The organism is Vibrio sp. 10N.286.51.C3 (assembly GCF_003050065.1).
Classification (GTDB): domain Bacteria; phylum Pseudomonadota; class Gammaproteobacteria; order Enterobacterales; family Vibrionaceae; genus Vibrio; species Vibrio crassostreae.
Window position 1 is genome coordinate 1 of the sequence record NZ_PIGC01000019.1, and the last position, 106,105, is coordinate 106,105.

84 protein-coding genes and 4 pseudogenes are annotated in these 106,105 nt (G+C 44.8%); 37 read left to right on the top strand and 51 right to left on the bottom strand.

Features of this window, described 5'->3' with window-relative positions:
- The 8 genes from CWO27_RS18460 to CWO27_RS18495 form a co-directional block, all read right to left on the bottom strand.
- Positions 1 to 1,054, bottom strand: a 1,054-nt coding sequence (locus CWO27_RS18460) for an S-(hydroxymethyl)glutathione dehydrogenase/class III alcohol dehydrogenase (protein ID WP_258185205.1), incomplete at its 3' end; no start/stop codon positions are given.
- Complete coding sequence (locus CWO27_RS18465) at positions 954 to 1,445, bottom strand: alcohol dehydrogenase catalytic domain-containing protein (protein ID WP_441351763.1); 492 nt, start codon at positions 1,443 to 1,445, stop codon at positions 954 to 956. The genes CWO27_RS18460 and CWO27_RS18465, both read right to left, overlap by 101 nt.
- 214 nt (positions 1,446 to 1,659) lie before the next feature.
- Positions 1,660 to 2,220, bottom strand: coding sequence for a sugar O-acetyltransferase (locus tag CWO27_RS18470; RefSeq protein ID WP_102530197.1), 561 nt, complete (start codon positions 2,218 to 2,220; stop codon positions 1,660 to 1,662).
- A 174-nt stretch (positions 2,221 to 2,394) separates the two neighbouring features.
- Complete coding sequence (locus CWO27_RS18475) at positions 2,395 to 3,393, bottom strand: LacI family DNA-binding transcriptional regulator (RefSeq protein WP_102530196.1); 999 nt, start codon at positions 3,391 to 3,393, stop codon at positions 2,395 to 2,397.
- Positions 3,394 to 3,485: 92 nt separating this feature from the next.
- Positions 3,486 to 4,925: a 6-phospho-beta-glucosidase gene (locus CWO27_RS18480; protein ID WP_107899339.1), complete on the bottom strand. Its 1,440-nt coding sequence runs from the start codon at positions 4,923 to 4,925 to the stop codon at positions 3,486 to 3,488.
- Between the two features lie 277 nt (positions 4,926 to 5,202).
- Positions 5,203 to 6,333, bottom strand: a complete 1,131-nt coding sequence (locus CWO27_RS18485) for an RHS repeat-associated core domain-containing protein (RefSeq protein ID WP_004736818.1) — start codon at positions 6,331 to 6,333, stop codon at positions 5,203 to 5,205.
- Entirely contained in the window at positions 6,323 to 10,015 is a 3,693-nt protein-coding gene (locus CWO27_RS18490; RefSeq protein ID WP_107899340.1) for an RHS repeat protein, read from the bottom strand. Before CWO27_RS18490 ends, CWO27_RS18485 begins: the two co-directional genes overlap by 11 nt.
- A gap of 63 nt (positions 10,016 to 10,078) precedes the next feature.
- On the bottom strand, positions 10,079 to 11,206 hold the full coding sequence (locus CWO27_RS18495; protein WP_102431558.1) for a hypothetical protein: 1,128 nt from the start codon (positions 11,204 to 11,206) through the stop codon (positions 10,079 to 10,081).
- A 783-nt stretch (positions 11,207 to 11,989) separates the two neighbouring features.
- On the opposite strand from CWO27_RS18495, the pseudogene CWO27_RS18500 reads away from it, so the two are divergent.
- Positions 11,990 to 12,904 (top strand): annotated as a pseudogene (locus tag CWO27_RS18500) (DMT family transporter).
- Between the two features lie 76 nt (positions 12,905 to 12,980).
- Here the strand turns inward: CWO27_RS18500 and CWO27_RS18505 are convergent.
- Positions 12,981 to 13,505 (bottom strand): hypothetical protein, encoded by a 525-nt coding sequence (locus CWO27_RS18505; RefSeq protein WP_107899379.1) that lies wholly within the window; start codon positions 13,503 to 13,505, stop codon positions 12,981 to 12,983.
- Between the two features lie 41 nt (positions 13,506 to 13,546).
- On the bottom strand, positions 13,547 to 13,936 hold the full coding sequence (locus CWO27_RS18510) for a VOC family protein (protein ID WP_107899341.1): 390 nt from the start codon (positions 13,934 to 13,936) through the stop codon (positions 13,547 to 13,549).
- A gap of 230 nt (positions 13,937 to 14,166) precedes the next feature.
- Between CWO27_RS18510 and CWO27_RS18515 the strand changes: the two genes are divergently transcribed.
- Positions 14,167 to 15,045 carry a DMT family transporter gene (locus tag CWO27_RS18515; RefSeq protein ID WP_107899380.1) on the top strand — a complete coding sequence of 293 codons (879 nt, stop codon included), beginning with the start codon at positions 14,167 to 14,169 and terminating at the stop codon, positions 15,043 to 15,045.
- On the opposite strand, the gene CWO27_RS18520 is transcribed toward CWO27_RS18515, so the two are convergent.
- The gene (locus CWO27_RS18520) at positions 15,042 to 15,944 is read right to left on the bottom strand and encodes a LysR family transcriptional regulator (RefSeq protein ID WP_048660913.1); all 903 of its coding nucleotides are present in this window, start codon (positions 15,942 to 15,944) and stop codon (positions 15,042 to 15,044) included. The genes CWO27_RS18515 and CWO27_RS18520 overlap by 4 nt on opposite strands.
- A 188-nt stretch (positions 15,945 to 16,132) precedes the next feature.
- On the opposite strand from CWO27_RS18520, the gene CWO27_RS18525 reads away from it, so the two are divergent.
- Positions 16,133 to 18,205 carry an alkyl/aryl-sulfatase gene (locus CWO27_RS18525; RefSeq protein ID WP_107899342.1) on the top strand — a complete coding sequence of 691 codons (2,073 nt, stop codon included), beginning with the start codon at positions 16,133 to 16,135 and terminating at the stop codon, positions 18,203 to 18,205.
- Positions 18,206 to 18,549: 344 nt separating this feature from the next.
- A complete protein-coding gene (locus tag CWO27_RS18530) occupies positions 18,550 to 19,374 on the top strand; it encodes an SDR family NAD(P)-dependent oxidoreductase (protein ID WP_107899343.1) in 825 nt (274 codons plus the stop codon).
- A 19-nt stretch (positions 19,375 to 19,393) separates the two neighbouring features.
- On the opposite strand, the gene CWO27_RS18535 is transcribed toward CWO27_RS18530, so the two are convergent.
- Positions 19,394 to 20,095, bottom strand: a complete 702-nt coding sequence (locus CWO27_RS18535; protein ID WP_107899344.1) for a lipoate--protein ligase family protein — start codon at positions 20,093 to 20,095, stop codon at positions 19,394 to 19,396.
- Positions 20,096 to 20,335: 240 nt separating this feature from the next.
- Here CWO27_RS18535 and CWO27_RS18540 point away from each other — a divergent pair, with 240 nt between their 5' ends.
- The 3 genes from CWO27_RS18540 (at position 20,336) to CWO27_RS18550 (ending at position 23,876) form a co-directional block, all read left to right on the top strand.
- Entirely contained in the window at positions 20,336 to 21,235 is a 900-nt protein-coding gene (locus CWO27_RS18540; RefSeq protein ID WP_107899345.1) for a homocysteine S-methyltransferase family protein, read from the top strand.
- A 114-nt stretch (positions 21,236 to 21,349) separates the two neighbouring features.
- The gene (locus CWO27_RS18545) at positions 21,350 to 22,360 is read left to right on the top strand and encodes a Gfo/Idh/MocA family protein (RefSeq protein WP_107899346.1); all 1,011 of its coding nucleotides are present in this window, start codon (positions 21,350 to 21,352) and stop codon (positions 22,358 to 22,360) included.
- Positions 22,361 to 22,370: 10 nt separating this feature from the next.
- The gene (locus CWO27_RS18550; protein ID WP_107899347.1) at positions 22,371 to 23,876 is read left to right on the top strand and encodes an SgrR family transcriptional regulator; all 1,506 of its coding nucleotides are present in this window, start codon (positions 22,371 to 22,373) and stop codon (positions 23,874 to 23,876) included.
- Between the two features lie 97 nt (positions 23,877 to 23,973).
- Here the strand turns inward: CWO27_RS18550 and CWO27_RS18555 are convergent, their stop codons facing one another.
- Complete coding sequence (locus CWO27_RS18555) at positions 23,974 to 25,068, bottom strand: HDOD domain-containing protein (protein WP_107899348.1); 1,095 nt, start codon at positions 25,066 to 25,068, stop codon at positions 23,974 to 23,976.
- Between the two features lie 420 nt (positions 25,069 to 25,488).
- Complete coding sequence (locus CWO27_RS18560) at positions 25,489 to 26,610, bottom strand: multidrug effflux MFS transporter (RefSeq protein ID WP_107899349.1); 1,122 nt, start codon at positions 26,608 to 26,610, stop codon at positions 25,489 to 25,491.
- 97 nt (positions 26,611 to 26,707) lie between these two features.
- Between CWO27_RS18560 and CWO27_RS18565 the strand changes: the two genes are divergently transcribed.
- On the top strand, positions 26,708 to 27,481 hold the full coding sequence (locus CWO27_RS18565; RefSeq protein WP_107899350.1) for an AraC family transcriptional regulator: 774 nt from the start codon (positions 26,708 to 26,710) through the stop codon (positions 27,479 to 27,481).
- A gap of 99 nt (positions 27,482 to 27,580) precedes the next feature.
- Here CWO27_RS18565 and uxuA read toward each other — a convergent pair whose 3' ends face one another.
- From uxuA to CWO27_RS18580, 3 genes are all read right to left on the bottom strand, one after another.
- Positions 27,581 to 28,768 carry a mannonate dehydratase gene (uxuA, locus tag CWO27_RS18570; protein ID WP_107899351.1) on the bottom strand — a complete coding sequence of 396 codons (1,188 nt, stop codon included), beginning with the start codon at positions 28,766 to 28,768 and terminating at the stop codon, positions 27,581 to 27,583.
- 208 nt (positions 28,769 to 28,976) lie between these two features.
- Positions 28,977 to 29,759 (bottom strand): FCD domain-containing protein, encoded by a 783-nt coding sequence (locus CWO27_RS18575; protein WP_048660902.1) that lies wholly within the window; start codon positions 29,757 to 29,759, stop codon positions 28,977 to 28,979.
- Positions 29,760 to 29,866: 107 nt separating this feature from the next.
- Positions 29,867 to 30,850 carry a TRAP transporter substrate-binding protein gene (locus tag CWO27_RS18580; RefSeq protein WP_048610341.1) on the bottom strand — a complete coding sequence of 328 codons (984 nt, stop codon included), beginning with the start codon at positions 30,848 to 30,850 and terminating at the stop codon, positions 29,867 to 29,869.
- Between the two features lie 299 nt (positions 30,851 to 31,149).
- Here CWO27_RS18580 and CWO27_RS18585 point away from each other — a divergent pair, with 299 nt between their 5' ends.
- The 7 genes from CWO27_RS18585 (at position 31,150) to CWO27_RS18615 (ending at position 38,243) form a co-directional block, all read left to right on the top strand.
- Positions 31,150 to 31,662, top strand: coding sequence for a TRAP transporter small permease (locus tag CWO27_RS18585; protein WP_048609952.1), 513 nt, complete (start codon positions 31,150 to 31,152; stop codon positions 31,660 to 31,662).
- 15 nt (positions 31,663 to 31,677) lie between these two features.
- The gene (locus tag CWO27_RS18590; RefSeq protein ID WP_107899352.1) at positions 31,678 to 32,985 is read left to right on the top strand and encodes a TRAP transporter large permease; all 1,308 of its coding nucleotides are present in this window, start codon (positions 31,678 to 31,680) and stop codon (positions 32,983 to 32,985) included.
- A gap of 96 nt (positions 32,986 to 33,081) precedes the next feature.
- A complete protein-coding gene (locus CWO27_RS18595; RefSeq protein WP_107899353.1) occupies positions 33,082 to 34,545 on the top strand; it encodes a fructuronate reductase in 1,464 nt (487 codons plus the stop codon).
- Between the two features lie 12 nt (positions 34,546 to 34,557).
- Positions 34,558 to 35,970 carry a glucuronate isomerase gene (gene uxaC, locus CWO27_RS18600; protein WP_107899354.1) on the top strand — a complete coding sequence of 471 codons (1,413 nt, stop codon included), beginning with the start codon at positions 34,558 to 34,560 and terminating at the stop codon, positions 35,968 to 35,970.
- A gap of 3 nt (positions 35,971 to 35,973) precedes the next feature.
- A complete protein-coding gene (locus CWO27_RS18605; protein ID WP_107899355.1) occupies positions 35,974 to 36,981 on the top strand; it encodes a sugar kinase in 1,008 nt (335 codons plus the stop codon).
- A 9-nt stretch (positions 36,982 to 36,990) separates the two neighbouring features.
- Complete coding sequence (locus tag CWO27_RS18610; protein ID WP_107899356.1) at positions 36,991 to 37,620, top strand: bifunctional 4-hydroxy-2-oxoglutarate aldolase/2-dehydro-3-deoxy-phosphogluconate aldolase; 630 nt, start codon at positions 36,991 to 36,993, stop codon at positions 37,618 to 37,620.
- A gap of 113 nt (positions 37,621 to 37,733) precedes the next feature.
- Positions 37,734 to 38,243: a YgjV family protein gene (locus CWO27_RS18615; RefSeq protein ID WP_107899357.1), complete on the top strand. Its 510-nt coding sequence runs from the start codon at positions 37,734 to 37,736 to the stop codon at positions 38,241 to 38,243.
- Positions 38,244 to 38,365: 122 nt separating this feature from the next.
- Here CWO27_RS18615 and CWO27_RS18620 read toward each other — a convergent pair.
- Positions 38,366 to 39,820: pseudogene (locus tag CWO27_RS18620) on the bottom strand (glutathione synthase).
- A 118-nt stretch (positions 39,821 to 39,938) separates the two neighbouring features.
- Positions 39,939 to 40,886 carry a LysR substrate-binding domain-containing protein gene (locus tag CWO27_RS18625; RefSeq protein ID WP_107899358.1) on the bottom strand — a complete coding sequence of 316 codons (948 nt, stop codon included), beginning with the start codon at positions 40,884 to 40,886 and terminating at the stop codon, positions 39,939 to 39,941.
- 126 nt (positions 40,887 to 41,012) lie between these two features.
- Here CWO27_RS18625 and add point away from each other — a divergent pair, with 126 nt between their 5' ends.
- Both add and CWO27_RS18635 read left to right on the top strand, forming a co-directional pair.
- On the top strand, positions 41,013 to 42,011 hold the full coding sequence (gene add / locus CWO27_RS18630; protein ID WP_048662506.1) for an adenosine deaminase: 999 nt from the start codon (positions 41,013 to 41,015) through the stop codon (positions 42,009 to 42,011).
- Positions 42,012 to 42,345: 334 nt separating this feature from the next.
- A complete protein-coding gene (locus CWO27_RS18635; RefSeq protein WP_107899359.1) occupies positions 42,346 to 42,939 on the top strand; it encodes a sugar O-acetyltransferase in 594 nt (197 codons plus the stop codon).
- A gap of 64 nt (positions 42,940 to 43,003) precedes the next feature.
- Here the strand turns inward: CWO27_RS18635 and CWO27_RS18640 are convergent, their stop codons facing one another.
- The 3 genes and pseudogenes from CWO27_RS18640 to CWO27_RS23815 form a co-directional block, all read right to left on the bottom strand.
- Complete coding sequence (locus CWO27_RS18640) at positions 43,004 to 43,843, bottom strand: hypothetical protein (protein WP_102432565.1); 840 nt, start codon at positions 43,841 to 43,843, stop codon at positions 43,004 to 43,006.
- 37 nt (positions 43,844 to 43,880) lie between these two features.
- Positions 43,881 to 44,504, bottom strand: coding sequence for an HAD family hydrolase (locus tag CWO27_RS18645; protein WP_102479722.1), 624 nt, complete (start codon positions 44,502 to 44,504; stop codon positions 43,881 to 43,883).
- Between the two features lie 223 nt (positions 44,505 to 44,727).
- Positions 44,728 to 44,897: pseudogene (locus CWO27_RS23815) on the bottom strand (helix-turn-helix domain-containing protein); the annotation flags it as partial.
- A gap of 680 nt (positions 44,898 to 45,577) precedes the next feature.
- Between CWO27_RS23815 and CWO27_RS18655 the strand changes: the two are divergent.
- The 3 genes from CWO27_RS18655 (at position 45,578) to CWO27_RS18665 (ending at position 50,343) form a co-directional block, all read left to right on the top strand.
- Entirely contained in the window at positions 45,578 to 46,342 is a 765-nt protein-coding gene (locus tag CWO27_RS18655) for a helix-turn-helix domain-containing protein (protein WP_102480585.1), read from the top strand.
- Between the two features lie 261 nt (positions 46,343 to 46,603).
- Positions 46,604 to 49,294 (top strand): alpha-glucosidase, encoded by a 2,691-nt coding sequence (ygjK, locus tag CWO27_RS18660; RefSeq protein WP_102480510.1) that lies wholly within the window; start codon positions 46,604 to 46,606, stop codon positions 49,292 to 49,294.
- 341 nt (positions 49,295 to 49,635) lie between these two features.
- Positions 49,636 to 50,343 carry a GntR family transcriptional regulator gene (locus tag CWO27_RS18665; RefSeq protein WP_102480509.1) on the top strand — a complete coding sequence of 236 codons (708 nt, stop codon included), beginning with the start codon at positions 49,636 to 49,638 and terminating at the stop codon, positions 50,341 to 50,343.
- Between the two features lie 200 nt (positions 50,344 to 50,543).
- Here CWO27_RS18665 and CWO27_RS18670 read toward each other — a convergent pair whose 3' ends face one another.
- Complete coding sequence (locus tag CWO27_RS18670; RefSeq protein ID WP_048662511.1) at positions 50,544 to 51,743, bottom strand: enolase C-terminal domain-like protein; 1,200 nt, start codon at positions 51,741 to 51,743, stop codon at positions 50,544 to 50,546.
- 261 nt (positions 51,744 to 52,004) lie between these two features.
- On the opposite strand from CWO27_RS18670, the gene CWO27_RS18675 reads away from it, so the two are divergent.
- From CWO27_RS18675 to CWO27_RS18685, 3 genes are all read left to right on the top strand, one after another.
- The gene (locus CWO27_RS18675) at positions 52,005 to 53,438 is read left to right on the top strand and encodes a PTS transporter subunit EIIC (protein WP_107899360.1); all 1,434 of its coding nucleotides are present in this window, start codon (positions 52,005 to 52,007) and stop codon (positions 53,436 to 53,438) included.
- A 112-nt stretch (positions 53,439 to 53,550) separates the two neighbouring features.
- Positions 53,551 to 54,507, top strand: coding sequence for a sugar kinase (locus CWO27_RS18680; protein ID WP_107899361.1), 957 nt, complete (start codon positions 53,551 to 53,553; stop codon positions 54,505 to 54,507).
- Between the two features lie 15 nt (positions 54,508 to 54,522).
- Entirely contained in the window at positions 54,523 to 55,152 is a 630-nt protein-coding gene (locus CWO27_RS18685; protein WP_107899362.1) for a bifunctional 4-hydroxy-2-oxoglutarate aldolase/2-dehydro-3-deoxy-phosphogluconate aldolase, read from the top strand.
- Between the two features lie 98 nt (positions 55,153 to 55,250).
- On the opposite strand, the gene melR is transcribed toward CWO27_RS18685, so the two are convergent.
- On the bottom strand, positions 55,251 to 56,255 hold the full coding sequence (gene melR / locus CWO27_RS18690; RefSeq protein WP_102478412.1) for a transcriptional regulator MelR: 1,005 nt from the start codon (positions 56,253 to 56,255) through the stop codon (positions 55,251 to 55,253).
- Positions 56,256 to 56,582: 327 nt separating this feature from the next.
- Here melR and CWO27_RS18695 point away from each other — a divergent pair, with 327 nt between their 5' ends.
- Together CWO27_RS18695 and melB are read left to right on the top strand one after the other, a co-directional pair.
- Positions 56,583 to 57,935: an alpha-glucosidase/alpha-galactosidase gene (locus CWO27_RS18695; protein ID WP_102478413.1), complete on the top strand. Its 1,353-nt coding sequence runs from the start codon at positions 56,583 to 56,585 to the stop codon at positions 57,933 to 57,935.
- A 71-nt stretch (positions 57,936 to 58,006) separates the two neighbouring features.
- Entirely contained in the window at positions 58,007 to 59,434 is a 1,428-nt protein-coding gene (melB, locus tag CWO27_RS18700; protein WP_107899363.1) for a melibiose:sodium transporter MelB, read from the top strand.
- Positions 59,435 to 59,534: 100 nt separating this feature from the next.
- Here melB and CWO27_RS18705 read toward each other — a convergent pair whose 3' ends face one another.
- The 3 genes from CWO27_RS18705 to CWO27_RS18710 all read right to left on the bottom strand — a co-directional run bounded on the left by CWO27_RS18705 (position 59,535) and on the right by CWO27_RS18710 (position 60,877).
- On the bottom strand, positions 59,535 to 60,086 hold the full coding sequence (locus CWO27_RS18705) for a disulfide bond formation protein B (RefSeq protein ID WP_102433561.1): 552 nt from the start codon (positions 60,084 to 60,086) through the stop codon (positions 59,535 to 59,537).
- A gap of 9 nt (positions 60,087 to 60,095) precedes the next feature.
- Positions 60,096 to 60,251, bottom strand: a complete 156-nt coding sequence (locus tag CWO27_RS23630; RefSeq protein ID WP_017061085.1) for a DUF5993 family protein — start codon at positions 60,249 to 60,251, stop codon at positions 60,096 to 60,098.
- Positions 60,252 to 60,616: 365 nt separating this feature from the next.
- The gene (locus CWO27_RS18710; RefSeq protein ID WP_017061084.1) at positions 60,617 to 60,877 is read right to left on the bottom strand and encodes a DUF5062 family protein; all 261 of its coding nucleotides are present in this window, start codon (positions 60,875 to 60,877) and stop codon (positions 60,617 to 60,619) included.
- A gap of 447 nt (positions 60,878 to 61,324) precedes the next feature.
- Between CWO27_RS18710 and CWO27_RS18715 the strand changes: the two genes are divergently transcribed.
- Positions 61,325 to 61,540 carry a hypothetical protein gene (locus CWO27_RS18715; RefSeq protein ID WP_102432460.1) on the top strand — a complete coding sequence of 72 codons (216 nt, stop codon included), beginning with the start codon at positions 61,325 to 61,327 and terminating at the stop codon, positions 61,538 to 61,540.
- A 147-nt stretch (positions 61,541 to 61,687) separates the two neighbouring features.
- Here the strand turns inward: CWO27_RS18715 and CWO27_RS18720 are convergent, their stop codons facing one another.
- Positions 61,688 to 62,344: a QnrS family quinolone resistance pentapeptide repeat protein gene (locus tag CWO27_RS18720; RefSeq protein WP_102432461.1), complete on the bottom strand. Its 657-nt coding sequence runs from the start codon at positions 62,342 to 62,344 to the stop codon at positions 61,688 to 61,690.
- Between the two features lie 320 nt (positions 62,345 to 62,664).
- Between CWO27_RS18720 and CWO27_RS18725 the strand changes: the two genes are divergently transcribed.
- Positions 62,665 to 63,255: a TetR/AcrR family transcriptional regulator gene (locus tag CWO27_RS18725; RefSeq protein WP_102432462.1), complete on the top strand. Its 591-nt coding sequence runs from the start codon at positions 62,665 to 62,667 to the stop codon at positions 63,253 to 63,255.
- 98 nt (positions 63,256 to 63,353) lie between these two features.
- Here CWO27_RS18725 and CWO27_RS18730 read toward each other — a convergent pair whose 3' ends face one another.
- From CWO27_RS18730 to CWO27_RS18830, 21 genes are all read right to left on the bottom strand, one after another.
- Positions 63,354 to 64,601, bottom strand: coding sequence for an anaerobic sulfatase maturase (locus CWO27_RS18730; protein WP_107899364.1), 1,248 nt, complete (start codon positions 64,599 to 64,601; stop codon positions 63,354 to 63,356).
- A gap of 119 nt (positions 64,602 to 64,720) precedes the next feature.
- Positions 64,721 to 66,466, bottom strand: coding sequence for an arylsulfatase (locus tag CWO27_RS18735; protein WP_107899365.1), 1,746 nt, complete (start codon positions 66,464 to 66,466; stop codon positions 64,721 to 64,723).
- A 75-nt stretch (positions 66,467 to 66,541) separates the two neighbouring features.
- Positions 66,542 to 66,973, bottom strand: a complete 432-nt coding sequence (locus CWO27_RS18740) for a tetratricopeptide repeat protein (protein ID WP_107899366.1) — start codon at positions 66,971 to 66,973, stop codon at positions 66,542 to 66,544.
- Between the two features lie 195 nt (positions 66,974 to 67,168).
- A complete protein-coding gene (locus CWO27_RS18745) occupies positions 67,169 to 68,374 on the bottom strand; it encodes an iron-containing alcohol dehydrogenase (protein WP_107899367.1) in 1,206 nt (401 codons plus the stop codon).
- A gap of 177 nt (positions 68,375 to 68,551) precedes the next feature.
- Positions 68,552 to 68,995, bottom strand: coding sequence for a hypothetical protein (locus CWO27_RS18750; protein ID WP_048664473.1), 444 nt, complete (start codon positions 68,993 to 68,995; stop codon positions 68,552 to 68,554).
- Between the two features lie 56 nt (positions 68,996 to 69,051).
- Positions 69,052 to 70,467 (bottom strand): coniferyl aldehyde dehydrogenase, encoded by a 1,416-nt coding sequence (locus CWO27_RS18755; protein WP_107899368.1) that lies wholly within the window; start codon positions 70,465 to 70,467, stop codon positions 69,052 to 69,054.
- Between the two features lie 288 nt (positions 70,468 to 70,755).
- The gene (locus CWO27_RS18760) at positions 70,756 to 71,238 is read right to left on the bottom strand and encodes a MarR family winged helix-turn-helix transcriptional regulator (protein ID WP_017632044.1); all 483 of its coding nucleotides are present in this window, start codon (positions 71,236 to 71,238) and stop codon (positions 70,756 to 70,758) included.
- Positions 71,239 to 71,599: 361 nt separating this feature from the next.
- Positions 71,600 to 72,814: a choline ABC transporter ATP-binding protein gene (gene choV, locus CWO27_RS18765; RefSeq protein WP_102432468.1), complete on the bottom strand. Its 1,215-nt coding sequence runs from the start codon at positions 72,812 to 72,814 to the stop codon at positions 71,600 to 71,602.
- A 2-nt stretch (positions 72,815 to 72,816) separates the two neighbouring features.
- Positions 72,817 to 73,659, bottom strand: coding sequence for a choline ABC transporter permease subunit (gene choW / locus CWO27_RS18770; RefSeq protein ID WP_102432469.1), 843 nt, complete (start codon positions 73,657 to 73,659; stop codon positions 72,817 to 72,819).
- 95 nt (positions 73,660 to 73,754) lie between these two features.
- Entirely contained in the window at positions 73,755 to 74,726 is a 972-nt protein-coding gene (locus CWO27_RS18775) for a choline ABC transporter substrate-binding protein (RefSeq protein WP_107899369.1), read from the bottom strand.
- Positions 74,727 to 74,871: 145 nt separating this feature from the next.
- Positions 74,872 to 76,599 (bottom strand): choline dehydrogenase, encoded by a 1,728-nt coding sequence (betA, locus tag CWO27_RS18780; RefSeq protein WP_107899370.1) that lies wholly within the window; start codon positions 76,597 to 76,599, stop codon positions 74,872 to 74,874.
- Between the two features lie 72 nt (positions 76,600 to 76,671).
- The gene (gene betB, locus CWO27_RS18785) at positions 76,672 to 78,132 is read right to left on the bottom strand and encodes a betaine-aldehyde dehydrogenase (protein WP_107899371.1); all 1,461 of its coding nucleotides are present in this window, start codon (positions 78,130 to 78,132) and stop codon (positions 76,672 to 76,674) included.
- Positions 78,133 to 78,257: 125 nt separating this feature from the next.
- Positions 78,258 to 78,860, bottom strand: a complete 603-nt coding sequence (gene betI, locus CWO27_RS18790) for a transcriptional regulator BetI (RefSeq protein WP_004732441.1) — start codon at positions 78,858 to 78,860, stop codon at positions 78,258 to 78,260.
- Positions 78,861 to 79,290: 430 nt separating this feature from the next.
- A complete protein-coding gene (locus tag CWO27_RS18795) occupies positions 79,291 to 79,797 on the bottom strand; it encodes a hypothetical protein (protein WP_102432474.1) in 507 nt (168 codons plus the stop codon).
- Between the two features lie 9 nt (positions 79,798 to 79,806).
- Positions 79,807 to 81,489: an LruC domain-containing protein gene (locus CWO27_RS18800; RefSeq protein WP_107899372.1), complete on the bottom strand. Its 1,683-nt coding sequence runs from the start codon at positions 81,487 to 81,489 to the stop codon at positions 79,807 to 79,809.
- A gap of 207 nt (positions 81,490 to 81,696) precedes the next feature.
- Positions 81,697 to 82,881, bottom strand: coding sequence for a M24 family metallopeptidase (locus tag CWO27_RS18805; RefSeq protein WP_102478416.1), 1,185 nt, complete (start codon positions 82,879 to 82,881; stop codon positions 81,697 to 81,699).
- A gap of 37 nt (positions 82,882 to 82,918) precedes the next feature.
- Positions 82,919 to 84,262: a TRAP transporter large permease gene (locus CWO27_RS18810; protein WP_102478417.1), complete on the bottom strand. Its 1,344-nt coding sequence runs from the start codon at positions 84,260 to 84,262 to the stop codon at positions 82,919 to 82,921.
- Positions 84,259 to 84,801 (bottom strand): TRAP transporter small permease, encoded by a 543-nt coding sequence (locus CWO27_RS18815; RefSeq protein WP_102432478.1) that lies wholly within the window; start codon positions 84,799 to 84,801, stop codon positions 84,259 to 84,261. The genes CWO27_RS18810 and CWO27_RS18815 overlap by 4 nt, the downstream gene beginning before the upstream one ends.
- Before the next feature lie 121 nt (positions 84,802 to 84,922).
- Positions 84,923 to 85,966 carry a TRAP transporter substrate-binding protein gene (locus CWO27_RS18820; RefSeq protein WP_102432479.1) on the bottom strand — a complete coding sequence of 348 codons (1,044 nt, stop codon included), beginning with the start codon at positions 85,964 to 85,966 and terminating at the stop codon, positions 84,923 to 84,925.
- Positions 85,967 to 86,183: 217 nt separating this feature from the next.
- Positions 86,184 to 87,395, bottom strand: a complete 1,212-nt coding sequence (locus CWO27_RS18825) for a M20 aminoacylase family protein (RefSeq protein WP_107899373.1) — start codon at positions 87,393 to 87,395, stop codon at positions 86,184 to 86,186.
- A 101-nt stretch (positions 87,396 to 87,496) separates the two neighbouring features.
- Positions 87,497 to 88,291: a maleate cis-trans isomerase family protein gene (locus CWO27_RS18830; RefSeq protein WP_102478420.1), complete on the bottom strand. Its 795-nt coding sequence runs from the start codon at positions 88,289 to 88,291 to the stop codon at positions 87,497 to 87,499.
- Between the two features lie 310 nt (positions 88,292 to 88,601).
- Between CWO27_RS18830 and CWO27_RS18835 the strand changes: the two genes are divergently transcribed.
- On the top strand, positions 88,602 to 89,093 hold the full coding sequence (locus CWO27_RS18835) for an Lrp/AsnC family transcriptional regulator (protein WP_102478422.1): 492 nt from the start codon (positions 88,602 to 88,604) through the stop codon (positions 89,091 to 89,093).
- 173 nt (positions 89,094 to 89,266) lie between these two features.
- Here the strand turns inward: CWO27_RS18835 and CWO27_RS18840 are convergent, their stop codons facing one another.
- Together CWO27_RS18840 and CWO27_RS18845 are read right to left on the bottom strand one after the other, a co-directional pair.
- Positions 89,267 to 90,466, bottom strand: coding sequence for a diaminopropionate ammonia-lyase (locus CWO27_RS18840; protein WP_102478421.1), 1,200 nt, complete (start codon positions 90,464 to 90,466; stop codon positions 89,267 to 89,269).
- 315 nt (positions 90,467 to 90,781) lie between these two features.
- Positions 90,782 to 91,891 carry an alpha/beta hydrolase gene (locus CWO27_RS18845; RefSeq protein WP_102432483.1) on the bottom strand — a complete coding sequence of 370 codons (1,110 nt, stop codon included), beginning with the start codon at positions 91,889 to 91,891 and terminating at the stop codon, positions 90,782 to 90,784.
- 278 nt (positions 91,892 to 92,169) lie between these two features.
- On the opposite strand from CWO27_RS18845, the gene CWO27_RS18850 reads away from it, so the two are divergent.
- The 9 genes and pseudogenes from CWO27_RS18850 to CWO27_RS18890 form a co-directional block, all read left to right on the top strand.
- Positions 92,170 to 92,874, top strand: a complete 705-nt coding sequence (locus CWO27_RS18850; RefSeq protein WP_107899374.1) for a response regulator — start codon at positions 92,170 to 92,172, stop codon at positions 92,872 to 92,874.
- 36 nt (positions 92,875 to 92,910) lie between these two features.
- The gene (locus CWO27_RS18855) at positions 92,911 to 94,230 is read left to right on the top strand and encodes a sensor histidine kinase (protein WP_107899375.1); all 1,320 of its coding nucleotides are present in this window, start codon (positions 92,911 to 92,913) and stop codon (positions 94,228 to 94,230) included.
- Between the two features lie 99 nt (positions 94,231 to 94,329).
- Complete coding sequence (locus CWO27_RS18860) at positions 94,330 to 94,605, top strand: hypothetical protein (protein WP_048664464.1); 276 nt, start codon at positions 94,330 to 94,332, stop codon at positions 94,603 to 94,605.
- A gap of 563 nt (positions 94,606 to 95,168) precedes the next feature.
- Entirely contained in the window at positions 95,169 to 97,553 is a 2,385-nt protein-coding gene (locus CWO27_RS18865; protein WP_107899376.1) for a M4 family metallopeptidase, read from the top strand.
- 143 nt (positions 97,554 to 97,696) lie between these two features.
- Entirely contained in the window at positions 97,697 to 99,253 is a 1,557-nt protein-coding gene (locus tag CWO27_RS18870) for a M28 family metallopeptidase (RefSeq protein WP_107899377.1), read from the top strand.
- Positions 99,254 to 99,958: 705 nt separating this feature from the next.
- Positions 99,959 to 101,851 (top strand): methyl-accepting chemotaxis protein, encoded by a 1,893-nt coding sequence (locus tag CWO27_RS18875; protein WP_102433006.1) that lies wholly within the window; start codon positions 99,959 to 99,961, stop codon positions 101,849 to 101,851.
- A gap of 217 nt (positions 101,852 to 102,068) precedes the next feature.
- Positions 102,069 to 104,666 (top strand): hypothetical protein, encoded by a 2,598-nt coding sequence (locus CWO27_RS18880; protein ID WP_107899378.1) that lies wholly within the window; start codon positions 102,069 to 102,071, stop codon positions 104,664 to 104,666.
- A gap of 12 nt (positions 104,667 to 104,678) precedes the next feature.
- A complete protein-coding gene (locus CWO27_RS18885) occupies positions 104,679 to 105,332 on the top strand; it encodes an ADP-ribosyltransferase (protein WP_258185209.1) in 654 nt (217 codons plus the stop codon).
- Positions 105,296 to 105,811: pseudogene (locus CWO27_RS18890) on the top strand (ADP-ribosyltransferase); the annotation flags it as partial. The gene CWO27_RS18885 and the pseudogene CWO27_RS18890, both read left to right, overlap by 37 nt.
- Between the last annotated feature and the right edge of the window lie 294 nt (positions 105,812 to 106,105).

Here is a 106,105-nt window from a genome sequence, read left to right on the forward strand (position 1 = left end):
CAAACTCACCTGCCATGTAACGGTTTACGATTTCTGGAAGCTCAGAGCGGCCTTTAACACCACCGAAAGCAGAACCACGCCATACACGACCGGTTACTAGTTGGAATGGACGAGTTGAGATCTCTTGACCTGCGCCTGCAACACCGATGATTACAGATTCGCCCCAACCTTTGTGACAACATTCAAGCGCTTGACGCATCACGTTTACGTTACCAATACATTCGAAAGAGTACTCAACACCACCGTCTGTCATCTCAACGATAACGTCTTGGATTGGCTTGTCGTAGTTCATTGGGTTGATGCAGTCAGTCGCGCCAAGTTGTTTCGCTAGCTCGAATTTGCTCTCGTTGATGTCAACACCGATGATGCGGTCAGCACCAGCCATACGAGCACCAATGATTGCAGAAAGACCGATACCACCAAGGCCAAATACAGCAACGTTGTCGCCTTTTTCAACTTTAGCTGTGTTCAGTACCGCGCCCATACCTGTTGTAACGCCACAACCTAGAAGACAAACTTCTTCAAGTGGTGCTTCTTTGCTTACTTTTGCTAGTGAGATTTCTGGAAGTACTGTGTACTCAGAGAAAGTAGAACAACCCATGTAGTGGAAGATTGTCTCACCGTTGATAGAGAAACGGCTTGTGCCATCTGGCATTAGGCCTTTACCTTGAGTTTCACGAACCGCTTGGCAAAGGTTAGTTTTACCAGACTTACAGAATTTACATTCGCCACACTCAGCAGTGTAAAGTGGGATAACGTGATCGCCAACTTCAACGCTTGTCACGCCTTCGCCGATCATCTCAACGATACCGCCACCTTCGTGACCAAGAATAGAAGGGAAGATACCTTCTGGATCGTCACCTGATAATGTGAATGCGTCAGTGTGACAAACACCAGTCGCAACGATACGAACAAGTACTTCGCCAGCTTTTGGCAGTTCAACGTCAACCGTTTCACGCTTTAGTGGCTCGCCCGCTTGTGTACTCAGAGAAAGTAGAACAACCCATGTAGTGGAAGATTGGCTCACCGTTGATAGAGAAACGGCTTGTGCCATCTGGCATTAGGCCTTTACCTTGAGTTTCGCGAACCGCTTGGCAAAGGTTAGTTTTACCAGACTTACAGAATTTACATTCGCCACACTCAGCTGTGTAAAGTGGGATCACGTGGTCGCCAACTTCAACGCTTGTTACGCCTTCGCCAACCATTTCAACGATACCGCCACCTTCGTGACCAAGGATAGAAGGGAAGATACCTTCTGGATCGTCACCTGAAAGAGTGAATGCGTCAGTGTGACAAACACCAGTAGCAACGATACGAACAAGTACTTCGCCAGCCTTTGGCAGTTCAACGTCAACGGTTTCACGCTTTAGCGGCTCACCCGCTTTCCAAGCAACCATAGCTTTAGATTGGATATGAGTTTGACCATGTTTGATTTCGATAGTCATGTGATATTTCCTATATTAGTCAGTCAACGTTGAGCTTGTTTGTTATCGCTCTCTCGTTTTGTTGGGGCTAGTATAGGTAGGGATATTAATTTTGATAATCCCCTATTTTTGGAAATGATTATTACATATTGGTAATAATGAATCGAGAAAGCTAAGTCCCTCACGTACACATAGAGAATCGCTCTAATGTAGATGATGGAAGTATTCAGTAAACTTAGTCGTTATCGATCGATTTCAGCACTTTACATGGATTGCCCACCGCAACCACATTGGTTGGAATGTCTTTAGTCACCACACTTCCAGCGCCAATCACACTGTTCTTACCAATGTTCACGCCTGGGCATATGATTACGCCCGCACCAATCCAAGCATTGTCACCAATAGTAATTGGTGTACCGAACTCAACACCTTGTTCAACGCGTCCTTTAACGTCTAGCGGGTGTCCTGCTGTTAACACCTGAACATTTGGCGCGAACAACACATTGTCGCCAATCGTTACCTCTGCCACGTCTAAAACTACGCAGTTAAAGTTGGCATAGAAGTTCTTACCCAGCTTAATGTTTGAGCCATAGTCACAACGAAATGGCGGCTCTAAATAGGCACCTTCAGAATCAGGAATCAGCTTATCAATTGCCGTGCGCCACTCATTGGTATCTGGAATGCTGTTATTAAGTTTTTGCAATACCTTACGACACTCGATTCGCTCCGCGTACAGCTGCTCATCCCATGCTAAATAAGGCTCACCAGCTAACATTTTTTGTTTTTCTGTTTTCACGTTACTTACCTCTTTTCACACTACTTACCTAAAAATGGTCAATTCAACGACCAAAGAACGCAATATCGCATATCTAATAAAGCGGAGTAAGCAAGGCTTTAGCACGATTTCAGAGATGTATAGCCCATCACTTTTTGTAGGCCAAATATGAAATCGACTCTCTGTTAATTGAGCTTAAATACGCTGAGCAACTGAATCGCGCAGCACCAAACTGCCGGTAGTGTTGATGGCCTCAGCTTGTTCAGCATCACCAACAATTTTCAGGATCGCCTTTTGTATCATCTGCTCCAGCGGTACGCTGACAGAGGTTAAGCTTGGTGTGAGGAATTCACCCACTTTGCTGTTATCAAAGCCGACGATAGAGATGTCTTTGGGCAATGAATAACCCAGCTTTGTTAACGCCTTAATCGCGCCAATCGCCATGTCATCGTTTTCAGACAAGATCGCAGTGAAGCTTGCTTTGCTCTCCGCTAAAGCTCGCCCGGCACGGTAACCACTTTCCATCGTCCAATCGCCCTGAACGACTTTGGTTTCATCTAGTGCAACACCGTGCTTGGTTAGTACATCTTGATAGGCTTTAAAACGCTGTTCATCGGTCGATGAACTAGCTTTACCACGAATGACCGCAATATCTGTATGGCCCTGTTCAATAATGTGTTCAACCATCAAACAAGCACTTTGATAATGATCGGTGGTGATCGCGTGCTCAGGCTTCGAAGGCATTTCGCGGTTAAGCACCAGAATCGGAGTATCGGTGCTATCGATGATCTGCGCTATCTCGATTTCCGTTAAACATTGCGGATAGATGATGATGCCCGCGCATTTCATATCGAGTAGGAAGTTGATCGCTTTTCGCTCATCTTCAGCACTGTGTTTACCATCGGTGATCACCAATTGGTGATTCGACTTTTCACTGTATGAAGCCGCGTGGTACATCAAGGAAGAAAAGTAAGGGCCGTTGAACAACTCATTGGTAATAACAAAGCCGATGAAGTTGGTCTTCTTGGTCGCCAATTGCTGAGCTAACAAGTTTGGTCGATAGCCCGTTTCTTGAATCGCATCAAATACCTTTTTCACCACATCCGCGCGCACGATATTCTTGCCGTTTAAGACACGAGAAACCGTCGATTTAGATACGCCAGCGCGGTTCGCGACATCAAGCATTGTGACCATTCACTTACCCTTCTATAAAAAATTAGCCGACCTAAGCCAGCTAATTGTATCCGTGAAACGACAACGCACGCTGCCGCTCAATTGCAGGCATTCTAAATAGTGGCACCGTTAGATGCAATCACGCCTTTATACCACTCGAACGACTTCTTGCGTTTGCGTTCTAGTGAGCCAGATTGATCGTTGTGCTTATCTACGTAAATGAATCCGTAGCGTTTTTTCATCTCGCCCGTGGTGAACGACACTAAATCGATACAGCCCCAAGGGGTATAACCCATCAAATCAACACCATCAATCACAACGGCTTTTTTCATCTCTTTGATGTGGTCGCCAAGGTAAGCTATGCGGTAATCGTCATTAATGCTGCTATCTTCTTCAATGGTATCAACAGCGCCAAAACCGTTCTCAACGATAAACAATGGCACTTCATAACGTTCATACAGAGACGCTAAACAGAAACGCAAACCTGTTGGATCAATTGGCCAGCCCCAATCGCTCGACTTGATAAACGGGTTATCGACCGAGTTTTCATGACCGCCGTCCATCGCTTCTTCTGTCGATTGGTGAGAAGACGAATCCAATGTATTCGACATGTAGTAGCTAAAGCCTAAGTAATCGGCCTTACCTTCTTTTAGGATCTGCTCATCTTCTGGCTGCATTTCAATATTGAAGCCTTTAATAGCCCAATCACGCTTGGCGTAACTTGGGTAGTGACCACGAACCATGACATCAGAGAAGAAGTAACGATCACGCATCGCTTGCTGCGCCACCATGATGTCTTCTGGCTTTGAAGAACGAGGGTAGAAAGGCACCATCGCACACATTGCACCGATCTGAAGATCTGGGTTGATCTCATGACCTTTCTTAACTACCAATGCGCTTGCAACAAACTGGTGGTGAACCGCTTGGTACATCGCTTCTTGCGGTTTTTCGCACTGTGGGAACTTCACGCCAGAGCACAACCAACCGAAGATATCTGCCGAGGTATTCATTTGGTTGTTGATCTCGTTAAACGTCATCCAGTATTTCACTTTGTGCTGGTAACGCTCCATCACCGTGGTTGAGTACTTAACAAAGAAGTCGATCACTTTACGGTTCATCCAGCCACCGTATTCTTTGGCTAGATGGTAAGGCATTTCAAAGTGGCTCAGCGTCACAACTGGCTGAATATCGTATTTCAGAAGCTCATCAAACAGGTCATCGTAAAATTTTAAGCCCGCTTCACATGGCTCAGCTTCATCACCATTCGGGAAAATACGCGTCCACGCGATACTAGTACGGAAACACTTAAAGCCCATCTCAGCAAATAACTTAATGTCTTCTTTGTAGCGATGGTAGAAATCAACCGCCACTTGGTTTGGGTAGTTTTCACCATCGATTACACCATCGGTGATTCGACGTTGTACACCGTGAGCGCCCGCTGTCAATACATCAACAACACTGACACCTTTACCATTCGCATCCCAGCCGCCTTCTAGCTGATGCGCCGCAACCGCGCCACCCCATAAAAAATCGTTTGGAAATTCGTTGTTCATACCATCACTCGCTACAAGTTATTCGCTAGAAAATAGATAGGTTTAAGATAACAAACTTAAAAGCTGCAACTCTGAAACCGGTTTCAAGGTGCAATGAAGATACACACCGAAACAGGTTTCAGCAACTGTTTTTGATCTTTTTTTGATCACAAAGTGAATCTAAGGGAAGTGCTCATGATTTACAGCTAACGTTCAAAAACGCCAATAATAAATACAAAAAAACCAGCTCAACTAAGATTGAGCTGGCTTTACATTGTTCAAGAAAAAATAGAGCAGGCTAAGACAATGGCAATTGACGGATCATTTGCTGTACTTCATTACCATATTTTATGCGCTGTCTGGTCTCTTCGAGTGCGTACATTTGGGTCTTCTTAGCAGCAGGGTTAGCACTTCTGCCTTCAGTTACCATATTATCCGCTGATGACTTTTCCTGATCCAAGCGCCCAGGTATCGTTTTGACCGTAGACCAGCCCAAACTGCCAATCGAGCGCGCCGTCATTATACCTTGATAGATGGTATAGCCTCGTGCACCAACCTTTACCTGCCCAAGGAGGATCTTTGTGTAGCCACCGTGAATCGGGGGAGGCGTGTACGTCATCGTCTTGCCGCCCTGAGTCATTCTGGTCGCAATCACCCGTCCCTCAGAGCTGCCTATTCGCATGGCCGGGTTCGTTTTACTCGCCCATGCCACATTGTACTCACTCGAAGGCCTGATTTTATTCATTAAGCGAGAGCCAAGGCCTGGCTGTGTCACATCTTCCAGAGCACCGCCAGCTCTTACCCAACGCAGATTCTGAACCGACTTATAGGCCGAATACCCGCCACTTACCACACCAATAATATCGAAAGGAATCGTCGCTATATCAAGTTTACGGGAAATGTCCCCATCATCGATAACACCAGATGCAATTTGCAATGCGCCACTGGTCATCCCAGCAATACCACCGATGATACCAGCCGCCAACACCAAGCTTGAACCACCAGTAGGTGCCGCCAATGCAATACCAACTATCCCAGCAAGTACACCAAAAGCACCAAACAAGATCTTGCTGATATTCAAGTGCCCACTTGGGTCAGTGAAATTAATAGGATCATTGTGACAATACACATAAGCATTATGAACACCCTCATTAAAAGGCGCCAAACTGTCGGGGGCATTGAAACGCATCAGCTTAGGTTGGTAAACACGATAGCCTTGTCCTAAGTGATAACCTTGTAACACGGGGTCTAGCCACTCACCATTGAAGCCAATGTCTGAATGAGAGATTGTCATCGACTGCGCCATCGCCAAACGAACTGAAGTCGGTAGCAAGGATATGCCACCAGCCACTGCCGCTGTTTGACCAATTTTAATCAGAAACTGACGGCGATTAAGTGGGGTAATAAATACCGAGTCTTTATTCTTCATTTACATTCCCCGCTTGATCGCGTTGTCCATATGGAGAGTAACGGTACATCGAACCCGTTTTCCCTGAAGTATTAGAGGCAATGACAGAACCATTTTGATCCGTCGCCAACAACGTGGTTTCCGAGTCCATCTCTGACCATTTAGGCACTCCTTCGTGATAGATATACTGAGTGAGTTTGCCATTTTCCTCGATCGAAGCGAGGTCACCCAATAGATAGTTAAAGTGACGAGATTCAGAAACGGACTGTTGTGTAGACAGTCGGTCGTTGCTGTCATATTGATAGAGCCATTCGGTATTATCAGCTAACACACGCTGTAATCGGTCGAAATTGTCATATTCAAGAATTCGACCATCCGCATCTTGAGTCATGTTGCCATTCAAGTCGTACTCGATTGATATTTGGCTATCAAGTTTTGGATGAGAGTGAGTAATACTGGTCAACCGACTAGGGTCATCCGACTCGTAAAAATAACGAGCGAAATCTTCAGATTCGGCCGTCAATGTACGCTGAGTCAACATATTACCCAGCTCGTCATAGCTCCATTCAATTGAAGTCATTGGCTGTCCCCAATCACTCAAAGGTCCCGCCCCAAAGAATTCGACTTTAGTAAGCTGAGCAAGCTCGTCATAGGTATAGCTTTCTGTCAGGTTGCCTAATGTCGCACACTCTTTGGTACGAGATTCGAGCATACCCAGCGCGTTATATTCTTGTGATTGCTCAAAGATATAATGGTTGTTCAAGGCAACAGCACGATTCACTTCACGGCTGTACTCATCCCAATCAAGCTCCGTAATTTGGGTTTGATTACCAGACACTAAAGTCTCGACGATCACCCGATCAAACTCGTCATACTCGTAATAAACCGTTGTCGAGTTTGAGCTCAGCTTCACCAAGCGTCCGAGTTCATCATAACCATACTGTCGAGTATCCGTGTCGCTATCAACGGCAGCGATAACCCCGCCATCCGAATAGCTGTAGTAACGAATCTGTCCATCATTTACCTCAACTTCAGGCAACCCCTTCGACGAATAGGTGATGGTACTTTGATTGCCTTCACTATCTTGACTCCCGGTTTGCAAGCCGGATATTGGGTCATGACTATAGTTAGCAACCTGCCCATCAGACGACTTGGCACTCAATACACCCAATTGACTATCGCGAGTAAACTTACGCACTGGCGCTGACAAGCTAGTTTCAGTTTCAGGAATATTACTGCTGTCTGAGTAGGACCAACTCAGCGCCGCTTGAGTACTCGCACCGCGTCGTAGTGATCGCTGACGCCCTAAGCCATCAATGTCACGTTGTCCCACCGTTGTCCCACCAATCTTCAGGTCTACAACCTGTGACTGATCGGTATGCTCAGCATAGTTGATGTCGTGATCGACACCGTTCGCTTGAGTCATGCGAATCACGCGATCAAAACGGTCGTAATGGTAGTGCTTAGATTGAGCAAGCGGGTTGGTTTCTTTGATCAGCCTTCCCCACGAGTCATACTCATAATTCCAGCTATGGATCCCTTGCTCTTTTTTATCTTCAAGGCCCCAAGTGTTTAGAGAGCTCACCGTCATGGTTAAGCCTTCAATACCCTGAGTTTTCTTACGCGATGCAAGGTTGTTAAATTCAACGCGACGTTTTCCGTTCGCAAGCAGTGTCGATTTAACCTGCCCCCAATCATCGTATTCATAGCTCTCAGTTAACACTACAGGCGCTGATCTGGAGTTTCGATCGGGCAGCACATCATAGGTACTCTTGCTTTGCAGCCTGCCAAACGCATCGTACATTTTGGTCCATACGACTGAACTTCCAACCTTGGCTTCTAATTCTCGCCCTTGACCATCCCAGCTCTGCTCACACAAGTTACCTTTGCAGTCAGTTAACAGCAGAGTTTGTCGGCTCAAGCCAGTATCAACAATGTATTGGTACGAACGGGAAGCACTTCCTTCAATTCGCTCTTCGGTGGTTCTTCGAAGCGTGTCATAAGCAAATGAACAGCTGACACCGTCAGAGTCAACATGTCGTGCTAACTCACCAATATCAAGGTAGTGACCAACAACAAGATTGGTTTTCGTATTATCATGACAAGTCAGTTCTTCGTGTTCTTCAAGAACATCATTATCCAATGCATACTGATAACGTGAAGTAGCAGAATAGACACCGTTAGGGTGAAGAATGTCATTTTGTACCGAAGCCAGTCGGCTAAATGAATAGGTATCACTAGTATCAGTTTGATAAGCGTAATGAGTTTGGTAACGTTGTGTATCTTCTTCTAGGCTCAGCACTACGTCTCGCTGACCATTTAACCCCTCTAGAGAAGCATACTGGTAAGCAATCACTCTTTGTTCAGAGCCATTGTCTAACGTGCGGGATTTAACGAAATTAACCATGCCCGTTGGTGATGCAGGGCAGCCCGCTTCTCCATTTTTAGCGTAGTATTCATAGTGTTCTGTAATACTATTCTCGTCGACAAACCTGAGCATGTTGCCGTATTCGTCATAGTCCCAGAATCTATTTTGAGCTTGGCTATCCGCTCCAGAAAGCCAAACCTGCTCCTCTTTACTGATCAATGAGTACTGAGCGGGTTGAGCGGAGAACTCTTGATTATCAAGGGCGGGGTAATCCAACCTTTTCAAATGAACCAGGTTGCCATCGACGTGTCGAGCTTCTTCAACAAGCAAGTGGAATTGATTGTAGGTTTGAGCCGTGACAATAGAGCCATTTTCAATTTTTTGTACGCGATAGCTGTACTCTCTGCCGCGCTCCAGCAAATTATCAAGCCCTTCGCTCAATTCTCCACCGGGCGATCCGTACCCCATAAAATTACGACTATCGGTACCAATACTGTCATAGGTCGTCGTGATGACAGGAGAGTTGAGAGTCAGTACATCATGAGAAGTCACCGCAGGCAAATAGGTCATCGAATTAATTCGAATGCCATTAGCTTTGTATCGCAGACTTTCCGTTAAACCACAAGGATGAACCACTTTCTCAATTAGCGTGTATGTACCAATGTTTAGATAACCAAAGCTATAGCTACCAGCGCGCTCAGGTAAGTCACACTTAACCAGCTTACTGTTATTTAGCGTAAGACCAAAAAAGGCCTCGTGGGTACTGCCAAGATTGGTAAAAATATTGACGCGACCTGTGCTCACATATTCAATCCACAGCAGCGCTGTTTGCTTGTTTGTTCTATCGTCCCAAATTTTGTCCAAGCGTTTCTTGCCGCCAACATTGAGCCAAGAGAAATAGAGGGCATGCCCATTGCTTTGGAGTACCTTAATGATGTCACCATCTTTATCTAAAATATCAGTACGGCCATTTTTATAAGTAATTTCGTAACCATTCGCGCTAGACGATACCGAAAAATCGAGCAACTTTTTGTAACGAATACTCATTTCTAGATTGGCATTTAATTCAGCGCGATAAGATTGCCCGTTGGCTAGATAGAGTTGTTTATTTTCAATATCGTATCTCGGAAGATTTAACTTCCAGCCTTTACCAAAACCAAGGTTATCTGCTGAGTATGGTGAGAATTGAATGGAGATATCGAGGTTTGGTCCCTTGAGCCAGTTACCAATAAGAGAGCCAAGTAAGATTTGGTATGAGTAGCTTCTGGTCCTTTGGTCTACACCGCCCGAACAAAAACTATCAAAGTTAAAAGCATTTGAAGTCCAATTAGACATAAATTTCCCCTAAAGTGGATGAGTTAGCTCAAATGCTTGAGCTAACTCTGTTTTGTTCGAGTGTTATTGGCTAACTAGGGTCCAACGGGTGTAATCCCACTTCTGACCACCACCAGTAAATTCACTTTGAGGATAAATAAGCTTCAATGGTCCCTTGTTACCGTATTGGTCGAATACAGTAAATCGGTACTCTTTTTGCGAATCGTTGTTTGACGTTCCGTTGTTCGAATATAACAGCTTGCTAAGAGTCACTGATCTTAGCTGTTGGTTAACACGCCACACAGCAGTTCGGCCTTCACCAGCAGCACTATTCCAAACATACTCGTCAGAGACATTGCGCTCTGAACCTGGAACAAATATATAGCCTTTCACAGAGCGATTATCGTCTGGGCAATCTGAGTAGCAGCCCAACCATTCATCGTTTAGGAACACTTTATCGCTATCCGACTCGTCAAAGTTATCCATAGCAACCTGAACCAGTTGAACGGACGTATCTTTCGGCGTCACATAAAAGTTACGCATCTCTGCTTTATCAAAATAGAACCCGTCGGCGTTGGCTTCTTCCCACACCAACTCACCTTCTCCAAGCTCAGAAAAATCAGCAGCACTGTAAGACTTAGGCTGCACGCTTTGGTAGAACGCACTGCTTTCATTCGGGAAGGCACAGCTATCGTAGTAATTGTTGTCATACTGGCTTCCGGCATCGAACTTAACCTTCATACACACTTCACGATATTGAGCGACTTCGTTGCTATACACCCAAGCGGTTAATTTAGTATCACTTGCTGAAACACGAGACGTAGGAAGGGTTTTCGAGTAACCGTAACTGCTGCCCATTTGGTGAGAGTAGTCATTTGGATTCAACGTGTATCCCCAACAACCGCTTCCGTAACTGCAGTCTTTATCTTTACCTAACTCCTGCCCACTATTCTTTAGGTAAAAAGATATCGCTCCCTCTAAGTCACTCTTAGATACGGTCACTGGTCTGCCGTAGCTATCCGCAAAAGAAACAGAAACACTGAGTTTGGACTGCATTCTCCCGTTAGCATAAAAAGGCATCGGCACACCGTTGCTTTCGTTATGATCAGCCGTTAGGTCATCATCTACCACATGATAGTCGCCATTAATTGCAGCAACACTTACATTAGAAAAAACACACGCTGACATTGCTATTAACAATGACTTATTTATCGACAACTTCATAGTGTTGACCTTACATATTATTTATTAAGAAAATTAAAGAACAGACAACGTTATCACTGTATATGACGATTTTTTGATAATTAAACTCATCCTAAGGTCTTCACCTTATTTTTGAATTTATATTATCAACTATTACAAGTGGCATTATCCATTCTGATAACTATTGCTTACACGCTATTTAATTATTAAACAGCCAACACAAACTTAATTAATAACTTAATCAATGTAAAATCAGCCAGCATTCATGACACCTACCACATAACAGAAAAAAATGAACAACAATACCAAACATAAACAAACACTTAAATTGACAAATGCAACATCAAATCAAGATTATTCATTTATCAACCACGCTAATAATATAAATTTAATTATTTTTTTGTAAAAATAGCATATTTATTTGTCGTGACTCGCATCGTTACACCACCTTACTGTCAATACTATCACTGATTTTACATTGTTTTTATATTAACAATAACTATTCGAGACAATTACCCTTATCAATAAAGTGGTAATATTCATGATTCAGCTTATTCCCTCAGAATTTATCCAGCTCGTTAATTACGTCAAAATATGAAAGTTGCCGTGGAATTACGAACATGTTCATTTATTAACCGAGATTTTTATTTTTTCATCTGATTTCTATTAATATAAATAATGACAAGTTAATGAGTTCTATTAATGATTCCTCTCAATATTTTGAAAAGCTTGTTTGACCCGTCTACCAGTGTAGGCTTTAGACTTCATACTCAATTTACATCGAGGTATGTCATGTCTATAAATCGTTCCTTTGCAGTGCCTCAACCACTGCTGTCATTTTTTAATTCGCTATCCGACCCAGCCAAAGGAATTGCACTCGCGCTTATCTCGAACGCGCTGTTTATTTTAGTGGGTGTGATCGTGCGAGAGTTAAGCCAAACCATCGACATCTTCCAAATTCTACTGTTTCGTCAGCTTGTTTTTGTGACTCTGTTAATGCCTTCTATGGTCAATAACATGGATGCGATGCTCAATCCTAAGATGGTGTCGATGCATGTGTGGCGCGTCACCGGGGCGTTCATCGCCCTCTACTTTAGCTTCTTAACCGTGAGTAACATTCCCTTTGCCGACGCGACCGCGTTAGGGTTTATGAAGGTGTTGTTTGTGGCAGTCATTTCCCGCCTGTTCCTGCAAGAAAACGTAGGCTGGGCACGAATGGCAACCATATTGGTAGGGTTTACTGGGGTGATGTTGGTCGTGCAACCGACGTTAGAAAGTGAGTCTTTGTTCTATATCGGGACGGGGTTGGTTGCTGCGTTAGGTGCGGCGATAGCGGTTATCTGTGTGAGAAAAATGGCTAATATAGAATCCAAGGTCGTGGTGTTGGCTTATCAAGCGATATTCGTTGGCGCAGTCGCTCTAGTTCCGGCAATTATTGAGTGGAAATGGCCAACAGGTTCTGAATTCCTGCTGTTGATATTGGTTGGTGTGATCTCGTCTATTGGTCAATGGTTTGGTGTGACGGCCTACAAATGGGGAGAAGCGAACGTGGTTTCAAATGTTGAGTACTCACAAATGATCTACTCAATGATTCTTGGTTAATTGTTGTTTGCTGAACTGCCGAACTCTGTCGCCTTAGTTGGCGCAGCTGTTATCGTATTGAGTGCCATCATGCCTTTTGTAATCAAGGCTAAAAAGAGCAAATAACTCGAAGCTAATCACTGCTACAACCATACCATCAAGCCCCTATTGTATTAAATTGGGGCTTCTCTTTTATCTCAAATCAATGCTGCTCAAAATATTGGTCATGTTGAGATTTTCCAGATTGGTCTTGAGTGCCAGGATAGAACTGTACAAGCGTTTGATCAGCTAAAGTGAGGTGAATCCAACCCTCTTTGACTTTCAGCCAATTAGTGCCGCTTGTCTCATAGACAATAGGAAAGCTGCCCCAACCTGATTCTGATACCTGCAACTCTTGAAAACGGTCAATTGGAGTGAGTTTATTGCTGTTGAAATCAGCATTAGAGTAAACCAGCAGAGGCTCGATAGCATCGGTTGGCTTAAACGTATAACAACTGATAGACGCAGAAGTGCGATCAAACCATTGATACGGTTGAGCTCCGGTTAGATCGTAAACCGTACAATCATTGAATTTGATAGCCCAGTTTTGATGATCTTTGAAGCCAAGGTAGCCAATCGATTGAGATGGTTCGATTGTCGTCTCTGGTGCATCAACCTGCGCTAGCTCCGAAGACGCACATCCCACCAAACTCAGACTAAAAACAAAAGCCAACATGCACTTCATCACTGCCCCCTCAAATCCGTAAGTCATTCAATCAAGTCCTTACATTAAACGGTAAGTTCCAAGCGATTACCATCAGGATCGAGGACACAGCTCTCATAATATCCATCGCCCGTTCTTCTTGGACCGTCTAAACGTTCATAACCATCTTCGACTAAGCGGTGAGTCAGTTCATCGACGGCTTGTTCTGACCCCAACGAAATCGCCATATGAACAAAGCCAGTGAACTGATCATAGATGTCATCTTTCGATTCAGGCACAGAATCCATTTCCATGATCTCTAAACGACTTCCAGTTTCGAAAGACAGGAAGTATGAAGAGAAACCTTTGGTTGGGTTGTGATATTTTGAGTTTGATGTTGCGCCGAAATAGTCTTCATAAAATCGTTTCAACACTTCGAGTTGTTTGGTCCAAATCGCGATATGTTCGATCTTCATTTTTATCACTTAATGTTTACGTATGACACTAGATTACTCGCCAAATAAGGAAGGATAAACAGAACAGAATTCATCAAAGATGTTCCTATTTAAGGATCGGCTGAATTATCAAAATAACAACAATTAGCTGCACAGTATTAACATCTAAGTTTGTGTAATACATAGCTTTGATCCATAGTCGGGTTTTTACACAATCCGAGATTTACACTGTGAGCTTTTTAAAACTGATCATGCTAGCTGCAATATGGGGAGGCTCGTTCCTTTTCATGAGAATTGCCGCGAATCCATTGGGCCCAGCGGTGTTGATTGAAGCTCGAGTGCTGTGCGCTGCCGTCACTCTACTCTTGGTTTCTTTTTACCTGAAAAGGAAGCTCTCTTTTAATTCTCATGCGAAACACTTTTTCATTCTTGGCTTATTTAACACTGCGCTTCCTTTTTTGTTTTTCGCTTATGCCGCACAGACACTGAACGCCTCGACACTTGCTATCTTGAACTCAACCGCGCCAATTTGGGCGGCAATCATAGGTGCAATATGGACCAAAACTACACTCGAGGCGCGTGTTCTACTAGGGCTTGGGATTGGGGTAACAGGAGTTGGCGTGTTAGTCGGTTGGGATGCGATGAATATTGGCCAAGAAGCTATACTTCCTATTTTTGCTGCGGTGATGGCGGCCTTTAGTTACGGAATAGCGTCAAACTATACCAAACAAGCACCTAAAGTTGAGGCATTCAATAATGCTCATGGCAGCATGTGGGCGGCAGTATTAATCGTATTGCCATTTGTGTTCTTCATTCCGATGAGAGAAGCACCCAATCTCACCATTACCATGTCGGTCATCTTGTTGGGCGCTGTATGTACTGGATTAGCGTACCTACTTTATTTCAACCTCATCAATGAACTTGGTGCGCCTTCGGCTCTATCTGTCACCTTCTTGATTCCTGTTTTTGGCATCTTATGGGGCAACCTTTTCTTAGATGAAGCGATTGGTATCAACACAGTGGTTGGTTCAATTCTTGTTATCACTGGTACTATGTTAGTAACCGGAATGACGCCGTCTAAGATGATAGAGGGCGCCAAACAGAAACGAGCAGCAAGAGCGGCTCGTTAGTCGGCCATGTATTGTTGAATCCTGTTTCTCAACCACTGATGAGCAGGATTTAAATCGGTTCTCTTATGCCAAATCATATACTGCTTCATGGGCAAGACCTCGAAAGGCTGGTCGAGCACTTGCAGTTGGAATCGCTCCGCAAACTGATTAGCAAAATCACGAGACGTGCTACCAACACAGTCTGAACCAGAGACCAACACACACATCGTCATCAATGAATCACATTCGGAACTGACTTTTCGTTGCTGTATCGGGCTTTTTGTAAAGTAATCTGCGGTATAGAGGCGAGAGCGACGCATTCTGAAGGTGATGTGTTTCTCATGATAGTACTGCTCTTCCGTTACCGAACCATCAATCCTTGGGTGCCCTTTCTTGGCGATCAATACGAGCTCATCTTCGATCACTTGCTGGTTCATATAACCATTCACTTGTGGGTAGTGAATATCGATCGCCAAGTCGGCTTGTTGCATGCTCAAACTCTGCAGAAGATCTTCCTCATTGCTTGGCACCATATTGAATTCGATTGAGATATTTCCCAGCGTTTCATCTTGCTCGACAAGGGGCTGAAGCTTGGTTAAACCGATCTCATTCACTAGAAGTCTGAATACATGATGCTGCTGGTTATCGAATTGCTTTAAAGTACTGACTGCGCTGGTTATCCCCTCGAGTGCGGGTTCTACTCGGCTTGCCAGTTGCACCGCAGCGTTAGTCGGAATGATCCCTCGACCTTCACGAATAAACAGGTCAGTATCAAGCTGAGATTGGAGTCGCTTCAATGCACCACTCACTCCTGGCTGAGTCATACCCAGTGATTCCGATGCTAAGGTAATCGACTTTAATCGGTATACTTCCAAAAACACGCTCAGCAAATTCAGGTCTAACTTTTCAACATCACTCACAATCACTCTCCATGTTAGGTGTGGTCGCATCGAGCCTACGAGGAGCTTTCGGCTTCAATATGTCACTATTAAGCATACAACACATAACAGTTCGTGATGTGTTAAATAAAGCTTACTTTATTTTTTGCTATATGTCTTATTCCTATAATCGCCTCAACGAAACAAAATTCTGAAATGAAGAGGCTATTATGAAAACTTCTCGCACATTCAAAAATGCATCACTGTTCCTAGCTATTTCTCTCGCATTCCCTGCGGTTGCAGCCAATCATGACCACGCACACTTCAGCGAAATTGGCGACCAAGGTGGCAAAAATGCAACCGAAATGACCACTAAAGCAAACAACGAGTTCGCAAAAACTCTTAACTTTGCTGATATTCGCGCTTTTGAGAATAACAACAAAGGCTTGATTGCTAGCTTTGACCAAGAGACTGGCGACATCATTCGCAATAGCTTTAACTTCATCGATCCAAGTGTTAATAACGCAGACCAAGCACCTGATTCGGTAAACCCTTCACTTTGGCGCCAAGCGGTATTAAACCAAGCGGCTGAAGGTTTATATGAAGTTGTTCCGGGTAAAGTATACCAAGTTCGTGGTGCCGATTTGGCATCTATCTCTTTCATCCGTAGTGACAACGGTTGGATCGCCTACGATGTTCTTCTCACCAAAGAAGCGGCCGCTAAGTCACTAAAATTCTTCAAGAACAATGTTCCTGATGGTGGCGAACTGCCTGTTGTCGCAATGATTTACTCTCACTCGCACGCCGATCACTTTGGTGGCGCTCGTGCAATCAAAGACGCGTACCCAGATGTAAAAGTGTACGGCTCGAAAAACATTACTAAAGAAATCGTCGACGAAAACGTATTGGCGGGTAATGCAATGTCTCGTCGTACTGCTTATCAATATGGTGCAACACTGAATCGCCATGAGCACGGTATTGTCGATGCGGCGCTCTCAAAAGGCTTATCGACGGGTAGCATTACCTACGTACTGCCAGACTATGAGCTGAACCATAACGAAGAAATTGAAACTCTGGTTATCGACGGGCTAGAAATGCAATTCATGGACGCATCTGGGACGGAAGCAGCCTCTGAGATGGTGACTTATATCCCGAGTATGAAAGCACTATGGACGGGCGAACTGACCTATCAAGGCATGCACAACCTATATACCCTACGTGGTGCAAAAGTACGTGATGGCTTGAAGTGGTCGAAGAAGATCAACGAAATGTTGGTGACATGGGGCGAAGAAACTGAGGTGTTATTCGCCTCTCACTCAGCCCCAGTTTGGGGTGAAGAAGAGATTTCTGACTACTTAAAAATGCAACGTGATGCTTACGGCTTTACTCATAACCAAACGCTTCGCTTAGCCAACAACGGTGTGGTTCTGCAAGACATCGGTGATGCGATTTACGAAGTAATGCCAGACAGCATTCAGCAGACTTGGCACACCAACGGTTACCACGGTACTTACTCTCACAACGCTCGCGCTGTGTACAACATGTACCTTGGTTACTTCGACATGAACCCAGCGAACCTAAACCCATTACCAATCGAGCCAGAATCGGTAAAGTTTGTTGAGTACATGGGCGGCAGCGATGCTGTGATTGAAAAAGCGCAGAAAGACTTCCAAGACGGAGAATACCGCTTCGTTGCAACCGCATTGAACAAGGTGATTCAAGCAGAACCAGATAACAAAGTTGCACGTGGCCTATTGGCAGATACTTACGAGCAATTGGGTTATCAATCAGAAGGCGCAGGTTGGAGAAACATCTACCTAACGGGCGCTCAAGAGCTTCGCATTGGCACTCAGCCGGGCGCACCAAAAACGGCATCTCCGGACGTGTTAGCGAACATGACGATTGAAAACCTACTCGATTACTTAGCCGTAAAAGTGGATTCTCTAAAAGCGCAAGAAACACCATTTACATTGAATATTCAGCTACCAGATGTGCAAGAGTTCTACTACGTTGAGATGTCTAACGGTAACCTGAATAACATTCAAGTAAGCGAGCTACAAGACGCGGATACGACACTGATCATCAATAAGTCTGACGTGTCTGATATCGTACTTAAGAAAACAAGCCTTGGAAAACTGTTAGAAGACGGACAAGCAGGCGTGAAAGGTGACAAATCATCTCTGAACAAACTGTTGTCTTCCCTGACTGAAGCTGACACCTCATTTGAGATTGTGCCGCGTCCAAACAAAGGTGAAGAAGTTGATGCAAAGCTATACCAAGATTCAGCGGTACACGCGCATTAAGCTCCAAAAAAATATCTATAAAATAACAACGTCAAACAAAGCCAATATAGGCTGAAAAAAGGCTAATAACGACCAAGCCTCAACTAAAAAATTTAGTTGAGGCTTTTTCTTGCAAGAGTATTTCCTCCAGCAGGCTTAAATCTTGCCATTACAAACCACTCACAAAAGCTTTAGAGAAATCGCAGTATAATATCCAGCCATCCTACCCGACTCAGTATTGTCATAATTCTCATTTACAGCACATTACCTAACCGTTGTTCCTCCCATCATGTGAACTAGTATGAATTTTGCGCACCGAATCTTTGTTATAAAAGTTACACGGGAAATGTTTCAAAGGAAGAAAAATGCAAAAAACAATTCTGATCACAGGGGCCACAGATGGCATTGGTTTAGAGACCGCAAAAGCGCTGACTCAGCAAGGACACCACGTTCTCATTCATGGCCGCAACCCAGCCAAAGTCCACAAGGTTGTGACAGCTTTATCTCGCCTGTCTAAGAACGCCATCATCGAAAGCTACATCGCCGACCTATCGACACTCTCTGAAGTTGAGGCGCTCGCAACCCAAATCAAAAGTAATCACAAGCGACTCGATATACTGATTAACAATGCTGGCGTATACAAGGTTTCGGAAGTCACCACCTCAGACAACCTTGATGTACGTTTTGTTGTAAATACCATTGCGCCTTATCTACTGACACAGGAGCTGCTCCCTCTTTTGGATGCGACAGGTCGTATCATCAACCTATCTTCAGCAGCCCAATCAACCGTAGATTTAGAAGCGCTTACCAGTCCGAACGCAGGCGAATTAGATGGCCCAGTTTACGCGCAAAGTAAGCTCGCGCTGACGATGTGGTCTATCGAATTGGCCAACACTCTATTAGATAATGGACCTGCGGTGATCCCGGTGAACCCTGCTTCTTTCCTGGGCAGTAAATTGGTCAAAGAGGCTTATGGCGTGGAAGGGAATGATCTGGCGATAGGAGCCGATATCCTTTGTCGCGCTGCACTCAATGACGAGTTTGCCAGCGCTTCCGGTCAATATTTTGATAATGATTCAGGGTTATTCAAAGATCCCCATGCCGATGCATTGAATCCCGCTAAAAACCGTAAATTAGTGGAAACGCTTGACCGGTTGCTAAAAGAGAAATTGTGCGTGGCACCCAGTTAATTCTGGTAGACACATAGCATCACACATGATTGATAAAGGCTTGGCTTAACTGCTGGAAGAGTGAGTCTACGTTGGGCAGAGGCGTCACATGCTCAGATAAAAGAGTATGAACGTGCGGCTCTACAACGGTTGGATTGCCGCAAATTTGATTATAAAAATTTACGGGTGCAACGATGTTCTCTAAGTCGACATCTAACAAGATACAGGCTTGTGAAAGTACTATTTGACCGCCCCCTCGTTTAAGTAAAACGCGCTGAGCAGTGCCCACTATTTTCTGTTTGTTGATATTGAGGTTGTAGTCGCCATCACAGTAAGAACCGGGAGTTGCATGCACATCCACATCGACACCTAGTTCTTTAAAAAACAGGGTTAAGACATTGCACAAGTGTAGATACGCTTTGGGGATGTTGTAGGCTTCGTCACGAGGCCAATGGTAAATGTGCGATAGGTTAATGACCCCTGGCAGTTGGGGAACGGGAGCGCCACCTGTTTTTCGCGAGGTGAGCTGCCAGCCTTGTGCCTCAAGTTGCTTTCTAGACTCTACCGTCACTGGCCACTTTTTACCTGCGGGCAAAACGAGTGTTGGCGTTTTTGCTTGCCATAGCATTAAGGCTTGTCCAATCTCTCCAGCCTGTATTTGCTGCAATAATTCAGCTTCTTTTTCAAACGCACGATCAACATCAATGTGCGGGTAACGTACGAGTTTATTCGTTAACTTCAATGCACTTTTCCTCAACAGATTGTGGTGACTTAGTATTTAACGTTCTGGGATGGTTGATGAGATAAACATATATCTTAAACCCAATGCAGCATAGCACCGATTACCTCTCCATCCTTTTTCCTTTCGCTATTGAGATGTATTGATTTAGCTAAACCACTTCCACTTTGATGGCTTCTGTCTAGCAAAGTTGTCTGATATGGTGACGGAAGAACTTCAGCAATTGTTTAGATAGTATTGAATATGAAAACACTAACCATACTTGATGGCGGCATGGGCCGAGAACTCAAAGAAATTGGCGCGCCATTTTCTCAACCACTTTGGAGTGCTCAAGCGCTGATTGAAGCACCCGAATTTGTCAGCCAAGCGCATCAAAACTTTGTCGATGCTGGTGCTGAAATCCTGATCACTAATAGCTACGCGTGTGTGCCTTTTCATTTGGGTCAAGAGCTCTTTGAACAACGAGGCTTTGAACTAGCCGCACTTTCTGGCGAACTGGCTAAAGCAGTTGCTGACAATACTTCTCACACCGTGAAAGTAGCAGGCGCGATTCCACCGCCATTCGGCAGCTACCGACCGGACTTGTTCAAAGTCGAAGAAGCGGCGCCAATCATTCAAACCCTTTACGATGCACAAGATCCCAACATCGACCTTTGGATAGCGGAAACCATCTGCAGCCTGCAAGAGTTCGAATCCATTCATGCGGTACTTAAACAGTCCGATAAGCCTTGTTACTACGCATTCAGTTTGGAAGATACCAAGGGCGACTCTGCCAACATTCGTTCTGGTGAGAGCATAACAGATGCCATCAAACTGGCCTGCCAATCTAACGCGACAGGCATTATGTTTAACTGCTCAGTGCCTGAAGTGATGGATCAAGCCATTATCGATGCTAAGAAAGTGATCGACGAGCTAGGCAGTGATTTGGAAATTGGTGTCTACGCCAATAACTTTGCACCTATCAGCAGTGAACATGAAGCCAATGACATGTTTCAGGAGATGCGAGAGCTGGATGGCCAAGGTTACTTAGCTTACGCAAAACGTTGGCACGCATTGGGTGCCAATATTGTCGGTGGTTGCTGTGGTATTGGGCCAAAACACATTCAAGCCTTAGCCGAGTGGAAACGCTCCATACAGAGCTGATACGGAGCTTCAACTAGAATAGAATTAAATAGAGAACAGGTTGAGAAATCTGTTCTCTATTTGTATGTGGCGTCTCTGAGTACACTGATACAAAACAACGATTTGGAGCAACTGATGAGCGGCACGCAACGCAAGATTAAATGGGGTATCGCAGGGCTAGGCAATATCGCCAATCGATTCGCAACCGCAGTCACAGAGCACTGTCTGCATGGTGAACTTTATGCCGTTGCCGCAAGAGATCACTCCCGCGCAGCCACGTTCGCCAATAAGTTTGGTTGCAACAAGGCTTATGGATCTTATGAAGTCATGGCGCAAGACCCGGATATTGAAGCGGTGTACATCGCTACGGTTCACTCATACCACCAGCCACTCGCCGAACTGTTTCTAAAGAGTAAAAAACATGTATTGGTCGAGAAGCCGGCTTTTACCAACCTTAGTGATTGGCTGGAGATGAAAGCCCTCGCGAAACAAAATGGCGTGATGCTGTTAGAAGCGATGAAAACCGTGGTGTTTCCCGCGTATCGTGAGCTTCAATCATTCTTGGTCGATAACAACATTCAGATAGATTCAATCGAAGCCAGCTTTGGTAACCATCACGACTATAAGCCCGATTTGTTTATCTTCAATCCGGACTTGTCAGGCGGAGCAACGCTCGATGTTGGGGTCTATGGGCTTTGGTTCTTCTACGATCTGTGTCGAACGTTGGGGGTTAGTCCTTCAAAACCTCAGGTAGAGATGTCATGTCTGTATAAGGGGGCGAATGTTGATACCGATTCCTGCTTTCAGTTTTCTGGCGAGATCAACGCGACCATATCAGCTTCGACAGTGCACAACCTGCCACGCGCAGCTCGATTAAATGGTCCAGATATCACCATCACGATTCAAGACAAATGGTGGAACCCAGCCTACATCGAGGTCGAATATCAGAATGAAACCTTCACCATCGAGCACCCAATTCAAGGCAATGGGTTCGAATATCAAATCGAACACTTCTCACAGCTGGTGCTAGAGGGAAAAACGTACTCTGATATCCTAAGCTCAAATGTAAGTGCTCAGGTACTGGATACCATGGAACAAGCACTCATTGACTCTGGCTATCCACATTTAACTCAACCTCATCGTTAGGAAAAGCAAATTGGGCAACCTTAAGCGCAAGCTTGAACTGTATGAAAAGATATTTCAGGCTTTTGGGCCTGGAGTATCGCATTGTCAGGTCAATCAACTGGCCACACTGCTGCACGTGAGTGAACGTCACGTTCAGACCTTACTCAAAGCGATGACAGCGCAAGGTTGGATTGAGTGGCAAGCTAGTTCAGGCCGCAGCAAGAAGGCACAACTCACGTGTCTGGTTGAACCCATTGAGGCGTGTTACCAATACGCACAAAGCCAAGCAGATTCAGGCAATATTGAGCAGGTGTTTAACACCTTAGGCTTCAATGGCCGAAACGCTGGCACTGAGCTGCAAGCCTTTCTGAGCAGCAACAATCATTCAACACAGAACGTAGCATTCATTCCCTTTCACCGAGAACTTGAAGCACTCCACCCTCAGCGTGTGCTAAGGCGTACTGAACGTTTCTTAGTGATGCAGATTTGCCAACGCCTCACTGCAATTCGACAAGAAAAGCTGAGCGGTGATTTAGCTTATCATTGGCAGCATAATGAAGATGCTACCGTTTGGCATTTCCAAGTTCGTAATGGCGCTCAATTCCATAACGGTCGATCGCTTGAAATCCAAGACATAGTGCGCTGTCTCTCCTCACTCTCTAGGAGCAAATTCTGGCGTCGTTGCTATCAACATATTGTTGACGTGTCGGCTGTCACTGGCGATGTGATCAAAATGACTCTGAGTGAGCCTGATTGGCATTTGCCTCGATTACTGGCTAGACCTGAGGCTTCGATATTTGAGCACACATCAGACGATAAGCTAATTGGCTCAGGCGCTTTCGCGTTGGAGATTTTCTCAAGCAAGATGCTGAGGTTAAGCCGCAATAATGCCTATTCACACAGCACACCGATTCTCAATCGAGTTGAGCTTTGGGTTTACCCTGACTGGTCGCAAACTAAGGCATGTGCGCAAAACCAAGTGTGCGTCAAAATGCCAGAGAAAACGGTCACGGTGAATGGAGCGAGCGATTCAGCTCTACAGAATTTCGGTTCAACCTTCTTCAAGGTTCAAAACCCGAAGTTGTCGAAAACCGCTCGTGAGTTCACCGTTGAAGACACCTCAGAATGCCAAGCGCTTTTCGAGCAATTATCAGTATCTGACGATCAAAAAACCAATATCGAATATGGACACTACACAGCGACCAAAGACATCGCGCTGTGCAGCATTATTGATGAAAACGATACCTTCTCCTCATGGTTAAGTTTCTTTACTCGTTTCCCTTTTGAAGACTTATCGCTAGCCGCAAAGATGCTAAATAGGATTGAGCAAGGGATAGCCTCAATTCGACGCGAGCCAAACCTCGACCTGGCAATGAATAAGCTGTTAGAACTTAGACATTGGCTCGATGAAACTGGGATTGTGGTTGAGCTCAAGCAAGAAGCGTTCAACTTAGAGGTTTCTGAAAAGATACACGGTGCGCAAGTGAATGGCTTCGGTTGGTGTGAGCTCGACAAGCTATGGATTAGCCATTTGTAAGCGAATTTCGTAGCTGAACTGTATTTCACAACCTAGCCCAACCAAGCTGCAACCAATCATAATGTTCAGTCACAGCGTAGGTCGAATAGGCTAAGGGTTAGCTCACTAGCGATAACTCAGATTCTTTATAGATACGGTTAGCCACTTTGAATGCCGCTGGAGATAAGAGTGTCTCTTTACATCGAGTCTTAAACTGCTCTGCTTCAATCACCTGCTCTTCCAATAAGTATTTCAGCTCACTTAGGTAGTTAGCTTCAAACACAGCTTGACCAAGTGGTGTGCATTCGTATCGGCTCGACTCTTGGTAGCCAATTGCGGTCAACACAGATTCTGGCAGCTCCCAGAACTTAGCAATGGTGTAAGTCAGGCGAATAGAGTAGCTGTTCATCAGGCGCTTCAATGCCAACGAGTTAGGCGGAACAGAAGGATCTACATGCTTGAAGGCTTCTACCATCATTTGGAAAATAATCATCTTGCCTAAGTTGCGAATCAACCCAACAAAGTACGCCGCCGCCTTATCTTCTTGGGATGAAGAGTCTTTCATCAACTCCTTAGAAAAAGACGCGGTTTGAACACTGTGATTCCAAATTTTCTCACCGAAGTGACGCCAGTAAATATTGTTCCCCGGCGTGAAGTTCTTCATGTAGCTATTCACTACTCCTTCAACAAGCCCTTGAGAACCCATATTTAAGAATGCTGTTTTTAGGTCAGTAACCTGTTTTTCACCACGCTTATAAAAAGCACTGTTAGCCAGTTTAATCACATCGGCAGCCATACTCGGCTCGCGCTCAATCACTCTTAACAATGCATCGATATCAAACTCGTCGCTCTGTAATTCGGCCATTAACGTGGTCACAGAGGCTGGCATCACTGGCAGTTCGTTAAGCAACGCTTTTGGAGAGCGAATCAAGCGCTCGATTTGGCAGGCGACAAAATCGCTAAACGGGTCTGACTCTGTTCTCAGACGGGACTCGCCAAACAGATAATCAAGAAACTCACCATCGTGAAGGCTAAGCGTCTTATCTACAATTAATGATGATGGCTGGGCGGACGAACGCGGAACAAAGATTGAAGACGGAACAGAATCAGTAGCAACAGTTTGTTGTTGCTCTTGTTGGACAGGCTCTGCAGAGGGTTTGTTTTTTGAATCAACAAAAGGTGAGAATAGTGCCTGCAATACCCTTTTAAACATCAATACGGCTCCTAGATGAATACAACATAGATAGGGATATATAACGGCGGTGATTATCGCACAGGCAACTCATAAACCATACAGTGATAAATGAATCATTAATTTTTCTGCTGTATAGGATATGTTACTTAGCCGTTTGCTAGGCCAAGCCTCCGGTATTCGCCAGAAACAAAAAAGCGAGCAAATAACACTTGCTCGCTCTTCCATCAATCTGAATCCTGAAGCTGACTAAATTAGCGCTCTGCTACTTCTAACACAATCTTGCCCATAAACCTCAGTCAAACAAGGCTCAATCAGAACACGTTCGCCAATACGCTCAGCCGATACTTCGTTACCAACGGTTACGAATCAATAAAATGAAAAATTCCGCACCCAATAGAATGCAGAATTTATATATAGATGAGAGGCTTACCGTTAAATCTAGAGTCGGCTGCGTATCGTCACCAACACAGATAACGCACCACAAAGCACCAACACCACACCTAAATCTTGAATCATTCCCGCTAAAGCTAGCCCAGAACCAATCAAGGTGTAATACATCAAACCAAACAGTGCACCTGCACTTCCTGCTTGAGATTGGTAGCGCACCAATGCTCGACTCAAAACATTAGGAATCGCAATACCGAATGCCATAACCACCAACATCATCGGAAGCAAGAACCAGATCGTGTGTTGTGAAAGGTACACACCCACTGCGCCTACCGTTTGAAGCCCTACCGCCAAGCTAATCAAAGAGATAGATGACACTTGTCGCTTCAATAACGCTTTATTAACCAAGCTTCCCAACAAGGTTCCGAACCCAAGCACAATGCCGCTGTAGCCAAACTGCTCGACGCTAAATCCAAGTTGAATGAAGGCAAATGAACCCAATTGATAATAAGAAAACAGCGCAATATTGAACGACGCGACAAGCAACGCAGACATCCATATATCGCTATCTTTGACCATGTGAATACTGAGTGACTTTAACTGCAATGGCTGCTTAGACTGTTGCGTTTCAGGCAATGACAATAGGCTATGTGCCAACAGTGCTAACACCATAATAAACAAAGCAATAAACACATATTGATGCCCGCCTGCTTGGCTTAATTGACCACCAAGTAGCAACCCGATGATTGGGCTAATCGACAATCCCATCCCCATGTAACCAAATACCTTAGCTAGCTCAGTACCGCTAAAGGCATCTCGAAGCATGGTTTGAGTGACGACAGAGCCAACAGCAAGTCCGAAAGCCCCCATCGCTCTTGCAATCATCAACCACGTAAAACTGTCGGTTTGCATGGCAATAAGTGAAGAACAGGCGAATAACCCCATCCCCAATAACATGGTGGGGCGACGTCCCCATTTATCCGCTAACACGCCCCATACCACCACACCCAGCGCAAATGCAGAGAAGTAAATCGATAGGGTTTGCGCCGCTTGTGTGTAACTGACATCAAAGGATTTCGATATTGAATCCAGAGTCGGGCTATAGATGGTTTCTGCGATTTGAGGGAACATCAGCAATAGCACCATTTGCCATAAAGACGGTTTTATTTTCATCATTTTTCCAAGACCAGTGAACTTGACGAGGAGCCTAGGGGAAACTAACCTTGGCTCGTTAACAACATTAAAACCAAAAACACCAAGATTGGGACAAATGGCATTAATCAGCGAAACCATTGAGTTTGATGCAGACAGCTTACCTGCACCCGTAATAGGGATTGCGGCAGAGCTAGGCAAACATGACTCGGGCATACATCACCACGTTAAAGGACAGCTGCTGTATGCTCCGCAGGGTTGCATCACCTTGACCTTAAAAAACGCCCTTTGCATTTTACCGCCGACCAAAGCTGTGTGGATCCCGCCTTATACCAAGCATCGCGCGCAGATGACTAATGTAGTTGCTTATCGATCGCTCTATTTCGATTGCAATATTTACACCTGCCCAGAGGCCATTGAGATTGTGGAAGTGAACGAGCTTTTGAAAGCGCTGATCAATAAGATGGCTTTCTGGGATTGGGACATTGCCCGCGAGCAAACCACCAATACCGCCAACCTATTCTGGGAAGAGTTTTACAGCGCTAACCAGCACTCGTTTATCTTGCCGCTACCCACAGATCGCCGCTTTAAAAGCTTTTGCAAACAAGTCCGAACCGCCTCTTTTATTGCCCCTGCATTATCGACATTAGCGAATTCGGTTGGCGCAAGTACCAAGACGATTACTCGATTATTCAAAGCCGAAACAGGCATGACTTATCAAGAGTGGCGACAACAATGGCGCTTGTTTAAAGCGATTGAACTGCTCTCAGAAAACCGACAAGTCGGTGATGTGGCTCATCTGTTAGAGTTCTCATCCAACAGTGCGTTTATCGCTTTTTTCAAACAGCAAACCGGACAAACCCCGTTGGCCTTTACCAAGTTAGGGACGTGATCGTAGTCATCCAAACTCTTAGGTTGTACTTAGTTCAGATAAAAAAACCAGAACATGAGTTCTGGTTTTTATAGGGTATTTTAAAGCTAGATGCCGTCGTTATTTAGTGTAGAAAGCGCGTTTCAATGCCATCTCTAAACCACGAACTTCAGCCAAACCCTTCAATCGACCAATCGCCGAATAACCTGGGTTAGTGGTTTTCTTTAGGTCATCCAGCATTTGATGACCGTGATCTGGACGCATTGGAATTAAGCGGTGATCGCCCACTTCTGAACGACGATTTTCTTCATCCAAAATGGCCATCACAACGTTGTACATGTCCACATCACCATCTAAGTGCGCTGCTTCGTGGAATGTCATTGGGTTACTCTCTTCACGCTTAGTTGAACGCAGGTGCGTAAAGTAAATTCGGTCACCGTGCTTTTTGATCATGTTAACCAGATCATTGTCGCCACGAACACCGTATGACCCCGTACACATCGTCAAACCATTCATTTTGCTCGGTACATGCTCGGTCAACCAATCAATGTCTTCGATCGTTGAAACGATGCGAGGCAAGCCTAGAATTGGACGCGGTGGATCGTCTGGGTGAACCGCCATCTTCAAGCCATTCGCATCACAGATAGGCATCAGCTCAGCGAGGAAGTAAGACATGTGCTCACGTAGCTTGTCTTTGTCGATGCCCGCATAGCGATCTAGCTGTGCTTGAAACGCTTCTAGTGTGTAACCTTCTTCAGCGCCTGGCAGGCCAGCGATGATGTTATTAGTCAGTTGCTGAATTTGCTCTGGCGTCATGTTGTTGAAGTAATCCAACGCTTGCGCTTGCTCTGATTCTGAATAGTCCGATTCTGCACCCGGGCGCTTCAAGATATGCAGCTCAAATGCTGCAAATGCGATTTGGTCAAAACGCAGTGCGCGAGAACCATCAGGCATTTCAAATTCTAAATCGGTACGCGTCCAATCCAACACGGGCATGAAGTTATAACAAACTGTATCGATGCCACACTCAGCAAGGTTAGACAGAGTTTGCTTATAGTTATCAATCCACTGCTGGTAGTTGCCAGTTTGAGTTTTGATCTCTTCGTGCACAGGCACGCTTTCTACGACCGACCACGTTAAACCTTTCTCTTCGATAATGGCTTTGCGTTTCAGAATTTCTTCTTTTGTCCAAACTTCACCATTTGGAATATGGTGCAGTGCATTCACAATACCAGTTGCGCCCGCTTGACGAATATCGTCTAGCGAAACTTGATCATTAGGGCCATACCAACGCCACGTTTGTTCCATGAGACTTACCTTTCTTTAAGACGCACTTAGCCGGCTCGAATTAATCAAGCTAAATGCAATAACGACTTCTTAATGGCAGCAATGACAATTACTGCCCGAGATAGCACCGGTCTACGCCGGTCTAAAGACGATTACCTATCTACAACCTAGTGAATGAATCAGCTTTCAAGAGGAGCCTTGTCGCTGAATTCAACATTAGCTTTCAGGACTAACTTTCCGTGCTAAGTAGCACCACTGGGTTTGAGCTAAATAAGTAACCATCAAAGTTTGGGTCATCAATGTCTGACAGCGCTAATAAACGCTGTTTAACATTCTCAAGGTGTTGCCACATTGCGTTCTTAGCAGCGACAGGGTCTTTGCGCTGTAAGGCGGCGAGGATACGAGCGTGATCATCTAACCATTCTTCACGGTAATCTTGACCACTGATGTGAGAGTGGAGTTTATTCCACATTGGACTCTTTTCGCGTCGATCCCAGGATTGTTTCAACATATCTACCAGTACAGAGTTTTGAGTGGCCTCTGCAATACACATGTGAAATCTTTCATCTCCGCTGCAATCGGTAGTGCCGCTTGCAAGCTCTTCGCGCTCGAGTTCGAGTGCAGAGCGCATCTTAATAATGTCGCCCGGAGTGACCTGAGTTGCCGCAAACTCCGCGATATTACTTTCCAGTAATTGGCGAGCCTGTAGCATCTCGAATGGACCAGCGTCATCGCTGACCACATTCTCGCGAGAATGAGTTGGAATGTTCAGGACATAAACACCCGACCCTTTTTTCACCTCAACTAAGTTTTCAAGCTCCAGCATGATGATTGCTTCACGCACTACCGTGCGACTGACGTCTAAACGTTCAGCAATATCGCGTTCTGGTGGCAACCTATCTCCGACCTTATACAGACCTTCAATCAGTTCTCTTCTTAGTACTAACCCTATCTCCTGATAAGGTCTTTTCGGCTCGAAAGGCATCATGATGATATTGTCACTTCTTTCCATTGTATTTCTCTCGCCATCATAATGACCAAATATAATTGGTCAACCTCTATATCCTAAAATGCAGTAACACCTTGTTTTTGTATTACTATTTTTTCTATGTTTGCTAGTTATTCAACAGCCTGAATACGGTCAATCAATGCGCTCAATTCTGGGTCCGCTTTATCTAGCGCGTCATACATAGGTTGGACCGCTAGTGCGAACGCAGCCTTGTCTGGTTCCACAAAAGTCACGCCCATTTTCTCGGCTTTAGCACGCTCTTTTGCTTCCGATTCAGCCCACAATTTTTTCATCAATTCAGATGAATCACTTGCCGCTTTCATTAGCGCATCTTGTTGTTCTGTAGTCAGTTTATCGTATGCTTTGGTTGAGATAACCAACACATCCGGAACCATCGTGTGCTCATCTAAGCTGAAGTATTTAGACACTTCACTGTGACGGCTCAAGCTGAATGAAGGAATGTTATTTTCGGCCGCATCCACCACACCTTGCTGCAGTGCTGTGTACAACTCACCATAAGCTAGTGGCGTTGGGTTACCGCCTAACGCTTTCACCATCGCAATTGCTGATGGGCTTGGTTGAACACGAACTTTCAAACCTTTCAGATCTTCTGGCGTGTTAATTGGCTTATTGGTATAGAAGCTACGCGCACCAGCGTCGTAGTAAGTCACACCAATAAAGCCGCTATCACGAGAAGAGTTAAGAATGTCGCGGCCTACTTCACCATCAGTCACACTGTAGTAGTGTGCTTGATCGCGGAATAAGTAAGGCATGTTGAATGATGAATAAGCAGGAGAAAAAGCTTCTAGCTCAGCAGCATTACTTTTCACCATATCTAAAGCTCCGTTCTGCATCAGCTCCATAGATTCACGCTGTGTACCCAATTGAGCATCAGGGTAAATACGAATACGCACCTCACCGTCAGTCAATTCACGTACTTCTTTCGCCATAAACGTCATCGCTTCATGTACTGCATGGTCACGAGGGTGGTTATGACTCAGTTTCAATGTTGTCGCTGCATAAGCAGAAGCTGTTGCTCCAAAAGTGAAAGCAGCACCGACAACCGCACTAATCAAAGTTTTACGCGTCATCATCATTCTTATTCTCCGTGGATTGGTTATCCAAAATGTAGGGTGTTTTTTGTTATGGGCTCATATTGGGGTTCAAAAAAGGAACCGTCAAAGCTGAAATTAAAATTGATTGACCAATATCACAATAAAAACCCATAAATTGGTCAACCAAAACCATTTGTGAAGTTGCTCACGCCAACCAAAAAATGAATAGCTTATGATTCAGCCAGATTTTTGAACATCCCATCCCTACATAGAAACAGTTTCTTATATTGGTAAACCAATTGTTATGAGATACGCAATTTTGTTGAAAGGAAATAAACATGAATAAATTGGTCAGTTACATAAATAGAGGGTTGGCCGCCTTTACAGTGTCTCTATCGTCTTTCTTAGTACTGTGTGTGATATGGCAGGTTTTATCCCGCTATGTTATTGGCAAGCCAAGTACTGTTACCGACGAGCTCGCGCGTTATCTCTTTATGTGGGTAGCCTTAATTGGTGCTGCTTACACTACGGGTCTGAAACGCCACCTTGCCATCGACCTGCTTACGATGAAGCTGACTGGCAAACGCAAATTAATCAACGAAATCGTTATCCAAATAGCCATCGCTTCTTTCTCTTATATCGTTCTGGTACACGGTGGAAGCCAACTTGCAGCTAAAACACTTGCGATGGGACAACTGACTCCCGCTCTAGGTTTAGAAATGGGCTACATCTACTTCTGCTTACCGATTAGTGGCGCTTTGATGATTTTTTACTCCGTCGTATTTACCTACGAACGCGTTAAACAATTAATGTCAGGTGACGATTTGATCACCGACTCACAACTTGATTGATAGAAGGATTTCACAATGGAATGGCAAGTAATACTGACCTTGTTCGGTAGTTTCGCTGTACTGCTTACAATCGGCGTACCGATCTCTTTTGCGATTGGTTTATCGTCACTAGCAACCATCTTAATGAGCTTACCGCTTGAGCCTGCAATCGCTGTAGTTGCTCAACGTATGGCCGCTGGCCTTGATAACTTTGCACTATTGGCAATCCCGTTCTTCATTTTGGCGGGCAACATCATGAACCAAGGCGGCATCGCGCTGCGTCTGATCAACTTCGCGAAAGTGTTAGGTGGTCGTCTACCGGGTTCATTGGCACACGTAAACGTGATGGCAAACATGATGTTTGGTTCTATCTCAGGCTCAGCGGTTGCATCGGCGGCTGCAGTTGGTGGCACCATGTCTCCTCTGCAAAAGAAAGATGGCTACGACGAAAACTTCTCTGCTGCAGTAAACATTACTTCGTGTCCTACTGGTCTATTGATTCCGCCAAGTAATACGCTGATCGTTTTCTCATTGGTTTCGGGTGGTACTTCAATTGCGGCGCTGTTCTTAGCGGGCTACATCCCAGGTATTTTGATGGGGTTAAGTATCATGATTGTGGCGGGTATCATTGCGAAACGTCGCGGTTACCCAGTGGCAGCGCGTCCTTCATTATCAATGGTTTGGGATACCTTCTTAAAAGCGGCACCTTCTTTAGCACTGATCGGCATCATCATGGGCGGCATCATTGGCGGTATCTTTACTGCAACTGAGGCTTCTGCAATTGCTGTGGTATACACCTTCGTTCTCGCGGTACTTGTCTACCGTGAAGTGAAATGGGGTGATATTCCAAAGATCATCCTTGAGTCTGCAGTAACAACATCTATCGTTCTATTACTTGTAGGCGCATCAATGGGGATGTCTTGGGCAATGGCGAACGCCGATGTGCCTTACATGATTGCTGATGCATTATTGGCGGTTTCTGATAACCCGCTAATGATTCTATTGATCATCAACATCATCCTACTGATTGTGGGTATCTTCATGGATATGACGCCAGCGGTACTTATCTTCACGCCAATCTTCTTACCAATCGCGTTAGACCTAGGCATCGACCCTGTGCACTTCGGCATCATGATGACCTTCAACCTAGCTATCGGTATCTGTACGCCACCAGTGGGTAGTGCTCTATTCATCGGTTGCTCGGTTGCTAACATCGCCATCGACAAAGTCATCAAACCTTTGTTGCCATTCTATGCTGCGCTGATTGCAGCCCTAATGGCCGTTACTTTTATCCCAGAGCTGAGCTTGTTCCTACCTGAATTAGTACTGGGCTACGGTTCGTAATTAGGTCGCAGATACATTCTAAGACTGCTAAACACTCAAACGCTTTATCAAATAATAAAATCCCGCTGGTTCGCTGGCGGGAAAAGGAACTGAATAATGAAGACTGTTGCTAACTCTACGCTGCCAAACACTATATTACGACCTGACTACGACCGTTCAACACTCCAGAGCCGTATCGTGCACCTTGGTTTTGGTGCCTTTCATCGTGCGCACCAAGCGCTGTTCACCAATGAAATGCTCAGCAAAACCAATACTGATTGGGGCATTTGTGAGATAAACCTATTCGGCGGCGAAGATTTGATTGAATCACTTCGCGCGCAAGACCACCTTTACACCATTGCTGAAAAAGGCGCTGAATCCACAGACATGAAAGTGATCGGTTCAGTGACCGAATCTCTTCATCCAAGCTTAGACGGCATCGAAACCGTATTAGAAAAAATGGCCGAACCTCAAGTGGCTATCGTTTCTATGACCATCACAGAGAAAGGCTACTGTGCTGATCCAGCGACAGGAAAACTCGACAAAAATAACCCATTAGTCATCGCTGACCTAGCTAACCCAAGCGAACCTAAATCAGCATTAGGTTACATTGTCCAAGCCCTCAAAATTCGACGAGAACGTGACTTAACACCATTCACGGTCATGTCTTGCGATAACGTGCAAGAAAACGGTCATGTAGCAAAAGCAGCGGTCATTGAGTTTGCTCAACTGCTTGACCCAGAATTACGTGATTGGATTGAAACCAATGTCACTTTCCCATGCACTATGGTTGACCGCATCGTACCTGCAGCAACAGAAGAAACACTAACAGAAATTGCAGAACTGCTAGGTTGTGAAGACCCATGTGGCATCGCCTGTGAACCCTTCCGCCAATGGGTAATTGAAGATAATTTTGTTGCGGGTCGTCCAGACTGGAATGTTGCTGGTGCAGAGTTCGTAGAAGATGTAGTGCCTTACGAAGAAATGAAACTGCGCATGCTCAATGGCAGTCACTCTTTCCTTGCTTACCTTGGATATCTTGGTGGCTACGACCATATTTCCGACACCATGACAGATGCAGGCTACCGAAAAGCCGCTTTTGACATGATGATGAAATCACAAGCACCTTCGCTAACGATGCCTGAAGGGACTGATTTGGAAGGTTACGCAACCTTACTGATCAACCGCTTCACCAACCCAAGCTTGAAACATAAAACCTGGCAAATCGCGATGGATGGCAGCCAGAAGATCCCTCAACGTATGGGTGGCAGCTTACGATTCCATTTAGAGCAAGACTCAGATTTCTCGTGGCTTGCAACCGCCATCGCTGGCTGGATGCGTTATGTATCTGGCGTTGATGAGCAAGGCAATGAGATCGATGTGCGCGACCCAATGGTAGATACACTTCGCCAGATCTGCGACCAGCATGGGCTCAATGTTTCCGTAGTTCCGGCATTGCTTGCTGTTGAAGCGATTTTCCCTGCCGAGCTAGGTCAAAACCCGCAGGTCATTGATGCAGTAAGTTCAGCGTACCAATCACTAATTGAACACGGTGCCGTTGCGACCGTGGCTGCGTTATAAGGAGTACTAACAATGAAGAATTTCTTATGTGAAGACTTTTTACTGTCGAATGAGACTGCACGCCGTTTGTACCACGAACATGCAAGCCACCAGCCGATTTATGACTATCACTGCCATCTAAACCCGGCAGAAGTGGCTCAAGATCGTCAGTTCGAAAACATGTCTAAGATTTGGCTTGAAGGTGACCACTACAAATGGCGTGGTATGCGTTCAGCAGGGATTGATGAGCGTCTGATTACTGGAGGGGCAAGCGATTATGATAAGTTCATGGCATGGGCTAGAACCGTCCCTCAAACCTTAGGTAACCCACTCTACCACTGGACTCATTTAGAACTACGCCGCCCATTTGGTATTACTGGCACTCTATTTGGCCCAGAGACAGCCGACCAAATTTGGCATGAAGGCAACGAGCTATTAGCGACACCGGAATTTAGTGCTCGTGGCATCATGAAGCAAATGAATGTGGTGATGGCAGGTACGACAGACGATCCGATTGATTCTCTTGAACACCATAAAACGATCGCTCAAGACAGTTCATTTGATGTGAAGGTTCTACCAAGCTGGCGCCCAGATAAAGCGTTCAAAATTGAACTTGATGGCTTTGCTGATTACCTACAAAAATTAAGCATGGTTGCTGACGTTGAAATCACTCGCTTCCATCATCTATTGAGTGCTTTAGACAGCCGCCTAGCGCATTTCAACGACCATGGTTGCCGTGCAGCAGACCATGGTATCGAAGTGGTTCGCTACGCGCCGATTCCATCAGAATCCGATTTAGATGCTCTGTTAGCTAGACGCCTCAATGGCGAAACGCTCACCGATTTAGAATGTGCACAGTTCTCAACAGCGGTTCAAGTGTGGTTAGGCAAGCGTTACGCTGCAATGGGTTGGGTAATGCAGCTTCATATTGGTGCTCAGCGCAATAACAACACGCGTATGTTCCAACTGTTAGGCGCTGATGCAGGGTTTGACTCGATTAGCGACAAGACGTTTGCCTTCGAATTGGCTCACCTATTAGACGAGATGGATCAAAGCAATGAGTTACCTCGCACCATCCTTTATTGCTTAAACCCTCGCGATAACGAGATGATGGCAACCATGATTGGTAACTTCCAAGGTGGCGGCATCGCGGGCAAAGTTCAGTTTGGTTCTGGTTGGTGGTTCAACGATCAGAAAGACGGCATGCAACGCCAAATGGAGCAACTATCTCAGCTTGGTCTGCTTAGCCAGTTTGTCGGAATGCTGACTGACTCTCGCAGCTTCTTGTCTTACACACGCCACGAATACTTCCGCAGAATTCTGTGTGACATGCTTGGTCGTTGGGCTGAAAACGGCGAGGTGCCAAACGACATGTCACTGCTTGGCCCTATGGTCGAAGACATCTGCTTTGGTAACGCAAAACGCTACTTCGAAGAGAGGGCGTAACCCATGAAACATATCGCCATCATTGGTGAGTGCATGATCGAGCTTAACGGCAAACCGTTCGGCTCAATGCACCAAACGTTTGGCGGAGACACTCTCAATGCTGCGGTTTATTTAAGCCGCGGCTGTGAAGCCAACCTCAATCAAGATAACATCAAAGTGTCCTACGTCACGGCTTTAGGCGCAGACCCGATTAGCAAGGAAATGTTAGAACGCTGGCAACAAGAAGGGGTGTCGACGGACCTAGTTCTACAAGACAACCAACGTACGCCAGGCCTATACCTAATTCAGCTTGATGACGCAGGTGAACGTACCTTTCTGTATTGGAGAAATCAGTCGGCTGCACGCTACCTACTGCAGCACCCAGATTTCAATCAGATAAAGCAGGCACTGCGCAATGTCGATATGGTCTTTCTCAGCGGTATCACATTAGCGATTCTGCCTGAACAAGATCGTATCGAGCTATTAACCATCTTGGTTGAGTTGAAAACACAAGGTGTTGAGATCGCCTTCGATAGTAACTTCCGCCCTGCACTTTGGCCACAGGACGAAAACCAAACCGTCAAAAATAGCTACCAAGCCATGTATACATTGACGGATTTAGCCTTGGTTACATTCGATGATGAACAGTTAATTTGGGGAGATACTTCACCTGAACAAACCATTGAACGTCTAACTTCACTGGGTGTTAAGCGATGCATCGTCAAATTGGGGGCAGATGGTTGTCTCATTCAAGGTGCCACAAGTCAAGGTGACACAAGTCAAGCTAACAGAGAGCAAGATTCTGGTACCGCTTCGGCTCCACGGGCGGTGCCGACCCTACCTGTTGAACACGTCGTTGATACGACCTCAGCAGGAGACTCATTCAATGGCGGATTTTTATCTGCTTACCTTGCAGGCGAAGACTTAATTACGTCATGCCAGCGCGGTAACACCATGGCAGGCGTCGTTATCCAACATCGTGGTGCCATTATTGCAAAAGAACTAACTCAAGCGGCCATCACAGCCATTTAAGGAATACCAATGTCTAACATCAAACAACAACTGAAAACACTGAAAGTTATCCCTGTGATCGCTATCGACAACGCTGAAGACATCATCCCTCTGGGAAAAGTGTTAGCTGAAAATGGTTTACCTGCAGCAGAGATTACATTCCGCTCTGAGGCTGCAGTGGAAGCTATTCGTCTACTTCGTGAATCACAACCTGAGATGTTGATCGGCGCCGGAACTGTGCTCAATCGTGAGCAAGCTATCGCGGCCAAAGAAGCGGGCGCAACGTTCGTCGTCTCTCCTGGCTTTAACCCAAACACAGTAAGAGCTTGCCAAGAGATTGGTATTGACATCATTCCTGGGGTCAACAACCCAAGCACAGTAGAGGCTGCTCTAGAAATGGGACTAACCACATTGAAGTTTTTCCCTGCTGAAGCATCGGGTGGCATCAACATGGTTAAGTCACTTCTTGCGCCTTACACGGATATTGGGTTAATGCCGACAGGTGGCATTAACCCAAATAACATTAAAGACTACCTAGCGATACCTCGAGTACTCGCATGTGGTGGTACTTGGATGGTGGATAAGAAGCTGATTGAAGAAGGTAATTGGGAAGAACTGGCTCATTTAACTCGTGAAGCCGTTGCTTTAGTGAATCAATAATCACATTCATCGAACAATAATAAGCTTTACGTAGTCAATTAAAGCATTAACCAGCCCTCTAATTAGAGGGCTGAATTTTTGTTCATAAACTTAAATTGACTGATGGAACGAGTATGGAAAACGCAATAGCACAAGGTATTGGCGGAATTGCATTCCTAGTTGGCGTGATGGCCTTTTGGCAAAAAGACGACATGCGATTTCGTTATCAGATGATGATGTTCTGTCTGATCATGGGAATTCACTTCACCTTAATGGGAGCTACAGTTGCTGCCATTGGCGTGATGATTAACGCACTTCGTAGTTATGCTTCCATCAAAACTCAATCACGCAAAGTGATGTGGTTTTTCATTGGTTTAATGTGGGTAATGACATTACCTAACATCACACACTTCTTTGAATTCATAACCGTTTTAGGTTCTTCAGTTGCCACTTGGGCATTATTTACCAAACAAGGTGTAACACTGAGATCCTTTATTCTGTTCAACTCACTTTGTTGGATTAGCCACAATATTTGGCTTGGTTCTATCGGTGGATCTTTGGTCGCAGGAGCATTTATTACCACCAATCTATTCACAATCTACCGTTTACACAAACGCAGCTTGTTAATTGAAAATAGGACATAATTACTGGAATAAAATCTATGATTTAAACCTAGAACTAATTAATTCATTGCACTCTAAAGACCATAAAGGCCAACGTTCACGCGCTGGCCTTGCTGCTATCTGTCACGGTTCAAAATTAAGCACTAATCAATCAACACCAGCGAATCGAGAATCCCTTTTCCACTGTGGATCCCGCCTTCGTTTTCACTAGCGGGTTTACTGCGGATCAAGTAGCCCGCGTAGCCACCGAGCTCTGTTACTGGTTCTCCTTGATAGTAAGCGGTGAACAAACCTACTTCGCTGATTAAGTCTGTCACGAGCGTTTGTTGTGTATCACGCACTGCAATTGTCGGTACGTCACGCTCATGCGGATACAAGCGCTGCATCAATGCCCATGCGTCGTACTCTTCTGGCTCAAGTTGGCTCAGCTATTCACTGATATCGTCACCAAAGACGCAGTGGCCACCGCCCTCTCCTTGGTTTTTCAGCACCCATTCTTGCTTATCAGCTTGTGTATTAAACCATTCAATTGCTTCACTGCCGATGGGCTTCATGTCAGCTAATACACTCTTGACCAGTTCGGCTTCTTGTAACGTTAAACCCCAACGTGCGTATTCAGCTGCTGGCAACATGGTCAGCAACATTTGCATGGTTTTACTGGTCGCTAATTGCTGGCTGATGGTCGCGTTCATTGCGACATGGTGTTGCTCCATAAACAAGCGAGTCTGACTTAACGTATGGCAACAAACCGATTCGTTGAGTTCTGGAGCCCAGTAATCTGAATACTGATAGCCAGCTCTTAGGTACACCACATCGACAGCGCCGACATCTTTCAATAACAAGCGTTGATTATCGCCCGATGAAAGCTGGCAGCTCAATTGTTCAAAGGTACGACGAACCGTGCGAATGCCCTGTTTTTGCAGCTCAACTTCAAGCAAATGTTGGTCATATACGTTGTCTTCGTTCTTCTGCACCACCATCAAGAAAACCGGTTTATCTTGCTCGTTGAAGTCGGCTTTTACTTGCCTTGCAGCATTAGCGATACCATAAGCCAACTGGGTTAAACCTTGGTTTTCAGCCGGTGTTGCTGACGGGTCTTCCAACCAATTGTTATAAACGTTTGCCCATTGGTTTTGCATGAACGAGTGGAACTCTGTAGCGCGTTGACCAAACGGGGCCATCCCTGCCGCAATGCCATTAAACTCAATCACTTTTGCACCGTGTCGGCGATCGTCCATAAAATCAGTACGCATCAACAACAAAGGTTGTCAAGCTGGATTCAAGCGCTCATCGGCACTGCCATGAGCCTGTTGATGAAGCTCCATCAAGCGACCAAAAAACGGATCGGCTTTCGCCATATCGCTCAATGATGACTGTAAAAAGTCATGGTCTTCCGAAACATTGTTGATGAGCTTGGTGATAAGCGGTGTCACCCTCAACAGGTGTTCAAATACCTTACGCTCAATACTCATTGGAGCAAGGCTAAAAGGGCAATGTCTCGCGGAATTGTCAGACTGACGAAAAGCGACACCGTGCATAATGGCCCACTCACAAGCATCTTCAATGACTTGTTGCGGAATCGATGGCATTGGATTCATTTAGATATCTCATTCTTGGCGGGCATTTGGCACCCGTAGTAAGACGATGCTCATTCGAAAAAGACGAAATAAATTTTAAAAAAGTTATTTCGCCGTTTTGATCATCGTAGCTCGCAGTTTACAGCTGAGGTTCTTGGGTCTTATTGACGATTAGGTCGCGAAGCCATTTGTGACTTGGTTCAGAGTCAAAATAACGATGCCAAAGCAAAAACAAACCACCGGGAACCAACTCAATGGGAATCGGTTTCATCACCAGTTCGCCACTCTCAATATAGTCACGAACCGAGTTGTACGGATAACACATCAGCAAATCGCTTTGCTTGCACAGCTTTACTGCGCTGGTGATGTCCGACACGTTGGCGGCTTTGTTAATTTGAAGCTGTTTGGCTTGCAAGATCTCCAGAAGCAACCAGTCGCCAACGCCACCAGTGACTAACTGAATATGACGGTATTTAAGGAAGGCTTGCAGGTTCCAATCTTCCTGAAGCACCGGGTGATCATTACGCATCAAACACACAGAGTAATCTTGCAGCAATTCGACATGGTTTAACTCAGCAGGGATATTTTGAATGTGAGTACTCGCTCTTTCATCGAGCTCAAAAATTCCAATCCCAAAATCGACCTCACGCTTTAGTAGGCGCTTAAAGGTTTCGCTACTCCAAGTAGTGCTGTTTACCGTAATGTTCGGCGCATCTGCCAACGCGTTAGGCATAAATTTAGGGTATATCGCGGTATAAGCGGTTTCAACAAGATCGATATTAAAAGTGCGCTCGCTGTCTTTCGGCTCAAAAATGTCCGGCACGGTTAGCTGTTCAACTTGCAAAAGGATCTGATGAATCTTAGGCGCTAAAGAAGTAGCTTTCGGGGTTGGAAACAGACCTTTAGATTCGCGCTCAAATAGCGGGTCATCAAACAAAGTTCGCAGCTTGGTGAGTTGCTTACTCACCGCGGACTGACTAAGGAATAATCGCTCTGCTGTTTTGCTCACACTGCGCTCTTCAAACAAAACGTGTAAACACAGCAGTAAATTCATATCACATTTGAGTAAGCTCTTAACATCTACCATGATATTCCTTAGATTCAGATTAATGATGACTTTATGTCACTTTAAATCATATCACAAACTTGTTAATTTAAGCCCATGTAACCTATGAGTTAATAACTCAAAAAATAATAGACCTAAGGAATACTCATGAATTTTCTAGCACTCCCTAAGATTGATCTGCACTGCCACCTTGACGGAAGTGTTCGTCCAGACACCATTATTGATTTGGCGAAACAGTACGGAATCGAACTGCCTGAAGATCGCGATGCGGTTGTTCAATCTCTAACTGTGCCAGAAGATTGTAAAAACCTAGATGAGTATTTGGCTTGTTTCAGCCTGCCGCTACAAGTGATGCAGACTGAAGAAGCAATTGAGCGTATCTCTTTTGAGCTTTACGAAGACGCTGCACTAGAAAACGTTAAGTACCTAGAAGTTCGTTTTGCACCGATTCTTCACGTAAACAAGGGCTTGTCTCTTGATGCGATCATCGCAAGTGCGGTGAAAGGCATGAAACGTGCGGAAGAGAAGTACGACATCAAAGGCAACTACATCATGTCTGTACTGCGTATGTTCCCGAAAGATTCAATCAAAGATGTTATCGACGCTGGTAAGCCATACCTTGGTAAAGGTGTAGTTGCGTTTGATATCGCAGGTGGTGAAAAGCCAGGCTTCTGTGCTGAGTTCCCTGAATACACGCAATACGCTATCGAGCAAGGCTACCGTGTGACAGTTCACGCTGGTGAGCAATGGCATGGTCAGAACGTTTACGATGCAGTAACACTGCTTGACGCTGAACGTATCGGCCACGGTGTTCACATCCAAGGTAATGAAGACGCATACAACATCGTTAAAGAGAAGCAAGTTGCGCTTGAAACTTGCCCAACAAGTAACGTTCAAACTAAGTGTATTCACAAATTCGGCGACCACCCAATTGCTGAATTCAAAAAAGACGGCATCGTTGTAACGATCAATACAGATAACCGCACTGTGTCGAACACAACCATGACCAACGAAGTGAAACGTGTGTGTGAAACGTTCGGTCTAACAAAAGAAGATTACGCAGAGATCTACAAGTACTCTGTCGAAAGCGCTTTTGCTTCAGACGAGGTAAAACAGCACCTAATGGGTTTCGTTGAGCAAATCTAATTTGCCACCAAAGTAAGTCTTTTGCTGAATAGCTGGGCTCACTTAACGTCAGAGCTTAACGGTACAAAATAGGAAGAGAAAGGCTGAGGCTTTTCTCTTTTTTTATGTCCAAAAATCGCTAATCTTACAGTATTCGTCATTTATACCAATCACAGTAAGTAAGTGATCATAAATAGCGCAGGAAAAAGGCTTAAGAACAAGGCAGAAATTTTCGATAAGTAGTTATTCTACAATCAAAATTTCTAACGCAGTTATTGAGCGTTTTAACCAGCTAGGATGACCAGTTATTTACTACGATTGGTATTAAACCGAGACTCTCGGAAAGTAGGCAAGCATGAGTAATACAAACGATAAAACTGAACTAGAAAAGATGCTATCTGGGCAAATGTATGATGGTGCAGACCAAGAAATTGATACTATGCGTTCCAATGCCAGAAAAGCGCTAATGGCTTTCAACAACCATCAAGACCCAGACCAGCAACACACATTGCAAGAGCAACTATTTGGGAAGGTCGGGAGTAGCAGCTTAATCCAGCCCCCTTTTCATTGTGAGTTTGGCAAAACCATCGAGATTGGCGACGACACCTTCATTAATATGAACGTAGTAATGCTAGACGGTGCGAGAATCAAAGTCGGCAAAAATGTTTTAATTGGACCAAGCGTTCAATTCTATACGCCATCACACTCCCTTGATTATCGTAGCCGCCGTAAATGGGAAACCTTCTGTTTACCCATAACAATCGAAGATGATGTGTGGGTTGGTGGCAACTCAGTGATCAACCAAGGTGTAACGATTGGCGCTCGCTCGGTTATCGCAGCGAACTCAGTAGTCAACAATGATGTACCACCAGATTGCCTATACGGTGGTACGCCGGCAAAATTGATTAGATATTTGAATACTGAACAGCCAACTGACGACAGCAAGTAAACGCGAACTAAAAGTAAATGACAAAAGAGGTGATATTTTTAATTAAACATCACCTCTTTTTTGATTAGTTTACCGTGTCTCTTCTATCGAATGGGCTTCGTTCCATGGCTTTTTCATACTCACTTTTCGGGCCACTCAAATACGTAGTTTTGACGAATTTTTCCCAATCATAAAACAGCGATTCTATTGGCTGATCGGTAAGCTGTGAGGGGTCACCATTGCTCTTAATAAGATCAACAAACGCCCCTTCTCCCCATGAACGTTCAATAAACTCACCGACCGTATACCCAAGCTCATAAACCGCCGAGCTACTGTTCGGCTTATTGTATAAGTCCTGAACAAGCCCATCAAAGCGGCCTTTGATGGCGCTCCTGTTATTCATGTGGAACCAATAATCTTCAGATTTATAGATGGCTACGGCTTCCCACAACCAACGAGGGTTGTTCGCGAAATTGGGGTTGATTTGAAGTGTCAGTAAATGCACAAATTCATGCAATGCCGTTCGTTGGATTTCACCACCAAAATAAAGCAGCCTGATTTCATTACTTTTAGGCTCGATGTAGCCTGTAGAAAACGCATATCGCTGTCCAATGCTACGCTCTTGCTCATCTAAGTACGCCTTTTGGCTTTGCCATACTCTCACCGTTATGACCGGTATTGAGTCCAGGCCGAAGCTCTTCATCAAAGGCGCCTGTTTAAGTAATAGCTCGTTATAAATACTGGGAATTATCGCAGGTGAAGTTCCATCATAAAGGACAAACTTGAACTGTCCTTTATCTGATTCATAGCAACTATCACATGCTTGCTCACCGCGAATTTGAAGCACGAAAGCCACGACTAAAACCAGCACCGACATAGTCAAAAACAAGAATGTAACGATAGACTTAGGTGGGTATCTTTTCATTTTCTACATCCTCAAATTTAACTCATTCGCCAAGGTGTCAATCTATTAAATTAACGCCAAGCGCCTGCAAGCTGTTTTCACACTGAGCGGCATCGGTAAACTGAATACCAGCTATGCCTACAGCCTTTGCCCCTTCAACGTTATAGGGCATATCATCGATGAAGACGGTTTCTGAAGCTTCAAGCCCATTATTAGATAGCAGCGCTTGGTAGATTTCAGGTTGTGGCTTAAGCATGCCCAATTCAGCAGATACTGCCGCACCATCAAACAACGCCCAAAACTGATAGGTATTTTTTAAATATTCAACAATCTCGACCACATTGTCAGTAAGCGCGTACACATCATAGCCCGATCGCTTTACTCGCTCGATGAGTTCAACTGAACCGTGCAGTAAGATCTGCGTTTGCTTAACGTAATAGAACAGGCGATCGCACTCTAACGGGGACAAGTCGAGTTCTTGTTGATAACGAAGCTTGGCCTCACTTTCGGTCAAGAATCCTTTGTTCAAATCCAACCAAATCGTACTTTGAAAAATAGAACGAGCTCGAGACTCCAATTCTTCAGTATCACCAAAAGTAAGCCGGGCAATTTCCAGAGGTGCCCAACGCACAATGACATTACCTACATCAAACACCACATTTTTGATTTCATTAGAACTCATACACACTCCCGTTATCACCATGTCATTGATGGAAAAGCGACACAAAGTGCCGCACATCAAGATTCATAGCGAACGTTTATAAATTAAAAGCCTTGGGTAGAATATACAATCAATAGAGTACAAAAAAGGCCATCATTACGACGGCCTTCTCAATATCAATAAACTAAGAAATAACTAACACAAATCGGCTTCTGAAGAGAATATGGTTGGTGCTTTAGAAGCGCTATACACCTATACCTTTATTGATCTTTTTCCATTGAAGTGGTGTTATTCCGTTCGCTCGCTTAAACGCTCTTTTAATTGTGAGGCATCTGCGTATCCCAAGTGAAGCGCAATATCTGAGATCGAATAGTCTTGAATAGTCATAACGCGCTTAGCGAACTTAAAAGACAGGGCCATCTAAAAGCACTCACCAACTTAAGACATGAAAACTTAGCCATGTAGCTCGCAACTCAGAAACCTCAAGCACTCGAAGTACGTCCTATTGGATGTGCTTTTTTCCTGCCTGCTTACAGGTGATCTTATTCTTCCTCCTATCAAGCCAAGAGAGAGCAAGGTGAGATACCAAGTAAATTAAAGATCGAGTAATAAATAGGACAAATATATAGGAAGTTTAAGAAATAACTATATAATATGATTACGCTTCAATAATTACACTCCCCATTTAACTAACCTCCTTACTCCTTATAACAATATTTTCACTGGTCACCTCCTCAATAAAATACCAGTCAATCACGAATACTTTGTGATATCAATCTAGACTAAATTCCCAAGTACAACTTATTGATACTGCCCACCCAACAAATTAATCTCTCGTAAGAAAATTTTTACTAAAAACCACCATTAACTTAATTTTACGCATCAAAACAATTATACTCCCCACATATTGATAATGAGTTAAACGTTAGTAACATTGAGTGAAACTTGTTCAATAAACAACAAGTAAAATTCTCAAATTTGCAAAACTCAACTCATAGTTAATATTGAAAATATTTGGAACCAAAATCACAAGAGTAGGATTCTCTTGAATTTATTATCAAGGATACTGACGAAAATAGAACAGGCATTGTTAGATGAATAATTCTGCAACGTATTTACTTGCTGCTTTACGAGAAAAAATCAAAGAGAAAGGGATTTGTTATTCCGATCTCTCTGCCGGGATGGGAATTCCTCTCTCAACCATTAAAAGACAACTACACAACACGTCTTTAGGGCTGGATAAAATACTCTCATACGCAACTCATTTAGATACTGACTTAGTAGAATTATCTATTCTAGGCAAACAGTTACAGCAAGAGAACGAACAGTTTATTACGGATATAAACAGTGAAATATTCCATCAATATCCGTACTTGTTTGATTTTCTGTATCTATTACGACGCAAGGAATGGTCACCTCAAGATATTGCCAATAAATACCAACTGAGCCATACGTCAGTCGCCATATATTTTCGCGCATTAGAAATGATGGATTATGTTGAATTGAAAGGTAATGACCAATACCGATTCAAAGATCAAGGCCGTTTTATTTTTGAAGAAGGATCTAAGCTTGATACGTTGTTTGCTAAGCGCTTTAGAGATGAAGTATTCAGCCATGACGTGCGCCCTCCGATCTGTATAGGACGCATTGCTATTACTGAAGAACAAGAAGAAAAGCTGGCTAACGAAGTGTACAACAAACTGATTGAATTTGATGTACAAAACAAGAATGGAGAAGGCAGTGAACGACTCAGAAATGTGTTAATGACCTACACTCCAGGCAATCAGATATTTCTTTCTGATACGATCCCAAATATTGACGGTGAATTATTAAAATCCATATCGATGGCAAACGAATAATGATTAACACGCACTAATAATAATTTATATTTTATTGATAAGGAATCTAGTCGTAATCCATCAAGGCACAATATTATTAAATAATTAATAACTTGTTATTTAAACAAGTTGAATAAAGAAAGAATAGACGCAAATAGCGCTCTTTTCTCATACCAATAAGTGAAATAAATAAGGTTGAATCTTCTTCACGAAACTCGGCAGGGCATGTCTCGACCTTTTTTCGCCTGATCAGATTCAAAAATCAATAAAGAAGGATATAACATGCAGTTTAAAACGTCTTTATGTGCGATTGCTGTCGGGGTTGCTCTAACACTAAGCGGGTGCAACAGTAGTGATAATAGCTCGAATGTGGATGCTCCACTTAAAGCAACCGAATTCCACAACACCATCGATCGTGCAGGTGTACCTGTGGCATTGCGTGATTTACACGGCGGCCACCTGCGCTACATTCCAATGTTCGATAACGGCTCATGGCATGGCCACACGTTAGACACCAAAGGTGGTGAAATCACACTAGGTGGTACAGCGCTATTGACCGAAGAATACGTATCATTCATGGCTGCACGTTTCGACCGTTTGACTCTGGCTGTCGACGGCCAGCCAATGCCGCTAGAATTGACAAACGCATACTCACAACCAGGTGCGTTGATTCAAACGTATACAGGCGAGAACGGTATCGAAGCCGAGCTAGAAATGCGTTTTGTGACTAATCGTACTTCTCTTGCAAAAACCACCATCAAAAACCCCAATAAGCTAGATATTCAAGGTGAATGGGATGGTGAGTTGATGCAAAACTATCGTGCGGATGATGGCACGGCATACAAGAATGAAGACAGCACAGTCCGTAGTGTTGAAGAAGCTTACCCAACTTACTCCCGTGAAATTACAGCGACAGACAGTGGTGTAGAAGTCTCTTTTGGCGCAGTTCGTGATTCATGGTCATTGTTGACATCTAGCGATTCAAAGTTCGAAGTGACGCGTTCTATCAAACCAGAAACTTCTACCATCAATGATGACAAGAAAGGTTTCGTGCAAACGGCCTCTCTAGGTGATGGCGAAGAGATCACGTTATACACGGCTTACACTCACGTTCAAAACACCAAAGAACAAGCGTCTGAGTTTGCAAAACTAGATAAAGTAATGGCCGATCCAAAAGGTTACATGCACGATTCAGCAATGCGTTGGGAAGAGTACCTAGAAAACGGTCTCACCAACGATGCGGCTTCAAAAGAGCATGAGTTCGTTGCAGTAAAAGCAATGGAAACATTGAACGCGAACTGGCGTGGAGCTGCGGGTGCGATTGACCACGACACGGTAACCCCTTCCGTTACGGCTCCTTACTTCTCAGGCAACATGACATGGCCGTGGGATACATGGAAGCAAGCTTACGCAATGTCACACTTCAACCCAGATGTAGCGATGGAAAACATTCGTACTGTATTCCAATACCAAGTGCAGTCTGATGATCCAGTGCGCCCTTGGGATGAAGGTTACCTGCTTGATGTTGTGACTTACAACCTGCCAGCAGAACGCTGGGAAGGCATGTCTACTGAATACAAAAAAGTGTTCCCTCAAGCGACAGATGGCTTGAACTGGAACGAGCGTAATACTAAGCCATCACTGGCAGCATGGGCGGTATGGGAAGTGTATACCGCACTGAAAGATGAGCATAACCGTCCAGAAGAAGCGCAAAAATGGCTAGAAGAAATGTATCCGAAGCTAGTGGCGTTCCACGATTGGTGGTTACGTGCTCGTGATACCAACAAGAACGGAATTCCGGAATATGGCGCAGCGAAAGATCCAATTCACACGGTTTTCGCAGGTGACGTGAATGACGGTTCTTGGGGATCAGATGCGTCTGTGGACGACATGAAATTCCAATATAAAGACGAGGCAAATGGCGATACGTGGCTCAAAGAAACGAGTATCGAGAAGTACAACGAATTGCTGACTTCTGGTGATTACACGGCGATGAGTATCCCTGCAAAAGTCGCAGCGGGTTGGGAGTCGGGTCGTGATAACGCGGGCGTGTTCGGCTTTATTGACACTATCGATAACCTACAAGGATTATCTGAACAACCGACACAAGAAAAAGCGGAAGAGATAGACCAAATGGGTCGCTACGCGCACGACACCAATGGCTTTGACAACACGTACAATATTGCGATGGGCGCAGACGGTTCAGTGGTGACCTACCTTGATAATTCGCTTGAGAACATGAACAAATTGGCTCAAGCGAAGAAAGATTGGGAAGTGAAGTTCAACGAGAACACTGACGATTCAAGCAACCTCTCAGGTTACTCATTGATGCAAGAGTCGGTAGACCAAGCATCTTACTGGTACTCAGATAACCTATACCTATCGCAAATCGCCGACGTACTGGGTAAAGCAGACAAAGCGGCCGAGTTTGCAGAAAAAGCAGCGGACACCAAAGAGTACATCAACCGTTGTATGTACGATGAGTCAACAGGCTTCTACTACGATATCGAAGTGGTACCAAATGGACTTCCTAACCAATGTGCAGGTCCGGTACTAGTGAAGCGAGGCATGGGCCCTGAAGGTTGGTCACCACTATTCAACAACGCCGCGACGCAAGAACACGCGGACAAAGTCGTGGAGAACATGCTGAATACCAGCAAGTTTAACTCACCTAAGATTCCGCTAGGTACGGCATCAATGGACAACCCGGCTTACGGCCCAGACATTTACTGGCGTGGTCGCGTGTGGCTAGATCAGTTCTACTTTGGTGTGCGCGGTATGGACAACTATGGCTACGGTGTAGAAGCGCGTCAAATGGTCGACAAGCTATTCCAAAATGCACAAGGCCTAACAGAATCTACCCCGATTCAGGAAAACTACAACCCAGAAACGGGCGAGGTTCAGGGCGCGAATAACTTCTCTTGGAGTGCAGCGCACCTTTACATGTTGTACAACGGTTTCGTGGGTAAATAGCAGCCACACTCATTAGATATTAGGCGTTGCGGATGACCCCCCTAGCATCTGCAACCGCTTAAACCTCTTCAAATCAGGTTAGATTCAAAAGTCACAGTAAATGCTGTGGCTTTTTTATTATTTGCTTGCATGTAACCTCGCCTTCACGCTTATCTAATCAAGAAAGAGAATAAAGTCACACCCCCCAGAAGTAACCCTCTAATTCGCCCTCCAAAACACCCTATTTCCCATCATCTAATTGGCCTTCTATGTTAGAATTACCGGCTAGCTCGGAATGCGCTGAGTATCTGATTTAGTTAACTATAATTTAATCACCATGAGTGCTTTTTTAAGTTTTTAGAATGAAAAAATATGAATTAGTTGTTCAAGATATTGTGAGCAAAATTTGCCAAAACAGTATCAGCCATAAGCTTCCTGCTGAAAGAGAACTATCTGAAATATATGGATTATCTCGTTTCACGATTCGCAAAGCACTAGCCAAGCTAGAGGCTATTGGCATGGTGAAATCTAAGGTGGGTTCTGGTTACTTCGTCAACACTTCTCTGATTGGTACACCACTGGTGTACAACTCCATTACTGAAAACAGTTTTGAAGAGATCTCTTATAAAAAGCTCCAGCTGAATAAAGCGCTACCCGATAACCACGAACAGCAGATTTTTTCTTTAGACAACAATGACTACATTTGGAAAATTAGACGGCTTCGATTGATTAACAACAAAGTAGTTCAAATAGAAGAAGCCAAGATCCCTGTTAACGTCTTCCCAGAAATGAATGCCGAGATCATTGAAAGCTCAATCCAGAAACATGCATTGGCGAAAGGCCTTCAGATCGATAGCTACTTAACAACGTATCAAGCGATCAATGTTTCTAAAGAAGATGCGGAGTTGCTCGGCTGCAAAAAAAATGCGGCAGTCATGAATATCACCAACCGAGGTTTCTTAGCATCGGGGGAACTGTTCATCGTCAGTGATATTATCGACATCAACTACCAATGCACCTACCACACGCCTTTTAACAGTGAGAGCATGAGCTTCCGAGATAAGAAGTAACCTTTAAATTCGATTTAATATGGTTAATTTTTATATATAAGTTAATTACGCTATAGATTAGCCACTAATACTATTTCACATCTAGTATCATTAATTTAGTGATACTAGAAATATAATTTTTGATAATACGTAATATCTGGTAAATATATTAAATAAGAAAATGGTCGCTTATAGCGACCATTTGATATTAAAAATACGAGTTAAGGGGTATGAATCGCGCCATCAGGAAGGCGACTTTGAGTCCACTCATGGGGGCGATACATAACAGGGAACTCTGCTGCAACTTCTCGGTCGATTTCAACACCAATACCTGCGATTTCAGAAGCGTATAAGTAGCCATTAATTGGCTCTGCAGCGTTCGGGAATACCTTGTTCGTATTCTCGTTGTACTCGACATGTTCTTGAATGGCGGCATTGTGTAAATGCACATTCAAATGCGTGTTTACCGCTGCGCCAATTGGCGTCATATCTGGTGGGCAATGCCATGCAATACGAACACCGAAGTTCTGACATAGATGGCCGAGTTTCAGAGCAGGAGTAATGCCACCAATCTGTGAAACATGACAACGAATGAAGTCAATGCGACGGTTAGCAATCAATGATTTCCACTCTTCAGGGTTATTAAATAACTCCCCTAAACCTAATGAAACTGAGCTTTGGCTACGAATATTATCCAACCATTCCGTTTGATTTGGCGGCAGAATATCTTCAATGAAGTAAGGCTTATATTGCTCGACTTCTTTGGCAAATTGTATCGCTTGGTTCGGGAATAGGCGCTCATGCACATCATGAAGAATATGGAATTGGTTACCATATTTCTCTCTCAGCGACTTAAACATCGTTAGAGTATTGTCCATGTACTGATCTTGGTCGTAATATGAGCCTTCAGTCGGGTTTTGAGTGGTATGCAAATCGGTTGGAACGCCGCCATAGAAACCAAGCTGACAACGAATGTGCTTGTAGCCTTTGTCTAGGAAAGATTCCACCAGCTCATAAATACCTTCCATTGTGTCGCTAGTCGCGTGTGTGTATACAGGAATAGCATCACGAGACTTACCACCAAATAACTGGTGTAACGGCATACCCGCCAATTTGGCTTTAATATCCCACAGTGCCATATCAACACCGGAAATTGCATTATTGATAACAGGGCCATTTCGCCAATAAGCGTTGACCATCATCATTTGCCATAAGTCTTCAATATTGTTGGCATTTTTACCAATAAGAATAGGTTTTAAATATTCATCGACCATTGTTTTTACAGCAAGCGGTCTTTGTTGGAATGTCGCACAACCAAACCCAGTCACTCCTTCATTCGTTTCAACTACCACAGTAATGAGATTGTGTCTGTCTGGTTTAGTAATAATACAATGGATATCAGATATAATAGTTTCTTTCACAATTAAATAACCTAAACTTAAGTCAACTCCTATTATCTAACCGCTTTAAAAATCACATTTCAAGCGCTAATTTTCGCCTAAAAATAATTGGTACGTTAAGTGTTTTTTTTTGATAAACAAAACATACCAATTGGCCAAAAACGGTGAAAAATTAATTTTTCGGATTTTAAATGTGATTGAGATCTCTTTTTACTCCGTTGGATTTAAATTGGTTGTCGTTATGATTTCTCGAGTTAAATATATTCCAATAACAGGTGTAGTATGCAAATGGTAGAAAAGAGTGATGCCGTTATTAATAACTCAAAGTCATCATCGAAGAAGAAAAATTTCAAAGAAAATATACAGTTATTAATCACTGCACTTGGTGGTGAAGACAATATCGTGAGTATCACGCACTGTATGACAAGGCTGAGATTCAAATTATCAGACGAGTCACTGGTAGACGAAGAAGCGATCAAGCAGATCGCAGATGTGAAAGGTGTGGTACTTCAACAAGGTCAAACTCAAGTCATCATCGGTGTTGAGGTAGAGAAATGGTTCAACGCGCTATCAAACACTCAACAAGCTGACGCTAATCCGGCTGATGAGCTAGAGAAAGGCAAGCTGTTCCAAGGCGTGATGCGCATTGTCGCGGGCATCTTTGGTCCAGTTGTACCCGCAATCGCTGGCGCTGGTATGTTGATGGGCCTGTTGTCTGGCCTTATTGCAACCAATGTTATCTCTGAAACCTCAGACACGGTTTATTTCTTCCGCTCTATCTCTGTTGCTGTGTTCTTCTTCTTACCTATGCTGGTCTCTTTCTCTGCAGCCAAAGTATTCAAGGTAAACGAGTACATCGCGCTTGCTGTTTCCTCTGCAATGTTAGCCCCCAAGCTAGTAGATAAAGCGGTGATGCTAAAAGATGCTGGCGCTGCACCTGAGCTGACGGTTCTAGGCGTAGTACCGATTGAACTGCTTAACTACGGCGGCGCTATCGTACCGGCTATTCTCGCTATCTGGTTACTGTCAAAAGTGACTCCGTTAGTTGACCGACTGGTACCCTCTTCAGCAAAACCAGTATTTACACCATTGCTTGCCTTTACGGTGACTTCAACCATCACGCTATCATTTGTTGGCCCTGCGGGCATCTGGCTAAGTAATGGCGCGGGTTGGGTAATGAGTTCACTACTGGAAATCTCTCCGACATTAACAGGCTTTGTGTTTGGTCTGACTCGCCCGATTACCATCGTATTTGGTATTCACCACAGCATGACACCAATCAGCCTCAACAACTTTGCACTGTATGGTAAGGATCTACTTATGCCAATCATGTGTTTAGGTAACATGGCAATTGCTGGCGCGACAATGGCTATCTGGCATAAGCAACGTAAAACGGTATCTAAAGAGCAATCTTCAATTACGATGGGCTCAAGTGTTACCGCGATCTTAGGCATCACGGAGCCGGCTCTATTTGGTGTACTAACGAAATACACCAAAGCGATGATGACCGCGAGTTTGGCTGCAGGTGTGTTCGGTGCTATCTCGGTAACAATCGATACGCATTTAACCAGCTACATTCTTTCTTCTGTATTCAGCTTACCGGCTTACCTTGCAGGCGGTACGCAAAACTTCATTCAAGCACTAATGGGCGTGGTTGGTGTGTTCGCACTGTCTTATGTTCTAACGCTGTTGTTCGTGAAACTAGACAACAAGTAATCGGCTAGTCTCACTCCCGTAAGATTAGAATCGAAAAAGCATGACCGTATCTCGTTATGGTCATGCTTTCTTCATACGAACAAATCCAACCTTTCCTTTCTAAGGCTATATTATGACCCACATCGCAATCATCGGTGAGTGCATGATTGAACTGAATGGCGCGCCATTTGGCAACATGCAACAAAGCTATGGTGGAGACACGCTCAACGCCGCTGTTTATTTGAACCGAAGTGCCACCAGCCATTCCTGTTCGTCAGATACACCTATGATTCGTACCAGTTATGTCACAGCGCTAGGCTCAGACGCTATCAGTCAGCAGATGCTTAACCGATGGCAGGATGAAGGGCTATCAACTGATTTCGTGCTGATTGACGAGCAGCGCTCGCCAGGCCTGTATCTGATTCAATTAGATGACGTTGGTGAACGCACATTTCTGTATTGGCGTAATGACTCGGCTGCTCGCTACATGGTACAGCACCCAGATTTCGACAAAATAACCGCCCAACTTGAAGATGTCGATATGGTGTTTTTGAGTGGAATCTCTCTGGCGATCTTGCCTCATGGCGATCAGCTAAAGTTGCTCACTATCATCGAAAGCCTACGTGAACGTGGTGTGGCCATCGCCTTTGATAGTAACTACCGACCAAAGTTGTGGGACTCACAAGACGCAACCAAAGAAGCTTCTCAGCTTGCCTATAAAACGACAGATATAGCCTTGGTTACCTTTGATGACGAACAACTGCTATGGGGCGATCAAACGCCACAAGACACCATAACAAGGCTACATGCACTCGGCGTCAAAACCGTTGTTGTCAAGCTTGGTGCTGAAGGCTGCTTGATCAGCGAAAAGCCCGAAGGTGAGCCAGTAAAAATCACAACGACACCTGTCGAGACGGTGGTTGATAGCACCTCTGCTGGCGACTCTTTTAATGGCGGTTTCTTATCTTGCTATCTCGCTGGAGGTTCTATTGAAGAAGCCTGCCACCAAGGGAATGCATTAGCCGGATTGGTGATTCAACATCATGGCGCAATCATCCCAAAATACATCACCGACACCCTTTCAAACTGATATTAAGAAGCAAACATGTCTACAATTAACGAACAACTAAAAGCACTTAAAGTTATCCCTGTTATCGCCATTGATAACGCAGAGGATATTATCCCTCTAGGCAAAGTATTGGCTGAGAATGGGTTGCCAGCGGCTGAGATTACGTTCCGTTCAGACGCCGCTGTTGAAGCGATTCGACTACTTCGCCAAGCACAGCCAGAGATGCTGATCGGCGCAGGAACTATCTTAAATGGCGAGCAAGCACTCGCTGCTAAAGAAGCGGGCGCGACCTTTGTGGTATCACCGGGCTTTAATCCGAACACAGTTAAAGCATGCCAAGAGATCGGCATCGATATCATTCCAGGTGTGAACAATCCAAGCACCGTTGAAGCAGCACTTGAGATGGGACTAACGACTCTCAAGTTTTTCCCTGCCGAAGCTTCAGGTGGAATCAGGATGGTTAAGTCACTCGTTGGTCCATACGGCGACATTAGACTCATGCCTACAGGCGGTATCACGCCATCAAACATCGATAACTACTTAGCGGTGCCTCAAGTATTAGCCTGCGGTGGTACATGGATGGTCGACAAGAAACTCGTTGAAAATGGAGAGTGGGATGAGATTGCCCGCTTAACACGCGAGATTGTCGAGCAAGTGAATCGCTAATCGATAACGATCTACAAAGCACAAATTCTCTTGATTCCATCGCAACAAAGCCACAGCACATGCTGTGGCTTTGCTTTTATCGGGTTGTATCAATATCGCTAACTGTCTTTCGTTGTTAACGGCCGCTTCCCATCACATGCCCCTTTCTCAAGGTCGTATAGAGGGCTAGCTCCATGACTGCTCCATCGGTGATCTTCTCTAGCTAATTTTCTATATTGAGTCGGCGTGACACCAATGTACGTTTGGAAGGTTTCATAGAATCGACTACTCGAATTAAAGCCCACCGTGAGTGAGATATCGAGAATAGTTCTGTCCGTATCACTCAGTAAAGCACGAGCATGATTGATGCGCATCGCAGTAATGTACTGCTTAATAGTCATCTGCATCGTTCGCTGAAATACGTTCATCGCGTAGTTGCTGTGTAACCCGATATGTTCAGCGATATCTTTAACGGTCAATGGCTGATTATGGTGAGTCGCAATATATTCCAACATCTGGCTGACATAGAATTGCGAGTGTTTCGATACCCCTTTCTTAGTCGACTTATCCTGTCGATTTACCAACAGTTGTTGCCAGCCATCAAGGCAGATTCGTTTAAGCATTAGGCCAATTTCATCCATAGCCAACTGTTGACGACTTTCGGACGAATGCTTTATCTCCTCTGCCCAACGTGAGATTTCAAACTCACTGATCAGCGAACAAGAATTCGATTGCAACACACTGCCGTGAGTGATCTGGTTGACTAAATCCCGACTGAGAGCCCACGACATAAAATGGTGAATCGGTATGTTGATGATTCCCATATTATGGCATTGGCCTGGATTCGTCAGTCGATGCGGTACCGATGCCCAAAACAAGCCAATCGACCCACTTTTGACCACAACCGGGCTACCGTTAATGATGTACTCCACATCATCGCCAAAGGGTATATTCACCTCAATTTGACCATGCCAATGATAACCAGGCATGGAATGAGGGGCTCTGAGTTCAATATCGATTTTCTCATAGGAAGAATAGAGAGACAGTGGGCTTACCGACACGGTCTCGGATGAATACTTATCTAAAGTGATAATTCTCACCGTATCTGGGGCTGATTGCGGCATATCTCGCTCCTTAGGAAATCGTATAGCTGAGTTTTAACAGTTCCTCGATAATAAAACTCTGAAGGCGATCATAGAGACGCAGTACCCCAATTCATAAGATCATCACGATGTGATTAGAGTCAGTATCTTAAGTGCAAAACTAGCCTCATTGCATATCCTCTCTCCTTAAAAGCCAACAAGTTATCCCATTTCCTAAGATTTCTATTTAATGATTTAAAAATATTAGAAAACAGGAGAGCTATTCGATTATCTGAGACGAATCGACATGGGTTCTAGGTGTAATTTATCTGCATCAACAAAGAACTCAGAGAAATAAAGGATCCCACTATGCAAAGCCCTAAAATCACATTCATCGGTGCAGGCTCAACCATTTTTGTTAAGAACATTCTTGGCGACGTTTTCCACCGTTCAGCACTACAAAATGCTCATGTCGCATTGATGGATATTGATGAGAATCGATTAGAAGAGTCTCACCTTGTCGTCAGTAAGTTGATGGAATCATCCAGTGCGACTGGCTCTATCTCATGCCATTTAGATCAAAAAGAGGCACTACAAGGTGCAGATTTTGTTGTCATAGCCTTTCAAATCGGTGGCTACGAGCCATGTACCGTCACAGATTTCGAAGTGTGTAAGCGCCATGGTCTGGAACAAACCATCGCAGACACACTAGGCCCAGGCGGTATTATGCGTTCGCTACGCACAGTCCCGCATCTTTGGAGTGTCTGTGAAGATATGACTGAGGTTTGCCCGAACGCGACCATGCTTAACTACGTCAACCCAATGGCAATGAACACATGGGCAATGTACGAGAAGTATCCACACATTAAACAAGTCGGTTTGTGTCACTCAGTACAAGGTACCGCAGAAGAACTAGCACGCGACCTAGACTTAGATTACGCAGATCTTCGCTATACCTGCGCAGGCATTAACCACATGGCTTACTACCTAACCCTCGAGAAAAAAACAGAAAGCGGTGAGTACGTCGACATTTATCCAGACCTACTTGAAGCCTTTGAGAGTGGCCAAGCGCCTAAGCCGGGTATTTATCACAATGGTCGCTGCACCAACTTAGTCCGCTATGAGATGTTTAAGAAGCTTGGCTACTTCGTGACAGAGTCTTCTGAACATTTTTCTGAATACACCCCCTACTTTATCAAGCCAAATCGTCCAGATTTAATCGAACGTTATAAAGTGCCACTTGATGAATACCCTAAACGTTGTGTCGAACAAATTGCCGATTGGAAAAAAGACCTTCAAGAGTTCAAAACGGCCGATAAGATCACCGTTGAGGAATCTCACGAATACGCTAGCACCATCATGAATTCTATCTGGACGGGTACACCTAGCGTCATCTATGGCAACGTTAAAAACGAAGCCTTAATCGATAACCTGCCGCACGGTTGCTGTGTTGAAGTCGCCTGTTTAGTCGATGCCAATGGTGTGCAACCAATCAAAGCTGGCCGCCTACCAAATCACTTGGCCGCATTGATGCAAACTAACATCAACGTCCAAACTCTATTAACAGAAGCCATTCTCACTGAAAACCGCGACCGTATTTATCATGCTGCGATGCTTGACCCTCATACTGCCGCCGTACTTGGAATAGAAGAGATATACGCGCTGGTTGATGACTTGATTGAAGCCCATCAGGGTTGGTTACCAGAGTGGGTTAACAAGTAACTTCATACTAAAAAAACATACAACAACGTGAATATCAACGCCTTCTCACCGAGGAGGCGTAAGGAGTGGCAATGAGTATCTCTATGAATACCAAGCTAAGTTATGGCTTTGGCGCATTTGGTAAAGACTTCGCAATCACCATCGTCTACATGTACCTAATGTTTTACTACACGGATGTAGTCGGTATTTCTGCCGCTACAGTCGGCACCATTTTCCTCGTCGCACGCATCTGGGATGCCGTCAATGACCCTATTATGGGGTGGTTAGTCAACAATACCCGCACTCGATGGGGCAAGTTCAAACCTTGGATTTTAATTGGCACACTGGCTAACTCCGTGGTTCTTCTGATGGTGTTTAGTGCGCATTACATCGAAGGTCCTTGGTTAATCGCATACGCCGCTGTCACCTATATCTTGTGGGGCATGACTTACACACTAATGGATATCCCTTTTTGGTCACTGGTCCCAACACTCACCTTAGATAAGCGTGAACGTGAAGAGCTCGTCCCATACCCTCGCTTCTTTGCTAGCCTAGCTTGGATTGTAACTGCGGCTATCGCAATGCCTTTCGTGAACTACGTAGGTGGGGACGATAAAGGGTTCGGCTTCCAGATTTTTACACTCTTGTTGATCGCTTGTTTCTTGGTATCAACTTTCATTACTTTGCGTAATGTAAAAGAACGTTATTCAACCGCCAACCTAGACACAAATCAACCTGAAGAAAAGGTTTCACTGAAAAAGCTACTGTCACTTATCTACAAAAACGACCAACTGACTAGTGTTTTGTGTATGGCTTTGTCTTATAACCTCGCGACCAACATCATTACAGCGTTCGCGGTTTACTACTTCACTTATGTGGTGGGTAATGAAGAACTTTTCCCTTACTACATGGCTTATGCAGGTATTGCTAACCTCATCACACTGGTGCTGTTCCCTAAACTTGCCCAGATGTTTTCACGCCGAGTTCTGTGGGCATGTGCATCGTCTTTCCCTATTTTAGGCAGCGCAGTACTCATCTACGTTGGCATGTACGACAAACAGAGCATTCTGCTGATATCAACAGCAGGCGTTTTTCTACAAATTGGTACAGCGCTATTCTGGGTACTTAACGTCATCATGGTGGCAGACACGGTCGATTACGGTGAGTTTAAACTGGGTTCTCGTTGCGAAAGCATCGCTTACTCAGTGCAAACCTTGGTCGTAAAAGCAGGTTCGGCATTTGCCGCTTTCTTTATCGGTATCGCGCTCACCGCTGTTGATTATGTACCTAACGTAACGCAAAGCCCTGAAACCGTATTCGGCATGCAATGCATCATGGTTGGTCTACCAGCTTTCTTCTTTGCCATTGCGCTAATCATCTACTTCCGCTTTTACAAGCTGAACGGCGCATATCACCAAAAGATCCAAGACCACCTCACTGAAAAATATGACCACATTACAAACAAAGGCTCAGATAAAGGGGAAACCGCAAAACCGACAGAACCGGCACAAGTCGTATAGCATGAAATCACATCGAACAGTTTACATATACAATTAAAAGCGCAAACACAAACAACAAAGCCACAGCGTATGCTGTGGCTTTGTTGTTAGTTAATCGGCTCTAACCAACACCTTGATTAAGCAACCAATAACTCACTGGGTTATCAGGGCATTGATAAGGCCCACACTCAGCAAACGTAGCAATAGCATTGAGCGCAACCACAACGATTGCCAGTAAGCACGCAATACGCCCTAGATTGCTCATTTTGTATGGTTCTTGAGTTTCTATCTTATTCGTTAGTATCAAGATCACAGCAACCGCAAAGATAGTGGCCGTGAACAAAACAAAAGCCCACGTATAATAATGCATCCCGAGGATGGGGCTACCATAGCCAGGCGTACCGGGAATTACATGTAACGAGACCTGTCTTAGCGAGGTAGCAACACCATATAAAGCGCCAATTAGGACGATGCCATAGTGGCGAGATTGAGGCCCATAAACCACATTCAACATGAAGCCAAACGCCACCATCACAAAGCCAATACGTTGTAATAAGCATAACGGACAAGGCAACTCATTAAGAACAAACTGAAGAATAAAGCCGATCAACAAAACGGCTGTCATACCTAGCAAGCCAAGTGTATTCAAGAGAGTTAACTGATTTCGATTCATGCTAGCTCCTTACAGTAAGATCGATAATGGGTCGGTGGCATGGTGGTTAAACCAATACAAACCTAGGATCACTGAGCTAGCAAAAAAGCCATAAGCAGCGGTCTTCTTATCGAAAAAGGCGCATAGCATCGCCACTAGTAACAACAAAAACAGTAAAGACATCATAAGAGGTTTTTCCTTTCTATTTATCCTGTTCAGTCAGACTAAACGTCATAACGAATATCCACACCGATGCTCTTAATCATTCAAGTTCGGTAAATCGATAGATTACGAATTGAAGATCATCAACTTAATAGTTGTTAGTAAGATCCAAGCTGTCAAGTTTGGGGCCTCGTACTGAGTACTCACAAGTACGTTGAGGCAACTAATGAACAGATGATGCGCGTTAATGTTGATGGCAGATAAGGTTGGCGAATATGTGAATGAAGTTAGGCTTGGGGGAATATTAGGGGCTACTTTTACTGTACCCAAAAGCAAAAAACCTAGCGAAAGGTCGCTAGGTTTTAAATACAAAATGAGGTAATACAAGCTTACTTCAGCGGGTCATTGTCCGGCAGTGCCTTATGAAGCCATAGTGCTAAACGCTTCTTGATGTTCGCGCCATCAAGCTTATCGTCAGGTAACGGTGTGATCTGATTGACTTCAACAAGGAACAAGTACACCGCTTTAACCTTTATCGGTTGGGATGAATTTGGCAAATCAAAACCTTGTAGTTTTGCCATCTTAAAACCGACTTCAACTGCTTTTTTTACCAGCTTATCTTCATTAATGATCTTCGCGGTTTTCGACATATCATCTCCATCATCTTTATCGAACGAGTACTGAGTATATCAAACAGAAAAACTCACAAGATTACCTCGCTCTCAATTTGAGGAGTCGCTTTGATAAATAACATAAAACGAATAACAGGCTCTAGGCTGATTCAAATTTGGTTGGTATTTACGATATCAATGGCTATACGCAAACGAGCTCTTAATAAAAAACTCAGTAAATGAGATCTTAAGTCAAAAACTGAAAATCGAACAATATTTAACTTACCATCCTAAAGAATACGGAATACTATGATTATCATTTAGGTGATATACATTCTATAGAATACAAATAAACCTATGTTATTTAACCAGTTTTATAGTAAAACGACTTAGGTCATATTTACAGGTTCCTGTAACAGAATGTTATTTACAAAACACTCATTAAGAAAATAGAATAAACCCACTAATATTATACTGGTGTTAAAAATGCGTTACCTATGGGCTTCATTCTGTCATAAAAACCCGATCATCGGACGAATCGTTCATATCCTTGTTATGTTGGTAGCGTTAGCTTCTATCGTCGTTCCATTGATATCAAAAGACGCAACAACCATCTTGGTTTCATTGGGTGTTGCTCTGGTCTGTTTTGTGTTGTTTGTGTTCTTTGCCCTGGCCGACAAAATGCGTTCAGGCATGCACTAATCAGCCAATCAGTTCTCTATTCACCAAGCGTTCTCTTTTTAAAAAATCATTATAAAATGCTGGTTACCAGATACGGAAAAGCCCAAAGTTATTAGCTTTGGGCTTTTCTTCTAGCGACTATGGTTGATTACAACCGAATGATAAGAATCAATCAGGCATTACAACAATACCCATGGTTTCAAGCAGTTGCTCTTGCTGCCAAGCGACGATTTTAATCCCCGATGTGTCGACCTTTCGAGGATCTAACCCTTCCAATTCAGCGTGGCATAAGTTTGCTCCCTGCATACTGAACTGCCCCCATACATCTTCCGAGAACACGCCTCGGCTAAGATCAGACTCTTTCAGTGACGCGCCACCAAGGTACGTTCCTATCCAACGGTTCTCAAACAGCTCGCACTTCTCTAAACAAGCCTGTTCAAAATTGGCGTATGACAGGTTACAGCCCGTAATATACGCAGAGCAAAAATACATTCTATTGCTTACCTGATTGGCAAAATTTGTTCGAGTAAAGTTCGCGCCTTTCAGATCGCATTCGCGCAGTTCGATCCCATAGCAGTTTGCATTACTAAAGTTCGCCATCGCCAACTGGCAATTCTGGAAGCTTGCATCTCGTAAGTCGGCAACATCAAAGTGGCACCCCTCAATATCGCCTTGTTCAATAAACTTACAGTTAATAAACGTTGCGTCGCGTAAGTTCGAACGTCTGAAATCACAACGGATAAACGTGCAGGCTGTAAATGTAAGCTCTGATAAATCTTGCTGAGCAAAACTGTGGTGATGATAAGTGCTGTTATTAGTATCCATTTAGCCCCCTAAAGAAATTAAGCTAAGACTATCATTACGATCTTAAGAAAACACCAAATTAAAAACCAACAAAAACAGCAACTTAAAATACCAAAAATTAGCCATTTTAAGGCACCAAACAAGCTCTTTAAGGCTGTTATTTTCGTTTTATAGCATGCGCTTATCTTGAAAAAAGTTTTGTCGCTTAGAAGGGGGATATAAGAGAAAAGTCACTTTGACGAAGCGAGTCAACTATTGACAGCGTCCTAACGCGCTAGACTGGACGGTTGGTATGTTGCTGGTTACACTATTCCTCATTCTCAGCATAAAGAGTAAGAACAATGAAAGACATGCGACAAGCTATGCTCGATGCAGGGTTTAGCCTTATTAATGAACACGGGTTTGCTGGTGTTGGCCTGATGAAAATCATCAACCAAGCGGAAGGCACCAAGGGTTCTTTTTACCACTACTTTAAATCCAAAGAGCACTTTGGCGAGATCCTTCTTACCAACTACTTTGATGAGCACCTCGCTAAGCTGAACGACTTTTTAAGTGATGAGTCGCTTTCTCGTCGTGATCGCGTTAAAGCCTATTTCGAGTTTTGGTGCGCGTCGAAGCTGACTGAGGACTTCAATATCCAATGTCTTGTCGTAAAACTGGCTGGAGAAGTCTCTGGGTCTGCTAACCCGTTGCAATCGACTATGGCAGAAGGCGCGGAAAAGATCATCCTGCGTATGGCAAAGCTGTTTGAAGAAGGTAATGCCGATGGTGATTTCACTATCGCAGAACCAGAATCGCTATCTCGAACGCTCTATGGCTTATGGCTAGGCTCAACGCTCATGGCTGCGATGCAGCGCAACCGTTCGATTCTAAACAATGCCATGGATGAAACCATTCTTGCCATGAGCCCAGCACAAGAATCGGCTGACTAGATACCAGCGACCAAGTACCAAAAACCAAAAGGCTCGCACAATTTAGCGAGCCTTCTATCTCACTTTAAATCTTGATTGAATCGATTCACGCCAACTCACTACCCTAGACGAGACGCAATATTATTGGCTTTGAGTAAGCCCTTAATAACCGGGTCGATATGCTTGAAGAAGCTCAGCCATCCTTCACAGAGATAATTTAACCCTGCCTCACCATCTCGGCTTTTGATGATGCGGTTTTTGGGGCACTCCCCATGGCATGCGAACTTAAACTCACAGGTTTGGCATTGTTTCGGCAAAGACTTCTGTTTGGCGAACCCAAAACTCTGTTGCTTTGGCGAAAAGGCTAAAGATGAAAGTTCTTGTTCCTGAATATTACCCAACTGAAATTCAGGAAAGACATAATGGTCACATGAATACACATCACCATTGGGCTCAACCGCTAACCCTTTGCCGCAGATCTCACTCAAGGTGCACATGGTGCTTTCTCTGCCCATCCACACACCGAAAAAATTTTCAAAGTACGGCACTAATACCCGACCAAAATCATGTTCGAACCACTCGTCAAAAATGGTAGTAAGGAATTCTCCCCATTGCGCTGAACCGACACTCCACGATTCAACTTCGCCAGAGACAGGAATGATCGCTTGTTGGTTGCTCAACCATTGATTGTTGGTATGAGCCTCGCGCTTATCCACCACAGGGATGAACTGCAGCTGCTTCGAACCCACTTCATCGCGTAGAAAGCGATAAACCTCTAGTGGATACTTACCTGTCACATCATTCACACAGCTTAGGGTCGCGAACTCGACGTTATGTTGTTTCAAGTAGCGAATGCCACGCATTGTTTGAGAAAAAGTACCTTTGCCTGCACGGTTGGTTCGGTAGTGATTATGTAAGTGCTCTGGGCCATCAATGCTCACACCGATGATAAAGTCATGTTTATTGAAAAAATTACACCACGCATCATTCAACAAGGTGCCATTGGTTTGCAGATCATTACTAATAGTACTGTGGCTAGGGCAATATTTTTTCTGCAGGGCGACGACCTTTTGAAAGTATTCAATCCCCAACAAGGTTGGCTCTCCACCATGCCAAGAAAAGATGATTTCCGGTGTATTTTGCCCTTCTATATATTGTTTGATGTAACGCTCTAGCAGCGCTTCATCCATCACATATTGAGATCCTTTGGGGTATTCAAGCAGCTGCTGTTTTTCTAAGTAATAGCAGTAGGTGCAACTGATATTACACACCGCCCCAATCGGTTTTGCTAACGCTTGAAGCTTGCTGTGCGCCTTAGCATTGAACTGCGGGATTGAACTCAAGTTTGATAGCGATAGTGTCGTCATGAAGAGCGCCTCGATGTAAAAGTTCTTGTATTAGCTAAAACAATTCGTAATTCCTTTACACGGTGTTCATCGGCCAACCAAGCTTGATGGCATTAGGTTGGCCGAGTGGTTCATTTCCTCTATTTTACGTTTTCAAACGGGTTCCACGCTTCGTCAACCGGAACGATGTTTTGCACTTTTTCGTACTCTTGATATTCAGCGACCATTTCAAGGAACAGATCTGGCATTTCATTTCTCAAGTCATGTTGCTCAGCAGGGTCTTTCTTGGTGTTGTATAAGTGCCACTCACTGTCCCCCCCCATACCGGTAGAGATTCGGATGATCTTATAATCGCCTTTGAGCAGAATTCCACTGCCAAACAATTCAAATGGAATCGCATTATCGGCACTGTGCACCTCTGCCGTTTCACCCTTAAAGTAAGGCAACAAGCTCACGCCACTCATTGGTGCTACTTCTCGACCTTGATATTCCGTTCCTGGATGCTCTACCTCTGCGATCTCAAGAATCGTGGCTGCAATGTCTTTCACTTGGGATAAGTCGTCAGTCTGAGTTCCCGGTTGCAACGCATCTTCACCTTCTAGAAGCGCTTTGGCTGGCTTAACGATAAACGGCACACGAATACCTCCCTCTGCTGTATAAGCTTTGTACCAAGATAGGCCGCCGGTTGAAGCGCTTGCCCACTCAGGACCAAGTGACACACTGGAGTTCGCCTTGCCTAAGTTTTCAGTCGAATTATCAAAGTGATGAGCGGTCCAGGTTCGTATCAGATCACTAATATTTTCACCGGTAATATCAGTAGCTTCTGGACCGTTATCGGCGAGATACATAATGTAAGTGTTGTCATACTCACCAATTTCTTTCAAGTAGTCGACGACCTGCCCAACTTGTTGGTCTTGCATCTCCATCATTCCCATCGCAACAGCCATTTTCTTGCCATACCACTTCTGCTCTTTCTCAGAGAGCGAATCCCAAGGGCGGCTCAATGCATTACGGCCTGAAATATCAGCATCTTTTGGAATCACCCCCATCTCTTTCATACGTTCAAAACGATCCTCTCGAATCGAATCCCAGCCATGTTCAACATAGTAATCAATCTTGTCTTGATAACTGGATTCAGGAGCTTGCAGTGGGAGATGAATTGCTGTGAAAGGCAAATAAGCAAAGAAAGGCTTGCCGTCGTCTTTTTTGCTGTCGATCATCTTGATCAGCTCACTAGTGTAAACTTGATCTGAGTACTCGCCTTTATACTTATCCTCAACCACCTGACCGTTGCGGTAAGTTGGCTCAACTTCAACGCCGGGGATATCCCCTTTTTGCAGCGCATCCGCTGTCGCGGCATTTTTGGCAGGGAACATCATATCTCGGTTAAAGTGATTCGAACCGCCCGCTAAGATACCGTAGCTCTCTCCAAAACCTCGATCGTCAGGTAGGAAGCCATCCTCGTGTCCCAAATGCCATTTACCAGACAGGTAAGTGTTATAGCCACTCTCTTCGAGCAGCGTTGCGACCGTGACGCCTTTCTTGGTGAGGTAACCTTCATAACCCGGCTTACCAATCGCGCCCGGATAGACGGCATAGTCGAAGGTGCCTAGCCCAACCTCGTGACTGTTTGCTCCGGTTAACATCATAGAGCGCGTTACCGATGAAGTTGGTGACGCGTGAAAGTTAGTAAACTTAACCCCCTCTTCAGCCAACGCCATTAGGTTTGGTGTATCCGCTTCTGAGCCATAAGGCTGTGTATCGGCAAAGCCCACATCATCGCCAACAATAACAACAATATTCGGCTTTTCTGATTCAGCCGCAAGAGCAGCACTGCTTGCCGCGGCCATTGCAGTGAACACTAAAGATTTCTTGAATGTCTGCATCAGACGTTCTCCAATTTCTGTGATTAATTTTTTGTGAATAACTTTTTCTGTAATTAACTTTGATTAGGATTTGAATTAGTGCGCGGCTTGCGACATCCAATGTAATAAGTCGAGCGCGGGATCATACTCTTGAGCTGCTGCCATGCCGATCCAAGTGACTCCCTCCGCTTGGCTGGCTTGAACGCCACTTCCAGAGATATACATCAATCCAAGCTGTGTTTGAGCTTCAGGGCTACCGTTATTGGCTGCGGTGACGAACCACTCCGCGGCTTTTTCATCATTCTGTTCTACGTCATCTCCGCTCAGATATAAGTAAGCGACAGAGATCTGAGCATCCAATTGCCCTTGATAAGGCTCATCCAATAATTGCGCGACATCTTGATGCTGCTGCGATTGATCCATGGTGCCTACGTTCTTAGAGCTTTCGCTTCCAACGCTTGCTTTGGCAAAAAACAGTGCGGCCAAAACACCAGTCAGAATCACGGTAGTTAAACGTTTATTGATCATTTATTTCCTCCTCGGGGAATAAAGGTCACAACGTCCCTGTTGAATGCGTTAGGTGAAAAGTAGGAATGGCGCGATGATGCACAAGCTTGATAGCAATACGTTTTCAATTTTCATAATTGGCTCTCGAGTAATAGTTGTGAGTGAATCAGGGGCTGAACTAAATGGTCATAAAATTCCGTCGATTAAGGCAGAGACTTAAATCGCTTTCTCAATGATGGTTTCAATCGTCTGTTTCGAGATTGGGTAGAACTGAAAACAGATGTCTTTTTCAATCGCTTCAGCAATGTTGTTCTTCTCTTGCTCATCAAAGTCCCAGCTGCTGAAACGCTTCATCGCACCGACACTGGTTTGGAAATTATTTAAGAAATCCAACACTCTCTGGTAAACCATCTCATCGGTTCCCGTAGTGTCGACCGAGAAAGCTTGAGCTAACTTCGCCGCATTCGGCATATAGAATTCCGGCAGCGCCTCAATCACAACCGGCATCAGTACCGTGTTGGCATCACCATGCGGGATATGGCTAATCGCACCAAAGGCATGAGCACAGTTATGAATCGGAATGCCACCCAAAGACGAATAGAAAGCAGAGATCGCCATAGTACTAGCTTGAAGAAGGTTGCCGCGTGCTGTTAGGTTTTCTGGCTCTTTAAGTGCCAAGGGTAAGTTTTCAACAATCAGTTTTGCAGCTTGAATTCCATAAGCATCGGTGAATGCATTACTCATTGGCGAGACAATCGCTTCAACCGCGTGCGTTAGCGCATCCATCGCGGTAGAACGAGTCAGGTGAGCAGGCAGCTTAGTGGTAATCGTTGGATCAAGAATCGCGATATCAGCTTCCAATCCAGATGCAACAAGGCTTGCCTTAATATTTTCATGTTCGTTGTAAAAAACAGCAATCGGAGAAGCTTCCGCGCCAGTGCCCGCCGTTGTCGGAACCGCAATGTGTGGTACTCGAATATCTTCATTATTTGGCCACACATCCATATGACCGCCACCCGCAATCACGGTGCGAATGTCATCTATCTGCTTATGAAATGCGTATTTCACACCTTTGGAAGCATCAATCACACTGCCACCACCAACAGACAAAATTGCATCAGCATTGACGCTATTTGCAAACTCAATTGCAGCGTTGATGTTGTCGCAAGTCGCGTCTGGCGCAATATCGGTGTACACACCAACCAGCTGAGCCGCTTGTTCATTGCCTAGTTGGGTCACCTTTTGGTTTACAAACAACGCTGAGAATTGTTCAACAAAGCCCAAAGACTCCAAACCTTTGTCAGAAAAAAACACAACTCGTTTTGCACCTAGGCGAGCAAACAAAGAAGGGATGTTTTCGATGCCGTTCTCTTGAGCATGAACAATGGTTTTCAGTTGAAAGTTAAAGTTATTGGTAGTCATGGTGTTTACCTCGTTTATGTTTGATGACTAAACAATAACCAATACAAACCGGTCGGTCTAGAGTGCTAATGTCAAAGATATGTCAATTAAGATCGTTGAGGATCATTTGTCGGAAACGAAAAAAGCCCGCAAATGCGGGCTTAGGAATGTTAGAATCAACGAGCTAAACGACAGAGGTTAACGCAAATGAGCGGGTACCTTTGTTTTGTCTCGGTTGAGATAGTAATACAGATAAACCAAAGAGTAGACGGTCACAAACGCATCGAGCGCAAACACGCCACTCCAACCATAAAACCACTCATAATCGTTGATACAGACATTGTATAAGAAGATGCCAACAAACATCGACTTCTCAAATGCACTGTAAATCATTGTCGAAGTACGCAGCGATTTGTACTTGGCCGAGAACATCAGCAACACACCAATACAGCCAACCATCACGCCCCAGTGCTGATAAGTACCCAACAGATACTCCTTATTTTCCATCATCGTATCGTTGTAAGAAAACAGGGTCTGCATGCTCCAATCCGGTGCCAAGAAAGTGGAAAAAGCAGTGGCGGTTAAGAATCCAGTAATCATCAAATACGATTTCATGGTTCGTTCAAAAAAGCGTTCCAACATAAAATAACCTCTAAAAATAACTTCTTAATAATGAATAGCGTAATGACAGAAATGATTTACTTACCAAGCATGCTCATCACTGCTGTTTTTAATTCGTTGTCTTCTTTTGCAAACAGCTGCTTAACTCGATGATCTAAGCCCGTTTCCAAAACTGTTTTGGCATGGGAGAAAGTGAGAAAACCTTCTTTACCGTGATAATTGCCCTGCCCTGATTCACCAATGCCACCAAACGGCGCATCATCAACCGCTAAATGGAAAACACAGTCATTGATACACATTCCACCGGAATGAACTTGATGCTTAACCTGGGACTGTAAACTCAAATCAAAGCTCATCAGATACAGCGCTAAAGGCCGTGGTTTGCTATTGATGACTTGGAACACCTCTTCGATATTGCGATACGTAATCAAGGGTAATAATGGGCCGAAAATTTCTTCGTTCATCACTTTGGATGACAGGCTTGGTTCAACGATCAAATGTGTCACCAATCGATGAGTATCTAGGTCCATCGCTTCGTCATGGCAAGCAACGATTCGTGTCCCAGCTTCCTGCTCTTCATTCAATAAACCAACAATACGATCACATTGGCGAGGGTTAATGAGCGAGGTTAAACTCTCAGAGTAGATCCCTTCATCAAACAATAATTGGTACTGTTTTTTATACTCAAGAATGAAGGCTTCAAGCTTCTCTTCAGGGAGTAGCACGTAATCTGGAGCAACACACACTTGACCGTTATTTAGGCTCTTACCATAAATGATTCGCTCAACAGCAAGATCGACTGGCATATCTTCAGCCACGATAACCGGCGACTTTCCACCCAGCTCAAGCGTGACAGGAGTTAGCGTATCAGCCGCTGACTTCATCACTTGGCGACCCACTTGGGTTGAACCCGTAAACAGAAGGTGATCAAACGGCAACGCCGAAAATGCCGCGGCAATTTCAACCTCGCCCTCAACAAGACATACCTCGTTGGCATTGAAGACTTCATCCAATAGTTGTCTTAAAACGTGATTGGTTTCTGGCGTAAATTCACTCATCTTGATCATGGCGCGATTGCCCGCTGCCAAGGCTGAAATGAGCGGGCCTACGGATAACATGATAGGGAAATTCCACGGGGCAATGATCCCCACTACGCCTTTAGGCTGATAAACCACTTCAACACGAGAAGTTGAAAGCAAAGGACCGGAGTGGCGAATTGAAGATGTCGACCAATGTGGCAAACACTCGATGGTGTGATCGATATTTCCTAAACAAGGAAGTATGTCGGCCATCAAAGTATCTTGTCGGCTGCGGTGACCATAGTCCTCACTTACCGCGGCACACAAACGGTCTGTGTAATCGATCAGAGCAGATTTCAGCGCAAGCAACTGTTCTATTCTCACCGACACAGTGGGCATCGGATCATCTGCAAAAGCTTCCTGCATAGTCTTCAACGTCGCTGTCATTTGTGTTGCCGTCAATTCATGTTTCATACATCACCTCATGGTTAGGAGAGGCACACAATAATACACAACAAACCGGTCGGTCTAGTGTTATTTTGTCAGAGAATCGTCAAAGCGTTTATGAAATAAGTGAATAAACGTTAAACAAATTAAAAATCAGAAAGCTTGGGAATTTAAAATCGAAAGGAGTAATTGGAAGACAGTTTGGACTGAAATAGTCAAAGGGATAGAGGCTACAAGATCAAAAATGGCCGCTTAAAGCGGCCACTAAATATTATTCTAATTTATTGTTTTAAAACAATTAAATAACCTTCCTGACTAGCTCTTGGCAACGTTGGCAATGCCTTCAAGCTGTAGCACTGGGGCAGCATCGATGTCTTCTGCGTTCATCATTGATGATACGCGTTGCATCGAGGAAAGCAGTAGGCTCTGCTCCCACGGTTCTAGGTTTTGGAATTTTTTAACGAAGTTATCTTGCAGCGGCGGTGGCGCATTGTTTAGCAGCTCTTGGCCTTTTTCCGTCAAGTTCGCATGCACTTTACGACGGTCTGCAACACTACGGATACGTTGTACGTAACCATTCAACTCTAGGCGATCGATGATCGTCGTGGTTGTGGCTTGGCTTACATTGGTGTGATTCGACAATTCTTTGATCGTCACATTACCCATTTCTTGGATTGCTCTCATTAGAATTAATTGAGGGCCAGTCAAACCATACTCTTTACTCAGCTTTTTCGAGTGTAAATCGATAGCGCGAATAATTTGTCGAATAGCGACTAGGATTTCGTCATGTTTGTCCAAGATGCAGACCTTTGTACTAATATACTGTGAGTGGTTTTACAGTGTCGAAGCGAAGAACTCTCATGAAATCGGAGTCAGGACCGCTCAAATTACACTGTAAATTGATAAATTACGTCATTAATTTTTCCGCATTGTACTGATGTTCATACTATTCTCAATCTTTTCTATGCCTCTGAATTTGCGCAGGGCAACACTTTTGCTCAATGAGTCACGATTTTCGCTCTTATATCGGCTAACAAGGTAACAAAAAGCCAGAAGTCGTTAACAAATAAAAAAGCAGAGCAGTCAAATAGGTAGGGAGATTGTGATGGCCCCACTACCTATTAAATGTTTCGATATCTGACTATTTTAGTTCAAAAGACTAAGCAGCACTGTTTAGTTGAAAATTACCTGTCAGCGCGTTGTAGAACTCGCTGTTATCCAAGATCCCAACCAATTGATTGTCTTCAACCAGCAAAATCGGATGGTTACTTATCTGCTTGAGCTTAATCGCATCACGCATGCCAATTTCAGGGCTTGTGACCACGACACTCGACGCGCTGATCGCCGCTAAGTCATCTGACTCGCTCCACTCGACAAGCGCCAAAGTAGATTCACCTTTGACCGATAAAGCACCTTCACTCTGTTCAATCCAGAGGTCTTTAGAATCGCAGATCTTCCAGCTTTCATTCTCTTGCGTCAGCGAATCAAGAGGCTGCATCAAAGAACGACCTTTAAGCACATTCAATGGATTGGTGTGAGCAACGAAGTCCTTCACATATTCTGTTTTCGGCGTCAGAACGATCTCTTCAGGTTTACCGTGTTGAATCAGTTTGCCTGACTCCATGATCGCAATGTTGTTACCAATCTTCAGTGCTTCATCTAGGTCGTGACTCACGAACAGAATCGTTTTGTTTAGTTTGTTTTGCAACGTGATCAGTTCATCCTGCAGTTGAGCACGAATCAATGGGTCAAGCGCCGAGAACGGTTCATCCATCAATAGAATGTCAGTATCCATTGCAAACGCACGTGCCAAACCAACACGTTGCTGCATGCCGCCAGAAAGCTCATGCGGGAATTTGGTTTCCCATTCGGCTAGGCCGACCATTTCTAATTGTTCACGCGCCTTAGCACGACGAACATCTTTGGCGACACCCTGCATTTCAAGACCAAATGCCACGTTGTCTAATACGTTAAGCCATGGCATCAAAGCAAACTTTTGGAACACCATAGAAACGCGGTGAGTACGAAGGTGACGCAAGGTCGCTTCGTCGCATTGTTCACCTAAATCAACCAGCTTGTCTCCATCTTTGATCGCCAATGAGCCACGGCTGATCTCATTCAAGCCGTTAACTGCGCGAAGCAAAGATGATTTACCAGAACCAGACAAACCCATCAGTACACAAATCTCGCCTTCTTCCACCGTCAGCGACACATTATCTACGCCAACAACTTGGCCAGTCTCATCAATGATCTCTTGGCGAGTTTTACCTTGATCGAGTAGATCCAGCGCTTGATTGGCTTTGTTACCAAACACAACATCAAGGTTTTTGATGGTAATCGCGTCCATTGCCTTCTGTTCCTGAGAGATAGACATGATTAAGCTTCCTTCTGGTTTGGTGTTTTGCACAAGCGGTCAAGGATGATTGCGACTAAAACAATCGCTAATCCGGCTTCAAAACCTTGTGAGATGTTCACTGTGTTCAATGCACGAACAACAGGTTTACCAAGTCCGTCAGCGCCAACAAGAGCGGCGATAACCACCATCGAAAGCGACAACATAATACATTGGGTGACACCGGCCATGATGCTTGGCAGAGCGGCAGGTAATTCAACTTTGAGCAGTAACTTCATGCGACTTGCACCAAAGGCTTTACCCGCTTCAATCAGCTCTTCAGGGACTTTCGTTACCCCTAAGTAGGTCAAACGAATCGGAGCAGCTATCGCGAAAATAATGGTCGAGATTAAGCCAGGCACGATGCCCAAGCCAAATAGAACCAGAGTTGGAATCAAATACACAAACGTCGGAACGGTCTGCATTAAATCGAGAATTGGGCGCAACATCGTATAGAGCCAAGGACGGTGAGCAGCCATGATGCCAACCGGTACGCCAATTAATACGGAAATCGTTGTCGCCGCAAAGACGAGAACAAAGGTTTCCAGCATTTCTTGCCAGTAGCCGAGGTTAAGAATAGTCAGCAGTGCCGCGACCACAAAGATCACCAGCGAGAGTTTACGGTGTAAGTACCATGCAATCGCAGCGGTAATCACGATTGGCAGAGCAGGCGGCATCCACTTAAATACATCGACTAAAAACATAATGACGGTTTCTAGAAAAATCGAAATAGCGTCAAAGAATCCTGCTGCATTGATTGTTAGCCAATCAACACCCGCTTCCATCCATTGTCCGACAGGGATTTTGTTTTCCGTAATAAAATTCACAATATTGCCTTTTATTATGGGCGGGCTACTTCAAACCAATCGATAAATTGGCAAGCCCACCTTTATTATTTATGTAGCTGTTGAGATAGGTAGAACTAAGCTTTAACTTGCTTTAGGTATTCAGTAACCGCTTGAGTCGCTGATTCACCTTTATGCGTTTTTACGTTGTCTAACCAAGCTTCAACTTGTTGAGGGTTGTTGTTCAACCATTGTTGAGCCGCTTTTTCTGGCTTTACTTTTTGGTTAAGAATCTCTTCCATCAACTGGTTTTCCATCTCTAGAGTGAATTCTAGGTTTTGTAGAAGTTGACCGACGTTTTCACACTCAGACAGGTAGTTTGAACGAACGTTGGTGTAAACATTCGCGCCACCGTAGTTAGGGCCGAAGAAGTCGTCACCGCCTGAAAGATATTCCATTTCAACATTGCTGTTCATCGGGTGCGGAGCCCAACCAAGGTAAACAATCCATTGGCTACGGCGTGCTGCGCGTGATACTTGCGACACCATGCCGGCTTCGCTTGATTCAACTAGGCTGAAATCTTTTAGACCGAATGCGTCAGAGTCGATCATCGATTGGATTAGACGGTTACCATCGTTACCAGGCTCGATGCCGTAGATGCGGTCTTTAAATTTGTCGGCATGTTTTGCTAGGTCTGCGAAACTTTTAACACCGGCGTCGTACACGTACTTAGGTACAGCTAGCGTGTATTTCGCACCTTCAAGGTTGGCGCGAACAGTTTCAACGGTGCCCGCTTCACGGTATTTAGCAATATCGCCTTCCATGGTTGGCATCCAGTTCCCTAGGAATACATCAATGTCGCCGTTTGCCATTGAAGAGTAAGTCACCGGTACTGAAAGTAGGTCGGTTTTGGTTTTGTAACCAAGGCCTTTTAATAGTTCAGAAGTAACGGCGGTTGTTGCGGTAATGTCAGTCCAGCCTACATCAGCGAAGCGAACGTTTTCACATTGCTGTGGTTCAATAGAAGCGTTAGCACCAAATGAAAATGAACTAATGGCTAGTGCTGTTAACGTTTTCGTGGTCATGTTCTGAATATTTAGAGTCGTCATAATGGTTCCTTTTTATCTTTCCTTTTTCTGCTCGATATCAACACCGATAGAGAGCAGTTCTTCTGACTTTTGACTAATTTTTGTTGTTACTTTTTGCTTTTTCTATTTTTGAACTATTTTCTATTTTTGAAATAATAACAGAGGCTTACGCTTCTCTTACTGGTTTATTTATTCTTTGCTTCTCTTGCCACTCAGGTGCAATCCACACTGGAACGTCCTGCGATTTGAGCATTGGCTTACCCAAAATCAAATCGGAAGCACGCTCGGCAACCATAATGGTCGGGGCGTTCAAATTACCGTTTGGAATGATTGGGAAAACCGATGAGTCGACAACACGTAAGCTGTCGATACCGCGAACCCGACACTCTTCATCAAGCACCGCCATTGGGTCATCATCAGCGCCCATTTTGCAGCCACATGAAGGGTGATAAGCACTTTCAACGTTCTGCTTAACCCATTCATCAATTGCTTCATCGGAAGTAATATTCAGACCCGGCTGAATCTCTTTGCCTCGGTACACATCCATCGCAGGTTGAGACAAAATCTCACGCGTCAAACGAATACAATCGCGCCAATCTTGACGATCTTGCGCAGTCGAGATGTAGTTGAAAATGATCTCTGGCTTGGCATGCGGATCAGCGGAAGTGATCGCAACCGTACCGCGACTCTCTGGCTTGTTAGGCCCAACGTGTACTTGGAAACCGTGACCATCAAAGGCCGCTTGTCCGTCGTAACGCATCGCGGCTGGCAGGAAGTGATATTGAATATTCGGCCACTTCAATCCTTTGCGAGAACGAATGAACGCGCACGATTCAAAGTGGTTAGTAGCACCAAGGCCTTTGCGAGTCAGAATCCATTCCGCGCCAATCATGCCCTTGCTGACCAAACCAAGCTTGCTGTTGAGCGTGATGGGTTCGTTGCAGTGATATTGGAAGTACACTTCTAAGTGATCTTGGAGGTTTTCACCGACACCGCTCAGTTCGTGTTTCAGCTCAACGCCAGCCTTTTCAAGCACCGCTTTCGGGCCGATACCAGAAAGCTGCAGCAGTTGAACAGAACCGATAGAACCCGCAGAAGAGATCACTTCTTTGTTCGCCACAGCCACCTGGGTATTTCCTGACTTTTCAAACTCGACACCGACGGCTTTCAAGCCCGATTGGCCTTTTGATGACTGGTCTTGTGCGTCTTGTGCTTCAAGTAAGAAACGACGCGCCACGATACCTTTCTTCAAGGTCAGGTTTGAACGCTTCAATGCTCGACGTAGATAAGCGTTAGAGGTTGAGGCTCTAACACCCTTGTCTACCGTCATATGCATGGTGCCGAAGCCTTCTTGCTGGTAGCCGTTATAATCGTTGGTTTCTGGATAACCGGCGTCTTTACCTGCATCTATGAACGCTTGGTAAAGCGGGTTGAGCTCCATATCGTTACCGTTACAAGTGCCGACAGGGCCATTGTCACCACGGTATTCATCACCGCCTTTGTTCCATGACTCAGCGCGGCGGAAGTAAGGCAGACATGCTTGGTAGTTCCAACCCGCTGCTCCCTCTTCTTCCCATTGGTCAAAATCACACGCGTGGCCACGAACATAAACCATACCGTTGATCGATGAGCTGCCGCCTAACACTTTGCCACGTGGGCAGTGCAGTTCACGTCCATCAAGGCCCGGTTCTTTCTCTGTTTCAAATTGCCAAGCGTACTTTTCAGTATTCATTGGGTAAGAAAGCGCGGTTGGCATTTGGATAAAAATACTCTTGTCCGTACCACCAGCTTCCAGTAGTAAAACGCTATGTTCACCGCTTTCCGTTAGCCTATCCGCTAACACACAGCCGGCCGAACCCGCGCCGACGATAATATAATCGTAGCGTTGTTCCATGTTTTAATTTCCCTGAGATGAGTCAGTAGGGCTAGCTCTGTTAAGCTAACCCATAAAATTGAGTGTTACGCGTTAGGCATAAGGGCTGGCGTAGTCGCCAAGTTCAATAAGAATGCTCTTAGTCTGCGTATAGTGGAGTAGAGTCTCTGGCCCGTTTTCGCGGCCAACCCCTGAAAGTTTGTAGCCACCAACAGGCATTTCTGCAGGTGAATCACCCCATGTATTAACCCAACAAATACCCGCCTGCATTTGATGAATAACACGGTGAGCACGAGAAAGGTTTTGCGTGAACACGCCAGCCGCAAGGCCATATTTGGTGTCGTTAGCGCGGCGAATCACGTCGTCTTCGTCCGTAAACTTCAACACTGACATTACAGGGCCGAAGATCTCTTGTTGAACGTGAGGCATGTTGTCTTCGCAATCCACAAACACGGTTGGGATAACAAAGTTACCGTTTTCAAGGCCGTTGTCCGTCACTCGATAGCCGCCCGTCAGCAGGGTTGCACCCGACTGCTTAGCTAGCTCAATTGCTTCAAGGACTTTTGAAAGGTGTTCTTTCGAAATCAACGCGCCGATCTGAGTCTCCATGTCCATTGGGTTACCAATGATCAGCTTCTCAGTGCGTGTTTTAAGTTGATCGATGAATGCGTTGTAGATGTTTTCGTGTACATAAACACGAGTACCGTTGGTGCACACTTCGCCTTGGGTGTAGAAGTTAGCAACCATCGAAGCGGAAACCGCATCATCCAATTTCGCATCATCAAACACGATCATTGGTGACTTGCCACCAAGTTCCATGGTGACTGATTTCAGCGTCTTAGCGCTATCTGCCATTACCGCTTTACCGGTACCGGTTTCGCCCGTGAACGACACTTTCGCGATGTCTGGGTGCCCCGTTAGCATTTGCCCAACACGGTAATCGCCCTGAACCACGTTAAACACGCCATCAGGAAGACCAGCTTCAGTAAAGATTTCTGCAAGCTTGAGCGCCGTTAACGGCGTTTCTTCTGAAGGTTTGAAAATCATCGCGTTACCCGCGGCCAATGCCGGAGCCGATTTCCACATCGCGATTTGAATTGGGTAGTTCCATGCGCCAATGCCAGCACAGATGCCCAGCGGTTCACGGCGTGTGTAGAAAAATTGAGATTCGCTCAGCGGCTGTTGGTCGCCTTGTAGCGTGGGAGCAAGGCCAGCAAAGTATTCAATAACATCAGCGCCAGACGCCACGTCCACTTCAATTGCTTCTTGCAGCGGCTTGCCCGTATCAACAACCTCAAGGTTTGCAAGGTCATCATTTCGAGCTCTAAGTATTTCCACAGCCTTCAAAAGAATACGGCTACGTTCCACAGCAGTCATTGCTGACCATACCGCAAATCCGCGCTTCGCAGATTCAATAGCACTGTCGACATCCGCGGAAGATGCTTGGCCTAACGTCGCGATAGGTTCACCGTTTGCAGGGTTAATGCTATCAAAGGTTTCACCAGAGGTTGCTTTAACCGCTGCGCCATCGATGTATAACGAGTTCATTTCCATTTGAGATTCTGACTTAATTATTGTTATTAGACTCTACTGGTCTATATGTGAGTATTAGGTGTAAATAGTGGTCGTTCTAGCTCTTGCTCTTGGTCTAGCTCAAGGTCTAACGCTACCACTGCGATCTATTTGCTGTGACACGAGTAGAACGTAAGTTGTTTATCTAGATAATCATTGATGATAGCTCGCGCCTTTTGAGCATCGATACCATCTGGGTTTAGTGTGCCTCTCAGCCACAAACCATCAATCAGAGACGCAATCCCGTGAGCAACGAGATCCGCTTGTTCATGATTCAAAATACCTTTCAACTCAAGACGTAAGTGTGAAATCAAACGTTTTTCATTCACACGCTGCAGTCTTTTCAGCTGCTCGTCATGCATTGAATATGACCAAAATGCCAACCACGCCTTCGCGACCTTATTTTCTGCTTGGTAACCTTCGAAGTTACCATCGATGATTGCGTTAATTCTCTGTTGGTGAGCATCAACAGGAAGCGCTTTTAGTGAAGTCGTGATGGTGTTGGAGAGTTGGCGAAGGATTTCACGCATGGTCTCTTCGAGCAGGCCGTGCTTACCACCAAAATAGTGATTAATGATGCCGGTAGAGACTCCCGCTTCTTTGCTGATCAACGCAATACTCGCGGCATGCAAACCGACTCGATCAATCACCGTCATGGTCGCTTGAACAAGCTGTGGTTTACGTATGTCAGGCATCCCAACCTTCGGCATTTCTTAGTCCTTTTATTTTTTATTGAACGTTCAGTTAAATATAAAATGACAGAAATTTAGTTAGGGTTCAAATGATTATTTAAAACAAACTCGTAACAATACAGCATTCAAAAGCACAAAAATCATTATAAAACAATAAATTAAATATCATTTAGAGCACTAACGAAAAGAATTAAAGATTTGAGGTGTGATAGTTAATGGTCAAATGTTTTTACTCAATAAGAACAAAACTTAACCACTTATCTTCTGAGCCGAAATGGGTGATATGCAAAGAATAGGCATCGTTATTTGTGGTTAAGAAGGGAGAAGCGATGGCGTAATTGATCGAGAGCAAGAATGAAAATCAGATACGACGAGAGCACCTTTATCAAGTTAGGTGCTCTCATTTTTTTATCACCAATATCGAGGTAATAAAGCGTGGTTAGTTCAACTAAAAAGCTAAGTGGTAACTATTGCTCGACTGATCCAGTGAAATCACCCAACTTTGCTCTTTCTCACTGCTGCTCATCGGCACCCAACGAGCGTAAATTTGCTCCCAGTTCCCATTCACTTCTAATTCCACAACATCGATTTGAGTTGGATACACCGTGGTGATTCTCGATAAAGGGTCAGCGACAACATCACCGTTACTCATCACAAATGCCGACTCGGAATACAAGTGCAGCGCTCCCGAAGTCGTTCCCGTGTAATCCATCGACAAGCTGATCTTCTCCCCAATATCAAATGAGAAACCGACAGGCGCCACGATATCAGACGTACTGATCGCTGCTGGCTGGATTACTAACGCAGGCAATTGAGCGGGCGTCGGTGTTGGTGTCGCAGCTGGAGTCTGCGCAGGTGATGCACTGGTGTTACCACCGCCACCTCCTCCACCGCCACAAGCACTTATTATGAGTGAGAAGGATGTCATGGTAATTAATTTGCTTATCTTATTCATGGTGCTCTCCTACTCATCCGTCGCTGATATAACTTTGTTCGTGGTCGATGCTTTGTACCATTCACCATCGGTCTCACCGCTGCTGGTTACCCATGTAGGGAATGACGTATACGCATCACTGATATCAACCAGTTCTACAGGGTGATCCCATTCGTCTCGAATGTTGATGACCCACGGCATATTATTACTGGTTTTGAACGACTCAGAGCCTGAAGAGCTGTCATCATGACTATTGAACAAGGCGTTATTCATATCACTGGTACCTGTAAACTCTTTTAAGTGAGTTTGCCACGTCATACCCGGAGGGGTCGCGACGAAGTCACCGTGATAAGTACCATCAGCCCCAAAGATAAATGAGTCATAAGGTGGGTACCCTATGTCATCACGTGATACTGCTGTAGTAAATTCCACGTACAGTTGGTAGTTAAGCACGTCAGCGTTTTGTACCCCAGAACATGCACTTTGGGTTCGGTAGAAAACACAGCTTTCCGATAGTTCACCAAGATTCTCTAGGTCTACTCTCAAATCCTCAGAGACCATCAATATCGTTTCACTATCACCTGCTTGCAAAATCGTATGACCGACGGCAACACCGTTACGAGTTAATGTTGTCGACGCTACGTTAGCAGGTAAAACGTTAGGTAGCTTCACAGCATAACCATTTGAGTAGCCCGCTCCCATTGCTTGAAGGGTGTAATCTACGGTCAAGTTCTTGAGTTCTCGTTGACCATTAAGCTGCTCTGTCACTTTGTAGCGCCACACCACGTCATTGAAGTCGTAGTCACCTTTCAATGGCCAATTATCTTCGAATGCGATCGTTGCGTAGCTGTTCGAGCTCGGGTAAACCGTTGTTACGGTCACATCTTCATTATTCTCTTGAACAAGCACTTCATATTTGGAATCTGTCGTGCCATCTTCATTAACCCCATCAACGGCGGTAAATGGCGTCACTTCGACCGTGAAAATCAGATCATTAAAGTCGTTGTCTCCAGTTGGACGATAAATATCCTCAAAGCCAAGTACCAAAAACTCATTCTCTGTATCTAGAAAGGCAACATTGTGTCTTCTATTTTCAGCTGACGCCTCAGGGTTAAGTGATGGATAGCTGTAGAAAGGTGTGCCCCAGCCACCAAGCCACGGGATGTTGTTATAAGATCCTTCCCAGCCCCAACCATTCGAGATGATAAAAAAGGCTAATGTTTGACCTGCCGTAAGTTGGACACTGAGATCAATAGAGTCCCCTTCTTGCATTTCCCCAACATCAGCAACCGACGTATTAGGAAACACCACGACATGTGCGTTGATATCGTCTTTAGTTGCTGGAGGGTTATCAGTATCAAAAACGAAGTAGCCAAGGGTGTTGCGGTAACCCGCCCCTTCGTTCAGGAAAGTGATTGTGGCTGTGGCGTACTCTGCACCGTCCAACTCATCATCAATATCAATACTCGAATAACGCTCAGATGCAATAAAGGCACTGTTCACGGTAGTGCCTTCTGGCAACATCGAATAGACGTTAGTTAAAACATCTTGAGGAAGTGACCCCGCGATCGAATAAGTATTGTTGGGTTTACCTTTTGCAGAATAGTTAGAAGCATCCGAGCCTGATTCAAATGTAAGGTCTGCGGTTGTCAACGCCATCGCGACACATGGCACCAAGCAACTCGGCAATATGACTGAATTCCAATTTCTCATTCTGTTCCCTCTTTCACTAGCCTTAAACGTGTATAGAGGAATGGAGCAAGTATAGTGCCGAAAAATAAAACTATATTTAACAGAAGGTTATGATTATCTAGTTGAAAATTCTCATTTTGAGAATAAAGTTGAATGTAAAAACCGCTATTCAAATAGCGGTCTTAATTTGGGATGAATAGAAGGGTTAACAAAGTAACTAACTGTGGTTTATTCGCCGATAATCGGCATAGACTGCCAGGCTCTTTGGTGCAACATTTCACAACCAGATTCGGTAATAACGATGTTCTCCTCGTGTACCATCATACGGTTTTTCGCAAATGCCATGCCCGGCTCAAGTGTTAACACCATACCCGGTTTTAAGATCACATCACCGTTAGGCACATGTGATGGCCACTCTGTAAGCTGCATACCTAAACCATGCCCCATACGACCCACATCGTTGCCGAGTGCGCCGTTCTTTTCGAGTACCGACCACATAGCTTGCCACACGTCTCCAGTGGTGCGTCCCGGTTCAGCAATCGCGAGCCCCGCTTCTGTCGATTGATAAACGGCATCGTAAGCCGCAATGGTGTCAGGTGCTGCGTGACCAAAGGCATAATTACGGTCAAAGTCGCTAAAGTAGCCATCAAAGTTAGCCCCCGTATCGATGATCAACACGTCACCTTCACTGAGTACACGGTCGGTTGGTCCCATAATAATGTTGTCATACCCACCTTGGCCGGACGCGGAAATAAGATAAGGACACGCATCGGCACCCAAACGTAACATCTCTAAATGCATCGCTTTACACGCCTGTCGTTCTGTCATGCCTATCGCTAAATGGTGACGAAGATATTCAAAGCCCGCCGCCGTCACTTGACAAGCAAAGCGTACTTTATCGATCTCAGCTTGAGACTTAACACTACGTAAGTCTCGAATCATCAGTGACACATCAACCACGTTGTGTTGGCTCAGCTTCTGCTGTAACAACGCATAGTTGGTAGCAGGCATACGCAGATGTGTTTCAGGGCCAATCATCGAACCGATTCTACGAGAACTCTTGGAGACCTCAGATAGCGTAGAAGCTAACAAAGAGATACCGTCATCTTCAGGCCTTGGTGACGGCCAACTGCGCACGTCGTCAATCCATGTTTCTTCAAAGCCAGCGACACCGATCTCTGGCACTACCGCTATGGGCTTACCAACCGCAGGCACGACCAAAAACCAAGGTCGAGTTGGGCTTTCCCAAAACTGCGATTTAAAGCCACTGAAATAACGGAATTCAGGCTCGGTCGTGAAAAACGCAGCATCGATGTTTTGCGCGCGAAGACGTTGTTGCAACTCGACAGTACGTTGCTCTAGTTCTGCTGATTCAAACCCTCTCTGCGGAGGTGTTAATGGCAATATACTCATATCTCTATCCTTGATTGAATAAGGGTAACTCGACGGATTAATTGAATAAAACATCTCTTGGTAGCAGAGCGATACTTGGAAAGAAAATCAGCAAAGCAGACATCAATATCAAAATAAGGAAAAACGGTAATGCCCCACGGATCACTTCCATGTAAGGCCGCTCGAAAATCGCGATAGCTGTAAAGATGTCACAACCAAATGGAGGTGTTGCCGACCCAATGGCCATTTGCAGCGTTACCATCACACCGACCAAGATTGGATCGATACCTGCGGCATTAACAATCGGCATGAAAATCGGTGTCAAGATCAGCAAGACCACTAACGAATCCACAAACATACAGCCGACAAAGAAAGTCAGTGCGATGACAAACAGAATGTATTCAGGTGAGGCGTCCTCTAGATTAAGAGGAGCTAGCAACTCCTGAGGAATTTGTTCAAACGAGATATACCAAGAGAACGCCTGACCGACACCCACAAGCACAAACACAACCGCGGTAATCAAGCCGGTATTTAGCGCTGCATCACAGATGTCTTTTACGCCAAGTTTGCGATAAAAAATGCACTCAACGATGATTGCATACAACACGGCAAATGAGGCTGCTTCGGTAGGAGTGACCACACCAGAATAAATACCACCGATGATCAAAGCGGGGAAACCAAGAGGAAGAATCGCTTTCTTTATCGCTTCAATACGTTCTGCGGTGTTGGCTTTTTCAACCAAAGAGATGGTGTCACTGTGTTTCACGCTGTAGGCATAGCTGTATAACGAGAACAGGCTAGCGAGCACTAAGCCCGGACCAATACCAGCAATAAACAACTCCCCTACACTGGCGTTGGCTAAGGTGCCGTAAAGAATTAAGCCGATACTCGGCGGAATAAGAAACGCGATGTCACTGGCATTGATGATCAGCGCCATCACAAAGCTGTCTTTGTAGCCTGCTTGCAACAACTTCGGACGCATGATCTGGCCAACCGACACCACGGTCGCTTGGGTCGAACCGGAAACAGAACCAAATAAGGTACAGCTGATACACGTAGTAATCGGCAAACCGCCACGCAGATGTCCTACAAAAGCTTGAATCAGACCCAGTAGGTTATACGCCGTGTGACCACGCGTCATAATATCCGCAGCCAAGATGAACATCGGCACCGCAATCAGAGCGTTCGGCGAGATACCCGTAACCATCTGCTGAATCAGCACTCCCGGCTCAACCTGAGAGAAATGAATCAAACCAATCAACGCCCCAACCGCTAATGGCACAATCATAGGGAAGCTCAAAAACAGCAAAATCACCATCACAGAGACAAGAGTAAATGTGATGACATAAATATCTAATTCGCCGGCAATAATGTCCGAGAAAAACTGTGCAACATCGCTCATTCGAACTCACCTACTTTTGTATTTCTATTTTCAATCACGTCAAATGACACGTAAATCTCTTTATGCAGTAAGTTCATCAAGAAACTCATGCTGTATTGCAATCCCGCGATAAAAAATCCGATCGGAATGATCGCGTACACCCAATACACAGGGAACTGTAAGGCTGGACTTAACCGGTTGATATCTTTCAGCTCTTTAACGTAAAAGAACGCATGGTAGGTGAGATAAAACATCAGCATTGCTGTTAATAACGCAATGATGGTTGTGAGAATTTTCTGAGCTTTCGTGCTCAATGAATCGTAGACCGCTGTCATACGAATATTTCGACCTTGGCGCACCGCATAAGCGAAGCCGACGAAGGTAACAGAGACAATCAGAAACTGATTGAGCTCTTCCGAAAAAAATAGGCTTTTATTGAAGGCGTAACGACCAATCGCATTGGCCGTAGAGTTGATCATCATCGCGAGAATGGCAGTCATGATCAAAAAGCGCTCTAGCTTTTCTGTCGCGACACTTATTTTATGTAGCAGTTCTTTCATAACAGGCAGTGCTCCATACTTCGTTCAGTGACACGAGTCCATTGCCACTATTTGGAGAAGGTTGGGATAAGCTATCCGCTGACACATATCAACGGATAACTATCATCCTTACTAACGCTTTCTATTGCGTTGCTGAAGCAGCCTTCACTTCACCTAGGATCTCTTCGAGAATGGTTTTCGCACCCTCACGAGCTTCGCTTTTCTGACCCGCCGGGTAAGCATTCGCCACTACGTCGTAGTATGTCGTGTGCAGCTTCTGGCTTAGCGTTTTAAAGCGCTCACGCTCTTCATCCGTCAACACAACCACTTGCATGTTTGGACGCTCTTTCAAGATCTTGTCCATGTTCTCTTTGTTGATGCGGATCTGATAGTCGTAAGCCGCTTGATCTGCCGCTTTGATTGCTTTGTCGACCATTGCTTGCTTCTCTTCAGACAAAGCGTTGTACCACTTACTGTTGGTCGAAACGGTACTCACATAAGGTTGCTGACCTGGGAACATTAAGTAGTCTTGAACCTCATGCCACTTTGCGTTGTAGATGAAGTAGATAGGGTTAACCATGCTATCAATGGTCTTTAGTTGCAGTGAACCGTACACTTCACCCCAAGAAAGAGGGGTAGGTGTTGCACCAAACGCTTTGTAGGTTTCAACAGGAATGGTTGAAGTGAAAGTACGGATTTTCTGGTTCGCAAAATCTTCAGGAGTACGGATAGGTTTATTACCGCCCCAAACCATTTCGCCTTCGGACATCATCGACAATAGCTTGAGGTTTACACTCTCAAACTTCGGTGCCAATTTGTTGTAGATGGTTGGGCTTTCCGTTAACACCTTATGGGTGATTTCTTCATTGGTACCCAGTACATAAGGCAAGCTCACTGCCTGAACTTCAGGAACATAAGATCCTAAGTGACCCGCTCCTACAGATACGAATTGAATCGTGCCTTTAGCAGCCAATTCTACGATGTCGTTTTCTGTCCCTAGTTGACCGTAGTAATAGATGCGGACACGGATGTCGCCATCAGATTCCTTCTTAATCACTTCCGCAAATTTTTGCGCATAGATGTCTTGAACGTCTGTTTTGTCCTCTTCTGAAGCAAACTTCCATGTTTCGGCATGAACGCCAAAAACCATGCTCAAACTTAGCAGTGCTACGCCTAATCGTTTCATCCTGTCTTTCCTTTTATTATCCTAATTACACGTTGATGACCTTGGTCACTTCACGCGCTTCAGTTTTGGCAGTGTCGACAATAAACTCCGTTTAAAGTCTGCCATCTTGCAGTGCCAAATGCGTCACTGCTGAATCCGTGTCTCTACTTATCGCTTCTAATTGAGTTGTTACTTCTAATTGAGCTGCTTTTAATTCATTGTTTCTAAATAAGTGTTTCTAAATTGATCTTGTTAAACGGTCGTTCACCAACTGAACCCAGTAACTCGCACCGAGCTTTAAGATGCCGTCATTAAAGTCATATTCAGGGTTGTGCAATGCGCAGCCACCGACCGATTCTGTACCATTACCCAACAGCACATAACAGCCCGGTTTAACACGAAGCATGCTTGAGAAATCTTCCGAAATAGTCAGCGGGTCGCAGGCGTCATTAACGTTCTCTACGCCAAGCACTTTCTGCGCGGCGGCAACCGAGTATTGGGTTTGTTGCTCACTATTGATGGTTGGGTAGAAGGTATTGATGAACTCGAAATCGTAAGTAGCGCCCGCAGCCTGACAAATGCCAGCCACAATCCTCTCCATACTTTGTTTGATTCGATCGAGAGAAGACTCAGTGAAGCAGCGGCAGTCACCTTTAATGGTTACTTGGGTCGGGATAACGTTAACCGTGCCATCGGTAATAAACTCGGTCGCAGAGACTACAGCCGTGTCGTGGATCGCACTAAGGTTGCGAGATACTATGGTTTGCAGACCAAGAATGACTTGCGAACCGACGACTAAAGGATCAACACCTTGATGCGGCAGAGCAGCATGCCCACCCACACCATTGATGGTGATCTCAAAGCTACTTTCACTGGCCATTAATGATCCGAGGCGAACCATCAACTTACCTTCCGCTAAACCGGGGAAGTTATGAACTCCATACACTTCATCAATCGAGAATCGCTTAAATAAGCCATCATCAATCATCGCTTGCGCGCCACAACCGTGCTCTTCATCGGGTTGAAAAATGAAATACACAGTGCCATCGAAGGTTGGGTTCCCTGCCAATAGGTTTTCTGCCAAATAGCTTGCAGCGCCGAGCAGCATTGCGGAGTGTCCATCGTGCCCACAAGCGTGCATTTTTCCATCGTGTTGTGAGCAGTGTGCGAAGTTATTTTGTTCGTGAATATGTAGCGCATCCATATCAGCTCTCAGACCAATGCTCGCTTCACTCGATCCTGAACGAAGTATCCCAACTAATCCTGTTTTACCGATGTTACGCACCACTTCGATACCAAAGCTATGTAACTTATCGGCGATGAAATCGGAGGTCAGATTCACGTCAAAGCCACACTCAGGGAAACGGTGTAAATGTTGACGCCACTCCGTCATGCTTTGAATAAGCTGCGAAGACAGTTGGTCTGGTTTGATCGAGAAAGTAGAAGGCATAGTAGTAGTCCCAAAGTGTCATTCTTTGTATTAACGTAAAATGTAGAGTTAGCTTGACTGCTGAATGTAAACACGAAACGAGCAGCTTTAATCGAAGGTTGTTACAACGACTGCGACCTTCGGTGATTATCTGAGGTTGGCTCAAGATGGTGCTCTAGCAGTGCACCGAAACCTTTTATGGGTATGGGGTAGTTCATCAACTGAAGCGAATGCCAAGCCAATACCTGATTGCTGCTAACAACGGGCTTATCTAATTCCACTTCAATGGATTCAATCACCGATGCTGCACGCAGTGCCGTGCAAGAGATAAAAAGAAGATCCGCTTCAGGATCGCAAACTTGTAGTGCGGCACTTTTAATGTCCATTGGGTCAATGAACGTCATCGCGGTGTCATCTTCAAAGCCAAAGCCAGCAATGCTCAATACCTCAATGCCTTGCGATTCAAAAAATGCTGCGACGTCTTGATTCACGGCTTCGGTATAAGGCGTTAATACCGAGATACGCTTCGACTTAAAGCAGTCGAAAGCCGCTAAGGCCGCAGTCACCGGATTCGTTACTGCTGCATTTGGGCAAGATTGATGAATAAGCTGGGTAATTCGTTCGCTGCCAATCGCTACGGTGCCGGAAGTACAAGCGTAAATCACCACATCCAATTCGGTACCCGGAAGGATGGTATCAGCGCAAGCAGCGATTCCTGGCTCCATCTTTCGCAGGTTCTCTATCGTCAAAGGATTATAGTTTCGAACTCGGCTGGTGAACGACTGTACATCGTCTGGAAACAACGTGTTTAAATCACGCTCAATATTGAAATCTGTCGCTAACGCAATCACACCGACGCGTCCTGCTGGTGCCAATTTTTCTAATTCAAACTGTAAAGTAGCGGTTGCAGATTTCATACTTTCCGACTCCTTGAGCTGCCAATATCAACACTTAACAAATGTTAACAACATGTATCATATAAACTTCAAACTCTGTGATTTTGAACTTTACATTTCGTTCACAAGGTTAATAATGCACCGACAACTTTAAGGATTATCATTAAACGAATACCTTATTGTGCGGGAATTCCGCATTTTTATTGCGTTATAGTGATTTTTTGTTCTCAATCCTCTGTGATTAATTGTTGGAGCCAAATACCTTTAACTCGATCACACACTGGCAAAAAAGAAACAAATAATTTACAAATTGACACTGGGAAGTATGGGTATGACACAACAGCCTGCATTGGTGGTCGACAGTTTCGACAAGAAGATCCTCAACATCGTACAAGACTCAAATAGAGCAACATCAGACAAGATTGCAGAGAAGGTCGGGCTCTCTCCTGCTGCCGTTCAGCGCCGTTTAAAACGCATGAGAGCACAAGGGGTAATTCAGTCTGATGTCTCGGTGATTAACCCAAAAGCGGTCGGTCACGGAATGACGTTTATCGTTCAGGTAACACTTGAACGTGAACGTGTGGATTTGATGCATAACTTCAAAAAAGAGATGAGTTCGAACCGTTCTGTGCAGCAATGCTATTACGTCACAGGCAGCTCTGATTTTATCTTAATCGTCACGGCTGCAGATATGGAGGGGTACGATAATTTTACTCGTGAGGCCTTCTTCGATAATGCCAATATCAAAAGCTTTCAAACCAATGTGGTGATGGATAACGTCAAGGTCGGGCTGACTATTCCGATTGATGAGCAGCGCGATTAGAAAGCAAGACGTGTCATGAGATGAAGTCAAAAAGAGAGAAAAAAAGACGGTATGAAGAAACCTTACATACCGCCAACTTTGGGGCTTACTTTATTATTCGTTGTTCGCGATTAGCTATTAATTGCTAACTGCTAACTGCTAACTGCTAACTGCTAACTATGAGCTTTTCGTTATTAGATTTTGTTGTCGATGATTTGTTGGTAGAGATCCGGGTCAGTTGCCCCTTCAGTACCAATGACTAGCACTCGGCTGTCTTGAGTTAAATCCAGTTTTTCAGCGAAATTCGGCTCTTGCTTAGCGATGATCGCTGCGGCAAACCCTGGAACGGCAGATTCGCCCCCTTCTATCGCCGCTTCCGTCTGCTCGCCACTTGCCAACATGCGCATCGCTTGTGGGATCGCCTCTTCACTCAGCGTCATGAAATCATCGGCGCCATTTTGGAGAATCGTCCATGCCAAGCTCGAAACCTCACCACAGGCAAGCCCAGCCATCAGTGTCTCTAGATCGCCGGTAACTACAACGGGCTTGCCCGCTTGAGCACTCTTCTGCAAACAGTTGGCCTGCTCAGGTTCTACGATTACAAAACGTGGACGCTCAGCGCCCCACAAATCCCAGAAGTAACCACAGACGGCTGATGCCAAACCACCTACACCGCCTTGTACGAAAACATGTGTTGGGATTTCACCATCCAATTGCTCGACAATTTCAGCCAACATCACTGTGTAGCCAAGTGCCACATCCTTCGGGATTTCCATGTAACCTTCATAAGAGGTGTCCGACACAATCACGCGGTTTTTCGCTTTGGCTTCAGAATCAGCCAAACGAACCGATTCATCGTAATTACCTGTAATGCGAACTACTTCTGCACCGAACGCTTCCATCGCTTGTTTGCGCCCTTCAGACACATCGCGGTGAATATAAATCACACAACCACAACCAAACATCTGAGCGCCCCATGCCACTGAACGGCCATGGTTTCCGTCAGTTGCACAACTCACAACGATCTCAGCAACTTCTGATTTCCATTCACCGTTGAGCAGCTCACTGATGGTCGGATTCTTCCCATAGCGATTAGCGATTTCAATCTGAAGCTGACGAGCCACCGCATAAGCGCCGCCCAGAGCTTTAAAACTCTTTAAGCTAAAACGCTGCGATTCATCTTTATACCAAAACTTGTTTACGCCGATCTCAGCAGAGATAGCATTCAGTTCATGCAAAGGAGTCACAGAGTAACCTGGCCATTGAGAAATATCTTTAATAGCCTGTTGAGAGTTCGCGACACTTAAAATGTCACGCTGCTCACTTGAGTATTCCAATTCACGGCGTGCTTGGGGATTAGCGTAGTGTGTCAGAGTGCCTGCCAGTAACTGCATAAATGATCGTCCTTATTAGTCATTCACATGCTCCTTACATCGTTAGATTATAGAAACCTATTGGCCAGTAAGGTTGCGGATAATAAATACTATCGTCAAAAAAGTGCTGTGATTGTGCTTTCTAAAAACCAAATCTGCAGAAATTAGTTGTTACTTAGCGAATAAATGCGGTTTTTACTCACATCCATGTTTTCTCGTTGAATTCATGAGCATTACAAGCGGTACCGCCTTCAATTCCAGAACAAAAAAGGCTGGTGATGACAAAGCACAACCAACCTTTCAACATACACACCTAATTTTTAATGCGAGTCAAAGCTACTCAATACGTGTAATGAAGCCGTATTTATCTGAGTCGGCCTTTGTCACCCAGTGTTCACCAGAAGCCGGAGCAGAATCTAAAGTGAAGATATAAAAATCGATTCCTTTGTCTCCCATCACCTTTTTGAAATAGGTCGCTTGTTGGCGATGACTTTCGTTGGTGTATGGGAATTCTTTAGCCGTTTTATCACCCTCAGCCCAACTGTGCACACCCACCTGTTTATTCAGCTCAATAGCTTTGGTGGTATCAGCGCGTTGCAAAACTCGTGGATTACCTGCAGCAAACAGGTCCGTGCCGCCAGAGAACACCGAACCCGTAGGCGTTACGATCGTCGTCATCTTGTTATTGTGGATCATGCGACCGGTGTACATATTGATATCGTCGTCGGCACTTCCACCAATATGGTTGGTAAACTTCAACGTCATCTCACTGCCTTGATACAATTTCACGATATCAAAAAGCTGAGAATAAGTTGATGCGCCTAGAGTGGAAGTAATACGATCAACAGCCCCAGTCTCGTTGAGCACATCGCGGTAAAAGGCATTGAAAGCAAATGAAGTGGTGATGGTGACCTTATTACCATTTTTGGTGTTACTCAGAATCGTCGAACCCAAGCTCGTCACGTATTGCGACAACTCATTTTGGTACTCAAGCTCAACTGCTTTTGCACTGTTCGCTGTTGTTTGGATTAACGTGGTCTCATTAGAAACAGAGCGGAGCGGGGCGCCGCAATCAAACACGTCCAAACCCTTGCTCTCTGTGTAGATACCGCAGCTATCAAACCCTGCATCAGGAAAATACAGATCAACACTTTGACCTAAACGGCTCGCAAGCCTTACTACTTTTTGCTTATCACTAATATCTTCAGCAAATTGAATTTGGTCATACTGGACACCGTCATAGGTCAGTTTCATTGACTCTTGAAGCTCTTCTCGTTCTTGATACAACTTGCCTAATTTCACTGACGAAAATACGTAATCCGCCTTAGGTTTCACTTGTGCTTTAGTCGCCGCGTTACCTGCCGATTTACCCGAGTTGGAGCTTGAATTACACCCAGCTAAAATAATCAAGGGCAGTGCCAGTAACGTTTTTCTATAGTTATTCATGCGTCATTCCCAAAATGTTTAATTGGAAAATTCTATTATTTAGCGCTGAATTTATCTGTCGTGAGAATGTATGAGAATGTCGAACCTATTTGAACAATGTTTTTTATTTTCCTATAAATGCCAATTCATCATTGAACTAACTTATAAAGTGTTTAATCATTCGCATTAGGTATTTTACGTAAGGCCTGTAAATTGGGTGTACCACAATTACTAGCTACTCAAAAAGACTCCCTCACGTAATCTCGATAAATGAAACGCACGATAAGGCTGAGAATGGAATGACAAAACCTAAAATGATCATCGTAGAAGACGATTTGAAACTTCAGCGAATGCTAAAGGATTACTTTGTTACGCAGGACTTTGAAGTCTCCACACTAGATGATGGCAGTAACGCCGTGCAAACCATTCTTGCCGAACAGCCTGATATCGTGTTGTTGGATTTAATGCTCCCTGTAACCGATGGACTGACAATATGCCGACAGACGCGCACCCTCTTTAAAGGTAAGATTTTAATGCTCACCGCCAGCGATGATGATTTCGACCACGTCGCAGGCTTAGAGACAGGGGCTGATGACTATGTCACCAAGCCAATCAAACCAAGAGTTCTGCTGGCAAGGGTTCGTTCGCTGTTACGCCGCCAAGACACCAGTACCGCTTCAGTCGATGACTCAGACACTCTTCAGTTTGATCAACTCGTTCTGAAAAACACTTATAAGAAGTGTGAGCTTTCAGGTGCGGTTTTATCACTCACTGACAGTGAGTTTGACCTACTTTGGTTATTGGCAAGCAACCCAGATACGCCGTTATCTCGTGACTACTTGACGCAAACATTGCGCGGGATTGAGTACGACGGAATAGACCGGACGATTGACAACAAGGTTGTACGTCTAAGGAAGATTTTGGGCGACGACCACACACCAGCAGAGAAAATTCAGACCATTCGCGGTAAGGGCTACTTGTTTGTTTCAACCGCCTGGCATTAACTTCGCTCACTACGAGCGTAATGAAAGAGAACGATTATGCGACGTATCTTTTTGGAGTCCTTAATAGGGCTGTTAGTTTGCTTCATGAGCGGTATTGTCGCTTACGAAATCTGTGTCTATCAGCTCAATACTGACTACGAATATGTTCTGCAAGATTATGAAGCCACAGCCCACCAGCAACTCATAGAGAACATCGCAAAAAATCAGGGGCTTGAAGCGGCTCACCAAGCAATGAACCAGTTTGTCGAAACCACTCGAAATAAACTGATTACGTTCAATCCAAAAGATGAAATACCAAGCCCTGTTTCAGAGTTCTTCTCGACCAACCCAAATACCTTTATCTTCCACGATGATGAGCGTGATCTTTGGTTTCGCTTAGCAAGCAGTGACAATACCTATCATTACCTACCCAACAGTGAAGCGTTCGTTAGGCAAAAAATAGAATTGGAAGATGACCTCATTTGGTTGTTCTTTTTAGCAAGCTTTATCCTGTATGGCGTATGCCACCTATTTATCATCTTCCGCCGAGTTAAGAAGCTTGAATCGGCGACGCTAGCCTTTGCTGAAGGGGATCTCTCCTCGCGAGCCGAGACCTCAAGCGGCATTGCAATCGGCTCACTCAATAAGTCTTTCAACCTAATGGCCGACCGCATTCACCGGTTAATTGAGAGCAATCGTTCACTCACCAATGCGGTCGCTCATGAACTGCGCACGCCGATATTCCGGATCCAATGGCAAGCTGAAATGCTTAAAGACACACCGCTCAACGAATCTCAGCAAGAGGCTGTAGAAAGCATTGTGGAAGATACGGAAGAGATGGAGAAGATGGTCGACGAGCTATTGTGTTACGCCAAGCTGGATAGCTGCGACCTCGAAAATTTGCAGCAACCTGTCGAGATACATGACTTTCTTGGCCACGCAATGACGCGTTGGAACAAAGATACAGAGCTCAACATCAACCTATCACTGCCAGAGCAACCATACGAGATTCTTGCGGATGAGATACTGCTGAACCGCGCCCTAGATAACCTCGTACGCAACGCCATGAAATTCGCACGATCTCAAGTGTTAATTGAAGCCAGCACGTATCAAGAACAACTGCAGATTGCAGTACATGATGATGGTGATGGTGTGACTCAAGAGCATCAGGCTCGTTTGTTTGAACCGTTTTACGTAGGCGATAAAGCACGTAACAAAGCCAAGAGTGGCCATGGTTTAGGATTGTCTATCGTCGAGAAGATCTGCGCTCAACACAACGCAACCGTGGAGGTAGGTCAAAGCCAAACCTTAAAGGGTGCGGTATTCACCATAACCATTCAGCTATGTAATGGTTCGACTGACAAACCCATACAGTAACTACGAAACACCTCTGGAATAATGTTCAACATCGGTCGGGAGATACTGTCTCCCATGAACCTATTGAACCTAAACTCCAATCATTCTTAAGGTGTGTTCATGAAAAAGTTATTAGTTATTTTGGGTATTGTCTCTCTTGCAGGTTGTTCAGGTATTAGCCACAACGATGAAGTTTACACAGCGCACGCTGAGAGCTTTAACATTGTCGGTTTCCAAGTTCCAGGTAATACTCAAGACCGCGCAATGGAATTAGTGCCTGAAGGTGCAACTGTTGATACGATTCGCTCAACAAACTCTGATACGAGCTCTGTTCTGGGTATCATCAACCGTATTATCGGTATCGACTACGTTCAAGTTGGCGGTAAAAAGCAGTAATTAGCTTTAGTTACAAACCATAGTTAAGTGTCTTCGTTACGTACCTTTAATCAGTAGCCTGTACAAACTAAGTTAATCTAAGCCAGTGACCCGTCGCTGGCTTTTTTCATCCAGCAGATTTTGTGCTCTGTGCCAAAGAAGTGCCCAATCCCCCTTCCCTCTTGTAACTAACAATTCGAAAAATAAGCCTAAAAATCTTCAAATTCTTATCAAAACTGCCCTTAAATCGCTTAATAACCTTCAGGCTAAAATGACACCTTCAAATCGTTGATCCTTCTATCAGCTCGGAACACCTTAACTGAGGCACAGATCAATTTACTCGAAAAGCTTAATTTCCAGCAGAAATTAACACTTAATAAAAGTGTCACAATTTTATAAATAAAACATATGGGTGCGTTCAAAAATAAACAGAAACGATAACTATCTGTAAATACGAAAAATATAAGTTTCATGAATAAAAGAGATCATTGCCATGCTACTAATTAATCGGATCGAATGATGTAAATTCGCTGTGAGAATTTTGTTAAGTTTTCTTGGACTTTACATGGAAAGAGAAAATAACAATGAAAATAAGAAAGCGTTTAGTTGCCGTTGCTATAGCCAGTGCTATGTCTTTATCAGTGCATGCAAATGAATCGGTTCAGATTGATCAACCGATCAACTTTACTAACTTTTCTGGGTTGAACACCCAGTTAGGTGTTAGCAATGCTTCTAGCTTCAAGATGGTTAAAGAAGTGAACCTGAAAAAGCGTGGCATCTACAAAGTTAAGATCCAGCAAAACATCTGGGGAACGCCAGTATGGGGGCACTACCTAAATGCAACCCAAAGTGTCCAAGGTGGCGCACTTAAGTCTGTTCAAGGCAACTACCTTAAAACGACGACCCTAGAGCGATCGTTTGTTAAACCATCGATCAACAGCTCTCAAGCCGTTGAGCTTGCGAGTAAAGATCTCAAGGTTCAGGGCTTAACCAGCAAATCTTTAGACAACGTACAACATCAGCTGTTTATTTATCAGGGCGCATCTAAGCAAGGAGCTGATAAACAAGGCATTAGCTCACAAGGTGTAGATAAAACACGCCTAGTCTACGTTGTCTCTTATCTTGTCGAAGGCAGCGAACAGCCAACTCGACCATTCACCATGCTAGACGCACACACCGGCGAAGTTATCGACCGTTGGGAAGGTATTGCTCACGCACAGATCGGTACAGGCCCTGGTGGTAACGAGAAAACAGGCATGTACGAGTACGGTACCGACTACCACTACCTTGATGTGGTAGAAAACGGCACAGAGTGTGTGATGGAATCGGAAAATGTCGTTACCGTTGACCTAAATGGCGCGACAGACGGCGACACCACTTATAGCTACGAATGTCCTCGTAACGAACATAAAGAAGTGAACGGAGCCTTCTCTCCACTCAACGATGCGCACTACTTCGGTAACATCGTGTTCGATATGTATAAGAACTGGTTCGACACAGCGCCGCTCTCTTTCAAACTCATGATGCGTGTTCACTACGGTAACAACTACGAGAACGCATTCTGGGATGGCAAGGCAATGACATTCGGAGATGGTGAAAGCTTCTTCTACCCACTTGTAAGTCTAGATGTGTCAGCGCACGAAGTGAGCCACGGTTTCACTGAGCAAAACTCAGGTTTGGTTTACGCAAACCAATCCGGTGGTATGAACGAAGCTTTCTCTGATATGGCAGGTGAAGCGGCAGAATACTACATGAAAGGTACCAACGACTGGATGGTCGGCCGTAATATATTTAAAGGCGACGGGGCTCTGCGTTACATGGACGATCCATCACGCGATGGTTCTTCAATCAATAATGCATCCGAGTACTACGATGGCTTGAATGTTCACTACAGCTCTGGTGTGTTTAACAAAGCCTTCTACCATCTTGCAACCACGCAAGGTTGGGATACCAAAAAAGCATTCGAGCTTTTCGTGTTATCCAACCAAATTTACTGGTCGGAAAATAGTGACTTCTGGCAGGGTGCTTGTGGCGTGAAAAACTCAGCAAACGACCTTGGCTACAATGCCGATGACGTTGTTTCTGCGTTCGGTCTGGTGGGTGTTACCCCATGTGCAGAGCCACCACTGCCGCCAGAACCCGAATATCAACGCCTTGAAAACGGTGTTGAAGCTGCGGTTGCTGGTGAAACCGGCTCAAAAACTTACTTCGATATCGAAGTACCAGAAGGCCAAGACAAGCTAACGATTGATCTTGCTGTGTCTACTGGTGATCCGGATATGTATGTCGGTCTAGATTATGCGCCAAGCTCTCAAGAGAATATCTGTAAGAGTGAAAGCGTAACCGATGAAGTATGTGTAATTGAAAACCCAACAGCTGGTCGCTACACGGTGAACATTCTGGGTTACTCAGATTACGCAGGTGCAAACCTGAAAGCATCGTACGAATCAGGCAACGCTAACGTACCGCCAGTCTCTTCTTTCGAACACACCATTGTCGGCAAAGAAGTAGAGCTGCGTAGCACAAGTTCGGACAGCGATGGCCAGATCGTTTCTTACCAATGGAACCTAGGCGATGGCAACACGCAAACCGGTGAAGTGACTCGTTATACCTACGCTGAAGCTGGCGACTACGTGGTGACTCTAACCGTGACTGACGATGCAGGCGTTGCAACATCGACAAGCAAGTCGATCACGATTGAAGGTGACTCAGCACAAGGCTTCCCGCTAAAACTGAAGTTTGGTAACAAAAACCCGAACGGTAAGGCTCGCGTTAAGCTGGCATGGGATTACGACACCAATGACTACTTCGTGATTAAGCGTAATGGCAAGAATGTTGGTGCTACAGACTTTAACTCATACGTCGACAAGTTCCGTCACAACGGCACAGTAGATGTTGAGTACCAAGTGTGTACCTCAAGCGATATCTGTTCAGAAACCAAGCACTACCGTTTCATTAAAACACAGTAATCAATAGCAAATTCAGGGCTCCGAAAGGGGCCCTTTTCGCGGTTAACTGTTCAGCAAATGAAACATCTACACAAAAACATCCACGCACTAAACAAAATTCACACCCATCAACACAACAATACTCACTATAAAAAGGACGACAAATGGCTATTCAAAAAAGCATGCTAGCTTTGGCTGTGCTCGGAGGCTCTTTAGCCTTAACCACCAGCACTTCGACTTACGCATCCCTAGGTATCACACCACCAGCGAACGAAGAAGTCTGGATTACCACCGATGCTGACGCACAGCATATAATGACTCAACATGGCGCAACAGTTTACCCAAGCGTGACTGGAAACAAGCATTCCATCGTCGCGAAAATCAACCAGAAAGAGCTGGCGAAACTCTCTAGCCACATGCACGAAGAAACCCACCGTTGTGGTGGCTACATGGTGCACGAAGACAAAGCAAGCGCACTCAAAGCGGCAGCTATGCCACTGACCATGAGCAGCTTCGAAAAGCCAGTTATCAGCCATCAAGATACGGTGAACGACCTACTCGCTCAGGTCGAGCCGAACAACATGGTCACGACCATCGAAAATCTAACCAACTTCACCAACCGTTTTTATACTACTTCTACTGGTGTCGCTGCTTCAGATTGGCTTTTAGAACGTTGGGAGACGGAAATTAAAGATGTGCCTTATGCGTCTGCACGCCAGATCACGCATGCCGAATATCCGCAAAAATCCGTTGAAGTGACACTGCTTGGCGCTAAATATCCTGAAGAGATCGTCGTGGTTGGTGGACACCTTGATTCGACCGTTGGATCTTGGACAAGCGAAGGCACCATCTCACCGGGAGCCGATGATGATGCGTCTGGTATTGCAACGGTAACAGAGTCGCTTCGCCTGATGATCGCCAGTGGTATTCAACCAGACAAAACCATTAAGTTCTATGGTTATGCTGCAGAAGAAGTTGGGCTACGTGGCTCACAAGATGTCGCCAATGCATTAAGAGACGAACAAGCAAACGTTGTATCGGTACTGCAATTAGACATGACCAACTACAACGGTTCAGCACACGATATTACCTTCATCACCGACTACACCGACAGCAACCTAACGGCTTACCTGAGCGAGTTGATTGATACCTACGCGAGCGACATCAGTTACAGTTTCGACCGTTGTGGCTATGCCTGTTCCGATCACGCATCATGGCACAACGTTGGCTACCCAGCAGCTATGCCGTTCGAGAGCATGTTCAACGATTACAACCCTAGCATCCACACGCAGCATGATACGATTGAGAACTCAGATCCAACTGCAACCCATGCCTCGAAGTTCGCTAAATTGGCGATTGCTTATCTCGTTGAAACTAGTCTGGATTCACCTGTTGCAGGTCCAACAGAACTTCAATATGACGTCCCTGTTGAAGGACTATCCGCAGGTTACGGTGAAGAGCAATTTTTTACCCTAACAACGGAAAACGCAGGGCAATTAACCGTAACCATGACAGGCCCTCGCAGTGGCGATGCCGACTTATACGTCAAATATAATGGTGTGGTATCAAAAGCAAACTTTGACTGCCGTCCATATCAGAACAGCAGCAATGAACAATGTGTATTGAACAAACCTGCGGGTGAATTCAGCATCATGGTGCGCGGCTATCGCAACTTCAGCGATGTATCTATCGTCGCTAACTTTATCCCTGATCTTCTCTAGGGCTGACTAGCTAAACTCAAGAATGACATGGCTCACTGCCAAAATAACAAAAAAAACGCAGCTGAACTGGCTGCGTTTTTTGTTAGGGAGACTGAGGAACTTGAGAGCCAATACTATTTTACGAAAATGAGTTAATTTAAGTGTAAATAGAGAGATTCTTTTCACCTAATAATGACCACAAATATATTACGCCTATTTCAATCAGTGAAAACCACTCCCACATATTAACTTAAATAAAAGCTAAAATAGAAAAACCTTAATTAGATACTTCTTTATTAACTCTATTCTCTCCTCTCTATTATGGGAATCAACAACTCAGACCAGTAAGAAAGTTTAAATAAAATTAAACAAACTTTCATTTTATGATTTATTTAAAGTAAACAAATGCCATAACCTTATTTTAATCAAGGGTAATAATCAACAAGCAACCCCATACACACCAAGGCATAAGCAATAAAATCAGCAAGTAAGACCAGTTTAATTCTGGGATATTGGTTCAATAAAAACAAGCACTCAATACACCAAATAAATAAGTAATCAATGCATTTAATAAATATTGCATATATTAATTAGATGTATATTATTCACAAATAAACCAAGCTTATACGTGAATTTTATAAGTGTTATATTATTTAAAGTTCGGACATTCGCCTGAATTATAAGAAATCTTAAAAATAATCAACACTACTTATATTGGAACAAGTTATGAGTGCTAAACTAAAAATAATGCTTTCTATTATGGGGCTAACAGTCATGTTAATCATGACGACAAGCTTTTTAAGCTGGAAGAATTTCGAGACTTCGTCGACCGTAAGTTATAAAAAACAGTTGGGATATAAATCTCAACTTATCGCAGATACTATCGGACAGAAAATTAATCGCTACTTTGATATTTTGAAAGTAGTGAGCAATGAGCTGTCTTTCGATGAGCGTGGTCAAGTCGACACATCACGAGCAATCACAACGCTCCATAGTGCCATGAGCTCAACCAAAGTTACTAACATCTACTTTTCTCTAGCGGATGGCACTTCCTACTCGTCAAAAACCAATGGCATCATCGAAAACTTTAATGCCAAAACCAAACAACGTGAATGGTTTTTGAAAGCAATGAGTGGCGAGGACAAAATCATTACTCGTCCTTACCTGGCGTCAACCGGTGACCAAGTAATGTCTCTAGCAACGCCTATCTACAAACAAGGCAAGATTGTCGGCGTTGCTGCTCTAAACATCCTGGTTGAAGACCTGACCAGATTCACCGAGCAACTCACCACAAATAATAAAATCTTCGTCACTCGTGAAGATGGCTTTATCTTAGCCGCACAAAACCCGTCTTTAATAGGGAAAAGTATCTTCAACGAGATCCCAGCTTTTGCGAACAGAGACACCACGCGAGAAGAGAGCTTCGAGTACGTTTATCAGAATACGGAGTTCTTGGCAGCAGGCGCTAAAATCAACGATCTTGGTTGGAGTGTATGGGCGTGGGATAAAGAGACCAATGTTAATCAGGACTCAAAAGATAACCTAACTGAAACTCTGATCACCTCTTTGACGCTACTGCTTATTTGCGCGGGTTGCGTGTACTACGTTGTTGAAGTTTTGGTTTACCGCCCACTCGGTGGAGAGCCAAGTGAAATAGAAGCGACCGTAGCTAAAGTGGCCTCTGGTGACTTTACCGCAATCAAACAACAACAGGGCAAAGCGATTGGTATCAATGCTGCAGTTAACGATATGGTCAATGAGCTGAGCACCACAATTGAGACCATCCGTAACTCATCGAACGACCTGTTTACCTTTGCAGAAGGCATAACCAACGCAGCCGACAGCGTGAATGCCAGTTCTGCCTCGCAAATGGAACAGCTAGAGCAAACTTCGACGGCAATGAACGAAATGTCGGTCGCTGTAGATGAAGTCGCACAAAACGCTCATCGAGCTTCAGAAGCGGCGATGCAAGCAGCGCAAGAAGCACAGTCCGGCAATCAAACGTTTGATACTGTAAATCACAGTATTGTGAGCCTCTCTCAAGGGATTCAAGAAGTTTCCGACGTCATCAACACCGTAGGTGAGAAAACCTCAAGTATTGGCACCGTATTGGACGTGATCAAAGACATTGCAGACCAAACCAACCTGCTTGCCCTTAACGCTGCCATTGAAGCTGCACGAGCTGGTGAGCAAGGCCGTGGTTTCGCGGTTGTTGCTGACGAGGTTCGTAACCTAGCCAACCGCACTCAACAGAGCACCAATGAGATTCAAGAGGTGATTACTTCATTGCAGCATGAAGCCAATAGCTCTATGGATATGATGCAGATGAACCGAGAAGCATCAAATGTCACCATGGAGAATGCGAAACGAGCACAGGCTTCACTCAATGAAATCTCGAGCTCTATCACCGTCATTGAAGACATGAATACACAGATAGCCACAGCGACTGAAGAGCAAACCCTTGTCGCAGGCGAAATCAATCAGAGTATCGTTGACGTCAATGACAAAGCCCGCGAGACACACAACTTGTCGGCATCAAACCAAGAGAAAGCTTCGGAACTTATTGCACTGTCTGAAAAGCTCACGCAAGCAGTCAGTACCTTTAAGCTAAACCGTTAACCTCAACAGCATTTAATAGAAACTGATTAGGGGGAGGCAATTCCCCTAATCACAACGCCAAGGCGAAAACCTCATCTCACTGCCCGGGTGATTTGAGTAAACGATTTCTCGAAGTACCCCTACACAACCTCTAGCTGTCTCTTTTCCATCTCGGCAAGGAGAGGCTTTTTGCTTTCTAAATTAAGCATATAACTTCACTAACAATAAGGATAAACCTATGAAGTTAAAAAAAATAGCACTTATTACTGCTATGATTTCATCCAACGTTAATGCCTTTCAGGTCTGTAACATCGGCGACGAATATAACGTCTTGGACAGCGAAAGCTTTCATCAGATCCGACAGAAAAACTATGATGCCTTCGGTGAAGGTATTACGCCTGAAAACCTTTTTCCATCGGCACCAGAGCACATTGTCGACTTAAAACCCTCTCTCTCTGAAGCCAGTGATGTTTTCCCTGAAACTGCTACCTTGCTAGAAACAGGACCCGCCTCAGCTGTTACGCTAGCACCTGAAGAAGCGGCAAGACTGATGGACACATTAGGCCGCTCAACGACGGGGCTAGCGCAAGGCGCATTAGAAGCTCTGGGACCGATTGGCGACGCGGTTGCCGTTGGACTTTGGGCAAATGAGGTCGCAACTAGCTTCCAAGATGAATCACGTACCTCTTACGATCGATTTGCCACTGTAATGGGACTCGTCGATTGGTTTGGCGTTTTAAAGCTGCCCGCGAGAGAGATCGACCGCCAAATTTTGAGTAGTCGCTGGGATAGAATTGCAGCAGGTAACCATTACAGTTATCACGTTCATGAGGATCTCGTCACCCAGCAAGATTTAAGAGACAAAATTTATTGGGCAGAACTCGCCTCAGATCAGCAAGCGATGTTGAACGCCGTTGCACGAGGCTTTGCCACCGATCTTGCCCTCAAATACCAACAACATTATCAAGAAGTGGTAAAGGCTCAGACCATTATGGCGGAAGAGCTGATCACCGCGGTCGACCACGAGCTCCGCAAGGCCATCTTTAGCCAACTGGCTCTCGACCATAAAGACTCTCGTCTGTTTGCATCAGACATTGCCGCTAGCTGTAACGAGGAAACTCGAGTGCTGGCAGACCTTTATCCTGAGCATGATGCTGAAGAGAGTAATTCCCTACCACCAGCATTACCTTCAAAACGCCAAGCGAACCGCGCACTGGCCAAACTTCAGCATTGTCAGCAGAATCTTCTAGATCAAGCAATTGCCAAACTGAATGAGTTACGAACAGGTCAAATTGAAGGACTTGACCAAGCTGCAGTTCAACAGCTTTATACACGCACACTTGCAGCCAAAACCCAGATCATTGAAACCGCGGACAACCATGTCAATTTGCTCAAGAGTAAGTTGCAAAAAGAGATGTTCACACAAGGTGAAATCGCCGTTGAACGACTATTCCGCTCAGGCTCTGTAGAGACCATGCATAATTTCTTCAAGGGACAAGCCGAGCGCAATGCCATTGACGAAATGACACGCAGTATTCTTGGCCGTCCTGCGACCACACAAGAAATACGCAACAAAGAGATTATTCTCCAAAGCGGCTACAGAAAGTGCGTTCGTATTGGTATTCTCGGAGGAGACCCGAATTTTCGTGGCTGTGTCGAATATGCTTGGATACCGGCAGAAACTCGCCCATTTATTTCATCTGAAGATAACGTGATTGCTCGGATCTCCTCGCCAAGTAAAGAAGCAGTAAAACGCGTGCTTTTCGATTCACTTAGTAACCTAATTGATCATGGCTGGAATGCCGAAGCTGAGGAGCGTTGGTTGGAACAACAGCTGTTGGACTTTTCTGCGCAGCAACGTCTAAAACAGCAAGCCGAATTCGACAAACAACAGGTCTATCACTGGTTACTGGACTCAAGCGCAATGCTTGAAGGTGAATGTGGTGGCGGTAGCGCATGTGCTGGGTGGAGCTTGTCTTACCTTCAAAAAGAGAACCTTTCACGACAAGCGTCGCTGCATTACATCAACAATTGGCACGCAAACTACTCCGGCAAAGGCGCCTATGTGCACTCGAAGCGCTATCAAAAGCTTGGTGGCTTGATTACCGCTGCGCTAGAGAGCGAGTGGCAAGCTAAGAGAGCTGTCGAATTTTATAGCTTCACTTACCCAGGTAGCATTGATCTTCAAAAAAATGCACCACTAATTTATTCCGCACTGAAATCATCCTCACTGGATCTTGCTCATCTGGAAGGCAACACGCTGCAACTCGCGAAAGGGATCGTAAAAACTCGTCTTGCTGAAGCGATCAGTGTCTCCGACAGCAACGGTGTTGAGTGGCTACATTCACAAGTGGGCCAATTCCAGCGCTATACATCGATCATCCATTCTCAGCATATCTCTACTGGGCACTACGCCTCTGGGGAAGGTGAAGTCACCGCTCTGTTTTCAGAGATGCTGCCTGCTCACCTTATGCGCTACCTGATTTCAGACATCATCCCTGATAGCTACGATGCGCGCATTGAGCGCTCTATCGATGCCATCTTTAACCCAACGTCTGAACTCAATCAAAAGCTCGATAAGTTAAGCAATACAAACGAAAACTTTACCTATAAACCGGGCCGTAGCTGCATGATTTACTACCCATACCTTAAGAGCGCACTGCTTGATGTTGCGGCTGATGATGACCTGTATTGGATTTCGCCTATCTCAGAATGGTACGACGCCGTCACTCGACAACAACTCAATATGTTTGGTGCTCTGAAGTATGCCGTCATCAATCAGAACACTTTCGGCATTCCATGTGATTTAAGCCCTAACAGCTACCAATACCAATAAAGGGCGGACACTATGAATACTCGACTTTTATTACTGCTCTGTTGTCTGAGCTTTACTGCCTTCTCTCAACCGTTTGATGCGATCAAACAGCCAAACCGTTCAGAGGAAGAGGTCACCCAGCTGGCAGAAGACTTCAAAGACTGGTCAAAGGCTTCCAATGGTTGGCGCTACTCCTTCATAACTGCCAATGAAAAGGAAGCTGTGGAAGACTTTTCAATTTCCGGCTATCAGACCGCTAATGACTACCTAAGAGCAACTGACACCTCAACATGGGGTGTCGCGGGGGCGGATGCGAGGCAGTACATTCGCACGGTTAAATCGGCTATCAACAAGCTGCCAAAATACAAAGGGACCGCCTATCGAGGGACTTGGGTAAAACTATCTCTGCTTAACAAGCTCGAAGAGGGGGACGTGTTGGTCGAGCCAGCATTTACTTCAACCTCTACTCTCCCAGAAGTTACTAAGCGCTTTTCGGTAGTGCATCCCAACTCCCCACAAAGGCTCAAGCGGGTGCTGTTTGAAGTAAAGATCAATCAAGGGGGTCACACCATTGCAGGGCTTTCGGAATACAGCAAAGAAGCAGAGGTTCTGTTTGCGCCAAATGCACACTTTCGAATCACCCAGATAGAGAAGGATATTTGTCTGAAATGTTTGGTCGCACATTAAAGTCGCGAGTCTTTCATATGCGAAATGTCATGAATAAACTTCCTAACTACAAAGGTACGGTTTATCGTGGATCATCCATCAAGAACGCACTACTCGATAAGCTCAACGTGGGTGATATTCTGCATGAGAAAGCATTTTTGTCGACATCGACTCTACCAAGTGTCGCCAAGAACTTTTCTTCAGCCGGTGTTTATGAAGGTGCTTCTGCTGCTCAATTCAAAATTGAACTCAAGTCGGCAGGTCGCGCCATTAACGCGTATACGTTCAAACCAGATGAAGCAGAAATACTCGCGAAGCCAAACACCTACTTTCGAGTAGAAGCAATTGAGCGAGTCTCACCGAACAAAAACTACATCAAGATGCGTGAAGTAAAGAACCCTGCTCGATACCTAAAAGCGGAGCCTGATATCCACATCTATGACAGTTACAGCGGTGAAGAAGTAGCACTTCGAAGTCGTAGCTCACTCTATTGCCTGTAGTGTATCGTGCACACGATTTTGTAGGCGGCTGATAAAAAAGACCATCATCAAGATGTAATGCCGATCAGTTAAGAAATTTGTGAGATCATTTGACCGATCCTCAAAAGGCTTCAAAATCCGATATTAGGAAACTAATATCGGATTTTTTTATGTCTTTAGAAAGCCAACTTGCCAATACTTTTCGGTCATGTAATACCTTCCATCACTTTGATAAATACTCTGACATCCTTAGTCCAGAGCTTATCCAACAAGGCTTTGAGCAAGCTGGCGTAGCAACCGTTAGAAGAAGGCGGT

Coding starts and splice junctions, on each gene's coding strand:
- CWO27_RS18590 (WP_107899352.1), top strand. CDS start 31,678: ATGGAATGGCAAGTAATACTGACCTTGTTCGGTAGTTTCGCTGTACTG.
- CWO27_RS18615 (WP_107899357.1), top strand. CDS start 37,734: ATGGAAAACGCAATAGCACAAGGTATTGGCGGAATTGCATTCCTAGTT.
- CWO27_RS18565 (WP_107899350.1), top strand. CDS start 26,708: ATGGCATTAATCAGCGAAACCATTGAGTTTGATGCAGACAGCTTACCT.
- CWO27_RS18515 (WP_107899380.1), top strand. CDS start 14,167: ATGCTAGCTGCAATATGGGGAGGCTCGTTCCTTTTCATGAGAATTGCC.
- CWO27_RS18710 (WP_017061084.1), bottom strand. CDS start 60,877: ATGTCGAAAACCGCGAAGATCATTAATGAAGATAAGCTGGTAAAAAAA.
- CWO27_RS18750 (WP_048664473.1), bottom strand. CDS start 68,995: ATGTTGGAACGCTTTTTTGAACGAACCATGAAATCGTATTTGATGATT.
- CWO27_RS18845 (WP_102432483.1), bottom strand. CDS start 91,891: ATGAATAACTATAGAAAAACGTTACTGGCACTGCCCTTGATTATTTTA.
- CWO27_RS18545 (WP_107899346.1), top strand. CDS start 21,350: ATGAGCGGCACGCAACGCAAGATTAAATGGGGTATCGCAGGGCTAGGC.
- CWO27_RS18555 (WP_107899348.1), bottom strand. CDS start 25,068: ATGTTTAAAAGGGTATTGCAGGCACTATTCTCACCTTTTGTTGATTCA.
- CWO27_RS18800 (WP_107899372.1), bottom strand. CDS start 81,489: ATGAGAAATTGGAATTCAGTCATATTGCCGAGTTGCTTGGTGCCATGT.
- CWO27_RS18580 (WP_048610341.1), bottom strand. CDS start 30,850: ATGATGACGCGTAAAACTTTGATTAGTGCGGTTGTCGGTGCTGCTTTC.
- CWO27_RS18475 (WP_102530196.1), bottom strand. CDS start 3,393: ATGGTCACAATGCTTGATGTCGCGAACCGCGCTGGCGTATCTAAATCG.
- CWO27_RS18560 (WP_107899349.1), bottom strand. CDS start 26,610: ATGAAAATAAAACCGTCTTTATGGCAAATGGTGCTATTGCTGATGTTC.
- CWO27_RS18490 (WP_107899340.1), bottom strand. CDS start 10,015: ATGTCTAATTGGACTTCAAATGCTTTTAACTTTGATAGTTTTTGTTCG.
- CWO27_RS18885 (WP_258185209.1), top strand. CDS start 104,679: ATGAATACTCGACTTTTATTACTGCTCTGTTGTCTGAGCTTTACTGCC.
- CWO27_RS18775 (WP_107899369.1), bottom strand. CDS start 74,726: ATGACGACTCTAAATATTCAGAACATGACCACGAAAACGTTAACAGCA.
- uxuA (WP_107899351.1), bottom strand. CDS start 28,768: ATGGAACAAACGTGGCGTTGGTATGGCCCTAATGATCAAGTTTCGCTA.
- CWO27_RS18830 (WP_102478420.1), bottom strand. CDS start 88,291: ATGAAATCTGCAACCGCTACTTTACAGTTTGAATTAGAAAAATTGGCA.
- betA (WP_107899370.1), bottom strand. CDS start 76,599: ATGGAACAACGCTACGATTATATTATCGTCGGCGCGGGTTCGGCCGGC.
- melB (WP_107899363.1), top strand. CDS start 58,007: ATGAGTATCTCTATGAATACCAAGCTAAGTTATGGCTTTGGCGCATTT.
- CWO27_RS18825 (WP_107899373.1), bottom strand. CDS start 87,395: ATGCCTTCTACTTTCTCGATCAAACCAGACCAACTGTCTTCGCAGCTT.
- CWO27_RS18745 (WP_107899367.1), bottom strand. CDS start 68,374: ATGACTACCAATAACTTTAACTTTCAACTGAAAACCATTGTTCATGCT.
- CWO27_RS18465 (WP_441351763.1), bottom strand. CDS start 1,445: ATGACTATCGAAATCAAACATGGTCAAACTCATATCCAATCTAAAGCT.
- CWO27_RS18840 (WP_102478421.1), bottom strand. CDS start 90,466: ATGCAGTTACTGGCAGGCACTCTGACACACTACGCTAATCCCCAAGCA.
- add (WP_048662506.1), top strand. CDS start 41,013: ATGAATTTTCTAGCACTCCCTAAGATTGATCTGCACTGCCACCTTGAC.
- CWO27_RS18820 (WP_102432479.1), bottom strand. CDS start 85,966: ATGAAACGATTAGGCGTAGCACTGCTAAGTTTGAGCATGGTTTTTGGC.
- CWO27_RS18715 (WP_102432460.1), top strand. CDS start 61,325: ATGCGTTACCTATGGGCTTCATTCTGTCATAAAAACCCGATCATCGGA.
- CWO27_RS18510 (WP_107899341.1), bottom strand. CDS start 13,936: ATGAAGATCGAACATATCGCGATTTGGACCAAACAACTCGAAGTGTTG.
- CWO27_RS18665 (WP_102480509.1), top strand. CDS start 49,636: ATGAAAAAATATGAATTAGTTGTTCAAGATATTGTGAGCAAAATTTGC.
- CWO27_RS18575 (WP_048660902.1), bottom strand. CDS start 29,759: ATGGAAAGAAGTGACAATATCATCATGATGCCTTTCGAGCCGAAAAGA.
- CWO27_RS23630 (WP_017061085.1), bottom strand. CDS start 60,251: ATGATGTCTTTACTGTTTTTGTTGTTACTAGTGGCGATGCTATGCGCC.
- CWO27_RS18695 (WP_102478413.1), top strand. CDS start 56,583: ATGCAAAGCCCTAAAATCACATTCATCGGTGCAGGCTCAACCATTTTT.
- CWO27_RS18865 (WP_107899376.1), top strand. CDS start 95,169: ATGAAAATAAGAAAGCGTTTAGTTGCCGTTGCTATAGCCAGTGCTATG.
- CWO27_RS18805 (WP_102478416.1), bottom strand. CDS start 82,881: ATGAGTATATTGCCATTAACACCTCCGCAGAGAGGGTTTGAATCAGCA.
- CWO27_RS18625 (WP_107899358.1), bottom strand. CDS start 40,886: ATGGTAGATGTTAAGAGCTTACTCAAATGTGATATGAATTTACTGCTG.
- CWO27_RS18655 (WP_102480585.1), top strand. CDS start 45,578: ATGAATAATTCTGCAACGTATTTACTTGCTGCTTTACGAGAAAAAATC.
- CWO27_RS18870 (WP_107899377.1), top strand. CDS start 97,697: ATGGCTATTCAAAAAAGCATGCTAGCTTTGGCTGTGCTCGGAGGCTCT.
- CWO27_RS18540 (WP_107899345.1), top strand. CDS start 20,336: ATGAAAACACTAACCATACTTGATGGCGGCATGGGCCGAGAACTCAAA.
- CWO27_RS18530 (WP_107899343.1), top strand. CDS start 18,550: ATGCAAAAAACAATTCTGATCACAGGGGCCACAGATGGCATTGGTTTA.
- CWO27_RS18755 (WP_107899368.1), bottom strand. CDS start 70,467: ATGAAACATGAATTGACGGCAACACAAATGACAGCGACGTTGAAGACT.
- CWO27_RS18880 (WP_107899378.1), top strand. CDS start 102,069: ATGAAGTTAAAAAAAATAGCACTTATTACTGCTATGATTTCATCCAAC.
- CWO27_RS18740 (WP_107899366.1), bottom strand. CDS start 66,973: ATGATCAATAAACGTTTAACTACCGTGATTCTGACTGGTGTTTTGGCC.
- CWO27_RS18640 (WP_102432565.1), bottom strand. CDS start 43,843: ATGAAAAGATACCCACCTAAGTCTATCGTTACATTCTTGTTTTTGACT.
- CWO27_RS18860 (WP_048664464.1), top strand. CDS start 94,330: ATGAAAAAGTTATTAGTTATTTTGGGTATTGTCTCTCTTGCAGGTTGT.
- ygjK (WP_102480510.1), top strand. CDS start 46,604: ATGCAGTTTAAAACGTCTTTATGTGCGATTGCTGTCGGGGTTGCTCTA.
- CWO27_RS18645 (WP_102479722.1), bottom strand. CDS start 44,504: ATGAGTTCTAATGAAATCAAAAATGTGGTGTTTGATGTAGGTAATGTC.
- CWO27_RS18480 (WP_107899339.1), bottom strand. CDS start 4,925: ATGAACAACGAATTTCCAAACGATTTTTTATGGGGTGGCGCGGTTGCG.
- CWO27_RS18635 (WP_107899359.1), top strand. CDS start 42,346: ATGAGTAATACAAACGATAAAACTGAACTAGAAAAGATGCTATCTGGG.
- CWO27_RS18795 (WP_102432474.1), bottom strand. CDS start 79,797: ATGAATAAGATAAGCAAATTAATTACCATGACATCCTTCTCACTCATA.
- betI (WP_004732441.1), bottom strand. CDS start 78,860: ATGCCGAAGGTTGGGATGCCTGACATACGTAAACCACAGCTTGTTCAA.
- CWO27_RS18675 (WP_107899360.1), top strand. CDS start 52,005: ATGCAAATGGTAGAAAAGAGTGATGCCGTTATTAATAACTCAAAGTCA.
- CWO27_RS18855 (WP_107899375.1), top strand. CDS start 92,911: ATGCGACGTATCTTTTTGGAGTCCTTAATAGGGCTGTTAGTTTGCTTC.
- CWO27_RS18850 (WP_107899374.1), top strand. CDS start 92,170: ATGACAAAACCTAAAATGATCATCGTAGAAGACGATTTGAAACTTCAG.
- CWO27_RS18595 (WP_107899353.1), top strand. CDS start 33,082: ATGAAGACTGTTGCTAACTCTACGCTGCCAAACACTATATTACGACCT.
- CWO27_RS18685 (WP_107899362.1), top strand. CDS start 54,523: ATGTCTACAATTAACGAACAACTAAAAGCACTTAAAGTTATCCCTGTT.
- CWO27_RS18610 (WP_107899356.1), top strand. CDS start 36,991: ATGTCTAACATCAAACAACAACTGAAAACACTGAAAGTTATCCCTGTG.
- CWO27_RS18585 (WP_048609952.1), top strand. CDS start 31,150: ATGAATAAATTGGTCAGTTACATAAATAGAGGGTTGGCCGCCTTTACA.
- CWO27_RS18730 (WP_107899364.1), bottom strand. CDS start 64,601: ATGACGACACTATCGCTATCAAACTTGAGTTCAATCCCGCAGTTCAAT.
- betB (WP_107899371.1), bottom strand. CDS start 78,132: ATGGAAATGAACTCGTTATACATCGATGGCGCAGCGGTTAAAGCAACC.
- CWO27_RS18525 (WP_107899342.1), top strand. CDS start 16,133: ATGAAAACTTCTCGCACATTCAAAAATGCATCACTGTTCCTAGCTATT.
- uxaC (WP_107899354.1), top strand. CDS start 34,558: ATGAAGAATTTCTTATGTGAAGACTTTTTACTGTCGAATGAGACTGCA.
- CWO27_RS18835 (WP_102478422.1), top strand. CDS start 88,602: ATGACACAACAGCCTGCATTGGTGGTCGACAGTTTCGACAAGAAGATC.
- CWO27_RS18485 (WP_004736818.1), bottom strand. CDS start 6,333: ATGAAGAATAAAGACTCGGTATTTATTACCCCACTTAATCGCCGTCAG.
- CWO27_RS18875 (WP_102433006.1), top strand. CDS start 99,959: ATGAGTGCTAAACTAAAAATAATGCTTTCTATTATGGGGCTAACAGTC.
- choV (WP_102432468.1), bottom strand. CDS start 72,814: ATGTCTATCTCTCAGGAACAGAAGGCAATGGACGCGATTACCATCAAA.
- melR (WP_102478412.1), bottom strand. CDS start 56,255: ATGCCGCAATCAGCCCCAGATACGGTGAGAATTATCACTTTAGATAAG.
- CWO27_RS18725 (WP_102432462.1), top strand. CDS start 62,665: ATGAAAGACATGCGACAAGCTATGCTCGATGCAGGGTTTAGCCTTATT.
- CWO27_RS18735 (WP_107899365.1), bottom strand. CDS start 66,466: ATGCAGACATTCAAGAAATCTTTAGTGTTCACTGCAATGGCCGCGGCA.
- CWO27_RS18705 (WP_102433561.1), bottom strand. CDS start 60,086: ATGAATCGAAATCAGTTAACTCTCTTGAATACACTTGGCTTGCTAGGT.
- CWO27_RS18605 (WP_107899355.1), top strand. CDS start 35,974: ATGAAACATATCGCCATCATTGGTGAGTGCATGATCGAGCTTAACGGC.
- CWO27_RS18720 (WP_102432461.1), bottom strand. CDS start 62,344: ATGGATACTAATAACAGCACTTATCATCACCACAGTTTTGCTCAGCAA.
- CWO27_RS18680 (WP_107899361.1), top strand. CDS start 53,551: ATGACCCACATCGCAATCATCGGTGAGTGCATGATTGAACTGAATGGC.
- CWO27_RS18815 (WP_102432478.1), bottom strand. CDS start 84,801: ATGAAAGAACTGCTACATAAAATAAGTGTCGCGACAGAAAAGCTAGAG.
- CWO27_RS18810 (WP_102478417.1), bottom strand. CDS start 84,262: ATGAGCGATGTTGCACAGTTTTTCTCGGACATTATTGCCGGCGAATTA.